The 113,265-nt window shown below is 64.1% G+C and carries 106 protein-coding genes, 1 tRNA gene and 6 pseudogenes (2 of these 113 running past the window's edge); 85 read left to right on the top strand and 28 right to left on the bottom strand.

Annotated elements, in window-relative coordinates; genetic code table 11:
• The 3 genes from HAP54_RS43100 to HAP54_RS43090 form a co-directional block, all read left to right on the top strand.
• Nucleotides 1–552 carry the 3' portion of a PQQ-dependent dehydrogenase, methanol/ethanol family gene (locus HAP54_RS43100; RefSeq protein ID WP_224741540.1) on the top strand. 1,221 nt of this gene lie to the left of the window's left edge, so only the last 552 of its 1,773 coding nucleotides appear in the window; the start codon falls outside the window, past its left edge; its stop codon occupies nt 550–552.
• 68 nt (nt 553–620) lie between these two features.
• Nucleotides 621–1,163, top strand: coding sequence for a c-type cytochrome (locus tag HAP54_RS43095; protein ID WP_166297426.1), 543 nt, complete (start codon nt 621–623; stop codon nt 1,161–1,163).
• On the top strand, nt 1,160–1,789 hold the full coding sequence (locus HAP54_RS43090) for a hypothetical protein (protein WP_166297425.1): 630 nt from the start codon (nt 1,160–1,162) through the stop codon (nt 1,787–1,789). The genes HAP54_RS43095 and HAP54_RS43090 overlap by 4 nt, the downstream gene beginning before the upstream one ends.
• Nucleotides 1,790–1,835: 46 nt before the next feature.
• On the opposite strand, the gene HAP54_RS43085 is transcribed toward HAP54_RS43090, so the two are convergent.
• Complete coding sequence (locus HAP54_RS43085) at nt 1,836–2,774, bottom strand: IclR family transcriptional regulator (protein ID WP_166297424.1); 939 nt, start codon at nt 2,772–2,774, stop codon at nt 1,836–1,838.
• 300 nt (nt 2,775–3,074) lie between these two features.
• On the opposite strand from HAP54_RS43085, the gene HAP54_RS43080 reads away from it, so the two are divergent.
• Nucleotides 3,075–4,859 carry an acyl-CoA dehydrogenase family protein gene (locus tag HAP54_RS43080; RefSeq protein ID WP_166297423.1) on the top strand — a complete coding sequence of 595 codons (1,785 nt, stop codon included), beginning with the start codon at nt 3,075–3,077 and terminating at the stop codon, nt 4,857–4,859.
• A gap of 20 nt (nt 4,860–4,879) precedes the next feature.
• Here the strand turns inward: HAP54_RS43080 and HAP54_RS43075 are convergent, their stop codons facing one another.
• Together HAP54_RS43075 and HAP54_RS43070 are read right to left on the bottom strand one after the other, a co-directional pair.
• Nucleotides 4,880–6,583, bottom strand: coding sequence for a bifunctional protein-serine/threonine kinase/phosphatase (locus HAP54_RS43075; RefSeq protein WP_166297421.1), 1,704 nt, complete (start codon nt 6,581–6,583; stop codon nt 4,880–4,882).
• A 32-nt stretch (nt 6,584–6,615) separates the two neighbouring features.
• Entirely contained in the window at nt 6,616–7,875 is a 1,260-nt protein-coding gene (locus HAP54_RS43070) for an MFS transporter (RefSeq protein ID WP_166297419.1), read from the bottom strand.
• Nucleotides 7,876–8,513: 638 nt separating this feature from the next.
• On the opposite strand from HAP54_RS43070, the gene nirB reads away from it, so the two are divergent.
• The 7 genes from nirB (at nt 8,514) to HAP54_RS43035 (ending at nt 16,105) form a co-directional block, all read left to right on the top strand.
• Nucleotides 8,514–10,973, top strand: a complete 2,460-nt coding sequence (gene nirB, locus HAP54_RS43065; protein ID WP_166297417.1) for a nitrite reductase large subunit NirB — start codon at nt 8,514–8,516, stop codon at nt 10,971–10,973.
• Complete coding sequence (nirD, locus tag HAP54_RS43060) at nt 10,970–11,299, top strand: nitrite reductase small subunit NirD (protein ID WP_175619308.1); 330 nt, start codon at nt 10,970–10,972, stop codon at nt 11,297–11,299. Before nirB ends, nirD begins: the two co-directional genes overlap by 4 nt.
• A gap of 10 nt (nt 11,300–11,309) precedes the next feature.
• Nucleotides 11,310–13,973, top strand: coding sequence for a nitrate reductase (locus HAP54_RS43055; RefSeq protein WP_166297415.1), 2,664 nt, complete (start codon nt 11,310–11,312; stop codon nt 13,971–13,973).
• A 295-nt stretch (nt 13,974–14,268) separates the two neighbouring features.
• The gene (locus HAP54_RS43050; RefSeq protein ID WP_224741541.1) at nt 14,269–15,030 is read left to right on the top strand and encodes an amidohydrolase family protein; all 762 of its coding nucleotides are present in this window, start codon (nt 14,269–14,271) and stop codon (nt 15,028–15,030) included.
• Nucleotides 15,027–15,227 (top strand): amidohydrolase, encoded by a 201-nt coding sequence (locus HAP54_RS43045; RefSeq protein ID WP_224741542.1) that lies wholly within the window; start codon nt 15,027–15,029, stop codon nt 15,225–15,227. The genes HAP54_RS43050 and HAP54_RS43045 overlap by 4 nt, the downstream gene beginning before the upstream one ends.
• A 29-nt stretch (nt 15,228–15,256) precedes the next feature.
• The gene (locus tag HAP54_RS43040) at nt 15,257–15,463 is read left to right on the top strand and encodes a (2Fe-2S)-binding protein (RefSeq protein ID WP_166306989.1); all 207 of its coding nucleotides are present in this window, start codon (nt 15,257–15,259) and stop codon (nt 15,461–15,463) included.
• A 243-nt stretch (nt 15,464–15,706) separates the two neighbouring features.
• Nucleotides 15,707–16,105, top strand: coding sequence for a hypothetical protein (locus HAP54_RS43035; protein WP_166297413.1), 399 nt, complete (start codon nt 15,707–15,709; stop codon nt 16,103–16,105).
• A 244-nt stretch (nt 16,106–16,349) separates the two neighbouring features.
• On the opposite strand, the gene HAP54_RS43030 is transcribed toward HAP54_RS43035, so the two are convergent.
• Nucleotides 16,350–16,604, bottom strand: a complete 255-nt coding sequence (locus HAP54_RS43030) for a hypothetical protein (protein WP_166297411.1) — start codon at nt 16,602–16,604, stop codon at nt 16,350–16,352.
• A 288-nt stretch (nt 16,605–16,892) separates the two neighbouring features.
• Here HAP54_RS43030 and HAP54_RS43025 point away from each other — a divergent pair, with 288 nt between their 5' ends.
• Nucleotides 16,893–18,113, top strand: coding sequence for a CaiB/BaiF CoA transferase family protein (locus tag HAP54_RS43025; protein ID WP_166297409.1), 1,221 nt, complete (start codon nt 16,893–16,895; stop codon nt 18,111–18,113).
• A 242-nt stretch (nt 18,114–18,355) separates the two neighbouring features.
• Nucleotides 18,356–18,750 (top strand): annotated as a pseudogene (locus HAP54_RS43020) (RidA family protein).
• A gap of 12 nt (nt 18,751–18,762) precedes the next feature.
• On the opposite strand, the gene HAP54_RS43015 reads toward HAP54_RS43020, so the two are convergent.
• Nucleotides 18,763–19,452, bottom strand: coding sequence for a TetR/AcrR family transcriptional regulator (locus HAP54_RS43015; protein WP_166297407.1), 690 nt, complete (start codon nt 19,450–19,452; stop codon nt 18,763–18,765).
• Nucleotides 19,453–19,687: 235 nt separating this feature from the next.
• Here HAP54_RS43015 and HAP54_RS43010 point away from each other — a divergent pair, with 235 nt between their 5' ends.
• From HAP54_RS43010 to HAP54_RS42995, 4 genes are all read left to right on the top strand, one after another.
• Nucleotides 19,688–20,920, top strand: coding sequence for an acyl-CoA dehydrogenase family protein (locus tag HAP54_RS43010; RefSeq protein WP_166297405.1), 1,233 nt, complete (start codon nt 19,688–19,690; stop codon nt 20,918–20,920).
• A gap of 132 nt (nt 20,921–21,052) precedes the next feature.
• A complete protein-coding gene (locus HAP54_RS43005; RefSeq protein ID WP_166297403.1) occupies nt 21,053–22,111 on the top strand; it encodes a phosphotransferase family protein in 1,059 nt (352 codons plus the stop codon).
• Nucleotides 22,112–22,472: 361 nt separating this feature from the next.
• A complete protein-coding gene (locus HAP54_RS43000) occupies nt 22,473–23,366 on the top strand; it encodes a DMT family transporter (RefSeq protein WP_312022776.1) in 894 nt (297 codons plus the stop codon).
• 78 nt (nt 23,367–23,444) lie between these two features.
• Nucleotides 23,445–24,029: a DUF2199 domain-containing protein gene (locus tag HAP54_RS42995; RefSeq protein WP_166297401.1), complete on the top strand. Its 585-nt coding sequence runs from the start codon at nt 23,445–23,447 to the stop codon at nt 24,027–24,029.
• Between the two features lie 338 nt (nt 24,030–24,367).
• On the opposite strand, the gene lepB is transcribed toward HAP54_RS42995, so the two are convergent.
• A complete protein-coding gene (gene lepB, locus HAP54_RS42990) occupies nt 24,368–25,132 on the bottom strand; it encodes a signal peptidase I (RefSeq protein WP_166306986.1) in 765 nt (254 codons plus the stop codon).
• A 436-nt stretch (nt 25,133–25,568) separates the two neighbouring features.
• Nucleotides 25,569–26,738: an acetylornithine deacetylase gene (argE, locus tag HAP54_RS42985; protein ID WP_166297399.1), complete on the bottom strand. Its 1,170-nt coding sequence runs from the start codon at nt 26,736–26,738 to the stop codon at nt 25,569–25,571.
• Between the two features lie 461 nt (nt 26,739–27,199).
• Between argE and HAP54_RS42980 the strand changes: the two genes are divergently transcribed.
• A complete protein-coding gene (locus HAP54_RS42980) occupies nt 27,200–28,153 on the top strand; it encodes an IS110 family transposase (RefSeq protein ID WP_166297397.1) in 954 nt (317 codons plus the stop codon).
• A gap of 272 nt (nt 28,154–28,425) precedes the next feature.
• Here the strand turns inward: HAP54_RS42980 and HAP54_RS42975 are convergent.
• A pseudogene (locus HAP54_RS42975) lies at nt 28,426–29,192 on the bottom strand (IS5 family transposase).
• A gap of 570 nt (nt 29,193–29,762) precedes the next feature.
• Nucleotides 29,763–30,548, bottom strand: coding sequence for an SDR family NAD(P)-dependent oxidoreductase (locus HAP54_RS42970; RefSeq protein ID WP_166297395.1), 786 nt, complete (start codon nt 30,546–30,548; stop codon nt 29,763–29,765).
• Nucleotides 30,549–30,688: 140 nt separating this feature from the next.
• On the opposite strand from HAP54_RS42970, the gene HAP54_RS42965 reads away from it, so the two are divergent.
• A complete protein-coding gene (locus HAP54_RS42965; protein WP_166297393.1) occupies nt 30,689–31,396 on the top strand; it encodes a histidine phosphatase family protein in 708 nt (235 codons plus the stop codon).
• 74 nt (nt 31,397–31,470) lie between these two features.
• Nucleotides 31,471–32,238 carry an SDR family NAD(P)-dependent oxidoreductase gene (locus HAP54_RS42960; protein WP_166297391.1) on the top strand — a complete coding sequence of 256 codons (768 nt, stop codon included), beginning with the start codon at nt 31,471–31,473 and terminating at the stop codon, nt 32,236–32,238.
• Between the two features lie 146 nt (nt 32,239–32,384).
• On the opposite strand, the gene HAP54_RS42955 is transcribed toward HAP54_RS42960, so the two are convergent.
• Nucleotides 32,385–33,608 (bottom strand): serine hydrolase domain-containing protein, encoded by a 1,224-nt coding sequence (locus HAP54_RS42955; protein ID WP_166297389.1) that lies wholly within the window; start codon nt 33,606–33,608, stop codon nt 32,385–32,387.
• 169 nt (nt 33,609–33,777) lie between these two features.
• Between HAP54_RS42955 and HAP54_RS42950 the strand changes: the two genes are divergently transcribed.
• Nucleotides 33,778–33,853 (top strand) — tRNA-Trp (locus HAP54_RS42950).
• Between the two features lie 64 nt (nt 33,854–33,917).
• Here the strand turns inward: HAP54_RS42950 and HAP54_RS42945 are convergent.
• On the bottom strand, nt 33,918–35,123 hold the full coding sequence (locus tag HAP54_RS42945; RefSeq protein WP_166297387.1) for an ABC transporter substrate-binding protein: 1,206 nt from the start codon (nt 35,121–35,123) through the stop codon (nt 33,918–33,920).
• Between the two features lie 199 nt (nt 35,124–35,322).
• Between HAP54_RS42945 and HAP54_RS42940 the strand changes: the two genes are divergently transcribed.
• Both HAP54_RS42940 and HAP54_RS42935 read left to right on the top strand, forming a co-directional pair.
• Nucleotides 35,323–36,087 carry a FadR/GntR family transcriptional regulator gene (locus tag HAP54_RS42940; protein WP_166297385.1) on the top strand — a complete coding sequence of 255 codons (765 nt, stop codon included), beginning with the start codon at nt 35,323–35,325 and terminating at the stop codon, nt 36,085–36,087.
• A gap of 56 nt (nt 36,088–36,143) precedes the next feature.
• Nucleotides 36,144–37,757 (top strand): acyl-CoA synthetase, encoded by a 1,614-nt coding sequence (locus HAP54_RS42935; protein ID WP_166297383.1) that lies wholly within the window; start codon nt 36,144–36,146, stop codon nt 37,755–37,757.
• Between the two features lie 164 nt (nt 37,758–37,921).
• On the opposite strand, the gene HAP54_RS42930 is transcribed toward HAP54_RS42935, so the two are convergent.
• The gene (locus HAP54_RS42930) at nt 37,922–38,719 is read right to left on the bottom strand and encodes a DUF3313 domain-containing protein (RefSeq protein ID WP_312022777.1); all 798 of its coding nucleotides are present in this window, start codon (nt 38,717–38,719) and stop codon (nt 37,922–37,924) included.
• 205 nt (nt 38,720–38,924) lie between these two features.
• Here HAP54_RS42930 and HAP54_RS42925 point away from each other — a divergent pair, with 205 nt between their 5' ends.
• The 7 genes and pseudogenes from HAP54_RS42925 to HAP54_RS42895 all read left to right on the top strand — a co-directional run bounded on the left by HAP54_RS42925 (nt 38,925) and on the right by HAP54_RS42895 (nt 44,429).
• The gene (locus HAP54_RS42925) at nt 38,925–39,671 is read left to right on the top strand and encodes a response regulator (RefSeq protein WP_166297381.1); all 747 of its coding nucleotides are present in this window, start codon (nt 38,925–38,927) and stop codon (nt 39,669–39,671) included.
• Between the two features lie 20 nt (nt 39,672–39,691).
• Nucleotides 39,692–41,008 (top strand): ATP-binding protein, encoded by a 1,317-nt coding sequence (locus tag HAP54_RS42920; RefSeq protein ID WP_339156808.1) that lies wholly within the window; start codon nt 39,692–39,694, stop codon nt 41,006–41,008.
• Between the two features lie 371 nt (nt 41,009–41,379).
• On the top strand, nt 41,380–41,571 hold the full coding sequence (gene secE / locus HAP54_RS42915; RefSeq protein ID WP_028335448.1) for a preprotein translocase subunit SecE: 192 nt from the start codon (nt 41,380–41,382) through the stop codon (nt 41,569–41,571).
• A gap of 20 nt (nt 41,572–41,591) precedes the next feature.
• Nucleotides 41,592–42,125: a transcription termination/antitermination protein NusG gene (nusG, locus tag HAP54_RS42910; protein ID WP_044538613.1), complete on the top strand. Its 534-nt coding sequence runs from the start codon at nt 41,592–41,594 to the stop codon at nt 42,123–42,125.
• A 130-nt stretch (nt 42,126–42,255) separates the two neighbouring features.
• Nucleotides 42,256–42,684 carry a 50S ribosomal protein L11 gene (rplK, locus tag HAP54_RS42905; RefSeq protein ID WP_008136439.1) on the top strand — a complete coding sequence of 143 codons (429 nt, stop codon included), beginning with the start codon at nt 42,256–42,258 and terminating at the stop codon, nt 42,682–42,684.
• Nucleotides 42,685–42,690: 6 nt separating this feature from the next.
• A complete protein-coding gene (gene rplA / locus HAP54_RS42900; RefSeq protein WP_166297377.1) occupies nt 42,691–43,383 on the top strand; it encodes a 50S ribosomal protein L1 in 693 nt (230 codons plus the stop codon).
• A 195-nt stretch (nt 43,384–43,578) separates the two neighbouring features.
• Nucleotides 43,579–44,429: pseudogene (locus tag HAP54_RS42895) on the top strand (NAD(P)-dependent oxidoreductase).
• Here the strand turns inward: HAP54_RS42895 and sigJ are convergent.
• The 3 genes from sigJ to HAP54_RS42880 are packed head-to-tail and all read right to left on the bottom strand — an operon-like array spanning nt 44,405 to nt 46,221.
• Nucleotides 44,405–45,316, bottom strand: a complete 912-nt coding sequence (gene sigJ, locus HAP54_RS42890; RefSeq protein WP_166297375.1) for an RNA polymerase sigma factor SigJ — start codon at nt 45,314–45,316, stop codon at nt 44,405–44,407. The pseudogene HAP54_RS42895 and the gene sigJ sit on opposite strands and share 25 nt — an antisense overlap.
• Nucleotides 45,294–45,839 carry a hypothetical protein gene (locus tag HAP54_RS42885; protein ID WP_166297373.1) on the bottom strand — a complete coding sequence of 182 codons (546 nt, stop codon included), beginning with the start codon at nt 45,837–45,839 and terminating at the stop codon, nt 45,294–45,296. The genes sigJ and HAP54_RS42885 overlap by 23 nt, the downstream gene beginning before the upstream one ends.
• The gene (locus HAP54_RS42880) at nt 45,832–46,221 is read right to left on the bottom strand and encodes a hypothetical protein (RefSeq protein WP_166297371.1); all 390 of its coding nucleotides are present in this window, start codon (nt 46,219–46,221) and stop codon (nt 45,832–45,834) included. Before HAP54_RS42880 ends, HAP54_RS42885 begins: the two co-directional genes overlap by 8 nt.
• A 619-nt stretch (nt 46,222–46,840) precedes the next feature.
• Here HAP54_RS42880 and rplJ point away from each other — a divergent pair.
• The 6 genes from rplJ (at nt 46,841) to HAP54_RS42850 (ending at nt 61,185) form a co-directional block, all read left to right on the top strand.
• The gene (rplJ, locus tag HAP54_RS42875) at nt 46,841–47,359 is read left to right on the top strand and encodes a 50S ribosomal protein L10 (protein WP_166306983.1); all 519 of its coding nucleotides are present in this window, start codon (nt 46,841–46,843) and stop codon (nt 47,357–47,359) included.
• A gap of 54 nt (nt 47,360–47,413) precedes the next feature.
• Nucleotides 47,414–47,791 carry a 50S ribosomal protein L7/L12 gene (rplL, locus tag HAP54_RS42870; RefSeq protein ID WP_029081779.1) on the top strand — a complete coding sequence of 126 codons (378 nt, stop codon included), beginning with the start codon at nt 47,414–47,416 and terminating at the stop codon, nt 47,789–47,791.
• A gap of 442 nt (nt 47,792–48,233) precedes the next feature.
• Complete coding sequence (gene rpoB / locus HAP54_RS42865) at nt 48,234–52,352, top strand: DNA-directed RNA polymerase subunit beta (protein ID WP_166297369.1); 4,119 nt, start codon at nt 48,234–48,236, stop codon at nt 52,350–52,352.
• Between the two features lie 126 nt (nt 52,353–52,478).
• Nucleotides 52,479–56,681, top strand: a complete 4,203-nt coding sequence (gene rpoC, locus HAP54_RS42860) for a DNA-directed RNA polymerase subunit beta' (protein WP_029081777.1) — start codon at nt 52,479–52,481, stop codon at nt 56,679–56,681.
• 180 nt (nt 56,682–56,861) lie between these two features.
• Entirely contained in the window at nt 56,862–58,922 is a 2,061-nt protein-coding gene (locus HAP54_RS42855) for an FAD-dependent oxidoreductase (protein WP_166297367.1), read from the top strand.
• A gap of 223 nt (nt 58,923–59,145) precedes the next feature.
• The gene (locus HAP54_RS42850; protein WP_166297365.1) at nt 59,146–61,185 is read left to right on the top strand and encodes an ABC transporter ATP-binding protein; all 2,040 of its coding nucleotides are present in this window, start codon (nt 59,146–59,148) and stop codon (nt 61,183–61,185) included.
• A 61-nt stretch (nt 61,186–61,246) separates the two neighbouring features.
• Here HAP54_RS42850 and HAP54_RS42845 read toward each other — a convergent pair whose 3' ends face one another.
• A complete protein-coding gene (locus HAP54_RS42845) occupies nt 61,247–62,458 on the bottom strand; it encodes an FAD-dependent oxidoreductase (protein ID WP_166297363.1) in 1,212 nt (403 codons plus the stop codon).
• 705 nt (nt 62,459–63,163) lie between these two features.
• Between HAP54_RS42845 and rpsL the strand changes: the two genes are divergently transcribed.
• The 33 genes from rpsL to HAP54_RS42680 all read left to right on the top strand — a co-directional run bounded on the left by rpsL (nt 63,164) and on the right by HAP54_RS42680 (nt 83,645).
• On the top strand, nt 63,164–63,535 hold the full coding sequence (rpsL, locus tag HAP54_RS42840) for a 30S ribosomal protein S12 (RefSeq protein WP_028168167.1): 372 nt from the start codon (nt 63,164–63,166) through the stop codon (nt 63,533–63,535).
• A gap of 15 nt (nt 63,536–63,550) precedes the next feature.
• Nucleotides 63,551–64,021 (top strand): 30S ribosomal protein S7, encoded by a 471-nt coding sequence (gene rpsG / locus HAP54_RS42835; RefSeq protein WP_050402248.1) that lies wholly within the window; start codon nt 63,551–63,553, stop codon nt 64,019–64,021.
• Between the two features lie 30 nt (nt 64,022–64,051).
• The gene (fusA, locus tag HAP54_RS42830; protein ID WP_166297361.1) at nt 64,052–66,124 is read left to right on the top strand and encodes an elongation factor G; all 2,073 of its coding nucleotides are present in this window, start codon (nt 64,052–64,054) and stop codon (nt 66,122–66,124) included.
• A gap of 40 nt (nt 66,125–66,164) precedes the next feature.
• Nucleotides 66,165–67,355, top strand: a complete 1,191-nt coding sequence (gene tuf, locus HAP54_RS42825; protein WP_166205926.1) for an elongation factor Tu — start codon at nt 66,165–66,167, stop codon at nt 67,353–67,355.
• Nucleotides 67,356–67,441: 86 nt separating this feature from the next.
• Nucleotides 67,442–67,750 (top strand): 30S ribosomal protein S10, encoded by a 309-nt coding sequence (gene rpsJ / locus HAP54_RS42820; RefSeq protein WP_002712302.1) that lies wholly within the window; start codon nt 67,442–67,444, stop codon nt 67,748–67,750.
• 54 nt (nt 67,751–67,804) lie between these two features.
• The gene (gene rplC / locus HAP54_RS42815) at nt 67,805–68,524 is read left to right on the top strand and encodes a 50S ribosomal protein L3 (RefSeq protein WP_166297359.1); all 720 of its coding nucleotides are present in this window, start codon (nt 67,805–67,807) and stop codon (nt 68,522–68,524) included.
• A 1-nt stretch (nt 68,525) separates the two neighbouring features.
• Entirely contained in the window at nt 68,526–69,146 is a 621-nt protein-coding gene (gene rplD, locus HAP54_RS42810) for a 50S ribosomal protein L4 (protein WP_166205923.1), read from the top strand.
• A complete protein-coding gene (locus HAP54_RS42805; protein ID WP_029081770.1) occupies nt 69,143–69,442 on the top strand; it encodes a 50S ribosomal protein L23 in 300 nt (99 codons plus the stop codon). The genes rplD and HAP54_RS42805 overlap by 4 nt, the downstream gene beginning before the upstream one ends.
• Nucleotides 69,443–69,454: 12 nt before the next feature.
• Complete coding sequence (rplB, locus tag HAP54_RS42800) at nt 69,455–70,288, top strand: 50S ribosomal protein L2 (protein ID WP_166297357.1); 834 nt, start codon at nt 69,455–69,457, stop codon at nt 70,286–70,288.
• Nucleotides 70,289–70,300: 12 nt separating this feature from the next.
• The gene (rpsS, locus tag HAP54_RS42795) at nt 70,301–70,579 is read left to right on the top strand and encodes a 30S ribosomal protein S19 (RefSeq protein WP_018272137.1); all 279 of its coding nucleotides are present in this window, start codon (nt 70,301–70,303) and stop codon (nt 70,577–70,579) included.
• 10 nt (nt 70,580–70,589) lie between these two features.
• The gene (rplV, locus tag HAP54_RS42790; protein ID WP_018272136.1) at nt 70,590–70,976 is read left to right on the top strand and encodes a 50S ribosomal protein L22; all 387 of its coding nucleotides are present in this window, start codon (nt 70,590–70,592) and stop codon (nt 70,974–70,976) included.
• 20 nt (nt 70,977–70,996) lie between these two features.
• Nucleotides 70,997–71,698, top strand: coding sequence for a 30S ribosomal protein S3 (gene rpsC, locus HAP54_RS42785; protein WP_018272135.1), 702 nt, complete (start codon nt 70,997–70,999; stop codon nt 71,696–71,698).
• Nucleotides 71,699–71,728: 30 nt separating this feature from the next.
• A complete protein-coding gene (gene rplP, locus HAP54_RS42780; RefSeq protein ID WP_016843752.1) occupies nt 71,729–72,142 on the top strand; it encodes a 50S ribosomal protein L16 in 414 nt (137 codons plus the stop codon).
• A 5-nt stretch (nt 72,143–72,147) separates the two neighbouring features.
• Nucleotides 72,148–72,354 carry a 50S ribosomal protein L29 gene (rpmC, locus tag HAP54_RS42775; RefSeq protein ID WP_021081654.1) on the top strand — a complete coding sequence of 69 codons (207 nt, stop codon included), beginning with the start codon at nt 72,148–72,150 and terminating at the stop codon, nt 72,352–72,354.
• 9 nt (nt 72,355–72,363) lie between these two features.
• Nucleotides 72,364–72,612: a 30S ribosomal protein S17 gene (gene rpsQ, locus HAP54_RS42770; RefSeq protein ID WP_016843754.1), complete on the top strand. Its 249-nt coding sequence runs from the start codon at nt 72,364–72,366 to the stop codon at nt 72,610–72,612.
• 74 nt (nt 72,613–72,686) lie between these two features.
• A complete protein-coding gene (gene rplN, locus HAP54_RS42765) occupies nt 72,687–73,055 on the top strand; it encodes a 50S ribosomal protein L14 (protein WP_011473865.1) in 369 nt (122 codons plus the stop codon).
• Nucleotides 73,055–73,369, top strand: a complete 315-nt coding sequence (rplX, locus tag HAP54_RS42760; protein WP_029081764.1) for a 50S ribosomal protein L24 — start codon at nt 73,055–73,057, stop codon at nt 73,367–73,369. The genes rplN and rplX overlap by 1 nt, the downstream gene beginning before the upstream one ends.
• The gene (gene rplE, locus HAP54_RS42755) at nt 73,362–73,919 is read left to right on the top strand and encodes a 50S ribosomal protein L5 (RefSeq protein WP_166205917.1); all 558 of its coding nucleotides are present in this window, start codon (nt 73,362–73,364) and stop codon (nt 73,917–73,919) included. The genes rplX and rplE overlap by 8 nt, the downstream gene beginning before the upstream one ends.
• Before the next feature lie 46 nt (nt 73,920–73,965).
• A complete protein-coding gene (gene rpsN, locus HAP54_RS42750; protein WP_029081762.1) occupies nt 73,966–74,271 on the top strand; it encodes a 30S ribosomal protein S14 in 306 nt (101 codons plus the stop codon).
• Between the two features lie 14 nt (nt 74,272–74,285).
• Nucleotides 74,286–74,684 (top strand): 30S ribosomal protein S8, encoded by a 399-nt coding sequence (gene rpsH / locus HAP54_RS42745; protein ID WP_029081761.1) that lies wholly within the window; start codon nt 74,286–74,288, stop codon nt 74,682–74,684.
• 14 nt (nt 74,685–74,698) lie between these two features.
• A complete protein-coding gene (gene rplF, locus HAP54_RS42740) occupies nt 74,699–75,232 on the top strand; it encodes a 50S ribosomal protein L6 (RefSeq protein WP_166297355.1) in 534 nt (177 codons plus the stop codon).
• A gap of 11 nt (nt 75,233–75,243) precedes the next feature.
• On the top strand, nt 75,244–75,603 hold the full coding sequence (gene rplR, locus HAP54_RS42735) for a 50S ribosomal protein L18 (RefSeq protein WP_029081760.1): 360 nt from the start codon (nt 75,244–75,246) through the stop codon (nt 75,601–75,603).
• Between the two features lie 57 nt (nt 75,604–75,660).
• Nucleotides 75,661–76,236, top strand: a complete 576-nt coding sequence (gene rpsE / locus HAP54_RS42730; RefSeq protein WP_028349043.1) for a 30S ribosomal protein S5 — start codon at nt 75,661–75,663, stop codon at nt 76,234–76,236.
• 40 nt (nt 76,237–76,276) lie between these two features.
• A complete protein-coding gene (rpmD, locus tag HAP54_RS42725) occupies nt 76,277–76,468 on the top strand; it encodes a 50S ribosomal protein L30 (RefSeq protein WP_166297353.1) in 192 nt (63 codons plus the stop codon).
• 21 nt (nt 76,469–76,489) lie between these two features.
• Nucleotides 76,490–76,975: a 50S ribosomal protein L15 gene (gene rplO, locus HAP54_RS42720; protein WP_028339310.1), complete on the top strand. Its 486-nt coding sequence runs from the start codon at nt 76,490–76,492 to the stop codon at nt 76,973–76,975.
• Nucleotides 76,976–77,119: 144 nt separating this feature from the next.
• On the top strand, nt 77,120–78,454 hold the full coding sequence (secY, locus tag HAP54_RS42715; RefSeq protein WP_029081756.1) for a preprotein translocase subunit SecY: 1,335 nt from the start codon (nt 77,120–77,122) through the stop codon (nt 78,452–78,454).
• Nucleotides 78,455–78,525: 71 nt separating this feature from the next.
• On the top strand, nt 78,526–79,419 hold the full coding sequence (locus HAP54_RS42710) for an adenylate kinase (RefSeq protein WP_166297351.1): 894 nt from the start codon (nt 78,526–78,528) through the stop codon (nt 79,417–79,419).
• 189 nt (nt 79,420–79,608) lie between these two features.
• Nucleotides 79,609–79,977 carry a 30S ribosomal protein S13 gene (gene rpsM / locus HAP54_RS42705; protein WP_166297349.1) on the top strand — a complete coding sequence of 123 codons (369 nt, stop codon included), beginning with the start codon at nt 79,609–79,611 and terminating at the stop codon, nt 79,975–79,977.
• A gap of 115 nt (nt 79,978–80,092) precedes the next feature.
• Nucleotides 80,093–80,482, top strand: a complete 390-nt coding sequence (gene rpsK / locus HAP54_RS42700; protein ID WP_006021048.1) for a 30S ribosomal protein S11 — start codon at nt 80,093–80,095, stop codon at nt 80,480–80,482.
• 130 nt (nt 80,483–80,612) lie between these two features.
• Nucleotides 80,613–81,632 carry a DNA-directed RNA polymerase subunit alpha gene (locus HAP54_RS42695; RefSeq protein ID WP_029081753.1) on the top strand — a complete coding sequence of 340 codons (1,020 nt, stop codon included), beginning with the start codon at nt 80,613–80,615 and terminating at the stop codon, nt 81,630–81,632.
• A gap of 207 nt (nt 81,633–81,839) precedes the next feature.
• Nucleotides 81,840–82,256: a 50S ribosomal protein L17 gene (gene rplQ / locus HAP54_RS42690; protein ID WP_028335465.1), complete on the top strand. Its 417-nt coding sequence runs from the start codon at nt 81,840–81,842 to the stop codon at nt 82,254–82,256.
• Nucleotides 82,257–82,544: 288 nt separating this feature from the next.
• Complete coding sequence (locus HAP54_RS42685; protein WP_166297348.1) at nt 82,545–83,339, top strand: SDR family NAD(P)-dependent oxidoreductase; 795 nt, start codon at nt 82,545–82,547, stop codon at nt 83,337–83,339.
• A 9-nt stretch (nt 83,340–83,348) separates the two neighbouring features.
• A complete protein-coding gene (locus HAP54_RS42680; protein WP_166297347.1) occupies nt 83,349–83,645 on the top strand; it encodes a DUF1330 domain-containing protein in 297 nt (98 codons plus the stop codon).
• Here the strand turns inward: HAP54_RS42680 and HAP54_RS42675 are convergent.
• The 3 genes from HAP54_RS42675 to HAP54_RS42665 form a co-directional block, all read right to left on the bottom strand.
• A complete protein-coding gene (locus HAP54_RS42675; RefSeq protein WP_166297346.1) occupies nt 83,642–84,769 on the bottom strand; it encodes a hypothetical protein in 1,128 nt (375 codons plus the stop codon). The genes HAP54_RS42680 and HAP54_RS42675 overlap by 4 nt on opposite strands.
• Nucleotides 84,770–84,790: 21 nt before the next feature.
• Nucleotides 84,791–85,825 carry a phosphotransferase family protein gene (locus HAP54_RS42670; RefSeq protein WP_248114364.1) on the bottom strand — a complete coding sequence of 345 codons (1,035 nt, stop codon included), beginning with the start codon at nt 85,823–85,825 and terminating at the stop codon, nt 84,791–84,793.
• A 287-nt stretch (nt 85,826–86,112) separates the two neighbouring features.
• Complete coding sequence (locus HAP54_RS42665; RefSeq protein WP_166297344.1) at nt 86,113–87,126, bottom strand: zinc-binding alcohol dehydrogenase family protein; 1,014 nt, start codon at nt 87,124–87,126, stop codon at nt 86,113–86,115.
• Between the two features lie 118 nt (nt 87,127–87,244).
• On the opposite strand from HAP54_RS42665, the gene HAP54_RS42660 reads away from it, so the two are divergent.
• Entirely contained in the window at nt 87,245–87,625 is a 381-nt protein-coding gene (locus tag HAP54_RS42660) for a winged helix-turn-helix transcriptional regulator (RefSeq protein ID WP_166297343.1), read from the top strand.
• A gap of 120 nt (nt 87,626–87,745) precedes the next feature.
• Here the strand turns inward: HAP54_RS42660 and HAP54_RS42655 are convergent, their stop codons facing one another.
• Nucleotides 87,746–89,344, bottom strand: coding sequence for an OprO/OprP family phosphate-selective porin (locus HAP54_RS42655; protein ID WP_166297342.1), 1,599 nt, complete (start codon nt 89,342–89,344; stop codon nt 87,746–87,748).
• A 291-nt stretch (nt 89,345–89,635) separates the two neighbouring features.
• On the opposite strand from HAP54_RS42655, the gene HAP54_RS42650 reads away from it, so the two are divergent.
• Together HAP54_RS42650 and HAP54_RS42645 are read left to right on the top strand one after the other, a co-directional pair.
• The gene (locus tag HAP54_RS42650) at nt 89,636–91,048 is read left to right on the top strand and encodes a DegQ family serine endoprotease (protein ID WP_166297341.1); all 1,413 of its coding nucleotides are present in this window, start codon (nt 89,636–89,638) and stop codon (nt 91,046–91,048) included.
• 7 nt (nt 91,049–91,055) lie between these two features.
• Nucleotides 91,056–92,390: a replication-associated recombination protein A gene (locus HAP54_RS42645; RefSeq protein ID WP_166297340.1), complete on the top strand. Its 1,335-nt coding sequence runs from the start codon at nt 91,056–91,058 to the stop codon at nt 92,388–92,390.
• Nucleotides 92,391–92,394: 4 nt separating this feature from the next.
• On the opposite strand, the gene HAP54_RS42640 is transcribed toward HAP54_RS42645, so the two are convergent.
• Both HAP54_RS42640 and HAP54_RS42635 read right to left on the bottom strand, forming a co-directional pair.
• The gene (locus HAP54_RS42640; protein ID WP_339156807.1) at nt 92,395–92,916 is read right to left on the bottom strand and encodes an alpha/beta hydrolase; all 522 of its coding nucleotides are present in this window, start codon (nt 92,914–92,916) and stop codon (nt 92,395–92,397) included.
• The gene (locus tag HAP54_RS42635; protein ID WP_248114366.1) at nt 92,823–93,332 is read right to left on the bottom strand and encodes an alpha/beta hydrolase; all 510 of its coding nucleotides are present in this window, start codon (nt 93,330–93,332) and stop codon (nt 92,823–92,825) included. The genes HAP54_RS42640 and HAP54_RS42635 overlap by 94 nt, the downstream gene beginning before the upstream one ends.
• A 128-nt stretch (nt 93,333–93,460) precedes the next feature.
• Here HAP54_RS42635 and HAP54_RS42630 point away from each other — a divergent pair, with 128 nt between their 5' ends.
• The 3 genes from HAP54_RS42630 to HAP54_RS42620 all read left to right on the top strand — a co-directional run bounded on the left by HAP54_RS42630 (nt 93,461) and on the right by HAP54_RS42620 (nt 95,993).
• Nucleotides 93,461–94,669 (top strand): RluA family pseudouridine synthase, encoded by a 1,209-nt coding sequence (locus HAP54_RS42630; protein WP_166297339.1) that lies wholly within the window; start codon nt 93,461–93,463, stop codon nt 94,667–94,669.
• A gap of 116 nt (nt 94,670–94,785) precedes the next feature.
• A complete protein-coding gene (locus HAP54_RS42625) occupies nt 94,786–95,409 on the top strand; it encodes an amidohydrolase family protein (RefSeq protein WP_166297338.1) in 624 nt (207 codons plus the stop codon).
• Nucleotides 95,349–95,993 carry an amidohydrolase family protein gene (locus tag HAP54_RS42620; protein WP_166297336.1) on the top strand — a complete coding sequence of 215 codons (645 nt, stop codon included), beginning with the start codon at nt 95,349–95,351 and terminating at the stop codon, nt 95,991–95,993. Before HAP54_RS42625 ends, HAP54_RS42620 begins: the two co-directional genes overlap by 61 nt.
• A gap of 338 nt (nt 95,994–96,331) precedes the next feature.
• On the opposite strand, the gene HAP54_RS42615 is transcribed toward HAP54_RS42620, so the two are convergent.
• On the bottom strand, nt 96,332–96,541 hold the full coding sequence (locus HAP54_RS42615) for a hypothetical protein (RefSeq protein WP_029081739.1): 210 nt from the start codon (nt 96,539–96,541) through the stop codon (nt 96,332–96,334).
• Between the two features lie 420 nt (nt 96,542–96,961).
• Here HAP54_RS42615 and glsA point away from each other — a divergent pair, with 420 nt between their 5' ends.
• From glsA to HAP54_RS42585, 6 genes and pseudogenes are all read left to right on the top strand, one after another.
• Complete coding sequence (glsA, locus tag HAP54_RS42610; RefSeq protein WP_166297334.1) at nt 96,962–97,960, top strand: glutaminase A; 999 nt, start codon at nt 96,962–96,964, stop codon at nt 97,958–97,960.
• A gap of 71 nt (nt 97,961–98,031) precedes the next feature.
• On the top strand, nt 98,032–98,694 hold the full coding sequence (locus tag HAP54_RS42605) for an MFS transporter (protein WP_224741544.1): 663 nt from the start codon (nt 98,032–98,034) through the stop codon (nt 98,692–98,694).
• Nucleotides 98,591–99,925 (top strand): IS1182 family transposase, encoded by a 1,335-nt coding sequence (locus tag HAP54_RS42600; RefSeq protein WP_166202952.1) that lies wholly within the window; start codon nt 98,591–98,593, stop codon nt 99,923–99,925. The genes HAP54_RS42605 and HAP54_RS42600 overlap by 104 nt, the downstream gene beginning before the upstream one ends.
• 398 nt (nt 99,926–100,323) lie before the next feature.
• Entirely contained in the window at nt 100,324–101,130 is an 807-nt protein-coding gene (locus tag HAP54_RS42595) for an MFS transporter (protein WP_224741545.1), read from the top strand.
• Between the two features lie 40 nt (nt 101,131–101,170).
• Entirely contained in the window at nt 101,171–101,734 is a 564-nt protein-coding gene (locus HAP54_RS42590; RefSeq protein WP_166297332.1) for an HdeD family acid-resistance protein, read from the top strand.
• 92 nt (nt 101,735–101,826) lie between these two features.
• A pseudogene (locus HAP54_RS42585) lies at nt 101,827–103,029 on the top strand (amidohydrolase family protein); the annotation flags it as partial.
• 13 nt (nt 103,030–103,042) lie between these two features.
• Here the strand turns inward: HAP54_RS42585 and HAP54_RS42580 are convergent.
• Nucleotides 103,043–103,989, bottom strand: a protein-coding gene (locus HAP54_RS42580; RefSeq protein ID WP_166293531.1) for an IS630 family transposase whose coding sequence is annotated in 2 segments (ribosomal slippage) — nt 103,043–103,650 and nt 103,650–103,989 — 948 coding nt in all. Because the reading frame shifts where the segments join, the coding sequence is not laid out codon by codon here.
• Nucleotides 103,990–104,080: 91 nt separating this feature from the next.
• On the opposite strand from HAP54_RS42580, the pseudogene HAP54_RS42575 reads away from it, so the two are divergent.
• Nucleotides 104,081–104,242: pseudogene (locus HAP54_RS42575) on the top strand (amidohydrolase family protein); the annotation flags it as partial.
• A 34-nt stretch (nt 104,243–104,276) separates the two neighbouring features.
• Here the strand turns inward: HAP54_RS42575 and HAP54_RS42570 are convergent.
• Nucleotides 104,277–104,735: a GNAT family N-acetyltransferase gene (locus HAP54_RS42570; protein ID WP_166297330.1), complete on the bottom strand. Its 459-nt coding sequence runs from the start codon at nt 104,733–104,735 to the stop codon at nt 104,277–104,279.
• Nucleotides 104,736–104,866: 131 nt separating this feature from the next.
• On the bottom strand, nt 104,867–106,891 hold the full coding sequence (locus HAP54_RS42565; protein ID WP_210297462.1) for an alkaline phosphatase family protein: 2,025 nt from the start codon (nt 106,889–106,891) through the stop codon (nt 104,867–104,869).
• Between the two features lie 126 nt (nt 106,892–107,017).
• Between HAP54_RS42565 and HAP54_RS42560 the strand changes: the two genes are divergently transcribed.
• Nucleotides 107,018–108,082, top strand: a complete 1,065-nt coding sequence (locus HAP54_RS42560) for an IS630 family transposase (RefSeq protein ID WP_166204319.1) — start codon at nt 107,018–107,020, stop codon at nt 108,080–108,082.
• 75 nt (nt 108,083–108,157) lie between these two features.
• Here the strand turns inward: HAP54_RS42560 and HAP54_RS42555 are convergent, their stop codons facing one another.
• Nucleotides 108,158–109,966, bottom strand: coding sequence for a multicopper oxidase family protein (locus HAP54_RS42555; RefSeq protein ID WP_210297463.1), 1,809 nt, complete (start codon nt 109,964–109,966; stop codon nt 108,158–108,160).
• Nucleotides 109,967–110,359: 393 nt separating this feature from the next.
• Complete coding sequence (locus HAP54_RS42550) at nt 110,360–110,815, bottom strand: hypothetical protein (RefSeq protein WP_166297326.1); 456 nt, start codon at nt 110,813–110,815, stop codon at nt 110,360–110,362.
• Nucleotides 110,816–110,885: 70 nt separating this feature from the next.
• Here HAP54_RS42550 and HAP54_RS42545 point away from each other — a divergent pair, with 70 nt between their 5' ends.
• Nucleotides 110,886–111,671: an ATP12 family chaperone protein gene (locus HAP54_RS42545; RefSeq protein WP_166297324.1), complete on the top strand. Its 786-nt coding sequence runs from the start codon at nt 110,886–110,888 to the stop codon at nt 111,669–111,671.
• A 64-nt stretch (nt 111,672–111,735) separates the two neighbouring features.
• A pseudogene (locus tag HAP54_RS42540) lies at nt 111,736–113,265 on the top strand (flagellar hook-length control protein FliK); it runs 62 nt beyond the window's last position.

Here is a 113,265-nt window from a genome sequence, read left to right as displayed (position 1 = left end):
AGCCGCACCAACAAGGAAACGGACATCTGCCCCGGCAACATGGGCGGCAAGAACTGGCCGCCGACCGCGTACAATCCGAACCTGAAGCTCTGGTACATCCCGGTGATCGAGAGCTGCAACCGGATCAAGGTCGAGGAGATGACGCCGGACAAGGTGAAGGCGCGCGAGTTCTTCACCGGCGGCGGGCCGAGCCAGCCGTTCAAGATCACGGGCAGCGTGACCGCGATCGACGTCACCACTGGCAAGATGGCGGGGAAGGCGGAGACGGAATTCCCGAACCTCGGCGGCATTCTGGCGACGCCCGACCTGGTGTTCTCCGGACAGCCGTCCGGCGAGGTGATCGCCTATGACGCAAAGTCGCTGCAGAAGCTCTGGGAGTTCAACACCGGCGGTGGCGTCAACGCGCCCCCGATGACGTTCTCGGTGGACGGCAAGCAGTATGTCGCGATCCTGGTCGGCCTCGGCGGTGCCTGGGACAAGTGGTTTATCGATGCCACGCCCGAGCTGAAGCGGATGCAGCCGGGCTCGATGCTCTACGTGTTCGCCCTTTGAAGTCGCACGCGCGGGAGGCTTCGGTGAGAGGCCTCCCGCGTCACTTTTGATCCAGAGAAACAAAACAAATGAAGCAAGGATGGTTGGTTGGCGCGTGGCTCGGCTGCGCGCTGGTGATGGGATTTATCGGTACGGCGCATGCGCAGTCGGCGAGCGATCCGACCGATGCCGGCAAGGCGGTGTTCAAGCGCGGCAATTGCATCGGCTGCCACAAATGGCACGGCAATGGCGGCGGCGGCTACGGCGGCGACGCGCTGTCGCTGCGCAAGACCGAGCTGACGCGCGAGCAGATCATCGAGACCGTGACGTGCGGGCGGCCAGGCACCGGCATGCCGTTCTTCGTGCGCGGCTCCTACGACACCACGAAATGCTACGAGATGACCCGGCAGGATGTCGCGGACCGCATGCCGCCCGAGGCGAATGTGTTCCTGCGGCCGAACGAGATCGAGGCCGTCGCCGACTACGTGCTCGCGCACGTCAAGGGCAAGGGCGAGCCGAGCTATGACGAATGCATCACCTTCTTCGGCGATGGCTCGCGCGTCTGCAACGTCTACAAGGACGCCGGCCACGCCGCCGCGCCGTCCGACCAGAGCGAGAAGGCAAAGCCATGAGCAAGCAACGATCGGCAATCCGTGGCCTCGTCTTCGCCGCCACCGTCACCGCAGCCGTGCCGGCGATGGCGACCGCGGGCGACCTGCGCGACATCAATGTCGGAATGGCGATCAGCAGCGTTCCCGACGCCGGATACATCAACCTGACGTGCGCCGGGGAGAAGACCACGCACAGATTGGCTGAATGGGCGCAGTGGCCGAATTGCCCGGCCGGGCCGGACCAGCTGCGCGGCATCCGCTTCGAGTATGATCGCGAGACCGCGCGGGAAGGCACCATGGTCGCCGGCCATCCGGCGATCCTGACCGTCATGATCGATCAGGACGCCAAGATCGCGGCGCTGACGATCGAGACCGATCCGAAGGCGCGGCTCTATCTGCGCAAGAAGGCCTTCCTGCTCGGCCTGCAGGCGAGGTCGCGCTATGGCGAAGACGGCTGGACCTGCTCGAACGCGCAGCCGGCCGGTGGCAAGCAGGAGGTCGGTGGCGTCTTCGTCGACGAGACGTGCAGCAAGGCGACGGAAGGCCGGACGGTCGTGATCGAGCGTCACCTCTATCGCGAGCCGAACAAGGAGCTGAAGGATATGACCGACGAGACCCGGATCACGATCCGCCGCGCGGGGTCGTAGAAGGTTCTCGTTGTCATGGCCGGGCTTGTGCCGGGCATGACGAAGATCAGGTCTCGATCGGTGGCGCGTCGACGTCGATCTGCGGCAGCAGGCCAGGCGACTGCCGCTCGACCAGCTCGCGCATCTTGCCGATGATCGCCCTGGCGTCCGCGGAGACGATCGCGCTGGGGCCGGCGACCGTGATGACCAGCGGGGGCGTCCGGTCGGTATCGGTCAACCGCATCGCGATTGCGCTGAGGCCGGGCGTGCCCATGTCGCGGGTATAAGCAAAGCCCTGGCGCCGGATCGTCGCCAGCGCATGCTGGATATCCGGAAAGCGGACCGGAGATGACGGCGCTTCCTCGGCGTTGATCCGCTGCACGATCCGCCGCGCATCCTCGTCGTTCATCAGGCTGAGAAACACCCGGCCCGGGGTCGAATGGGTCAATAGCCGCCGCGCACCGGGCTCGAGATAATAGCGCACCGGCGTCGTACCCTGCAGCACGCGGATGTACTGGCTGTAGAGCTGGTTGCGCGCCACCACGAAGGTCGTCAGCCGCGTCGCCTCGTGCAGCTCGCGCGTGATGGCATCGAGCGTGACGCCCGGCAGCTTTTCGCTCTTCAGCCAGCCGCCGAGCAGGGCGATGCGGACCGTCGGCCGGTAGGTGCGTGCCTGCCGGTCATGGTCGACATAGCCGAGCTCGACCAGGCTCTTCAGCAGCGCCGACGTGCTCGACGGCGGGTAGTTCAGCCGCCGCGCGATCTCGGTCATCGTCGCCGGCCGCTCGATCCCGGCAAAATATTCGAAGATGCGGAGCACGCGGTGCGCCGACTTGACGACGGACGGATCCGCGCTGCCGTCGGCGGCGCGAAACAATTCGTCATGCCGGTTGGCCTCGATCACCGTCGCCGCGGGATCGTCGAGTTGCGCGCGCACCCGCTCGGCGACGATGCGCCTGCGGCCCCGCCGCGACGGGGGCTGGGTGTCGGAGCGCGCTCCCTTCATCTGCTGCCGCTCGTGTCCTTGCGCAGCGCCAACTTGGTGCGCCGCAACATCCTTGTTGTCGCCTTCTGCTGTCGAATGTGCAGCGAATCCGGCTGAGGTCAATAGTGCGCGGTGCAGCATCGACCTGGCATGCGATCCACGAGCGGACGGCATTTCCTCCACGTATCTGAAATTATTCTCGCGCGGGGGGCCGGTGGTGGACATCGGCACCATGGTTCTCGATGTTGCAGACAGACCGGGGATGACATCCCGCACACCGGAAAGGCTGGTGCGACGTCATCCCGAACAAGGAGAGCCCCGATGCAGATGAGCGCGCGCGACCTTCGCAGCCCCGACGATGCCGCAAATCCGGCCGATCCCGCCCGCTACATCTCGCATGATTGCGCCGGCCTCAATTTCTACGATCTCGATCGCGGTCTGCGCGGCCTGCTCAATCTGTATCTGTCGCGCGAGGATCGCGACAAACTGGAGCCGCATTTCCACCGCCTTGGCGAGCTGGCGGGAGGCAGGCTCGACCGGCTGGCGCGGATCGCCGACAAACACGGCCCGGTGCTCAATCCGCGGGACGCTTACGGCCGCGACGAGGACTGGATCGACTATCATCCGGCGTATCGCGAGATGGAGGCGATCGCCTTCGGTGATTTCCAGTTTCACGCCATGAGCCATCGCGCCGGCGTGCTCGGCATGGATCGGCCGCTGCCGGCCGTGGCCAAGTATGTGTTCCAGTATCTGTTCGTGCAATCCGAGTTCGGGTTGATGTGCCCGATCAGCGTCACCGATACCTCGACGCATCTGATCCGCAAGTTCGGCTCCGACGAGCTCAAGGCCTATCTGCTGCCGATGATGCTGTCCGACGACATGGCGACGCTGTGGAAGGGCACGCAGTTCATGACCGAGCGCGCCGGCGGCTCCGACGTCGGTGCGGTCGAGACCGTTGCGCGCCGCGATGGCGATGTCTGGCGCCTGACCGGCGACAAATGGTTCTGCTCCCACGCCGATGCCGACGTCGCGCTGATGCTGGCGCGGCCGGAAGGCGCGCCCGGTGGCACCAGGGGTCTGGCGCTGTTCGCGCTGCCGCGCCGCCTGAAGGACGGACGGCGCAACAGCTACCGGATCGTGCGCCTCAAGGACAAGCTCGGCACCAAATCGATGGCGTCAGGCGAGATCCGGCTCGACAACGCGGTCGCTTATCTCGTCGGCGATCCGACGCAGGGCCTCAAGCAGATGATGGAGCAGGTCAACCTCTCGCGCCTGTCGCACGGCGTGCGCGCTGCGGCCATGATGCGGCGTTGCGTCAACGAGGCCAAAGTCAGCGCCTCCTCGCGGGTGGCGTTCGGCCGGCGCGCGATTGATTTCCCGCTGCTGCGCCGGCAGCTGATGAAGCTGATCGTGCCGACCGAGCAGGCGCTGTCGATGATGCTGGTGGCCGCGCGCGCGATGGACGATGCCAATGCCGGTTCGGCGCAGGCGAGGGACCTGCTGCGCATCCTGACGCCGCTCTTGAAGTACCGCGCCTGCCGCGACAACATTCCGGTCTCAACCGGCGCGATGGAGGTGCGCGGCGGCAACGGCTACATCGAGGAATGGGTGCAGCCGCGGCTGGTGCGCGACGCCCATGTCGGCGTGCTCTGGGAAGGCACCAGCAACATCAACGCGCTCGACATCATCACGCGCGCCGTCGGCAAGAGCGGCGCGCAGCGGGCGCTGGCCGCGGCCCTGCATGCGCGGCTCGACGAGGCGAAGGCTTTGCCGGAGCCGTTCCGCAACCGCCTCCGCACAGCGCTCGACCGCGCAATCGGCTTTGCCGAGCAGGTGGCGGCCGATCGCGCGGCGGAGCATTCGGCGCGGCTTGCGGCCAGCGCGCTCTACCATGCCGCGTCAGCGATCGTTCTGGCCTGGGAAGGCTGCCAGGCGGAGGTCGATGCAGGGCGGCTGTTGCTGTCGCGCTTCGTGCTCGAGCATCGCCTGACCGCGAAGGACCCGTTGGCGCCGGCCGACGATGCGTGGGAACGCGACGCCATCGCGCTGGTGCTCGGCGACGAAGCGGTTACGCTCGCACGGGCGGCAGCGTTGCTGGTTGCTTGATCGCCCGGTCCTGGCGCGGATTAGTGCCGCGCCAGCAGCACCACGACGATCAGGGCCAGGATCGCGCACAGCACTTTCCAGAATGTCACGGGATCGCGATCGTGCAGCGATTTCCGGGTCGTGACGGCGGGGCCGGCCCAGGTCGCTCCGTTCTCCAGTTCGTGCGCGAACTCGATGGCGTCGCCGAAGCGTTGTGCCGGCTCGACGCTGAGCGCCTTGCCGATCACCGCATCGAGCCAGGCCGGCAAATCGGGGCGGTAGCGCGACAGCGGCGCCGGCTTGCCGAAGCGCGGCCGCGAGAACGGCTCGATCTCGCCGAACGGATAATTCGCGGTGAACATCCGGTAGACGGTGACGCCGAGCGCGAACAGGTCGGACGCCTCATCGCCTGCCCTGCCGCCGAACAGTTCAGGCGCCATGTAGCTCGCGGTGCCCGGAATGTCCTCGGCCGGAAAATCCTCCAGCAGCGGCACCCGTGCGACCCCGAGGTCGACCAGCCGCAGCCCGCCGTCCTTGAGCAGGATCACATTGTCCGGCTTGATGTCGCGATGGATGATGCCGGCGCGATGCAGCGCCGTCACCGCGCGCACCAGCTTGGTGGCAAGCCCGATCCCTTCGGTCAGCGACAGCCGCGGCGCGCGATTGAGCCGCTGCTCCAGCGTCTCGCCGTCATAGAGCGGCATCGCCGAATAAAGCCTGGTCCGCCGTTCCACGGGCACCTCGATGATCTCGCCGATCCACAGGCTGCGCACGCGCGCGGCGACCCACGCCTCGCGGACGAAGGCGAGGCGATAGGAGCCCTCGCTGGCGACCCGCGGATGCGGAAATTTCAGCACGACCTCGCGGCCGACGCGCTTGTCGACCGCCCTGAACAGGCGGCTGTAGCGTCCGTCGGACAGCACGTCGCCGAGCGCGAAATCGTCGACGATGTCGCCGCTTTCCGGCAGATCGCCGATCGGCAGCGTTGCGATCGAGTGGGTAAGCTCGTCACGATCCGCCGGCGGCAGGTCGACGACGTCGAGCACCAGCGCAGTGGTGTTGTCGCTGCTGCCGGCCGCGAGTGCGGCCTCGACGATGGCGCCTGCCGATTCCTCCGGCGGCGTGCGCTCCTCCAGCAAATGCAGCAGGCGGGAATCGCCGAGCGCGCCGTGCACCCCGTCGCTGCAGATCAGAAGGCGGTCATGTTGCCGCAGCCCGACCGAGGTGTAGTCGAAGCGGGCGAATTCCTCGAACCCGATGGCGCGGTTGAGCAGATGCGCGAGATCGCCGCGGCCGGCGATGTGATCCTGCGTCAGCCGTTCCAGGCGTCCATCGCTCAGGCGGTAGACGCGGGTGTCGCCGATATGGATCACATGGCACTGCCGCCGCGACAGGATGACGGAGGAGAACGCACACGCCATGCCGCTGCGCGCGGCATCGACCCGCCCCTGGCCGTAGATCCAGCTGTTGGTGGCTTCGAGCGCCCGTGCGGCGCGGCGGCGGACGCCGAGCGTCTCGGGCAGGCAATAATAGGCGTCGATGAAGCTGCGGACGGCAACCTCCGCGGCCTCGCGTCCGCCCTTGTGGCCGCCGACACCGTCGGCGACGGCCGCGACGACGTCGCGGTGCAGCGTGCCCGGCGTGCCGAAGCACGCCGCGACATAATCCTCATTGGCGGCGCGCTTGCCGATCTCGCTGGCGAAGCCGAGCCGCACTCCCAATTCCCGTTGCGAGCCGTTCGCCACGTCGGTGCCCCGTCACCTTGCGGGGCGGGCGGTCAGACGCGCGCTCCCGACGCCGCGCCCCAGGTGGTGCGCCAGCGGACCTTGACCATGGCAAGTCCGATGAAGCCAAGCAACGCCAGCAGGCCGAAGAACAGGAAGCCTGCGCCGAAGCTGCCGGTCATGCCCTTGGCGGTGCCGAGCGTTTGCGCCAGGAAGAAGCCGCCGACGCCGCCGGCGAAGCCGACGAGCCCGGTCATCAGGCCGATCTCGTGCCGGAAGCGCAGCGGGATCAGCTGGAACACCGCGCCGTTGCCCATGCCGAGCGCCAGCACGCCGATCGAGAACAGCAGCACCGAGGTCCAGGCGATGCGCGGCAGCTCGGTCAGCGACCAGCCGGCTTGCGTCGGCGCGGTCGGCCCCTCCGGCATGAACGCGATCACGAGATAGGCCGCGACCACGACCCCGAACAGGATCGACAGCGAGCGGATGCCGCCGATGCGGTCGGCGATCATGCCGCCGACCGGACGAAAGCCCGAGCCGAACGCGACGATCAGCGCCACCAGCATGCCGGCGGCAACGCCGGAGACATGATACTGCACGGTGAAATACAGTGGCAACGCGTTGGCGAGGCCGACGAAGCCGCCGAAGGTGATGAAGTAGAAGAACATGAACCAGCGGCTGTCGGAATCCTTCAGCAGCGCGCCATAGGCCTTCAGCGAGATCGGCTTGCGCTCACCCGGCGCGTCCTTGGCCGCCATGATGTAATAGGCCAGCACCATCAGCATCGGAAGCAGCAGGCAGCCGAACACGGCCTGCCAGCCCCAATGCTCGGCGATCGTGGGCGCGAGCAGCGTGTCGAGCACGACGCCCATATTGCCGGCGCCCGCAATCCCCATCACGACGCCCTGATATTGCGGCGGATACCAGCGGCTCGCCTGCGGCAGCGCCACGGCGAACGAGGCGCCGCCGACGCCGAGCGCCAGGCCGAACAGCTCGATCGCGAACTTGCTGTGCAGTCCGAACTGCCAGACCGACACGGTTGCGGCGATCACGACGAGCTGGGCGATGATGCCGGTGCGCTTGGCGCCGATGACGTCGGCGAGAATGCCCATCGGCACGCGCAACAATGCGCCGGCGAGCACGGGAATGGCGACCAGGGTGAACTTCTCGTTCACCGCCAGATTCATGTCGTGCGCGATGTAGACGATCAGCGGGCCGAGCGCGACCCACGCCATGAAACTGATATCGAAGTAGAGGAATGCGGCGAGCAGCGTCGGCCAGTGACCTGCCTTCTTGAATTCAGCGAACTTCATTGGCAACGACCTCGCAATGATGCGGCCGGAGCAGCCGCATTCTCGCGGTCAGTTCCGGCGCAAACAGTCATGATATGGATGAAAAGGTGAGCGCGCTCGTCGTTGAGGCGCACCTGATTGACGAATGTTCAGCAATAACCGTGCCATCGAATCGCATGCGGACGCTTCGTCAGCGATCGCAAGGCGTTGCCGCTGTGTCGGCGATCGCGTGTGAAGGCTCCGCGTGCTGCCGCTGACAGCACATGCCGCCGCGCAAACGCGCAGGCTGGTGCTTTTTTGAGCGGCGCGCGTGCTTGCTTGCAAGGGCGTGTCAATGCCGCGCGCATGATAACGCGCGGTGCGCGCGATGCTGTGCTGCACAAGAGATCATCGGCGTGGCTAAAAATGTGGCCGAAAAATCCACCTCAAGCGCCGGCTGGTGATTCGGGGTTTGTCGGTAAATCATTGATTTTGCTTCAAAATTCCCTGACGAGAGGTTGGCACGCGTCTTGAATATCAGTCGGTAACGGAACATCGGTCGTCATCGAAGACGGTCTGCGCCCGCGGCTGGGCTTCCTACAACTCCAAACCTTTATCGGTGTCCATCAACGACGCACGCCGCGTCGCCGAGCAGCATCGTCGGAATTGAAAGGCAGACCATGCTCGACAAAGTGACCAAGCAAAAGCTCGTGGTGATCGGCAACGGCATGGCCGGCATCCGCACGGTGGAGGCGCTGCTCGAACGCGCGCCCGATCTCTACGACATCACCGTGTTCGGCTCCGAGCCCTACGGCAATTACAACCGCATCCTGCTCTCGCCGGTGCTCGCCGGCGAGAAGACCGTCGACGACATCATGCTCAACACCGTCGACTGGTACGACGACAACAACATCACGCTGCGCAAGGGCGAGACGGTCACCATGATCGACCGCCGCACCTGCGAGGTCGTCACCGAGGCCGGCGCGCGCGTGCCCTACGACCGCCTGCTGATCGCGACCGGATCGAATCCGATCATGCTGCCGCTGCCCGGCAAGGAGCTCCCGGGCGTGATCGGCTTCCGCGACATCTACGACGTCGATCGCATGATCAAGGCCTCGACCGACTATCGCAACGCCATCGTGATCGGCGGCGGCCTGCTGGGCCTCGAAGCCGCCAACGGGCTGATGAAGCGCGGCATGAACGTCACGGTCGTGCATCTGCTCGACACGCTGATGGAGCGCCAGCTCGATCCGGTGGCCGGCGGTCTGTTGCGCAAGTCGCTGGAAGAGCGCGGCATGGTGTTCAAGATGCCGGCGCAGACCCAGGCGATCCTGGGTGAGGACCGCGTCAGCGGCGTGCGCTTCGGCGACGGCACCGAGCTGCCGGCCGATCTGGTCGTGATGGCGGTCGGCATCCGTCCGAACTTCGAACTCGCGAAGAAGGCCGGGCTCTATTGCGAGCGCGGCATCGTGGTCTCCGACACCATGCAGACCTATGACGGCCGCATCTACGCGGTCGGCGAATGCGTGCAGCACCGCCGCCAGACCTATGGTCTGGTCGCGCCGCTGTTCGACCAGGCCAAGGTCTGCGCCAACCACCTCGCGATGAAGGGCTTTGCCACCTATGACGGCTCGGTCACCTCGACCAAGCTGAAGGTCACCGGCATCGACCTGTTCTCCGCCGGCGACTTCGCGCCGGGCCCGGACAAGGAGGAGATCGTGCTGCAGGACGCCAATCGCGGCGTCTACAAGCGCATCATCCTGAAGGACAAGAAGATCGTCGGCGCCGTGCTCTATGGCGACACCATCGATGGGCCCTGGTACTTCCAGCATCTGCGCGATGGCACCGACGTCTCGCATATGCGCGAGCGCCTGGTGTTCGGCGCCGCCAATCTGGGCGATGGCGGCGTCAGCGGCCAGAGCTCGGTCGCCGCGATGAGCGACGAGACCGAGATCTGCGGCTGCAATGGCGTCTGCAAGGGCGCGATCGTCAAGGCGATCAGCGAGAAGAAGCTGTTCACGCTCGACGACGTCCGCGCCCATACCAAGGCGTCGTCGTCCTGCGGCTCCTGCACCGGTCTGGTCGAGCAGGTGCTCGCCTTCACGCTTGGCGGCGACTATTCGGCGGCGCCGAAGGTCAAGCCGCTGTGCAAATGCACCGATCACAGCCATGACGACGTTCGCCGCGTCATCGTCGAGCAGCAGCTCAAGACCATTCCGGCGGTCATGCGCTTCATGGAGTGGAAGACGCAGAATGGCTGCCATTCCTGCCGCCCGGCGCTGAACTATTATCTGCTCGCGACCTGGCCCGGCGAATATCGCGACGACCAGCAGTCGCGCTTCATCAACGAGCGCGTCCACGCCAACATCCAGAAGGACGGCACCTATTCGGTGGTGCCGCGGATGTGGGGCGGCGTCACCACGCCGAGCGAGCTGCGCGCCATCGCCGACGTCGCCGAGAAGTTCAACATCCCGACGGTGAAGGTCACCGGCGGCCAGCGCATCGACCTGCTCGGCGTCAAGAAGGAAGACCTGCCGGCGGTGTGGGCCGATCTCAACGACGCCGGCATGGTGTCGGGCCACGCCTACGCCAAGGGGCTGCGCACGGTGAAGACCTGCGTCGGCTCCGAATGGTGCCGCTTCGGCACCCAGGATTCCACCGGTCTCGGCGTCAAGCTCGAGAAGTTCATGTGGGGCTCCTGGACGCCGGCCAAGGTCAAGCTCGGCGTCTCCGGCTGTCCGCGCAATTGCGCGGAGGCGACCTGCAAGGACGTCGGCGTGGTCTGCGTCGATTCCGGCTACGAGATCCATTTCGCCGGTGCCGCCGGACTGCACATCAAGGGCACCGAGTTCCTGACCAAGGTCGAGACCGAGGACGAGGCGCTCGAAGTGATCGTGGCGCTGACGCAGCTGTACCGCGAGGAGGGCTGGTATCTCGAGCGGATGTACAAATGGTGCGACCGCGTCAGTCTCGAGCAGATCAGGAAGCGGGTGGTCGACGACGTCACCAACCGCAAGGCGCTGTTTGCCCGCTTTGCCTATTCGCAGCAGTTCTCGCAGAGCGATCCTTGGGCGGAACGCGCCAGCCAGGGCGTCGACCGCAACGAGTTCGCCCCGATTGCCGAATTGGAGCTCGCATGATCAGCTGGATTGAAATCGGCGCGCTGACCGACATTCCGCGTCTCGGTTCGCGGGTGGTCCGCACGCCCCATGGCAACATCGCGGTGTTCCGCACCGAGAGCGACGAGGTGTTCGCGCTCGACGACCGCTGCCCGCACAAGGGTGGGCCGCTGTCGCAGGGCATCGTGCACAACAAACGGGTGACCTGTCCGCTGCACAACTTCGTCATCGAGCTGGCGAGCGGGCAGGCGGTCGCGCCCGACGAGGGTTGCACGCATACACATCCGGCCAAGGTCGAGAACGGCGTTGTCTGGCTGTCGGTGCGGCAGGCGGCAGCGGTGGGCTGAGGGGCCAGGCATGCCCGTCAAGACCACGTGTCCCTATTGTGGCGTCGGCTGTGGCGTCGTCGCGTCCAAGGACGCGGCGGGCACCATCCAGGTCGAAGGAGACAAGCAGCATCCAGCCAATTTCGGCCGGCTTTGCAGCAAGGGCTCGGCACTCGCCGAGACCATCGATCTCGACGGGCGTCTGCTCGCGCCTGTCGTCGACGGCGCGCCCGTTGCGTGGGACGACGCGCTCGATCGCGTCGCCGATGGTTTTGGCCGGATCATCAGGGAGTACGGACCCGACGCGGTGGCGTTCTATGTCTCCGGCCAGCTCCTGACCGAAGACTATTACGTCGTCAACAAGCTCGCCAAGGGCTTTGTCGGCACCGCCAATATCGACACCAATTCGCGGCTGTGCATGGCCTCCAGCGTGGCCGGGCACAAGCGCGCCTTCGGCAGCGACACCGTGCCCGGCTGCTACGAGGATCTCGAGCAGGCGGACCTTTTGGTGCTGGTCGGCTCCAATGCCGCCTGGTGCCATCCGATTCTGCATCAGCGCATGCTGGCAGCGAAGGAGAAGAACCCGGCCTGCAAGATCGTCGTGATCGATCCGCGCCGCACCGCGACCTGCGAGGGCGCCGATCTGCATCTGCCGCTGCGCTCGGGCAGCGATTCCGTGCTGTTCAACGGGCTGTTTGCGTTCCTCGCCGGCAGCAATGCGGTCGATCGCGGCTTTGTCGGCAGTTCGACCACGGGCGTGGTCGACGCCCTCAAGCAGGTCGCCGGCCAGACCGTGGCGCAGACCGCGGCAACCTGCGGGCTGAGCGAAGGCGCGGTCGGGTTGTTCTTCGACTGGTTCACGAAGACCGAGCGTGTCGTCACGCTCTATTCGCAAGGCGTCAACCAGTCGTCGAGCGGCGTCGATAAGGTCAATGCCATCATCAATTGCCATCTGCTGACGGGACGCATCGGCCGTCCCGGCATGGGGCCGTTCTCGCTGACCGGTCAGCCTAACGCGATGGGCGGCCGCGAGGTTGGCGGGCTCGCCAACCAGCTCGCCGCGCATATGGAACTCGAGAACCCTGCGCATCGCGATCTCGTGCAGCGGTTCTGGCGCGCGCCGGTGATGGCGGAGAAGGGCGGGCTGAAGGCGGTCGACATGTTCGACGCCATCGCCGACGGCCGCATCAAGGCGGTGTGGATCATGTCGACCAATCCGGTGGTGAGCCTGCCGGATGCCGACCGCGCGCGCGCCGCGCTCGACGCCTGCGAGCTTGTCGTGGTGTCTGACTGCATGCGCGATACCGACACTACGCGCCATGCCGACGTGCTGCTGCCGGCGCTGGCGTGGGGCGAGAAGGACGGCACCGTCACCAATTCCGAGCGCAGGATTTCACGGCAACGGCCGTTCCTGCCCGCGCCGGGGGAAGCGCGTGCGGACTGGCGCATCGTCTGCGACGTTGCGCAACGCATGGGATATTCCGGCTTCGATTATCCTGACGTTGCCGCCGTGTTCCGCGAGCATGCCGAACTGTCCGGCTATGAGAACGATGGACGGCGTGATTTCGACATCTCGGCGCTGTCGTCGCTCGACGACCAAGCCTATGAGGCGCTGGCGCCGGTGCAATGGCCGGTGACATCAGATCGTCCGGACGGCACGGCGCGGATGTTCGAGACGCCGAATTTCTTCACGCCCGATCGCAAGGCGCGCTTCATTCCGATTGCCCCCCGCGCGGCGCGCCATGCGACCAGCCGCGACTATCCGCTGGTGCTCAACACCGGCCGTATCAGAGACCAGTGGCACACCATGACCCGGACCGGGAAAACCGGGCGGCTGCTGTCGCATGTCTTCGAGCCCTATGCCGAATTCCATCCCGAGGATGCGCGGCTGGCCGGCCTGGAAAACGAAGGGCTGACGCGGCTGACCAGCAGCTGGGGCGAGATGATCGCGCGCGTCGTGGTCAGCGCCGACCAGCGCCGTGGCTGCGTGTTCGTGCCGATGCACTGGAATGAGGAATTTGCCGGCGAGGGCCGCGTCAACGCACTGGTCAATCCCGCCGTCGATCCGGTGTCCGGTCAGCCGGAATCCAAGCACACGCCGGTGAAGGCCGATCCCTACGCACCGAAATGGCATGCCTTCATCCTGAGCCGCAATCCGATCAAGCGTCCGCAAGCCGGCTACTGGGTTCATGGCAAGGCGGGCGACTGCTGGCGGTTGGAACTCGCGCTCGACGCCCGCCCGGAGAGCTGGCGCGACTGGGCGCGCGTGCAACTTGGCCTCGACGGCGTCGAGATCGAATGGGTCGCCTATCGCGATCCTGCCGTGGGACGGTTCCGCTACGCGGCGGTGCGCGACGGCCGGCTCGATGGCTGCGTGTTCATCGCGCCCGACCACACGCTGCCGTCGCGGGCGTGGCTGACCGGGTTGTTTGCGGAACAGCAGCTCTCGGCGAACGCGCGGATGGCGCTGCTCGCGGGACGGCCGTTCGGCGCCGGGGAGGATGTCGGCCCGATCGTCTGCTCCTGCTTCAGCGTCGGTGGGCACCAGATCACCGCCGAGATCAAGAAGGGCGCCAACAGCGTCGAGGCGATCGGCCGCTGCCTGAAAGCCGGCACCAATTGCGGCGGCTGCAAGCCAGAGATCGGCAAGCTGATCGGCGCAACCGCGCAGCCGCGGCAGGCGATCGCGTCGTAAGTTTCCGCGCCTCGCAGCCGCGGCAGGACGAAACGCAAGCAGTGCAATTGGGGCGCTATCCGCCCAGAAGCGGACTCGTCATGCTTACCTTGAGTGCTTCCGGTCTTTACCCAACTGAGACATGCGCGGTTCAGGATTGTTGCGGCGCAAATTGACCTTGAAGCCTATTTCTATGGTCGCAATTGCCTGATGTGATCCTCAATATTGCGAGCCAATTTGTGTGATCCCTGCTCAGGGGCGCCGTGTCGATCACCATCATGTCGTGACAACAATAATAAAGCAGGAAGGACGTCACATGCCTTCACGCCGTAGTTTTCTGACCGGCACCGTCGCCACCGGTGTCGCGCTGTCAATGCAGCACGCCGCGGCAACAGTCGCGCAACAAAAGCGACGGATCGTCGATTCGCAGGTTCACCTGTGGCCGGCAAGCACTCCGGAAAGACCCTGGCTCCCCGGTGCCAAACCGCAGCTTCCGGAGCCCTTCACCATCGAGCGAATAATCCCGCTGATGGACGAGGCTGGCGTCGATCGCGTCGTCATCGTTCCGCCGGTGTCGCTCGAAGGCGAGCGTATCGACTATGCCCAAGAGGCGGTCAAACGGTACCCGGGCCGCTTCGCCATCATGGCGCGTGTAGCCCTCGACAAGCCCGACCGCGCGGCACGGCTTGCGACTTGGCGCGACCAGCCCGGCGTGCTGGGCGTGAGGTTGAACTTCGGCCCCGGCGAAGCGGCGTGGCTGACGGACGGAACCGCGGACTGGTTCTGGCCGGCGGCGGAGAAGGCCCGCCTGCCTGTGATGTTTCTCACGTCGGGCCAGACATCGCTGTTCGCCCGCATCGCCGAGCGACACCCGCAACTTACGCTCATCATCGACCACATGGGCGTCGGCGCGGGCCTGCGCCCTCGTCCTGATTCATCGGAATCCGCGAGAAACAACACGGTGCCGGAAGCTATTGCCCAGGCGGTCGCGCTCGCAAAATATGCGAATGTGTCGGTGAAGTTGTCGTCGGTACCGCTGGTTTCGACTGAGCCTTATCCATTCCATTCCGTGACGTGACCCCGCATATCCACCGCCTGTTCGACGCCTACGGCCCGGAGCGCTGCCACTGGGGAACCGATCTAACCAATTCATTCGCCCGGGCCACCTACCGGCAGCGCGTGACGGAATTCACAGAGGAGCTTCCGTTCCTCACCGAAAGCGACAAGGACTGGATCATGGGCCGCGCGATCCTGGCGCGGCTTCGCTGGACGTGAACCAGGCTTGCTGCGATGCATGAGTCCGCATCTGGCCCATTTCGGCCTTATGCGATGTCCGCTCCAGCTTCAGCGTCGGTCGGCACCAGATCACCGCCGAGATCAAGGAGGGCGCCAACAGCGTCGAGGCAATCGGTCGCAGCCTGAAGGCCGGCACCAATTGCGGCGGCTGCAAGCCCGAGATCGGCAAGCTGATCGGCGCAACCGCGCAGCCGCGGCAGGCGATCGCGTCCTGAGTTTCCGCGCCAGGGCGAAACGCAAACACTGAAATTGGGGCGCTATCGACCAGAAGCGGGCTCGTCATGCTCACCTTGAGTGCTTCCGGTCTTGAACCGACACGGACGTTGGGCACCGTGGTTTTGCTTTCCCAAACCGTTCATCAGTATTAAATTTCACGGAAACCGTTCCGCCAACGGCGGTCGGAGGAAACTATCGCTGGATTGTCGGTTGAAGTTCCGGGAACAACGGAGGCTTCGGAAATGAACAAAGCAGCATTGGCGTTAGTGACCGCTGCCACCATCGGTGTCTCTGCCTTGGTGGCCCCATCACCAGCCCAAGCGTGGCGTGGTGGTGGCTGGGGTGCTGGACTCGCGGCCGGACTAATCGGAGCGGCGGTGGTTGGTGGCATAGCCTCCAGCGCCTACGCCTATGGCCCAGGTTACGGCTACTACGGCGGACCGGGTTATGGCTATTACGGGGGTTACGCCCCCGCGTATTACGGCGGCTATGCCCCGGCATACTACAACTACGGCTACGCCCCCGCATACTACGGCGGATACCGCTCTTACTATGCTCGTCCCGCGTACCGGCGCTTTATTCGCCCCGCATACGCCTACGGCCCTGGGTACTATCGCGGGTATGGCTATTATCGCTGGTGATCGCCAGCGGCGGCGTCGAAGTCTGGGCAACGAACGGTCGCGGGGCGGCCGCAACCTGTATCGTGCCCGCGGGTGCTTGAGTGTTCATAGCGAGCGGCGAGACGACCGTGAGCATTGACGTCGGCGGCAGACAAAGACCGTTGGCCGGCGTGTCTCCTGCTGGCCCATTTCGGCCTTATGCGTTGTCCGCTCCTGCGGCGCTGCCGGAGGAGAAGCGGACATCGCGGATTTATGTCTACGCGCTTTAGCAGCCGCGGCAGATGCTCTTCAGCTTACTGTTGAGCAGGTGGTCCTCCTCGTCGGACGCCGCCTTGGTGTAGGTGTCGTTGCCGCGGCGCTTGTCGTCGGCAAAACCGCCGGCGCCACTGGTACCGCTCATGTGCATGCCGTGCATCGCGAACCTGCCGCCATGGCCGGACCCGTGGCCGCGCGCGTCCGCCGCCGGCATGGCGACCGCAATCACGGTCAGAACGAGCCCCGTCGTCGTGATCGTCCGCATGTCATCCTCCTCGTCGCGAAAAAATGCCGCTGGCGCTGCGGCAAATCGGTGTCGGCCGCTTTCACAATTTCGCGTGGCGGCAATCGGGGTAGGGGCCGGCCGGTTCCGGCCAAATACCGCCGGTGCGCCGCACATAGGCCGCGGACGGATGGCTTCATGCCGACAATGCAGTGCTCGCCGCACCAAAATGGTGTATCGGCAAGCCTTGGCCGCCCAAGCCTTGGCGCGCTCAGGACACCGTCCGGCGCCAGATAATCAAGATTTTGCAAGATATCGGAGGAATGCTTCATGTCGGCTTTGCCACTCTCGGGCATCAAGATTCTCGATTTGACGCGGGTGCTCGCGGGCCCGCTGTCGGCCCAGATGCTGGCGGATCTCGGCGCCGAAGTGATCAAGATCGAGCGGCCCGGCGGCGGCGACGACGCCCGCGCCTTTGGCCCGCCCTATCTCGCCGATCCCGAAGGCAAGCAGAACAACAACAACTCGTTCTACCTCTGCGCCAACCGCAACAAGAAGTCGGTCACGGTCAACATCGCCAAGCCTGAAGGCCAGGCGATCATCCGCGAGCTCGCCAAAACGGCCGACGTGATGATGGAGAACTACAAGGTCGGCGATCTCAAGCGCTACGGCCTCGACTACGAGACCATCAAGCAGCTCAACCCCGGCATCATCTATTGCTCGGTCACCGGCTTCGGCCAGACCGGACCTTACGCGCCGCGCGCCGGCTATGACGCCATCCTGCAGGCGATGGGCGGGCTGATGAGCGTCACCGGCCATATCGACGGCGAGCCCGGCGAGGGCCCGATGAAGGTCGGCCCCTCGATCGTCGACTACATGACCGGCATGAATACCGCGATCGGGATTCTCTCGGCGCTCTACCATCGCGACGCCAACAACGGCGAAGGGCAGCACATCGACGTTTGCCTGTTCGACACCGTGATCGCATCGCTGTCGCACTGGCTGCAGATCTACCTCGTCAACGGCAAGATGCCGCCGCGCCGCGGCACCTGGGGCAATGGCGGCATGCCGGCCGGCGTGTTCCGCTGCACCGACGGCGAGTTGTTGATGCTGGTGGTCGGCAATGACGGCCAGTTCCAGCGCACCTGCGCCGTGCTCGAGCTCGCCAACGACAAGCGCTTCGTCAAGAACAACGACCGCGTCGTGCACGGCAAGGAGATCATGGCGATCTTCGCGGGCCTGTTTCTGAAGAAGCCGGTCGCGTACTGGCTCGAAAAGCTCGAGGAGGCCGGTGTGCCGTCGGGCCCGATCAACAATTTCGAGCAGGTGTTCAGCGATCCGCACGTGCAGTCGCGCGGCATGCGGGTCGAGGTGGACCATCCCTATGAGCCGAACCTGTCGCTGATCCGCAATGCGCTGACCTTCTCGGGCACGCCGATCACCGACTACCGCGCCCCGCCGCTGCTCGGCGCCGACACCAAGGACGTGCTGGCGACCATCGGCTATGACGACGCCAGGGTCGAAGGCCTGAAGGCACAGGGGATTCTGTAGGCCGGGACTGAAGCCACGCCGGGTATATCTATCCCGTCATGCTGAGGAGCGGCGCTGGCGCCGCGTCTCGAAGCACGACGGCCCGGCTGGTGGCCGTGCATCCTTCGAGACGCGCTACGCGCTCCTCAGGATGACGGGGAGAGGGCCGTTTGGTCGGCGATAACACTTCGACCGGCATCGAAGCATTATTGACATGGACCTGCTAGTTTGGCGCCATCGATCCCTTGTCGAAGGTGCCAATCATGAAACGGGAAGTCGTTCGCGTCGAACCGATCTCGAGCTGGCTCGAGCGCTGGAAGGCGCCGGCCTCGCCGGTCACCCGGGCCGGCAACATGATCTTCGTGTCCGGCCTGCCGCCGTTCGATCCCGCAACCGGCGAGTTCGCCGCCGGGCCTCGATCGAGCGGCAGAGCGAGCTGGTCATGGCACAGCTCAAGCAGTGCCTCGAGGCTGTCGGCGCCACGCTCGATAATGTGATGAAGTGCAACGTGTTCTGCACGTCGGCCAAGCACTTCACCACGTTCAACGCGGTCTACGCAAAGTATTTCCCGCACGAACCGCCGGCGCGGATTTTCGTCTGCATCCCGGAATGGACCGGGCCGTTCGACGTCGAGGTCGACTGCATCGCGATGCTGTGAGGGCGCCGCGGTTCACAGATCCTGCCGCGTCAGCCGGCCGTGCACCACGACCGGCCGCGCCGCCGGCTTCGCCGGCACGTCGCCCATCGTCAGCGCCATCACCGAGACCGTGACCACGCGATCGATGATGGCGCGGACGTCGTCGAGGTCGCATTTGCCTTCCGACAGCCGCAGCAGGCGTTCCTTCTCGCGAATGGTGTGATGCGCCATCGCGAGCGCGAAGTGCAGGCCCCAATAGAGCTCGGTGTCGTCGCGTCCAGGCATCGCGCGGCGCATCGCGGCGGCGAACTTGCGCAAATGATCGACCTCGCGATTCTTGATGCGGCGGATCGGCGGCACGGATTCGATCGAGGCGCGGATCATGAAGCGCGCCGCGGTCGAGCCCTCGCGATCCGGCCCGAGGCAGCCGCGCAGGGGCGGGCCGACCAGGGCGCGCATGATGTCCTCGATCGAGGCGCGGCCGCCGCCTTTTTCCTCCGCGGCCTTCAATTCATTGAGGCGCTCGCGGTTGGTCTGGATGCTGCGGGTGACGAACAGCTCCGCGATCAACTCGTCCTTGGAACCGAAATGATAGTTCACCGCCGCGAGGTTGACGTTCGCCTCCGCGACGATGTCGCGCAGCGTGACGTCGCCGAAGCCGCGGTCGGCATAGAGCCGCTCGGCGGCGGCGAGAATGGCGGATCGGGTCTGATCGCTGGCCATGGCCTTGAGCCTTTCCGCTATTCCGCGGTGTGCCGGGGAATGACGAAGACGACAGGGAGTTGCATTTCAAACATTTGTATGAAACTATCGTTTGAATGGCCGGAAATGTCAATCCGCAACAATGCGGGCGGCATTCTGGCACACCACCACCGCCGTATCAGCGAATGCCCTTGCGGCCTGCGGATGCCGGGTGGACAGTGCGGCCCAAAGTCTAGGAAAAAACGAGGAGCGTCCCATGGATTTCACGATGTCGGCCAGGCAGAAGGAATGGCTCGAGCGCGTTCAGGCTTTCATGAAGGCGCATGTCCGCCCCGCGGTGCCGATCTATGACAAGCAGGACGCCGAAGGCCCGCGCTGGAAGGTGATCCCGATCCTCGAGGACCTGAAGAAGAAGGCGAAGGCCGAAGGCCTCTGGAACATGTTCATGCCGCCGTCCTCGCATGAGGACGATGAATTCCATGGCGCGGGATTGAGCAATCTCGAATACGCGCTGCTCTCGGAAGAGATGGGCCGCATTTCCTGGGCGTCGGAAGTGTTCAACTGCTCCGCCCCCGATACCGGTAACATGGAAGTGTTCATCCGCTACGGCACCAGGGAGCAGAAGCGCAAATGGCTGCGCCCGTTGATGGACGGCGAGATCCGTTCCGCCTTCCTGATGACCGAGCCGGCGGTTGCTTCGTCTGACGCCACCAACATCGAGACCCGGATCGAGAAGGACGGCGATCACTACGTCATCAACGGCCGCAAATGGTGGTCGTCGGGCGTCGGCGATCCCCGCTGCAAGATCGCGATCCTGATGGGCAAGACCGATTTCAACGCCGCCAAGCATCAGCAGCAGTCGCAGATCCTGGTGCCACTCGACACCCCCGGCATCAAGGTCGAGAAGATGCTGCCGGTGTTCGGCTTCGACGATGCGCCGCACGGCCACGCCCAGGTGCTGCTCGAAAACGTCCGCGTGCCGAAGGAAAACATCCTGCTCGGCGAGGGCCGCGGCTTCGAGATCGCGCAGGGCCGTCTCGGCCCGGGCCGCATCCATCACTGCATGCGCACCATCGGCAAGGCCGAGGAGGCGCTGGAGAAGATGGTGAAGCGGCTCGCCTCACGCACCGCGTTCGGCAAGAAGATCATCGAGCATTCGGTCTGGGAGCAGCGCATCGGCGAGGCCCGCGCCGACATCGAGATGAATCGCCTGCTGTGCCTCAAGGCCGCCGACATGATGGACAAGGTCGGCAACAAGACCGCGCAGGCCGAGATCGCGATGATCAAGGTCACCGCACCGAATATGGCACTGAGGATCATCGACAACGCGATCCAGGCGTATGGCGGCGGCGGCGTCTCCGACGAGGCCGGGCTCGCCAAGGACTATGCCCATATCCGTACGCTGCGGCTGGCCGACGGTCCGGACGAGGTGCACAATCGCGCCATTGCCAGACTTGAACTTCGGAAGTATGCAAACACGTCGCACTGAGCATGATCCGGAACGCATGGCGTTCGCGCTGATATCGTGCTCAGAATGAAAAAAGAGATCAGGCTGGCCGACCGGCCTGATCGCGGCAGCGCCCAACGGCGCTGCCGAGAACGAAGTTGAGGGAGCGTCATCGTGGCGGACGGCGTCAGGAAAGACGAAGAATTTTCCGGCACAAGGGAAGTCGAGGAACGCCATCGCATCAACGAGGCGAACCTCGCGGCCTGGATGCAGGAGCACGTCGAGGGCTTTCAGGGACCTTTGACAGTCCTGCAGTTCAAGGGTGGCCAGTCGAACCCGACCTACAAGCTCGAAACCCCCGGCCGCAACTACGTGATGCGCCGCCGTCCGTTCGGTAAATTGTTGCCGTCGGCGCATGCGGTGGATCGAGAGTTCCGCGTCATCGCCGCACTCGGCAAGCAGAATTTCCCGGTCGCGAAAGCCTACGCGCTGTGCACCGACGACGCGGTGATCGGCTCGGCCTTCTACATCATGTCGATGGAGGAGGGGCGGGTGTTCTGGGATCCGACGCTGCCGAGCCAGGAGGGCGACGCGCGCCGCAAGATCTTCACCAGCAAGATCGAGACGCTGGCGAAGCTGCACATGCTCGATCCCGAAAAGATCGGCCTCGGCGATTTCGGCAAGCCCGGCAATTATTTTGCGCGCCAGGTCGACCGCTGGACCAAGCAGTACCGCGCCTCCGAGACGCAGCACATTCCCGAATTCGAGAAGCTCGCGGAGTGGCTGCCGAAGACCGTGCCGGAGCAGAAGCGCGTCTCGGTCGTGCACGGCGACTATCGCCTCGACAACATGATCTTCCATGCCACCGAGCCGCGGGTGCAGGCGGTGCTCGACTGGGAATTGTCGACGCTCGGCGATCCCATGGCCGACTTCACCTATCTGTTGATGCAGTGGACCATGCCGGGCCTCGCCAATGCCGACCTCAAGGCGTTGACCATTCCGAGCCAGGACGAGGCCGCGCAGATCTACTGCGACGTCACCGGCATGGCTGTGCCGGATCTGAACTGGTACTTCTCCTACAATCTGTTCCGCCTCGCCGGCATCACGCAGGGCATCGCGGGTCGGGTCCGCGACGGCACCGCCGCAAATGCCAAGGCCCTCGAGTCGGCCAAGCGCACCGTGCCGCTGTCGCAGGCGTCATGGGAATACGCGCAGAAGGCCGGCGCAACCTGATACGAACGCGGCGCGATCCTTAAAGGCTCGCGCCGCTCTTCTCTTAACCTCGCCCCGCTTGCGGGGAGAGGTCGGATCGCATCGCAAAATGCGATCCGGGTGAGGGGGACTCTCCGCGAGTTCGTCTTTCACGGAGTTTGCCGAGGCAGCCCCTCACCCCAACCCTCTCCCCGCGAGAGCGGGGCGAGGGAGCAAGATCGCGCCGCTTCTGCGAGCTGCGGCATGTTTCCGCATTGTAGCCATCTGTGACTTGAGTTCACCGCGCCGCTTTGGCAAGTCAGTCCGGTCAACGCTCCCGCCTCGGTCCTGATCGGACGCTTTCATCTTGCCCCTTTCCCCGAATCTTCGCGGCAGCCTGTTCATGGCTGCGGCCATGGCCAGCTTCACGGCCAATGACACCATCACCAAGGCGGTGGCGGCAGAGCTCAACATCGGGGAGATCCTGCTGGTTCGCGGCCTGGTCGCGATGGTGCTGGTCGCAGCGCTCGCCTGGTACCGCGACGCGCTGCGCAGTTTTGCCACGCTGTTGATCTGGCCGGTTGGATTGCGCGTCATGGGCGAGATCGGCGGCACGCTGACCTATCTTTCGGCGATCGCGCAGATCCCGCTCGCCAACGCGTCGGCGATCTTTCAGGCGCTGCCGCTGGTCATCACGCTCGGCGCGGCGCTGGTGTTCGGCGAGCCGGTCGGCTGGCGGCGCTGGCTTGCGATCGCCGCCGGCTTCATCGGCGTGCTGGTGATCGTCCGGCCGGGGGCGGAGGGCTTTAGCCAGGCTGCACTACTGGCACTCGCGTCGGTCGGGTTCTGCGCGGTGCGCGATCTCGCGACGCGCCGTATCCCGAAACATTTGCCGACGGTGTTCATCACGCTGCTCACGACGGTGACGGTGACGGTGACGACGGCGGGCGCCGTCGTGCTGGTGCCGCTCGGTGGCTGGCGTCCGCCGTCCGGCCACGCGCTCGGCCTGCTGGTGTTCGCCGGTGCTGATCCTGATCGGCTATCAATGCATCATCGTGTCGCTGCGCACCGGCGATATCTCGGCGGTGGCGCCGTTCCGTTACTCCGCGCTGTTGTGGGCGATGCTGCTTGGCTATCTCGCCTTCGGCCACAAGCCCGACGTCCAAATGCTCGCCGGCGCCGCGATCATCGTCGCCTCCGGCCTCTATGCCTTCTACCGCGAGCGCAAGCGCGACAAGCTTCGCCCGGCCGCGACCGGACCGGGCCTGCCGCCGGATGGGCTATGATCCATCCGTAGACGTAGGGTGGGTTTCGCAAGAGCTCAACCCATCATGGGCAACTTGCGTGCTCGTTCTACCAGAGGTAGGACTTCACCATGCCAGACCTTGATTTGTCCAATGACCCTCGTTGGCGACGCCTGTGGGAACGGCCCTGGCGCTGCAATTCATGCGGGGATGAGCACCATGGGATCTTTGATCTCGCATGCGGAAAGCCGGCGCAATTTCCCGGACCGGAGGAATTGGCCCCCAATAGCGCCCTCGATCTCGACGGTGATTTTCTCTCGGAGGACTTCTGCGTGCTCGAGGGTGAGCACTTCTTCGTGCGCTCCGTGCTGGAACTGCCGATCATCGGCAGTGACAACAAGCGGTTCGGCTTCGGCGTGTGGACGACGCTGTCGCGCGAGAATTTCGAACGGTATGTCGCGAGCTTCGACAGTGGCGGGCAGGACGGCATGGGGCCGTGGTTCGGGTGGTTCTCGAACTGCCTGCAAGGCTATCCCGAGACGCTGAATCTCAAATGCAGGGTACATCTCAAGAGCGGTCGTCAACGGCCAAAGATCGAGTTGGAACCGACTGAACACCCATTGGCGGTCGAGCAAAGGCTCGGAGTCACCTTTGACCGGGTACTCGAGATTTACGCAATCAACGGACATGACATCCGTCGGTCCTTGACGGATTGACCGTTTCGTTTGTTACGACGTAGTCGTCCGTAGGATGGGTGGAGCGAAGCGATACCCATCATGGCGCCGCGGAAACGAGGTGATGGGTTTCGCTTCGCTCTACCCATCCCACGAATCTAACCCGAGACCGCTCTGCAAAGCTTCCTTCCAGTCCGTAGCCCCGGGTGAGCGGCTTGTCCGCCGTAGCTCGTAGAGCGAAGGCGGAAGCGATACCCGGGGGAACTGTTCCCGCATGTCGCTTCGCTCATGCGGGCTGCGCATCTGGCGTCGCGGCTTGTAGGTTCAGCGCAACAGAGCGGCGGGTTATGCCTCGGCTAACCCGCCCTACGCACTGAACATCATCGAATAATCATGAACAGCCGGTCCCAGCGCAGCGAAGCGGGCCAACGCCACACCTGCCATGCAGGCGCCTCGTCGCCGATCGAGAAGAAGATCATCTTGGCTTGTCCGATCAGGTTCTCGAACGGCACGTAGCCGACCCCGCCGCGCGCGGGCGGCACGCGGCTGTCGGCCGAGTTGTCGCGGTTATCGCCCATCGCGAAGAAATGCCCGGGCGGCACGACATAGACCTGCGTGTTGTCGTATTCGGACCGTTCGATGCGATCGAGGGTGAAGTAGCTGACCCCGTTCGGCAGGGTCTCGCGCCAGCGCTTGACGCGGACCGGGCGCGGCCCCTCGTCGCGATCAAAATAGTCATCGGCGCGCTCGCGCTTGACCGCGGTACCGTTGATGTACAACAGCCCGTCGATCATCTGGATCCGGTCGCCCGGCAGGCCGATCACGCGTTTGATGAAATCGATCGAGTCGTCGCTCGGCAGGCGGAACACCACGACGTCGCCGGGCTTGGGCTCCGAGCCGAAGATGCGGCCGGAGAACAGCGGCGGCGAGAAGGGCAGGGAGTAGTGCGTATATCCGTAGCTGTATTTCGAGAGGAAAAGATAGTCGCCGACCAGCAACGTCGATTCCATCGACCCTGAGGGAATGTTGAAGGACTGGAACAGGAAGGTGCGGATGACCAGCGCGATGATCAGCGCATGCACGACCACGCGCAAGGTTTCCGCCAATCCGCCCTGCTGACGTTCGTTCTCGGTCGACACGCTCATGGACCTCGGTTCGATAGATTTGGTGTCGACAGGCCGGATCGGCGGATTGCCGCCCTCTAGTTGGGTTAGGCCGGACGCCTCGTATCGCCGAGGATCAACAGTGCCAACGGCGCCAATGGTCCCACGACCACGGCTGTCCAAGTCCATCGTCGGGATGATCTGTTGCGTTCGCGCGCCATGGCGGATGCGAGGGGGATCGACCCAATCGAAACGATCACGAAAATCCACCACGCCATGGTCTTTCTCCAATGTTCGCCAGGACAGTAGCACAAAGGCAGTTCGCGTACCTTCCCTCGTCAAAAAGTGAGACCCGCCACATTTAGCGGGGCTCCTTGTTTGCGAAGCTCTGTAGGGCGGATTAGCGAAGCGTAATCCGCCGTCTGTCCGCGGGACGGCGGATTACGCCTTCGGCTAATCCGCCCTACATGCTGCAGCGTCACTTCGCGCAATGCGTGATCAGCCGCGCGACGAAATCTCCGCAAGCCGCGAGCTGCGACATCTCGACGAACTCGTCAGGCGTATGTGCCTGCGCGATCGAGCCGGGGCCGACCACGACCGACGGCACATCCGCCATGCTGACGAACAGGCTGGCCTCGGTGCCGAACGCGACCTTGGCGTGGTCGTTGCGGCCGGCCAGCTGCTTGGCGAGCGTGACGATGGCGGCGTCCGCCTGGGTGTCGAGCGCGGGATAGTCGAGGATCTCTTCGAAGTCGATGCCGCAGTCCGGATGCCGCTTGCGCATCGCCGGCTCGATCTCGGCCCTGGCCCAGGCGACGATTGAATCCGTCACCTCCCTGGACTCGGTGATCCCGATGCCGCGACATTCGAATTCCACCGTGCAATGGTCGGGCACGATGTTCAGCGCGGCGCCGCCATGGACGATGCTGGTGAGCAGGGTCGAGTGCGGGACGTCGTAGAGGCTGCCCTGTTCGGCGTCGGCCGTCAGCAGCGCGGCGCGGCGGCGGATCTCGGTGATCAGGTCGGCGGCGTATTCGATGGCGTTGACGCCGTCGGGCGCGATCGAGGAGTGGCGGGCGAGCCCGCGGAAGGTGGCGCGCACGCCATGCTTGCCCTTGTGCCCGATGATCACCTGCATCTGGGTCGGCTCGCCGACAAAGCAGCCGAGCGGCTTCACCACCTTGCGTGCGACCTCGCGCAGCATCGGCCGCACGCCGACGCAACCGATCTCCTCGTCATAGGAGATCGCCAGATGGATCGGTGTCTTCAGATCGGCCGCAACCATCTCGGGAGCCATCGCGAGGCAGACCGCGACAAAGCCCTTCATGTCGGTGGTGCCGCGGCCGTAGAGCCGGCCGTCGCGCTCGACCAGCTCGAACGGGTTCTGGGTCCATTCCTGTCCGGCGACCGGCACGACGTCGGTATGCCCTGATAGAACCAGCCCGGCCTTGTCCTCCGGGCCGACCGTGACCCACAACGAGGCCTTCTGCCCGGTGTCATCGACAATGCGCTGTCCGGCGGCGCCCTGCGAAGCGAGATATTTTTCGATGTAATCGATCAGCGGCAGGTTGGAACGGTCGCTCACGGTGTCGAACGCGACGAGGTCGGCCAATAGCTTGCGGATACGGTCGGGACGTTGATTTTGCATTGCCTGTTCGTTTGTGAGGATTGAGAGGGCGCCGGTGATCTGGCTTGCCCAGCATAACAGCTGGTTTGCCTGCTGGGGCAAAGCAATATTCGGGCCGTTGCATGACGGTATTGCGGTCCACTGCTGCGGCCCCATGTTTCTGATCCGACGGGGAGATGGTCATGATCCAGCGCGTAGGATGGGTAGAGCGAAGCGAAACCCATCAAGCATATCCGCACGGTGAGATGATGGGTTTCGCTGCGCTCTACCCATCCTTGTAATAACGCGATCGGTTATCGTCGGCATATTCCGAGAGGAATGGCCTGTCGCGGTTAGCGACCGCGACAGGCCGCTGCCGATCGGATCGCACCCATCCTGAGCAGTTCGTGGCTGCCCCGTAGCAGGATCGCGCCAGCACCTTCATCGGACCCGGATGGTTGCCGGAACGGTTAGGTTCGCTTCACAAGGCGGGGTCGACGAGGATGACACAGACTAGCACAAGGACGGCTGGAATCGATACGTCCAAGAGCAAGCTCGATGTTGCGGTTCACGGCCGGACCGAACATTGGCAGGTCGCCAACTCACTGGCGGGATGGCGTATTCTGACGACCAAACTGGCCGAGGCTGACGTGAGCCGAATCGGTATCGAAGCGACCGGGGGCTATGAGCGCGGCGCGGTCGAACACCTGCGTGCGGCAGGCTTCACGGTGCTGGTGCTGCAGCCGATCCAGGTCAAGGCGTTCGGCCGGGTGCATCTGCGACGCGCCAAGAACGATGTGCTGGATGCGGTGTTGATCGCCGCCTGCGCGGCAGCGATCGAGCAGGTCAGAGATGCGCCCGATCCGCGCCTGGCGGAGCTGGCCGAACATCTGACCTTCCTCGAGCAGATCGAGGACGACATCAAGCGCTGCAAGACCCGGCTGGAGCATATCGATCAGCCCGCGCTGAGACGCCTGGTGCTGGGTGACATTGCCCGGCTGAAGGCACGGCGGCTCGCCCAGATCCGTTACCTTGCCAGGCAACTACGCGCTCACCGCGATCTCGCTGCCCGCCTTGACCTCGTGCTCAGCATTCCCGGGATCGGCGAACGCACCGCACTCGCGCTCTTGATCCGCATGCCCGAACTCGGCCGTGTCAGCCGCGAGGAGGCTGCGGCCCTCGCGGGGCTCGCGCCCTTCGACAACGACAGTGGGCAACATAAAGGCCAACGGCGCATCGCCGGCGGTCGGGCTCGGCTGCGACGTTCGCTGTTTGCTGCGGCGCTTCCGGCGGCATTCCGCTGGAACAAGGCCCTCATTGTGCTCTACACACGCCTAACCGCAGCCGGAAAGGCCCACAACGCAGCTCTCATCGCTTGCGCGCGAAAGCTGCTGATCTATGCCAACACTGTCATCCAGCGCGGAACGCCTTGGCGCGAACAGGCGTCCGCGACTTAATGGTTGCTACGATGCACATCGTAATGCCGACCAGTGTTGCCCATTCGACACGACGGGCAACTCAGCAAAACGCGTCAAGCCCTCGCAGCAAAAATATTTCGGTTTATCGGAATGACTTAGTGTATGGTTCGCCCGTCTCACCCGATCGAGGGGCGCTTCGCGATCGTCACGAACGCGTGTGAGATGCGGTGGACGCCGAGCGTGTGACTGACGAGAGCACGTAAGGCGGACGGTGAAGTCGTGTGGTCCTGACGCCCTAGGTGGTGTGGACACTAGCGCATCCATAGAACGATGGCTGCGAGAGTGACGACGGCCCGGTAGTTCCGGGCCGTTTTTTCGAAGCGGGTTGCGACGCGGCGGAACTGCTTGAGCTTTGAGAAGCAGCATTCGACGAGATGACGCTGGGCATAGAAATGCTTGTCGAGTGGATATTTGAGCGCGCGTGACGGGTTGTTGGGGATCACGGCGAGCGCGCCTTTGGCGGCGATGGCTTGGCGCAAGTGATCGGCGTCATAGGCCGTATCGGCCATGACGACCTCGGCGGATAAGCCTTCGATCAATGCGGCGGCTTGCGGTGCATCGCCCTTCTGACCTGCGGTGAGCGTGAACCGCACCGGACATCCCAAGCCTCGAACGGCCATATGTATCTTGGTGCTCAGGCCGCCGCGCGAGCGGCCGATCGCTTGATCTTCCGCTTGATCTTCAGACCCCCCTTTTTGGCGCCGGCGGCGTGCTGATGCGCCCGAACGATGGTGGAATCGACGATCAGATATTCGAAGTCCGGATCATCGGACATCGCCTCGAAGATCCGCCACCAAACACCCTTGATGCTCCATCGACTGAAGCGCCGGAACACGCTGTTCCAGTCCCCAAACACCTCCGGAAGATCGCGCCAGGGAGACCCCGTACGCACGATCCACAGCACACCTTCCACGAACATCCGGTTGTCGCGCCCGGTGGAGCCCTTCTGATCGGGGCGCCCTATGATCAGCGGCGCTATCCGCTCCCACGCCGCGTCGCTCAATACCAAACGGTCCATCACACCCAAGGCGGCCTCCCCAAAAGCAGCCTTGAATCTGATTTGCTCCTAAAAGGGAATCCTTAGAGTCCACACCACCTAGTGGCCGGTGTCCCCTTGTAGAACGCGCAGCGTTCTTACGAAGGCGGTGACAAACAAGCCCAGTCTCGCCGGGGAGAGCACGAAATAAGCCGTAACCCATCGCGCAGGGAAAGCCGGGATTGCTCCGGTTACACCTGTGGTCCTACCCCCGAGCTTTCTACCTTTTGCTCGGGGCCCATGGGTGCGATCGGCACCCAGCTTTCCCTGCGCCCTCTGTTCAAGAGAGGGCGAAACGAAATGCAAAGCTCGGACGATTCATGTCGCGAGAACGCGGATTTGCGATCTATTGAGATTCAATACGCCACACATTCGGTGTCGTCCCGGGCAAGCGAAGCGCGACCCGGGACCCATAACTACGAATGGCAATTTTCAAGCAACGCTGGAGCCACAGCGTGCTCAACCAACTTTATCCTGTGGTTATGGGTCCCTGCTTTCGCAGGGACGACAGTGGTGGATTGGCGCCGTCATCGCGCCATTCGAGTGCCGTCGCTAAATCGGCTTGCCCGTATACGGCATCGACGCGGTGAGGCCGCCGTCGACCGGGATCGCCTGGCCATTGACGTAGGACGCCTCATCGCTGGCCAAAAACAATCCCATCGCGGCGAGCTCGTGCGGCTGGCCGGGACGCTTCAGCGGATTGAGCTGGCCGATCTTGTCCTGGGTGCCGCGTTCCTTGGCGCGATCGAACACCGGCTTCGTCATGCCGGTTTCGATCAGGCCCGGGCACACCGCATTGATGCGCACGCCGGTGCCGGAGAGCGAGTAGGCGGTGGTCTGCACCAGGCTGATGACGCCGGCCTTGCTCGCGCCGTAGGGATGTCCGCTGGCGCCGGACTTCAGGCCCGCGACGGAGGCGGTGCAGACGATCGAACCGGAACCCTGCTTGGTCATGTACGGAATCGAATGCTTGATCGCGAGGAACGGGCCGATCAGGTTGATGCGCAGCACTTCCTGCCAGTGTTCGACGGTTTGGTCGGCGAGCGGGACGAGGCCGCCGCTGACGCCGGCATTGGCCCAGATTGCATCGAGCTTGCCGTATTTCGCGACGGCCTTGTCGATGAAGGCCTTCACGTCGCTCTCCGAGCCGGCATCGGCGGTGACGGCTTCGACGGTGCCGCCTGCGTCGCGCACCAGCTTGGCGGTCTCGTTGACGCCATCGGTGCGATCGACTGCAATCAGCTTGGCGCCTTCCCTGGTGAACAGCAGCGAGGCCGCGCGGCCGATACCGCTTCCAGCGCCGGTGATGATGACGGATTTGCCTTCGAGGCGGCCCATGGTTTTTCTCCCTGTTCACGTGGTCCGTGGCGCGTCTGCCGCGCGACGGAATTCAAACAAAATTTCAAACGTCCGAAGCACTTGAGACGATGTGCGCCGTGACGTACAGCGACGGGGGACACTATTGAAGGGCTCATCCGATGTCCAATCCAGACAAGCCTAACGTGACGGTGACGCGGTGGTGGTGGGTTCGCCACGCGCCGGTGCGTAGCGACGGCGGCAACATCTACGGGCAGGAGGATATCGACTGCGACACCGGCGATGTCGAAGTGTTCGAGGCGGTCGCAAAGATGCTGCCGCGCAACGCCGTGTGGTATTCGAGCAATCTGAAGCGCACGCACAAGACCGCGGAAGCGATCTGGGCCGCAGGTTTTCCGAAGCCTGAAAGCATGACACAGGAACGCGACTTCGCCGAGCTGCATCTTGGCCGGTGGCAGGGCATGAACCGCGCCGCGTTTCTCGCCAGCCGTCCGCCGGGCAACCTCTGGTTCGCCGACGTCAACGAGCCGGCCCCCGGCGGCGAGAGTTTCATGGACCTCTACACCCGCGTCTGTCGCACGATCGTGCGGATCACGGCTGCGGAAGCGGGTAACGACATCATCGCGGTCGGCCATGGCGGCGTGATCAGGGCTGCGGTCGGTCTTGCGCTTGGCGGCCAGCCTGACAGGGGCCTGTCCTTCGACATCGACAACGTCTCGGTAACGCGGCTAGATCACATCGCGGCGCCCAACGTCTCCGTGTGGCGGTTGCCGATGGTGAACCAGCAGCCCTGGATAGCCGATCCACGCCACGCCGCGATGCATCAGCCGTCCGGGCCCGAAGTTCGGCCGGCGAGCAAGCTTGCGTGATGCCGCTATCGCAACACGACAACGCTGCTTAAGCTCAACGCAGAATTCAAACACCTTACATCAGGGAGAGAAACATGACCTTGTTCGACATGAAGGGAAAAGTCGCCGTCATCACCGGCTCGACGCGCGGCATCGGGCGCGCGATCGCCGAGCGCATGGCCGAGCATGGCGCCAAGGTGGTGATCTCCTCGCGCAAGGCCGACGTCTGCGAGCAGGTGGCGAAGGAGATCAACGACGCTTACGGCAAAGGCACCGCGGTTGCGGTCGCGGCCAACATCTCGTCGAAGGAGAATCTGCAGAACCTGGTCGACGAGAGCAACCAGGCCTTCGGCAAGATCGACGTGCTGGTCTGCAACGCGGCCTCGAACCCGTATTACGGTCCGCTCGCCGGCATCTCCGACGATCAGTTCCGAAAAATCCTCGACAACAACATCGTCGCCAACAACTGGCTGATCTCGATGGTGGTGCCGCAGATGATCGAGCGCAAGGACGGCTCGATCATCATCGTGTCCTCGATCGGCGGGTTGAAGGGCTCGACCATCCTCGGCGCCTACGCGATCTCCAAGGCCGCCGACATGCAGCTCGCGCGCAACCTTGCCTGCGAATACGGCAAGCACAATATCCGCGTGAACTGCATCGCGCCTGGCCTGATCAAGACCGACTTCGCCAAGGCGCTGTGGGACAATCCGGACAATCTGAAGGCCTCGACCGCGCGATCGCCGCTGCTGCGGATCGGCGTGCCGGACGAGATCGCGGGCTGCGCCGTGATGATGGGATCAAAGGCCGGCGACTTCATGACCGGCCAGACCATCGTGATCGACGGCGGCGCGACGATCAGCTGAGGCTGATCTCGTGTCCCGGACGCGGTGCGGCGCAGAGCGCCGCTCCGCAGCGCCGGGACCCAGGAGGACCTGCACGATTGGATCGAGGGTGGCCCCGGCTCAGCAACGCACCGCTCGCGCGCTGCGTTGCGTCCGGGGCACGAGACTTACTCCACAGCGGCATACACGCCGTTGCGCACCAGCGAGCGGGTGTATTCGCGCTGGCCCGGGCCCTGCATCATGAAGACCGCGATCAGGTCTTCGCGCGGATCGATCCAGAAGAACGTGCCGGCCATGCCGCTCCAGAAGTACTGGCCGACCGAGCCCGAGAACGGCGCGATGCCCTGCTGCATCCGCACGGCGAAGCCGAGGCCAAAACTGTGGCCGGGCGACACCAGCGTGCCCTGGATCTTGACGCCGGCGCCGAGGTGATCGGACGCCATGAATTCGAGCGTCTTGCGGCCGATGATCCTTGTGCCGTCGAGCGCGCCGCCATTGAGCAGCATCTGCGCGAAGCGCGCATAGTCCATCGTGGTCGACACCAGCCCGCCGCCGCCGGATTCCATCGCGGGCTTCTCGAGCATATTGAACAGTTGCACCTTCTCGTTGGTCCAGGGATCGTTGGCAAACGCCTCGGCGAGCCGGCCGGCATTCGCTTCGGGGGTGTGGAAGGCGGTCTCGGTCATCTGCAGGGGAGAGAGGATGCGTTCGGTCAGGAACGCACCGAGCGTCTTGCCGCTGACGACCTCGATGATGCGGCCGAGGATGTCGGTGGAACGGCTGTAGTTCCACTCGGCGCCGGGCTGGCAGACCAGCGGCATGCCGGCGAGCATGGTGGCGTGCTCGGCATTGGTGATCTTGCGGCTGCGCAGCCGCGACTGCTGGTAGAGCTGCTGCACCGGCCCGTTGCCGGTGTGGTCATAGGTCAGGCCCGACGTGTGGCGCAGCAGGTCCTGGATCGTCATCTGTCGCTGCACGGGCACCAGCTCGAGCTTGCCGTCACGCTCGACGCCGACCTTGGTCTCGGCGAATTCGGGGATGAATTTCGCGACGGGGTCGTTGAGCAGGAAGTGGCCGTCCTCCAGCAGCGTCATGATGCCGATGGAGACGATCGGCTTGGTCATCGAGAAGATGCGGAAGATCGTGTCATGCGCCATTGGCGCCGAGGCCGCCGGGCTCTGCCGGCCGATCGCATCGAACCAGCCGATCTGGCCGCGCCGCGCCACCAGTACCGTGAAGCCGGGCGCGGTTCCCTTGTCGACCTCGCGCTTGAAGGTGTCGGACAGCGCCTGCAGCCGCACGCTCGACAGCCCGATCGATTGGGGCTTGGCGAGGGGGAGGGGGGGGGTGGTTTGGCTGGCGGCATGCTTGGTGGCGGTCTGGACGTTCATAGTCTCTCCCTGGTTCTTGATTCTTGCGGCGGAGCGCCGACGTGGGGTGATGGCCGAAGTCTGGCGCAGAAGTTTTGCAATGAACAGAAGCTTCACCGCTTCGCCCTTGCAAACCGGCCATGCCCTGTGCTTGAAACGGCGCGAACCGGCGGCGACGCGGGTTCCCTGCAGGAGTGTAGCTCAATTGGTAGAGCACCGGTCTCCAAAACCGGGGGTCGCAGGTTCGAGCCCTGCCACTCCTGCCAGCTTTTCCCTAATAATTTGAAGGTGTTGGCCGAGGTCCTGGACCCCGGCCATGATTGTCTTCACTCACTTGATGAGCGGGCAGCCGCCATCCTTCAGCGGCCGGAACGCCTGGTCGCCGGGCACCTCGGCGAGCACCTTGTAGTAATCCCACGGCGCCTTCGATTCCTCCGGCTTCTTGACCTCGAACAGGAACATCGAGTGCACCATGCGGCCGTCCTCGCGGACCACGCCGTTGTCGGTGAAGGCGTCGCGGACCGGAGTTTCGCGCATCTTCGCCAGCACCGGCTTGGTCTCCTTGCTGCCGGCGGCCTTCACCGCGTTGAGGTAGTGCAGGGTGGCGCTGTAGGTCGCAGCCTGGTTCATCGTCGGCATCCGCTTCATGCGCTCGAAGAAGCGCTTGCCGAAGGCGCGGGTGCGGTCGTTGAGATCCCAATAGTAGGCCTCGGTGATGATCAGGCCCTGCGCGAGCTTCAGCCCGAGGCTGTGGATGTCGGAAATGAACATCACGATGCCGGCCAGATTCTGCCCGCCCGCGACGATGCCGAATTCGGCGGCCTGCTTGATCGCATTGATGGTATCGCCGCCGCCATTGGCGAGGCCGACGATCTTGGCCTTCGATGACTGCGCCTGCAGCAGGAACGACGAGAAATCCGGCGTGTTGAGCGGATGCCGCGCGCTGCCGATCACCTTGCCGCCGGCGGCGCGGACCACATCGCCGGTGTCGCGCTCGATCGAATGGCCGAAGACGTAGTCGGCGGTGATGAAGAACCAGCTGTCGCCGCCGTTCTTCACGATCGCGCTGCCGACGGTGTGGGCGTTGGCGTAGGTGTCGTAGGTCCAGTGCAGCGTGTAGGGCGAGCAGGACTTGCCGGTGATGTCGGAGCTCGCCGCGTCCGTCACGATCATGATTTTCTCGAACTGCTTCGACATCTCCATGCCGGCTAGCGCGGTCGCCGAGGTCGGCATGTCGATGATCATGTCGACATTCTCGGCCTCGTACCATTTGCGGGTGATGGTGGCGGCGACGTCGGCCTTGTTGAGGGCGTCGGCGGTGACGAGCTCGATCGGCTTGCCGAACATCGAGCCGCCGAACTCCTCGATCGCCATCTTGGTGGCCTCGACATTCCCGGCGCCGCCGATGTCCGAATAGACCGACTGGAAATCCGTGAGCACGCCGATCTTGAGCGGCGCCTGTTGCGCGAGCGCCGGCCCCGCCAGCACTGCTGCGATCAGGCCGGCGGCGGACAGACTCGTGACGATGGATTTCATGATGATGGACCTCCCAGATTTTCTTATCGGCTTGGTGTTCTTATAAGTTTGTCCGACAAAGCTAGATTTGCCCGGTTCCGCTGTCAATTCTTGCCGGCCGGGTGCGACATTCAGGCCGTAGATGCCTATTTGACGCTCCAAATGCCTTCGCCTATCCTTTGTCCGACAAACAACAATCGGGAGCCCGAGGGAGCCAAGGATGCCCGCCACGCCGCTGTTCCGGCGCATTGATGTCGCGCCGGCCTATCAGAAGGTCGCGGACGCGATCGAACGCGAGATCATCAACGGCCGGATCAAGCCGGGCGAGCCGATCGGCACCGAGCAGCAGCTCGTCGCGCAGTTCGGCGTCAACCGCTCGACGGTGCGCGAGGGCATTCGCGTGCTCGAGGAGGGCGGGCTGATCCGCCGCGATTCCAGCCGCCGGTTGCAGGCCTGCCTGCCGCGCTACAACAAGCTCGCCACCCGGCTGTCACGCGCGCTGATCCTGCACGAGGTGACGTTCCGCGAATTGTTCGAGACGTCGATGACGCTGGAGGTCGCGAGCGTCGAGGGGGCGGTCGAGCGCGCGACCGAGGAGAACATCGCCGAGCTCGCCGGCAATATCGAGCGCAGCGCGGCGGTGGTCGGCAATCCGGCTGATCTTGCCGAGCTCGACGCGGAATTCCACGTGCTGATGGCCAAGGCCTCGCAGAACCGCGTGCTGCAGCTCGCCCGCGAGCCCGCCGCGCAGCTGTTCTTTCCGACCACCGAGATGATCGTCGGCGGCGTGCCCGAGGGCGGCGCGCGCCTCGTCGAGGCGCATCGCCACATCCTCGATGCGATCAGGCGGCACGACAAGGAGGCCGGCGTGCTGTGGACGCGGCGGCATTTGCAGGACTGGCGGCGCGGCTTCGAGAAGATCGCCTCGCTCGATCGCTCGGTCGAGCACACCTACATGGAACACGCCTACGCCGCGCGGCAGTGAGGCGGCGGGGCCAAGAGCGACAAGACAACGACAACAAGCACATTCGGGAGGGACATATGAGCGGAGACATCGCAGCAACCATCCAGCGCGCCCGCGAGCACAGCATCGGCGACCTGTTGCGCCGGTCGGCCAAGCGCTACCCCAACAAGACCGCGCTGATCTGCGGCGCGGTGAACTGGACATTTGCGGAGATGGACGCGATCTGCAATCGGCTCGGGCGCGGATTGCTCGCGCTCGGCGTCGCGAAAGGCGACCGCGTCGCGGTGCTGTCGCGCAACTCGCATGGCTTCGCCGCGCTGCGCTTCGCGGTGGCGCGGATCGGTGCGATCCTGGTGCCGATCAACTTCATGCTCAATCCGGACGAGATCAATTTCATCCTCGCCAATTCCGGCGCAAAACTGCTCGCGGTCGGGCCGGATTTCGTGGAGACCGCGCACGCTGCGGCCGCCAAGGGCTCGGCGGTCGAAACCCTGATCTGGCTGCCGGGCGAGGATCCGGCCACCGCGCCTGAAGGCATCACGACCTTCGACAGCGTGCTGCACAGCGATGCATCGGTACCGGATACCTCGGTCGACAGCCGCGATCCCGCGCAGATCATCTACACCAGCGGCACCGAGTCGTTGCCGAAGGGCGCGATCCTCACCCACGAAGCCGTCATGTGGCAGTATGTCAGCTGCATCATCGACGGCGGCATGACGACCGACGACACCGTGCTGCACGCGCTGCCGCTCTATCACTGCGCGCAACTCGACGTCTTCCTGGGCCCCGCGATCTATCTCGGCGCCACCAGTCTCATTACCGGCAAGCCGGTGCCGGACAACGTCCTGGCGCTGATCGCGGCCCACAGGATCAACGCGTTCTTCGCGCCGCCGACGATCTGGATCGCGATGCTGCGCTCGGGCGCGTTCGATCGCACCGATCTGTCGACCCTGCGCAAGGGCTATTACGGCGCCTCGATCATGCCGGTCGAGGTGCTGCTCGAACTGCAGCGGCGGCTGCCCGATGTGAAATTCTGGAACTTCTACGGCCAGACCGAGATTGCACCGCTCGCAACCGTGCTGGCGCCGGCGGACCAGCTGCCGAAGGCAGGATCAGCCGGCAAGCCCGCGATCAATGTCGAGACGCGGGTGGTGAATTCCGACATGACCGACGTCGGGGTGGGCGAGGTCGGCGAGATCGTGCACCGCTCGCCGCATCTGTTGTCCGGCTACTACAACGACCCGGTCAAGACCGCGGCCGCGTTCGCCGGCGGCTGGTTTCATTCCGGCGATCTCTCGACCGTCGATGCCGACGGCTACATCACCGTGGTCGATCGCGTGAAGGACATGATCAAGAGCGGCGGCGAGAACGTCGCGAGCCGGGAGGTCGAGGAGATGATCTACCGGCTGCCTGCGGTGTCCGAGGTGGCGGTGGTCGGGCTGCCCGACCCGCGCTGGATCGAGGCGGTGACCGCGATCGTGGTGGTCAAGGCCGGCGCGAGCCTCGAGGCCGACGCCGTGATCAAGCATTGCGCGGCATCGATGGCCCATTTCAAGGTGCCGAAGCGGGTGATCTTCGTCGACAGCCTGCCGAAGAACCCGAGCGGCAAGCTGCTCAAGCGCGAGCTGCGCCAGCGCTATCTCGGCGGGGCTACGCTGGACCAGGCGGTCCAGAAGAGCTTTGCCGGCTAGGACATGGGCAGGGGGATGATCCGAAGCTTCGGCGCGCGTCAGGGCAAACGCAATCACTGGCCAGCCGTCGGCGCTCCCTTGTCCGACCACTCTGGCGGTAGTCCAAGCTTGCCGGCGGCCATCCCGACCAGGCCGGGATTGCGCCCGAACGCTTCGCAGGCCGCTTATTTCGGCTTGCCGCCGAACGACGCGCCGATCTTGTCGAACGATGGCAGGTCCGGCGGCTTTCCGAACGGCGTGCTGCCGGTAACGACGAGCTTGCTGAAATCGTCGCTGAACGAGGAGGCGAGTTCGTAGGCGTCACCGGCACTCGAGACCATCGGCGAACTGGTGAATGAATTTGCGCCGCGAGCCCAGATCATCGCCGCCTGCTGGCGGCTGGCCGGATCCCGCACCTCGGCTTCGACCGTCAGGCTGCCGAGCCCGACCGGCAACCGCGGCACCGGCACGGGGACGCCTGCGCCGAGCGCGGTCGGCAGGATGCCGACCACTTTGGAAGCGCCCGCAGCGACTTCGTCAGTGGGCGCCGCCTGCGTGACGCGCGCGTATGCGGTGAGATCCGCAGGCTGATCGAGCGCAACGACCTGAAGCCGCTCGCTCAGGCCGACGCAGAGCGAACGATCGATGGCATTGGCCACCAGCTTCCTCTGCTCTTGCGACAGCGTCGGTGATGCGCCCTGCGAGAAGGTCGCGGGAACGATGTGTATGGTCTTCGCAGCAAGGACGTCGTCTTTGTTGACGCGAACCAGCGACTTCGCCAGCAGCCCGTCGGATTGCGTGAGATTGTCGTAGGATGCCAGTGATCCGCCTCGGGTCATCGGTGCGCTGGCGCAGCCCGACAACAACAGCATCGCAACCGCAGCGCCGGTAAGCGAGGACGACCGATTGAGCTGGCCATCGCGCGACGCCCGGCCCGTGCTCTGCGCATCAGCCGCAGCGCCCGGCAGAAATTCTAATCTCATGTCACCCCTCGAACGACCACTCACCCCACGAACGATCGCACGTCACGATAGAACAGGGCCGCCCGGGTCGGGATTAAGAGATATTAAGTCAGATGTAGGCCGTGAAACTGCGCGACCTATTTGAGCCACATTTGGCCGTGCAGGCTTAACAAAACGCTATATTTGCGCGCTGCGCATCCGCGGCAGACGCCTCTAAAATGCCGTGATGCAAATCCTGGAATTCGACCTCGTGGCTTTCCCCGTCACCAACGCGCGCATCCTCTGTGTCGAGGACGACGCCGATATCGCGCGCATGCTGGCCGAGGTCCTCCAGGACAACGGCTTCGGAGCGGTGCTGGTCGGTTCGGCCATCGAGATGGATGCGCTGCTCAAGCGCGAGAGCGTCGATCTCATCGTGCTCGACGTGATGCTGCCGGGCGAGGACGGGTTGAGCATCTGCCGACGGCTGCGCATGTCGTCCTCGATTCCCATCATCATGCTGACGGCGCGGAGCGAGGACATCGACCGCATCCTCGGTCTCGAACTCGGTGCCGACGACTATGTCACCAAGCCGTTCAATTCGCGCGAGCTGGTGGCCCGCATCCGCGCACTGTTGCGCCGGGTCGAGAGCGGCACTGCGTCGCGCTCGCGGCCGCGTCCCTTGACCTTCGCCGGATGGCGCATCAACCCCACCACCCGCGAACTGCATGACCCCGCCGGTGTCCGCATCACGCTGACCGGGGCCGAGTTCGATCTGCTGCTGGCGTTCTGCCGCAATCCGGGGCAGGTGCTGTCGCGCGAGCAACTGATCGAGCAGGCCTTCGGCGGCCTGATCGCCTCGGTCGAGCGCAGCGTCGACGTTCATATCAGCCGCATCAGGCAGAAGATCGAGCCGGATCCGAAGGACCGCTCGATGATCAAGACCGTGCGGCTCGGCGGTTACCTCTTCACGCCTGCGGTCGAGCAGATCTGATGGGATGGGCGCAGCGGCTGATGCCGCGCAGCATCGCTGCGCAACTCATGAGCCTCGTCGCGCTCTCGGAACTGATCGGCATCACGCTCGCAGCGGTGACCGTGATTTTTCTGTTCGATTCTCCCTCGATCAACGACACGCAGAAGTTTCTTGCGGGGCGGGTCTCCGAGGTCGCGCAGCTGCTGCGTTCCACGAAGACGCCAACCGAAGCGGATGGGCTGCTGGCCGTGGCCAGGCGCGGCGGTCTCGACGTCAAACGGGTCGCGTTGAGCGAACTCGTGCCGCGGACGGCCGGAGAGACGCGGCCGTTTTCCATAAGAGCATTTCGGCAACTGGCGGCCGAGTCTGGAATTGAGTTGCTGGAGGAGCTGCGCCATCCGGCAGGTTCGTCGTCACAGGTGGTCGTGAAGCTCGACAACGGCCACGCGTTGATGGCCGACGTCGCGGTCAATGGCGGCTTTTGGTCCATTCTGCTCCGCCCGGCGGCCGGAGGGGCAATCATCCTGCTGATATCCATGCTGCTGCTGTCGGTCTATGCCGTGCGCTGGGTGATCGCGCCGCTGGCCGAAGTCGCGAGCGCCGCGACCTCGTTCGGCCGCTCGCCGCGGGCTCCCGAGGCGCTACGCCGGCGCGGTCCGCTTGAAATCGCCCAGGTCGCCGACGCCCTGAACGACATGCGCACCCGGATCCGCGCGCTGCTCGACGATCGTACCCGCATGCTGGCCGCAATCAGTCATGACCTGCGGACGCCGCTGACGCGGCTCAGGCTGCGCGCCGAGCGTGTCCGAGAAGATACTCTGCGCACGGCGATGCTGAACGATATCGCCAAAGTGACGCGCATGATCAACGAGACGTTGGAGTATCTTCGCGACGATGCGCGCTCGGAGGCAGTCTCGCACATCGACCTGCCGAGCTTTCTGCAGACCATCTGTTCCGAGTTCGCCGATCTGGGCCACGCGGTGTCCTATGCCGGGCCTCCGCGTCTTCCCTATGCCTGCCGGCCTCGCGCCCTGTCGCGCGCCGTCACCAATGTCGTGGAGAACGCAGTCAAGCACGGCAGCACGGTCGCGGTCGCGCTACGTCCCAAGGACTCGAACCACATTGAGATCGAGGTGGTTGACGACGGGCCCGGCATCCCGCCGGCGCTGCGCGATAAGGTGTTCGAACCCTTCTTCAAGGCTGATGGCGCACGGCAGGATAGCGGCGGCTTTGGGCTGGGGCTGTCGATCGCCCAGGATATTGCCAAACGCCACGGTGGCAGCATCGAACTGAAGCCGCGGGAGCCGGTCGGATTGCGGGTATCGATGCTGCTGCCGCTGAAGTCCGTCCTGGCCTAGACGAGGCGGGGCGGTGTGCGTTACCGCACGCGACAGGGGCACCTTCTTGACGCCAATCCCGGGCGGGAAGTCCCGGAGGTGCCCCGCGCCCCGGCTAAGCCGTTGAATTGAAGGGATCAATGCCCGATCGGCCCGCGCCTGGCCCTCGTGGGGCGCGACCTCGCCGACCTTGACGTTTGGCCGGTCCCGCAGTAGATACCCGGCACTCGCAGCCGGCCCGCTTTGATGGCGGATATCCGGCGCGGCCTAATTCCCCGAACATTCGAGCTCGTTTATCGGCTCAACCTTCAAACGAGGGCTGGGTCCGCAAGGTCGGCTGTTCGGATTCCTTGAAACGTTGCAATCGTCCGGTCACGGACGCGGATCCCACGATGGCTTTCAGCCCGTTCAAATTCCTGCAGGAAGTGCGCTCGGAGACCGCCAAGGTCACCTGGCCGACGCGCCGCGAGACGACCATCACCACCATCATGGTGTTCGTGATGGTGGCGCTGGCCTCGGTCTTCTTTTTCGCCGCGGACCAGATCATCCGCTATCTCATCACGCTGATCCTGGGCATCCACTGATGAGCATGGGAACTCAATTGATGGACAAGCGCTGGTACATCGTCCACGCCTATTCGAACTTCGAGAAGAAGGTGGCGGAATCGATCCGCGAGCAGGCCAAGCAGCGCGGGCTGGAAGAGCTGTTCGAGCAGGTGCTGGTGCCGACCGAGAAGGTCACCGAGGTGCGCCGCGGCCGCAAGATCGACGCCGAGCGCAAGTTCTTCCCGGGCTATGTGCTGGTCAAGATGAAGCTGACCGACGAGGCGTTCCATCTGATCAAGAACACCCCGAAGGTGACGGGCTTCCTCGGCGCGGAAAACAAGCCGATGCCGATCTCGGAATCCGAGGCGATGCGGATCCTGCATCAGGTGCAGGAGGGCGTGGAGCGTCCGAAGGCGTCGGTGTCGTTCGAAATCGGCGAGAATGTGCGCGTGGCCGATGGCCCGTTCGCCTCGTTCTCCGGCGTGGTGGAAGAAATCGACGAGGCGCGCTCGCGCGTGAAGGTCGCGGTGTCGATCTTCGGCCGCGCGACCCCCGTGGAACTGGAATTCGGTCAGGTCGAAAAGGTGGTCTGACGGGACGGCGTGGGGTATATGCCCCCCGTCAAGTGAGAGGCCGTGGGAGGGAGGAGGCGGTCGCCAGCCCCTTCAACCGAACCACGGAACCTGAAACCGCCGGCACCGTCCGGCACAACAGGAGTGATAAATGGCAAAGAAAGTAACCGGATACCTGAAGCTTCAGGTCCCGGCCGGTGCGGCGAATCCTTCGCCCCCGATCGGCCCCGCGCTTGGTCAGCGCGGTCTCAACATCATGGAGTTCTGCAAGGCGTTCAACGCGCAGACCCAGAAGGAAGAGAAGAATACCCCAATCCCGGTGGTGATCACGATCTACGCCGATCGTTCGTTCACCTTCGAGATGAAGACGCCCCCGATGTCGTTCTTCCTCAAGCAGGCTGCCAAGATCCAGTCCGGCTCGAAGGCGCCGGGCCGTGACAAGGCCGGCAAGGTGACCAAGGCGCAGGTGCGCGAGATCGCCGAGAAGAAGATGAAGGACTTGAATTGCGACACCATCGAATCGGCCATGAAGATGGTCGAGGGCTCTGCCCGTTCGATGGGTCTGGAAGTTGCGGGGTAACGGGCCATGGCAATCGGAAAGCGTTTGAAGAAGGCCCGCGAGGGCGTCGATCGCGAGAAGCTCTACCCGCTCGCGGATGCCATCAAGATCATCAAGGAGCGCGCCAAGTCGAAGTTCGACGAGACGATCGAGATTGCGATCAATCTCGGCGTCGACCCGCGCCACGCCGACCAGATGGTCCGCGGCGTCGTCAACCTGCCGAACGGTACCGGCCGCACGCTGCGCGTCGGCGTGTTCGCGCGCGGTGCCAAGGCTGAGGAAGCCAAGGCCGCCGGTGCCGACGTCGTCGGTGCCGAGGACCTGGTCGAGAAGGTGCAGGGCGGTGCGATCGATTTCGACCGCTGTATCGCCACCCCCGACATGATGCCGCTGGTCGGCCGCCTCGGTAAGGTGCTCGGTCCGCGCGGCATGATGCCGAACCCGAAGATCGGCACCGTGACCATGGACGTCACCAACGCCGTGAAGGGCGCCAAGGGCGGCTCGGTCGAGTTCCGCGTCGAGAAGGCCGGCATCGTGCAGGCCGGCATCGGCAAGGCCTCGTTCTCCGAGGACAAGCTGGTCGAGAACGTCAAGGCGCTCGCAGACGCGGTCTCCAAGGCGAAGCCGGCGGGTTCCAAGGGCACCTACATCCAGCGTGTGGCGGTTTCCTCCACCATGGGCCCGGGCGTGAAGGTCGAGCCGGGCACAATCCTCGGCTGAGGTCTTTGGCCGTGACGAGATAAAGAGGGGCGGGATCGGGCAACCGGTTCCGCCCCTTTGTTTTGCCAGAGCGTTTTCGAGCGAAATGGGTACCGGTTCGCGTGAAGAAAACGCGTCAAAGCAAGAATCCAGAGCCCGTTCCGATTCAATCGGGAAGGAAAAGACTCCAGGTGAGGCCTCTCGCAGGAAACAACAATGCCCGATAAGGTCCTGGTCTATTCACGCTTTCCCAGAAACGAACTGGTGCGCTTCGGTGAGCGCTACGAACTGTTGAATGCCGCGGGCAAGCGGCTGACCGAGATGTTTTCGGCGGCGGAGCTTGGCGATATCCGGGCGATGATCACGGCGGGCGGTACCCCGCTCAGCGGTGAGGCGATGGACGTGCTGCCGAAGCTCGGCGCGATCATCTGCTACGGCACCGGATATGAGGGGATCGATCTTGCCGCCGCCGTCAGGCGCGGAACCGCAGCGGCGACTGGATCGGCGCCAAGCCGTCGCCGATGATGCGGCCGCAGGCCGGCATGCGCGGCCGCAAGGTCGGCGTCTACGGCCTCGGCGAGATCGGCCGCAAGATCGCGGCGCGCGTCGCCGCGTTCGAAACCGAGGTCGGCTATTTCAGCCGGTCACGGCAGGATGTGCCGTATCAGCACTTTCCGAGCCTCGAGGCGCTCGCCGACTGGTGCAGCGTGCTGATGATCGCGGTGCGCGCCGGTGCTGATACGGTCCATGCCGTCAATGCCGACATCCTGCGCCGGCTCGGCAACAGCGGGATCATCGTCAACATCTCGCGCGGCTCCGTCGTCGACCAGAAGGCGCTGGTTGCGGCTCTTGCCGATCAGTCCATCGCGGGCGCCGGGCTCGACGTGTTTGCCAGGGAGCCGCACGCGCCCGACGAACTGACGGCGCTGCCGAACGTCGTGCTGTCCCCGCATATCGGCGGCCACACCCTGTAATCGCACGTGGCGATGCAGGACTGCGTGCTCGCCAATCTCGAGGCGTTCTTCGCCGGCAAGCCGCTCGCCTATCCGGTGCCGTCGGCGTCCTGACCGGCGGTCAGGCGCGGCGCGTGGCGCAGCTTGTCGGGGTTGCGGACGACGTAGATCGCCGCGATCCGATTGGTCGCGGCGTCGATCGCCAGGCTGAGCGTGTGGTCGATCTCGCCATCGAGAAGGACCAGCGCGCCTGCGCTGCCGTTGACCATCATCGGCTCGACACGGACCTCGCTGCCGGCATTCTTGCCGACGATGCCGATGATGAAGCGGACGATCTTCTCGGCCCCCTTGATCGGGTTCAGCGCCGCCAGCTTGCGGCCGCCGCCATCGGTGATCGCGATCGCATCCTCGCGCAGCAGATCGGCCAGAGCGGAGACGTCGCCGCTGGCTGCGGCCTGGCAGAATGCCGTCAGCAATCTTGCGTGGCCCTCGGGCGGAGCGGCCGGGGCAGGGCGGCTGTCGCGCACGGTCCGCCGGGCGCGCGCCGCGAGCTGCCGGCAGGCCACCTCGCTGCGCTCGAGCGTGCGCGCGACTTCCGCAAACGGCCGGTCGAACACGTCGTGCAGCAGGAACGCGGCGCGCTCGAGCGGTGACAAGGTGTCGAGCGCCAGCATCAGGGCGAAGGAGAGATCGTGGGCAAGCTCGGTCGCTGCCTCGGCCGACAGGCTCTCGTCGAACACCGGCTCGGGCAGCCATGCGCCGACATAGACCTCGCGCTGGGCGCTGGCGCTCTTCAGCCGGTCGAGGCAGAGCCGGGTCACCACCGTGACGAGGAACGCCTCGGGATTGTGAACGCCGTCGGCCGCGGCGAAGCGCAGCCAGGCGTCCTGCACCACGTCGTCGGCGTCGCTGCGGCTGCCGAGCATGCGATAGGCGAGCCCGGTCAGCCGCGCCCGATACGGGCCGAGCGGGTCGGGCTCAGGCGGCCTGCTTGATGACATCGATCTGATGGCCGGCCACGGTCACGCGGCGACACTCCCTGGCATAGCCTAGCGCCAACTTCATCATGGGGAAGATACGCCCGATTTGCAGGGCCATCGCGAGGTCGATCACGCCTTTTTCGCCCCAGCGCGCGCGAACCTCGTCGCGGCAGGTATCATCCTCCGTGGAACGCCGCACGATCGCGTCCGCGAAGCGGAAGCCGAGCGCGGTGTCCGCCGACATCGCGTCAACGTCGCGCCTGAGCACGGCCGTGACCTGCTGCTCCGCCATCCCGGCCTCGATCGCCATGTCGGCGACCAGCTGCGCGCAGGGACCGCAATCTTCGGCCAGCGCGCCGGTGAGCTTGGCGGCGAAGCAGGCTTCGACCGGCGCAACCTCGCGGCAGGCGGCGGCCTTCATCGCGCCGGCGAACTTGAAGAATGACGTCGGCGATTGCTTCAGCATCATCTCAAGATAGCTGGTGTCGTAACCGTAGCGCTTGGAATAAGCGCGCAGCATACGGCGCGCGATGAAACTACGCATGGTGTTCTCCTGATTGTTCTCTTGGGCTTGGCAGGGCGGAATAGAGTGCGAGGGCCGCGGGCAGGATCACCGCGATCAGGTCGGACGCGGCATGGCGGTCATGGCCGCCGGCGATCATCGCAAGATGCAGCAGGCCATGGCCCACCAGGAACGCGGCGCCCGCGACCGCCGCGGGCCACCAGGCCGGCCGCCAGGCTCGCGCGGCGAGACCGAGCCCGGCTGCAATGAAGGCGATGCCGACGTCCTGAACCAAATGGGGGTTGAAGGGGCCGGTATCGGCGGCGCCGGGAACCAGCGACCACCAGACGGAACCGGCTGACAGCATCACCAGCCCATTGCCGAGGTTGAAGAGGGCGAGAATTCCTGCAATCCATCGTTTCATGCGAGCCTCCAGCGCCCAGACGAGCGACACCGCCGTCGTGTGACGTCGCGTCGGAGAAATTTTCGCTGGGCCGAGGCGGATCGGTGAACTGGTCTGAATTTTGCTCTTGGCAAGCAGGGCAGGACCGGCTACATAGCGCCTTCCGGGCGTGCTGGCACTTGCTGGCAGGTCCGTGCTCGCATTCCGAAAACCTGAGGTGATAGGAGATCATTCCTTTCCGCATGCCCGCAAGGATGCTCGAAAGGAAGGAAACCCGTCGCCTTCAACGGAATAAGAGCAGGGCGTTCGGCCTCGGCCGATAGCCCGATCCTGTCCAAGACTGCAGGCGCCCGCGAGAACTTCGTGTTTTCAACGGCTTAATCGCATGGCCTGCATAGACGGGTGAAGACCGGATTTTGTGCTCCACGTCGCGGCCTGTTCGTGGCTGGGAGGCTTGGTTTGGTTCGAACCTCGACAGCCCATGGCCGCAAGGCTTTGGGAGGGCAGGCTTCTAGATGTCGTCTTGCCCGGCGTGTCCGAAGGGTCTTGCGCCCCAAGGATCAGGTTTTGGGTGGGGCGATGGGTGCAACCCGGCGGTCCTGCCTTCGCGGATAAGGCCGCCAACCGGAAAGAGCTTGCTGTGGAACGAGCGGCAAAAAAAGAGGCGGTCGGACAGCTCAACGAGGCCTTCAAGGCCACGAGCGTTGCGATCGTCGCTCACTATTCCGGCCTCACCGTAGCCCAGATGCAGAAGCTGCGCATGCAGATGAAGCAGGCGGGTGCGTCGGTGAAGGTCTCGAAGAACCGTCTCGCCAAAATTGCTCTTGAAGGCACTGACGTCGCTGCCATCGGTTCCCTGCTGAAGGGGCCGACTGTGATCGCTACTTCGAACGATCCGGTCGCGGCGCCAAAGGTTGCCGTCGAATTCGCCAAGGCGAACGAAAAGTTCGTCATCCTTGGCGGTTCGATGGGTAAAACCGTCCTGAGTGTCGACAGCGTGAAGGCGCTTGCCTCACTGCCGTCGCTTGACGAACTGCGCAGCAAGATCGTGGGCCTCCTCGTGGCGCCGGCGACCAAGCTCGCTCAGCTGTCGAACGCGCCCGCGGCCAAGCTCGCACGCGTCATTCAGGCTCATGCCTCAAAGAGCGAAGCGGCCTGACCCTTCGCTAATCTCAAAACCTGGTTCGAACCAAACGTTTAAGGAAACAGATCAATGGCTGACTTGCAGAAAATCGTCGACGACCTCTCGAGCCTCACCGTGCTCGAAGCGGCCGAACTCGCCAAGCTCCTCGAGGAAAAGTGGGGCGTCTCCGCCGCTGCCGCCGTCGCGGTGGCCGGCCCGGCCGGTGGCGGTGCTGCCGCTGCTCCGGCTGAAGAGAAGACCGAGTTCACTGTCGTGCTGGCTGCTGCCGGCGACAAGAAGATCGAAGTCATCAAGGAAGTCCGCGCCATCACCGGCTTGGGCCTGAAGGAAGCCAAGGACCTCGTCGAAGGCGCTCCGAAGCCCGTCAAGGAAGGCGTCAACAAGGATGAAGCCGAGAAGGTCAAGGCCCAGCTCGAGAAGGCTGGCGCCAAGGTCGAGCTCAAGTAATGCGCGATCCGGGAGCGCCGCAGGGCGCTCCCGGGCCAAGCAAGCGGCGTGCGGCAGGTTGCCGCGTAGCGCGCCGGACACAAGAAAGTGTGGGGATCCGTGGACTTAACCCTCGAATCTCCTTTATTGCCTTCCCATATCGGGTTGGCAGCGAAAAAACACGGTCGGCGGCGGGAACGGCAGGGTTCTCGGCGTAAGCTGTTGGGAGACAGTCAGATTTCGGGCTTTTTCAGTCCGTAAAGCGGAGCGTTTGGACGAGCGGGTGCAGTGATGCGCCCCGCGCGTCGTTTTGCGTTTTGGAGGAAATAGGGGTCGGGCTGGGGATTTAATTCCTGACCCTGCGCTTCGTTCCTTCGGGACGATTCGAAAATTCAACCCGGGGCCGATGGCAGTCGCTCCCGGAAGGTTCGCCCCACAAAGGCGACGAAAATGAGAGGCCACGATGGCGCAGCAGACATTTACCGGTCGCAAACGCGTACGCAAGTTTTTCGGTCACATCAAGGAAGTCGCCGAGATGCCGAACCTCATCGAGGTTCAGAAGGCGTCCTATGACCAATTCCTGATGGTTGACGAGCCGGCCGGCGGTCGCCTCGACGAGGGCCTGCAGGCGGTGTTCCGCTCGGTGTTCCCGATCTCGGACTTCTCGGGCACCTCGATGCTCGAATTCGTCCGCTACGAGTTCGAACAGCCGAAATATGACGTCGACGAGTGCCGCCAGCGCGGCATGACCTTCGCTGCGCCGCTCAAGGTGACGCTGCGCCTCATCGTGTTCGATATCGACGAGGAAACCGGCGCCAAGTCGGTCAAGGACATCAAGGAGCAGGACGTCTACATGGGCGATATCCCGCTCATGACAATGAACGGCACCTTCGTGGTCAACGGCACCGAGCGCGTCATCGTCTCGCAGATGCACCGTTCGCCCGGCGTGTTCTTCGACCACGACAAGGGCAAGACCCATTCGTCCGGCAAGCTGTTGTTTGCCGCGCGCGTGATTCCGTATCGCGGTTCCTGGCTCGACATCGAGTTCGACGCCAAGGACATCGTGTTCGCGCGCATCGACCGCCGCCGCAAGCTGCCCGTGACCTCGCTGATGTACGCGCTCGGTCTCGACGGCGAGCAGATCCTGTCGACCTTCTACAAGAGGATCACCTACAAGCGGACCAAGGAAGGTTGGCGCGTTCCGTTCGACGCCAACCGCTTCCGCGGTTACAGCACCATCAACGACCTGATCGACGCCGACACCGGCAAGGTGGTGCTCGAGGCCGGCAAGAAGCTGACCGTGCGCAGTGCGCGCCAGATGCAGGAAAAGGGCCTCAAGGCGCTTCGCATGTCGGATGAGGAGCTCGTCGGCAACTATCTCGCCGAGGATCTCGTCAACCCGAAGACCGGTGAGATCTACGCCGAAGCCGGCGAGGAGATCACCGAGAAGTCGCTCAAGGTGCTCAACGAGCAGGGCTACAAGGACCTGCCGCTGCTCGACATCGACCACGTCAATGTCGGCGCCTACATCCGCAACACGCTCTCGGCCGACAAGAACATGACGCGTGAGGACGCGCTGTTCGACATCTACCGCGTGATGCGTCCGGGCGAGCCGCCGACGCTGGATTCAGCGCAGGCGATGTTCCAGTCGCTGTTCTTCGATGCCGAGCGCTACGACCTCTCCGCGGTCGGCCGCGTCAAGATGAACATGCGCCTCGAGCTCGATGCGCCCGACACCCATCGCACGCTGCGCAAGGAAGACATCCTGGCGGTCATCAAGACGCTGGTCGACCTGCGCGACGGCAAGGGCGAGATCGACGACATCGACCACCTCGGCAACCGCCGGGTGCGCTCGGTCGGCGAACTGATGGAGAACCAGTATCGGATCGGCCTGCTCCGCATGGAGCGTGCGATCAAGGAGCGCATGTCGAGCGTCGATATCGACACCGTGATGCCGCAGGACCTGATCAACGCCAAGCCCGCGGCTGCCGCGGTGCGTGAGTTCTTCGGCTCCTCGCAGCTGTCGCAGTTCATGGACCAGACCAACCCGCTGTCGGAGATCACCCACAAGCGGCGCCTGTCGGCGCTTGGCCCGGGCGGTCTGACCCGTGAGCGCGCCGGCTTCGAAGTCCGCGACGTGCATCCGACGCATTACGGCCGTATCTGCCCGATCGAGACGCCGGAAGGTCCGAACATCGGCCTGATCAACTCGCTGGCGACGTTCGCGCGCGTCAACAAATACGGCTTCGTCGAGACGCCGTATCGCAAGATCAAGGACGGCCGGGTCACCGACGAGGTGGTCTATCTGTCGGCGATGGAAGAGGGCCGTTACCGCGTCGCGCAGGCCAACGTGCCGCTCGATGCCAAGGGCCGCTTCACCGACGACCTGGTGGTCTGCCGTCACGCCGGCGAAGTGCTGCCGGTGACGCCGGACAAGGTCGACTACATGGACGTGTCGCCGAAGCAGCTGGTTTCGGTGGCCGCGGCGCTGATCCCGTTCCTCGAGAACGACGACGCCAACCGCGCGCTGATGGGCTCGAACATGCAGCGCCAGGCGGTGCCGCTGGTTCGCGCCGAGGCGCCGTTCGTCGGCACCGGCATGGAAGGCGTGGTCGCCCGTGACTCGGGCGCGGCGATTGCCGCGCGCCGCTCGGGCGTGATCGACCAGATCGACGCCACCCGCGTCGTGATCCGCGCCACCGAGGATCTCGATCCGACCAAGTCGGGCGTCGATATCTACCGGCTGATGAAGTACCAGCGCTCCAACCAGTCGACCTGCATCAACCAGCGTCCGCTGGTGAAGGTCGGCGACATCGTCAAGAAGGGCGACATCATCGCTGACGGTCCGTCGACCGATCTCGGCGAGCTCGCGCTCGGCCGCAACGTGCTGGTCGCGTTCATGCCGTGGAACGGCTACAACTTCGAAGACTCGATCCTGCTCTCCGAGCGGATCGTGAAGGACGACGTGTTTACGTCGATTCATATCGAAGAATTCGAAGTGATGGCCCGCGACACCAAGCTCGGGCCTGAGGAAATCACCCGCGACATTCCGAACGTCTCGGAAGAAGCGCTGAAGAACCTCGACGAAGCCGGTATCGTCTACATCGGTGCGGAGGTCCGCGCCGGCGACATCCTGGTCGGCAAGATCACGCCGAAGGGCGAGAGCCCGATGACGCCGGAAGAGAAGCTGTTGCGCGCCATCTTCGGCGAGAAGGCCTCCGACGTCCGCGATACCTCGCTGCGCGTGCCTCCGGGCGTGCAGGGCACCATCGTGGAAGTCCGCGTGTTCAACCGCCACGGCGTCGACAAGGACGAGCGTGCGCTGGCGATCGAACGGGAAGAGATCGAGCGTCTGGCCAAGGACCGCGACGACGAGCAGTCGATTCTGGACCGCAACGTCTACAACCGCCTCGCCGAGCTCCTGGAGAACCGCCAGGGCATCGCCGGCCCGAAGGGCTTCAAGAAGGACACCAAGATCACCCGTGCGGTGCTCGACGAGTATCCGAAGTCGCAGTGGTGGCTGTTCGCCTCGCCGAACGACAAGCTGATGGCCGAGATCGAGGCCATGCGGAAGCAGTACGACGAGTCGAAGAAGGGCCTCGAGCAGCGCTTCCTCGACAAGGTCGAGAAGCTGCAGCGTGGCGACGAGCTGCCGCCCGGCGTGATGAAGATGGTCAAGGTCTTCGTCGCGGTGAAGCGCAAGATCCAGCCCGGCGACAAGATGGCCGGCCGTCACGGCAACAAGGGCGTGGTGTCGAAGATCGTGCCGATCGAGGACATGCCGTTCCTCGAGGACGGCACGCACGCCGACATCGTGCTCAATCCGCTCGGCGTGCCTTCGCGCATGAACGTCGGTCAGATCCTTGAGACCCATCTCGGTTGGGCCTGCGCCGGCCTCGGCAAGCGCATTGGCCAGACCATCGACGCCTACTATCAGAAGCAGGATCTCAAGCCGCTGCGCGAGACCCTGAAGAAGATCTACGGCGAGGATGAAACCATCAAGTCGCTGAACGACAACGAGCTGGTCGAACTCGGCCGCAATCTGAGCCACGGCGTGCCGATCGCAACGCCGGTGTTCGACGGCGCCAAGGAAGCCGACATCGAGGAGATGCTGAAGCTCGCGGGCTTCGACGCCTCCGGCCAGTCGACCGTCTATGACGGCCGCACCGGCGATGCGTTCGATCGCAAGGTGACGATGGGCTACATCTACATGCTCAAGCTGCACCATCTCGTGGACGACAAGATCCACGCGCGTTCGATCGGTCCGTACTCGCTCGTCACCCAGCAGCCGCTGGGCGGCAAGGCGCAGTTCGGCGGCCAGCGCTTCGGCGAAATGGAGGTCTGGGCGCTGGAAGCCTACGGCGCCGCCTACACGCTGCAGGAGATGCTGACCGTGAAGTCGGACGACGTCGCCGGCCGTACCAAGGTGTACGAGGCGATCGTGCGCGGCGACGACACCTTCGAGGCCGGTATTCCGGAATCGTTCAACGTGCTGGTCAAGGAAATGCGCTCGCTCGGCCTCAACGTCGACCTGCACAATTCCAAGGTGGGACCGGCGTCGACGTCGGAAGCGGCCGAGTAACGCAGTGATCATGCCCGGCGCGAGAAGCGCCGGGCCTTCGCACTCCGCTCGGACGTTGGGCGGGGCGCGCGCTGAATAAAATTTCGAATTTGCTGCCGGTGACGATCGGCACGCGAGGAGAAGACCATGAATCAAGAGATTATGAATCTTTTCAATCCGACGACGCCGGCTCAGGTCTTCGACCAGATCCGGATTTCGATCGCGTCTCCAGAGAAGATTCTGTCCTGGTCGTACGGCGAGATCAAGAAGCCGGAGACCATCAACTACCGCACCTTCAAGCCGGAGCGTGACGGCCTGTTCTGCGCGCGCATCTTCGGGCCGATCAAGGACTACGAGTGCCTGTGCGGCAAGTACAAGCGGATGAAGTACAAGGGCATCATCTGCGAGAAGTGCTCGGTCGAGGTGACGCTGTCGCGCGTCCGGCGCGAGCGCATGGGCCACATCGAGCTGGCGGCGCCGGTCGCCCACATCTGGTTCCTGAAGTCGCTGCCGTCGCGCATCGGCCTCTTGCTCGACATGACGCTGAAGGATCTCGAGCGGATCCTCTACTTCGAATATTACGTGGTTCTCGAGCCCGGCCTGACCGCGCTGAAGGACCGTCAGCTGCTGTCGGAAGACGAGTATCTGAAGGCGCAGGACGAGTACGGCCAGGACAGCTTCACCGCCATGATCGGCGCCGAGGCGATCCGCGAGCTGCTCAAGGGTCTCGAGCTCGAGAAGCTCGAGGCGACGCTGCGCGCCGACATGGCCGAGACCGACTCGGACATCAAGCACAAGAAGCTCGCCAAGCGTCTGAAGATCGTCGAGGCCTTCCGCGTCTCCGGCAACAAGCCGGAATGGATGATCATGACGGTCGTGCCGGTGATTCCGCCGGACCTGCGTCCGCTGGTGCCGCTCGACGGCGGCCGGTTCGCGACCTCCGACCTCAACGACCTGTATCGCCGCGTCATCAACCGCAACAACCGCTTGAAGCGGCTGATGGAGCTGCGTGCGCCTGACATCATCATCCGCAACGAAAAGCGCATGCTGCAGGAGGCCGTCGACGCGCTGTTCGACAACGGCCGCCGCGGCCGCGTCATCACGGGTGCCAACAAGCGCCCGCTGAAGTCGCTCGCCGACATGCTGAAGGGCAAGCAGGGCCGGTTCCGCCAGAACCTGCTCGGCAAGCGCGTCGACTATTCGGGCCGTTCGGTGATCGTGGTCGGTCCCGAGCTGCGCCTGCATCAGTGCGGCCTGCCGAAGAAGATGGCGCTCGAGCTGTTCAAGCCGTTCATCTATTCGCGGCTCGACGCCAAGGGCCTGTCCACCACGGTGAAGCAGGCCAAGAAGCTGGTCGAGAAGGAGCGTCCGGAGGTCTGGGATATCCTCGATGAGGTGATCCGCGAGCATCCGGTGCTGCTCAACCGCGCGCCGACGCTGCATCGCCTGGGCATCCAGGCGTTCGAGCCGGTGCTGATCGAAGGCAAGGCGATCCAGCTGCATCCGCTGGTCTGCGCCGCCTTCAACGCCGACTTCGACGGCGACCAGATGGCCGTGCACGTTCCGCTGTCGCTCGAAGCGCAGCTGGAAGCGCGCGTCCTGATGATGTCGACCAACAACATCCTGCATCCGGCGAACGGCCAGCCGATCATCGTGCCGTCGCAGGACATCGTGCTCGGCCTCTATTACGTCTCGATCATGCGCGAAGGCCTGCCCGGCGAGGGCAAGATCTTCGGCGACATGGCCGAGCTCGAGCACGCCCTGCATTCGAAGGTCATCCACCTCCACACCAAGATCAAGTACCGGTGGGAAGGCCTCGACGAGGAAGGCAAGCTGTCCAAGCGTTGGATCGAGACCACCGCTGGCCGCGTCATGCTCGGCAACCTGCTGCCGAAGAGCACCAAGATCTCGTACGACATCATCAACAAGCTGATGACGAAGCGCGAGATTTCCGGCGTGATCGACCAGGTCTACCGTCACTGCGGTCAGAAGGAGACCGTGATCTTCTGCGACCGCATCATGGCGCTCGGCTTCTACAACGCCTTCAAGGCGGGCATTTCGTTCGGCAAGGACGACATGGTCGTGCCGGCGTCGAAGTGGAAGATCGTGGACCAGACCCGTACGCTGGCGAAGGATTTCGAGCAGCAGTACAATGACGGCCTGATCACCCATGGCGAGAAGTACAACAAAGTCGTCGACGCCTGGTCGAAGGCCGGTGAAGAAGTCGCCAAGGCGATGATGAAGGAGATCTCCTCCACCAAGAAGACGGCGGCGGGGGCGGATGCCGACATCAACTCGATCTACATGATGGCGCACTCCGGTGCGCGTGGTTCGCCGGCGCAGATGCGCCAGCTCGCCGGCATGCGCGGCCTGATGGCCAAGCCGTCGGGCGAGATCATCGAGACGCCGATCATTTCCAACTTCAAGGAAGGTCTGTCGGTGCTCGAATACTTCAACTCGACCCACGGCGCCCGCAAGGGCCTCGCGGACACCGCGTTGAAGACTGCGAACTCCGGTTACCTGACCCGCCGTCTGGTCGACGTCGCACAGGACTGCATCATCACGCAGACCGATTGCGGCACCAAGCTCGGCATCAAGATGCGCGCCATCGTCGATGCCGGCACCGTGGTCGCCTCGCTCGGCTCGCGCATCCTGGGCCGCACGGCCTGCGATGACGTGCGTGACCCCGCCACCAACGAGATTGTCATCAAGCGTGACACGTTGATGGAGGAGACCCATGTCGACGCGATCCAGCAGGCCGGCATCCAGGAAGTGAAGATCCGCTCGGCGCTGACCTGCGAGCTGATCAACGGCATCTGCGCCAAGTGCTACGGCCGCGATCTGGCCCGCGGCACCCCGGTCAACCACGGTGAGGCCGTCGGCGTCATCGCGGCGCAGTCGATCGGCGAGCCCGGTACGCAGCTGACGATGCGCACGTTCCACATCGGCGGCGCGGCGCAGCTCAACGAGCAGTCGTTCGTCGAATCGAACTTCGACGGCAAGATCGTGATCCGGAACAAGGCCATCGCCCGCAACAGCGAAGGCAATCTGGTCGCGATGGTGCGCAACATGGTCGTTGCGATCGTCGACGCCGACGGCACCGAGCGTGCAACCCACCGTATTCAGTACGGTTCGAAGATGCACGTCGACGAAGGCGACACGGTCAAGCGCGGCCAGCGCATCGCCGAGTGGGACCCCTATACCCGCCCGGTGCTGAGCGAAGTCGAGGGCACGATCGGTTTCGAGGATCTGGTCGAAGGCCAGTCGATCTCGGAAACGCTCGACGAATCGACCGGTATCGCCAAGCGCGTGGTCATAGACTGGCGCACGACGCGCGGCGGTTCGGACCTGCGCCCGGCCATCGTGGTCAAGGGCAAGGACGGCAAGGTGCTGAAGCTCGCGCGTGGCGGCGATGCCCGCTACATGTTGTCGGTCGACGCCATTCTGTCGGTCGACATCGGCGCGAAGATCATGCCCGGCGACATCCTGGCGCGTATCTCGACCGAGAGCGCCAAGACGCGTGACATCACCGGCGGTCTGCCGCGGGTGGCGGAACTGTTCGAGGCTCGCAAGCCGAAGGACGCGGCGATCATCGCGGAAACGGCGGGAACGATCCGCTTTGGCCGCGACTACAAGAACAAGCGCCGTATCTCGATCGAGCCGATGGACAAGACCGAGGAGCCGCGCGAGTACCTGATCCCGAAGGGCAAGCACATCCACCTTCAGGACGGCGACATCGTCGAAAAGGGCGATTTCATCGTCGAAGGCAATCCGGCGCCGCACGACATCCTGGCGATCAAGGGCATCGAGGAACTCGCTGCCTATCTGGTCAACGAAATCCAGGAGGTCTACCGGTTGCAGGGCGTGCTCATCAACGACAAGCACATCGAGGTGATTGTCCGTCAGATGCTGCAGAAGGTGGAAGTCACCGACCAGGGCGACACCGACATGATCTCGGGCGAGCAGGTTGACAAGATCGAGTTCGACGCGCTCAACACCAAGGCCAAGGAGGAGGGCAAGAAGCCCGCCACGGGTACGCCGGTTCTGCTCGGCATCACCAAGGCGAGCTTGCAGACCCGCTCGTTCTTCTCGGCGGCGTCGTTCCAGGAGACCACGCGCGTGCTCACCGAAGCTGCCGTCAACGGCAAGGTGGACCCGCTCGAAGGCCTCAAGGAGAACGTCATTGTCGGCCGCCTGATCCCGGCCGGCACCGGCGCCTCGATGGCGCGGATCCGCGAAGTCGCGGTCAAGCGCGACAAGCTGATCCTCGACGAGCGCGAGAAGCAGCAGGCGGCGATCGTGCCGACGGCTCCGGAGGCGGAGCCGCTGGCGCTGCCGCCCGCGGAATAGGCATCCGCAAGACTACGGATGCGACGAGAAGGCCGGCGTTTTGCCGGCCTTTTTGCTGCTTTCTTTCCTTGCTGCGGTGCAGGGACGCAGTTTGTTCATCTTTCCTTCAGGCAAAAAAGTGCCTTTGCTAGGGTGACTTAGACCGGCTGTTTGGCTCGTGCCGGAGACGACGGAATCCATATGCTCGACTTGGCTATCGTAGGCGGCGGCCCCGGGGGGCTGATGAGCGCCTGGTATTTGAAACGCAAACTCGGCGACCTCTGCCGCGTCACCATCTTCGAGGCGTCGAACCGACTCGGCGGCAAGATCGTCACGCGCAAATTCGACTCCGCACCGGCGATATATGAGGCCGGCGTTGCCGAGATCTACGATTACTCGATGACGGGACCCGACCCGCTGCGCGAGCTGATCCAGCATTTCGGCCTGCAGACGATCCCGATGGATGCCGAGCAGGTCCAGCTCGACGGCGAACTGCTCGCCGACGTGCCGGGCATGCGCCGCAAATACGGCGCGAAGACTGCGGCCGCGATCGAGGCGTTCCGCAAGCGCTGCAGCGACATGGTGTCGCCGCACGAATATTACGAGGGGATCGGCGCCCACGACAACGAGCACCCATGGGCCTACAAGACTGCCGAGCAGATCCTCGACGAGGAGGTCGACGACGCGACTGCCAAGCGCTTCTTCAAGGTGATGGCGCGCTCCGACATCGCGACCGAGAGCCACAACACCAACGGCCTCAACGCGCTGAAGAACTACGTGATGGACGTCGACGGCTATATCGGCCTGTATTCGATCCAGAACGGCAACGAGCAGCTGATCGATTGCCTGCGCTCGGAGGTCAACGCCGACATCCAGCTCAACCATCGCGTTCTCAAGGTCGGCAAGACCGCCAGCGGCCGCTACCAGCTCAACATGATGAACGGCAAGGGGCCGGAGACGCGCGACTTCGACCTCGTGCTGGTCTGCCTGCCGCACTCCTGGCTCGCGACCATGCGCTGGGACGGCGAGCAGCTGCGCAAGTCGATGGTCAAGCACGTCGCCTATTTCGATCGGCCCGCGCACTATCTGCGCGTCTCGCTCCTGTTCGACGAGCCGTTCTGGGGCGAGAAGATCCCGGGCGCCTGGTTCATGTCGGAAGCGTTCGGCGGCTGCTGCGTCTACAATGAGGGCGCACGCCACGACGTCGGCAAGCACGGTGTGCTGAACTGGCTGATCGCGGGCTCCGACGCGCTCGCCTTCGCCAATCTCAGCGACCAGGAACTGTTCGACGCCGCGCTGAAGTCGCTGCCGGCCTCGCTCGGCGATGCCCGCGCGCATTTCCTCGAAGGCAAGATCCATCGCTGGCTGTCGTCGGTCAACGCGCTGCCGGGCGGCCTGCCGGTGCGCGACGTCATGACCAACCACCGTCCCGAGCCGAAGGAGCATCCCGGCATCGTGGTGGTCGGCGACTATCTGTTCGATTCGACGCTGAACGGGCTGCTCGATTCCTCCGATGCGGCGACCGACATCGTCGTCACCGAGATGATGCGATTGCGGCGCGCCCGCGCGCAGGAAAGCGCCGAGGTCTCCGACAAGATCGACCGCGGCTATTTCGACAATTATCGCGGCGCCGGCCCCTACAGCGAAGCCTGGCGCAACTTCACCGACCCGGCCTATCTGACCGACCTGATCAAGACGGTGTGGGGCAGGGCGAAGGGCTACAAGCTCCTGATCGCTGGCTCCGCCAGCGGCGAGCTGGTCGGCGCGCTGCGCGAGCGCGGCATCGATGCCTGGGGTGTCGAGAACAACCGCTACATCCACGGCAAGACGCCGAAGGCGTTGAAGAAGTACAACAAGCTCGGCTCGATCGCCGACCTGCCGTTCAAGGCCAACGAGTTCGACTTCGCATTCGAGACATCGCTGTGCCATCTCGGCGAGAAGCAGGTGGTGCGCGCGGTGCGCGAGTTGAACCGCGTGGTCAAGACCGGCCTGGTGTTCGCGTCGGTGACCTCGGACATGGCGCCGGCGGTGATCGATCGCTACGACCTGCTGCGCGGGGTGAAGAAGCTCGGCACCTGGTGGGAGTGGTCGGAATTGTTCTTCGGCAACGGCTTCGACCTGTCGATGCACCGCCGCGACTGCACCGATCAGCTGTGGGCGCTGACGCTGGCCGCCAACAAGGGGCCGGGGCAGTGGTACGCCGACTCCGATAGCCTGCGCTATTCGTTCTTCGACAAGGTCGAGGCCGACCTCGACGACTAGCGACAGCGACTGATGGCATTTGGCGCAAGGCGATCGGCCTTGCGTCAACCACCTGTCAAATGACGGCATGGCTCCAATCAGAATCTACGGGCCGCGCCCACGCACAGCGATCGCCGCAAACGCTTTGCCGAATTCATCCTGATCGCATAGGATCGCCGCTGCAGCGTTCGTCGCTGCGGTTTCGATTTGCGGTCATGCCGGCCGTGGAGCATCGGTTGGTTTCATGGCGCCTAAACCTCCTGCATCAGACGATCCCAGTCGGGCCGATGCCGGCGATCCCGAGCTGAAGAAGAAGCCCGTCATCATGACCGGTCCGCCTGCGGCGGCTTCCGCAAAAGCAGCCGCGGCGCCGGACGACGACGAGGAGGATGAGGACGACGAGCTTGAGCTCGATGACGATGATGACGACGAGGACCTCGTCGTCTTCACCGCCAAGGAAGCCGCCGGCGCACTCTCCACGATCTTCGGCTTCGTCAGGCCGATCCTGGCGAACTACAGAAAGCCGCTCGCCTGCGTCGCCATCGGCGTGCTGGTCGAGACGTTGTTCAACGTCATCATGCCGCTCAGCCTGAAATTCCTGATCGACGACGCGCTCGGCGAGGAGGATTTCCAGGCCCTCTACAAGATCCTCGGCGTGCTCGCGGTGGCCGGCATTGTCACCTCGATCATCGCGGTCTGGTACGAGCGCTGGGATGCGCGGCTTGCTGCCGGCATCATTGCCGATGTGCGGACCCGCATCTTCGACCACGTCCAGAACCTGCCGTCGGCCTATTTCGCGCGCACCAAGCGCGGCGAGATCCTGTCGCGCTTCTCGATCGATCTGTCGGGCTTCGAGGGCTCGATCAAGACCTTTGCCAACAGCGCCGCGCTGCCGGGCCTCGAACTGGTCGCCGGCATCATCCTGATGCTATTCCTGAACTGGCAGCTCGCCGCGGTCGCCTTGCTGGTGTTTCCGATCACGCTGATCGGGCCGCGCATCCTGACGCCGAAGGCGGTGCTGGCCAATTATGAGCAGAAGCAGAACGAGGCGGCGCTGCTCGGAATGGTGCAGGAGAACGTCGCCGCCCAGGCGGTGGTCAAGGCGTTCAACCTGCAGCGCCGGGCGCTCGGCTGGTTCACGATGCGCAACCGCGACGTCCGCGCCAAGGCCGCCTCGGCCATGTTCCTGTCGACCATGGTGGAGCGCACCGTCACCATCTCGGTGCTGCTGCTTCACCTCGTGGTGCTGGCGATCGGCGCCTATCTGGCGACCAAGGGGCAGATCACGGTCGGCACCTTCGTGACCTTCGAGAGCGCGTTCTGGGAGGTGTCGTACAACATCGCCCATCTGATGCATTTCATCCCGGTGTCGATCTCGTCGGCGGCGGCGGTGCGGCACATCCAGGAGCTGCTCGACGAGCCGACCCGCGGCGCCGACCGTCCCGGCGCGCCGGATTTGCCGCGGATCACCAACGACATCTCCTTCGACCGCGTCACCTTCCAGTATGAGGGGGCGCAGACGCCGGTGCTCGACAATCTCAGCCTCAAGCTCAATGCCGGCAAGAGCATCGCGATCGTGGGTCCCAGCGGCTCCGGTAAGAGCACGCTGATCAACCTGATCCTGCGGCTCTACGTGCCGGACGAGGGCCGCGTCGCCATCGACGGCGTCGACATCCGCCGGGTGACGCGCGAGTCGCTGCGGGCGAGCATGGCGGTCGTGTTCCAGGAGAACATGCTGTTCAACATGTCGATCCGCGAGAACATCCGGCTCGGCAAGGAGGGCGCTGATGACGCCGAGGTGGAGGATGCCGCGAAGAAGGCCGAGATCCATCGCTACATCATGAGCCTGCCGCAGCGCTACGACACGCCGGTCGGCGAGCGCGGCGACACGTTGTCGGGCGGCCAGCGCCAGCGCATCGCGATCGCGCGCGCGATCATCCGCAACCCGTCCGTGCTGCTGCTCGACGAGGCGACTTCGGCGCTCGACCAGACCACGGAAGCGGCGATCAACCGCACGCTGCTCAAGGTCGCTGAGGGCCGGACCATGATCTGGTCGACGCACCGCCTCACTTCCGTGGTCGAGATGGACGAGATCATCGTGATATCAGGCGGCAGGGCGATCGAGCGCGGCTCGCACGAGGAGCTGCTGGCCAAGAACGGCGTCTACCGCAAGCTGTGGGACGACCAGGGACATCACGGCACAGACGACGAGGATGCCGACGACGCGGACGATGATGACGATGACGACGAGGAGGAGGATGAGGGCGAAGACGAGGAGGCGTGACGCCTGCGCCGCGCCGCCTTGCCGGTGGATGTCCGGGAGCGAGCTTCCGCCGATCCGGCCCTTACGCCCTGTCGGCTGCGTGCGGACGCTGCCGGAAGCGATTGGCCGGCCGGGCCGCTGACGATGCCGCCTGTGGGCTGTGCAGCCGGCGCAGCCAGCTCCTGCCGAGATAGAAGAAGAAGCGCGCCCAGCGCTGGGCTTGCCAGTAGGGCCCGGTACCGATCGAGACCTCGCGGAAGCTGAATGCCTTGCCGTTCGACCAGGCGTCGCATTCCGTCTTGACCGGATCGTCGTAGAACGCGGTGATCTTCTCCTCGCCCATGCCGTCGGTCGCAAGCCAGGCCGGGATATGGACGTTGCAGAGCTGGGCGACGTCAGTGAACACCTTGTCGGTCCCGGTGCCGGTGACCGGGCAGGTGCTGGCGAAGGCATCCCCGACCAGCACGACGCCGGCCTGCCGATAGCCGGTGCTGACATAGACGTCGGCGGGCCTGATCTTGATGTCGCCGGCGACGTCGAACTCGCCGGTGAGCCGGCGCAACCGCGGCAGCGCGGCGTTCAACGTCTCGACCGGATTGCGCCGCATCGCGCGCAGCCAGGGATCGTCGGCCTGGCGGTAGGTGAAGAGGTTGGCGCGCATCCGGTTCCCAACCGGAAACAGCGTGATGTAGGGGATGCGGTCCCTCGGCCGCTCCGAGAAATAGGTCATCGCCGCGAACGGGAAGGCGGGGCGGCCGACCGGGACGAAATCGAAGCCGAGCGAGATCGAGTGGCTGTGGCTCGTGACCAGGCGCTCGATGCCGAGCATCCGGCGCAGCCCGACGTTGAGGCCGTTGGCGAGCACCACGAGACGCGCCGAGATCTCCTCGCCGCTGGAGAGCACGACCTTCTGCCGCTCGGAACTGGTCGCGACATTGGCGACCTTGTCGCAGATGAATTCCGCCGGCCGCGCGATTTCGTTCCGGATCGCCGCGATAAGCGCGTCGTACATGATGCCGTATTGCCGGCTCGGCTGCCGGTCGAGCAGATAGCCGAATCGCGCGATCCAGTTCTCGCCGTCCAGCGTCGCCGAACGGAGCACGGATTCGGCAAGGCCGGTCCTGGCGAATCGCTCGAGTTGGAGGTCGCCGGCGATCTTTTCGACGCGGAAATCGAACGGATAGACCTGATGTGGGTCGATCAGGATGCTCGGTATCCCGGCACGGCCGAGCATGGCGGCCGCGATCGAGCCCGCAAGGCCGCCGCCGATGATCGCGATGTCGGTGTACCGCATGAGTGAGTTCCGTAGCCGTAGACCCCGATTTTTGCGCCGCGAATGGCAAATAAAGGCTTAGTTTCGAAGTTTGCCTTCAGGTCTAAGTTGGGGAGAGTTGTTTCTATTCTTGTTTTATCCGGGTGGAATATGATTCTGCCGGGTGGCCCGCGACTCGGTCAAAGGGCGAGGGGAGGTGCGCAGGTCGTCATATTCCGTCGCGCACCGTGCCGCGGCGAAATGCAAAATCTGCAAGCGCCAGAGGCGTTTCTTTGCCTGTCGTTTTGCTTGACTTCACTATCTCTCGATTATACAAGGCGGCCACTTAACGACAGGCGGTGAGCTACGCCAGCGTCGGAACGGAACACCCGAAGGCCCTTTTTTGAGGCGCCGGACGGGCACCAACCTCGACGAATGCCGCTCAAACGCTGTCGATGATAGCTAGGCAATGCCAGGACGCTTTTAGTTCTCTTGAGCACGTCCTCATGAGAGTGAATTCGGATGCATGACCTCGGTGGCGGACCGAACAGCGAACGCTGAACGGTCCGGGATCGCGGTCCTCTGTGGCGTCGATGCGCTTTCCGCTCAGCGATGAGTGGTTGGCGCGATTTCGCTTTGCGCGGTTGCTTGTTCCGCGTCGAGCGGGTCGTACGGGACGGCTAGTCCTGAGAAGAAATTTGCGGAGCCATTCAGGGCTTTCGCGCGAACTTAAAGGGTGAAGGCTGCATGCCGACGATCAACCAGCTGATCGCAAAACCACGTGAAGTGCAGAAGTCGCGCAAGAAGGTGCCGGCGCTGCAGCAGTCGCCGCAGAAGCGCGGCGTTTGCACGCGCGTATACACCACGACCCCGAAGAAGCCGAACTCGGCGCTTCGTAAGGTCGCCAAGGTGCGCCTGACCAACGGCTTCGAGGTGATCGGCTACATCCCGGGTGAAGGCCATAACCTGCAGGAGCACTCGGTGGTCATGATCCGCGGTGGTCGCGTCAAGGACTTGCCCGGCGTGCGCTACCACATCCTCCGCGGCGTGCTGGATACCCAGGGCGTCAAGAACCGTAAGCAGCGTCGTTCGAAGTACGGCGCGAAGCGTCCTAAGTAAGCGGGAAACGATAAGATGTCGCGTCGCCATTCTGCTGAGAAGCGTGAAGTTCTTCCGGACCCGAAGTTCGGGAACGTCATCATTACGAAGTTCATGAACTCGGTGATGTACGCCGGGAAGAAGTCGGTTGCCGAAAACATCGTCTACGGTGCGCTCGGTATGATCGAGGCCAAGACCAAGCAGCCGCCGCTCGGCGTGTTCGAGCAGGCGCTTGAGAACGTGATGCCGACCATCGAAGTTCGTTCCCGCCGCGTCGGCGGCGCGACCTACCAGGTCCCGGTCGAAGTCCGTTCGGTGCGCCGCCAGGCGCTCGGCATCCGCTGGCTGATCTCGGCCGCCCGCGAGCGCAACGAGAAGACCATGACGGAGCGCCTCTCGGCTGAACTGCTCGACGCGTCGAACAATCGCGGCAACGCCGTCAAGAAGCGTGAAGACGTGCACCGGATGGCGGAAGCCAACCGCGCCTTCTCGCACTATCGCTGGTAACGGCGAAACACGGAATTTAAGGAACAGCCTATGCCTCGCGTTCATGCCATAGAGAACTACCGCAACTTCGGTATCATGGCGCATATCGACGCCGGTAAGACCACGACCACCGAGCGCATCCTCTATTACACCGGCAAGAGCCACAAGATCGGCGAAGTGCACGAAGGTGCCGCGACGATGGACTGGATGGAGCAGGAGCAGGAGCGTGGCATCACGATCACCTCGGCTGCGACCACCGCGTTCTGGAACGGCAAGCGCCTGAACATCATCGACACCCCCGGCCACGTCGACTTCACCATTGAGGTCGAACGTTCGCTGCGCGTGCTCGACGGTGCTGTTTGCGTGCTCGACTCCAACCAGGGCGTCGAGCCGCAGACCGAGACCGTCTGGCGCCAGGGCGACAAGTACAAGGTTCCGCGCATCGTCTTCGCCAACAAGATGGACAAGACCGGTGCCGACTTCTTCAAGTGCCTGGCCGACATCGTCGACCGCCTCGGCGCCAAGCCGATCGCGATTCAGCTTCCGATCGGTGCCGAGAACAACTTCAAGGGTCTCGTCGACCTCGTCGTCATGAAGGGCGTCATCTGGAACGATGAATCGCTCGGCGCGAAGTTCGACTATGTCGACATTCCGGAAGACATGATCGAGCAGGCCAAGGAATATCGCGAGAAGATGGTGGAAGCCGCCGTCGAGCTCGACGACGACGCATTGGCCGCTTTCCTCGACGGCAAGGAGCCGGACGAGGCGACCCTGAAGCGCCTGATCCGCAAGGCGGTGCTCACCGGTGCATTCTATCCGGTGCTGTGCGGCTCCGCGTTCAAGAACAAGGGCGTGCAGCCGCTGCTCGACGCTGTCGTCGACTATCTGCCGTCGCCGATCGACGTGCCCGCGATCAAAGGTATCGATGACGACGGCAACGAGGTCGTGCGCAAGGCGGACGACAAGGAGCCGCTGGCGCTGCTCGCGTTCAAGATCATGGACGATCCGTTCGTCGGCACCATCACCTTCTGCCGCATCTACTCCGGCGTCCTGCAGTCGGGCACCGGCGTGGTGAACTCGACCCGCGACAAGAAGGAGCGGATTGGGCGGATGCTGTTGATGCATGCGAACAACCGCGAAGACATCAAGGAAGCCTATGCCGGCGACATCGTCGCGCTGGCGGGCCTGAAGGAAGCGCGCACCGGCGACACGCTGTGCGATCCCGACAAGCCGGTGATCCTCGAAAAGATGGAATTCCCGGAGCCGGTGATCGAAATCGCGATCGAGCCGAAGTCGAAGGCCGACCAGGAAAAGCTCGGCGTCGCGCTGGCCAAGCTCGCCGCGGAGGATCCGTCGTTCCGCGTGTCGACCGACCAGGAGTCCGGCCAGACCATTCTCAAGGGCATGGGCGAACTGCATCTCGACATCAAGGTCGACATTCTCAAGCGCACCTACAAGGTCGATGCCAACATCGGCGCGCCGCAGGTGGCGTTCCGTGAGCGCGTGACCAAAAAGGCCGAAGTCAAGTACACGCACAAGAAGCAGACCGGCGGTACCGGTCAGTTCGCCGAAGTGTCGATCGTCGTCGAGCCGAACGAGCCCGGCAAGGGCTACGAGTTCGAATCGAAGATCGTCGGCGGCGCGGTGCCGAAGGAATACATCCCCGGCGTCGAAAAGGGCCTCAACAGCGTGATGGGCTCCGGTGTCGTTGCCGGCTTCCCGGTGGTGGACGTCAAGGTGCAGCTGGTCGACGGCAAGTATCACGACGTCGACTCGTCGGCGCTGGCCTTCGAAATCGCGTCGCGTGCCGCGTTCCGCGAGGCGCTGACGAAGGGCAAGTCCGTCCTGCTCGAGCCGATCATGAAGGTCGAGGTGGTGACCCCGGAAGACTACACCGGTTCGGTCATCGGCGACCTGAATTCCCGGCGCGGCCAGATCCAGGGCCAAGACATGCGCGGCAACGCCAACGTCATCAACGCGATGGTGCCGCTCATGAACATGTTCGGTTACGTGAACAACCTGCGCTCGATGAGCCAGGGTCGCGCGACCTTCACCATGCAGTTCGATCACTACGCCGAAGCACCGGCGAACGTGTCGGCTGAAGTCCAGAAAAAGTTTGCTTGATTGTCGTTGGTTAGCAACTAACGACTGAACGGAGAGTCAAATGGCCAAAGCAAAATTCGAGCGTAACAAGCCCCACTGCAACATCGGCACCATCGGTCACGTCGACCATGGCAAGACCTCGCTGACCGCAGCGATCACCAAGGTGCTTGCAGAGACCGGCGGCGCGACGTTCACCGCCTACGACCAGATCGACAAGGCGCCGGAAGAGAAGGCGCGCGGCATCACGATCTCGACCGCTCACGTCGAGTACGAGACGAAGAACCGCCACTATGCCCACGTCGACTGCCCCGGCCACGCCGACTACGTCAAGAACATGATCACCGGTGCCGCCCAGATGGACGGCGCGATCCTGGTCGTGTCGGCTGCTGACGGCCCGATGCCGCAGACCCGCGAGCACATCCTGCTCGCCCGCCAGGTCGGCGTGCCCGCGCTCGTCGTGTTCCTCAACAAGTGCGACATGGTCGACGATCCGGAGCTGCTCGAGCTCGTCGAGCTCGAGGTCCGCGAGCTGCTCTCGAAGTACGAATTCCCGGGCGACAAGATCCCGATCATCAAGGGCTCGGCGCTCGCCGCCCTCGAAGACAAGGACAAGACGCTCGGCCACGACGCCATCCTTGAGCTGATGAAGAACGTCGACGAGTACATCCCGCAGCCGGAGCGTCCGATCGACCAGCCGTTCCTGATGCCGGTTGAAGACGTGTTCTCGATCTCGGGCCGCGGCACCGTCGTCACCGGCCGTGTCGAGCGCGGCATCATCAAGGTCGGCGAGGAAATCGAGATCGTCGGTATCCGCGACACCCAGAAGACCATCGTCACCGGCGTCGAAATGTTCCGCAAGCTGCTCGATCAGGGCCAGGCCGGCGACAACATCGGTGCGCTGCTCCGCGGCACCAAGCGCGAGGAAGTCGAGCGTGGCCAGGTGCTGTGCAAGCCCGGTTCGGTCAAGCCGCACACCAAGTTCAAGGCTGAGGCTTACATCCTCACCAAGGAAGAGGGCGGTCGTCACACCCCGTTCTTCACCAACTACCGTCCGCAGTTCTACTTCCGCACCACCGACGTGACCGGTGTCGTGCACCTGCCGGAAGGCACCGAGATGGTGATGCCGGGCGACAACATCGCGATGGAAGTGCATCTGATCGTGCCGATCGCGATGGAAGAGAAGCTGCGTTTCGCGATCCGCGAAGGCGGCCGCACCGTCGGCGCCGGCGTCGTCGCCGCCATCATCGAGTAAGTACGCGAATAGGGAATGGCGAGTAGCGGGTGGATCGATCCATTCGCTATTCGCTACTCGCCACTCACTAAAGAAAGAATACGGCAATGAACGGCCAAAACATTCGCATCCGTCTCAAGGCGTTCGACCATCGAATCCTCGATACGTCGACCCGTGAGATCGTGAACACAGCGAAGCGCACCGGTGCGCAGGTTCGCGGACCGATTCCGCTGCCGACCCGCATCGAGAAGTTCACCGTCAACCGTTCGCCGCACGTTGACAAGAAGAGCCGCGAGCAATTCGAGATGCGCACCCACAAGCGCCTCCTCGACATTGTCGACCCGACCCCGCAGACCGTCGATGCGCTGATGAAGCTCGACCTGGCCGCCGGTGTCGACGTCGAGATCAAGCTCTAAGGTTTTGGATTTTTACGTCCGCCGCTTGCGGACAGAAAGACAGGAAGCACGCCGATGCGCTCCGGAGTGATCGCACAGAAGGTCGGGATGACGCGGGTCTTTACGGAGACCGGCGAGCATATCCCTGTGACCGTGCTGAAGTTGGGCAACTGCCAGGTGCTGGGCCACCGCACGACCGAGAAGAACGGCTATGTCGCCCTTCAGCTCGGCTCCGGCGCCCGCAAGACGGTGTACATGCCGAGGGCCGAACGCGGCCAGTTCGCGGTCGCCAAGGTCGAGCCGAAGCGCAAGGTCGCCGAGTTCCGCGTGTCCGAGGACGCGCTGATCCCGGTCGGCGCGGAAATCCAGGCGGACCATTTCGTGGTCGGCCAGTTCGTCGACGTGACCGGTACCTCGATCGGTAAGGGCTTCGCCGGTGGCATGAAGCGCTGGAATTTCGGCGGTCTGCGTGCCACCCACGGTGTGTCGGTCTCGCACCGTTCGATCGGTTCGACCGGTGGCCGTCAGGACCCCGGCAAGACCTTCAAGAACAAGAAGATGCCCGGTCACATGGGCGTCGACCGCATCACCACGCTCAACCTGCGTGTGGTTTCGACCGACGTCGAGCGCGGCCTGATCCTCGTCGAAGGCGCCGTTCCCGGCTCCAAGGGCGGCTGGATCTCGGTGCGCGACGCGGTGAAGAAGCCGCTACCGAAGGAAGCTCCGAAGCCCGGCAAGTTCAAGGTTGCCGGTGGCGAAGCTGCCGAGGCTGTGGCCGAGAAGGAGGGCGTGTGAGATGGAACTGAAAGTCACCACCCTTGAAGGCAAGGACGCTGGCTCGGTTCAGCTGTCGGACGAGATCTTCGGTCTCGAGCCGCGCAAGGACATCATTCAGCGCTGCGTGCAGTGGCAGCTGAACAAGCGTCAGGCCGGCACGCACAAGACCCAGGGCCGCGCCGACGTCTGGCGCACCGGCAAGAAGATGTACAAGCAGAAGGGCACCGGCGGCGCCCGTCACGGCTCGGCCCGCGTGCCGCAGTTCCGCGGCGGTGGCCGTGCGTTCGGTCCGGTGGTTCGCTCCCATGCGACCGACCTGCCGAAGAAGGTGCGCGCGCTCGCGCTGAAGCATGCGCTGTCGGCCAAGGCCAAGGACGGCGGGCTGATCGTGATCGACAATGCGCAGCTCGAGGCCGCCAAGACCAAGGCTCTGATCGGGCACTTCTCGGGTCTCGGCCTGACCAATGCGCTGATCATCGACGGCGCGGAGCTGAACAACGGTTTCGCGATCGCGGCCCGCAACATTCCGAACATCGACGTGCTGCCGATCCAGGGCATCAACGTCTACGACATTCTCCGCCGCCACAAGCTGGTGCTGACCAAGGCTGCGGTTGATGCGCTGGAGGCGCGCTTCAAATGAAGAACATCGATCCGCGCCACTACGACGTCATCATCTCTCCTGTCGTGACGGAAAAGGCGACGCTCGCCTCCGAGCACAACAAGGTGCTGTTCAAGGTCGCCGGCAAGGCGACCAAGCCGCAGATCAAGGAAGCGGTCGAGAAGCTGTTCGACGTCAAGGTGAAGAGCGTCAACACCCTCGTCCGCAAGGGCAAGACCAAGGTGTTCCGCGGCAATCTCGGCTCGCAGTCGGACTCCAAGCGCGCGATCGTGACCCTTGAAGAGGGCCACCGCATCGACGTGACTACCGGACTATAAGGCGCAACGACGATGGCATTGAAAACCTACAATCCTACGACGCCGGGCCAGCGCCAGCTGGTCATGGTCGATCGTTCGGCGCTCTACAAGGGCAAGCCGGTGAAGGCGCTGACCGAGGGCAAGCTCGGCAATGGCGGCCGCAACAACACCGGCCGCATCACCGTGCGCTTCCGCGGCGGCGGCCACAAGAAGGCCTACCGCACCGTCGACTTCCGCCGCGACAAGGTGGACATGCCGGCGGTCGTGGAGCGGCTCGAGTACGATCCGAACCGCACCGCGTTCATCGCGCTGATCAAGTATCAGGACGGTGAGCTGGCCTACATCCTGGCGCCGCAGCGTCTGGCGGCAGGCGACACCGTCGTCGCCGGCAACTATGTCGACGTCAAGCCCGGCAACGTCATGCCGCTCGGCAACATGCCGGTCGGCACGATCGTGCACAACATCGAGCTGAAGATCGGCAAGGGCGGCCAGCTGGCGCGCTCCGCCGGCACCTACGCCCAGATCGTCGGCCGCGACCAGGACTACGTGATCGTCCGCCTGAACTCGGGCGAGCAGCGTCTCGTGCACGGCCGCTGCCGCGGCACGATCGGCGCGGTCTCGAACCCGGATCACATGAACATCTCGATCGGCAAGGCCGGTCGTACCCGCTGGCTCGGCTGGCGTCCGCACAACCGCGGCGTCGTCATGAACCCGATCGACCATCCGCACGGCGGTGGTGAAGGTCGTACCTCGGGCGGTCGCCACCCGGTTACTCCGTGGGGCAAGCCGACCAAGGGCAAGAAGACCCGCACCAACAAGTCGACCAACAAATTCATTCTCGTCAGCCGCCACAAGCGGAAGAAGTAAGGAACGCCGGACATGGTTCGTTCAGTCTGGAAAGGCCCGTTCGTCGAGGGTTCTCTGCTCAAGAAGGCAGATGCCGCGCGCGCGTCCGGACGTCACGACGTCATCAAGATCTGGAGCCGCCGCTCCACCATCCTGCCGCAGTTCGTCGGCCTGACCTTCGGTGTCTACAACGGCCAGAAGCACGTGCCGGTGGCGATCAACGAGGAAATGGTGGGTCACAAGTTCGGCGAGTTCTCGCCGACCCGGACCTTCCACGGCCACTCGGGCGACAAGAAAGCCAAGAAGGCTTGAGGAATAGACGATGAGCAAACCAAAGCGCGAACGTAGCCTCGCGGACAATGAGGCCAAGGCCGTCGCCCGCATGCTGCGCGTCAGCCCGCAGAAGCTGAACCTGGTGGCGCAGCTGATCCGCGGCCGCAAGGCTTCGGCTGCGCTCGCCGACCTGCAGTTCTCGCGCAAGCGGATCGCGGTCGACGTCAAGAAGTGCCTGGAATCGGCGATCGCCAACGCCGAGAACAACCATGACCTCGATGTCGACGATCTCGTCGTTGCCGAGGCGCATGTCGGCAACGGCATCGTGATGAAGCGTTTTGCTCCGCGCGGCCGTGGCCGTTCGGGCCGTGTGTTCAAACCGTTCTCGCACCTGACCATCGTGGTTCGTCAGGTCGAGGCCGAGGCAAGCGCCTAAGAAGGGCGCAGGAGAAGACGATGGGTCAAAAGATCAATCCAATCGGGCTGCGTCTCGGCATCAACCGGACCTGGGACTCCCGTTGGTTCGCCGGCAAGCAGGAATACGGCAAGCTCCTGCACGAGGACGTCAAGATCCGCGAGATCCTGCACAAGGAGCTCAAGCAGGCGGCCGTCGCCCGCATCGTGATCGAGCGTCCGCACAAGAAGTGCCGCGTGACGATCCACTCGGCCCGTCCGGGCGTCGTGATCGGCAAGAAGGGCGCCGACATCGACAAGCTGCGCAAGAAGGTCGCCGACATCACCTCGTCGGACGTCGTGATCAACATCGTCGAAATCCGCAAGCCGGAGCTCGACGCGACCCTGGTCGCTGAATCGATCGCCCAGCAGCTCGAGCGCCGCGTTGCGTTCCGCCGCGCCATGAAGCGCGCCGTGCAGTCGGCGATGCGTCTCGGCGCCGAGGGCATCCGCATCAACTGCTCGGGCCGTCTCGGCGGCGCCGAAATCGCGCGCATGGAGTGGTACCGCGAAGGCCGCGTGCCGCTGCACACGCTGCGCGCCGACGTCGACTACGGCGTTGCTACCGCGTTCACGACCTTCGGCACCTGTGGCGTCAAGGTCTGGATCTTCAAGGGCGAGATCCTCGAGCACGATCCGATGGCCCAGGACAAGAAGATGGCCGAGGGCGACAATACCCCGCGTTCGCGCCGCGACGCCGCTTGAGGCAAAGCAGGAATTTGAGGGCTTAAAGCCATGATGCAACCTAAGAAAACGAAGTTCCGGAAGGCGCATAAGGGCCGTATCCACGGCGTTGCGACCTCTGGCGCGACGTTGGCGTTCGGCCAGTTCGGCCTGAAGGCGATGGAGCCTGAGCGCGTCACCGCCCGTCAGATCGAAGCCGCCCGCCGCGCGCTGACCCGTCACATGAAGCGCGCCGGCCGCGTCTGGATCCGCGTGTTCCCGGACGTGCCGGTGTCGAAGAAGCCTGCCGAAGTCCGCATGGGCTCCGGCAAGGGTGCGCCGGAATTGTGGGTGGTCCGGATCAAGCCGGGCCGCGTGATGTTTGAGATCGACGGCGTGCCGGTGCAGACCGCCAAGGAGGCGCTGTCGCTCGCCGCCGCCAAGCTGCCGATCAAGACGCGCTTCGTTGCGCGCATTGCGGAGTAATCGCCATGGCCGAGATGAAAGTTGAAGACATTCGCGCGATGAGCGACGACCAGCGGGAAGACGCGGTCCTTAACCTGAAGAAGGAACGCTTCAACCTGCGTTTCCAGCGCGCCACCGGGCAGCTGGAGAACACCTCGCGGATGCGGGAAGCCCGCCGCGATATCGCTCGTATCAAGACCATCGCCGCGCAGCTGCGCGCGAAGAAGAAGTAAGGGAAGCCTATGCCGAAACGTACTCTGCAGGGCGTGGTCGTCAGCGACAAGCAAGCCAAGACCATCGTGGTGCGCGTCGATCGCCGCTTCACCCACCCGATCTACAAGAAGACGATCCGCCGTTCCAAGAACTACCACGCGCACGACGAGAACAACCAGTTCAAGCCGGGCGACATGGTCTGGATCGAGGAATCGAAGCCGATCTCGAAGCTGAAGCGCTGGACCGTGGTCCGGGGCGAACACAAGAAAACGGCCTGATTACTTCGGCCTGGCCGAGGAATTCAGGGAAATTTTGGGCGCGCTAAAGCGCAGAAAGAGGACGAGGTGCATCAATGATTCAGATGCAGACCAACCTCGACGTGGCCGATAATTCAGGCGCACGCCGTGTCATGTGCATCAAGGTTCTTGGAGGTTCCAAGCGCCGCTATGCCACCGTGGGCGACGTTATCGTTGTGTCGATCAAGGAAGCCATTCCGCGTGGCAAGGTGAAGAAGGGCGACGTGATGAAGGCCGTCGTGGTCCGGGTCCGCAAGGACATCCGCCGCGCCGACGGTTCGGTCATCCGTTTCGACCGCAACGCCGCCGTGCTGATCAACAATCAGTCGGAGCCGGTCGGCACCCGTATCTTCGGGCCGGTGCCGCGCGAGCTGCGCGCCAAGAACCACATGAAGATCATTTCGCTCGCGCCGGAGGTGCTGTGATGGCTGCCAAGATCCGCAAGGGCGATAAGGTCATGGTGCTCACCGGCCGCGACAAGGGTCGCACCGGCGAGGTGTTCGAGGTGCGTCCGGACGAGAACAAGGCTCTCGTGCGCGGCATCAACATGGTGAAGCGTCACCAGAAGCAGAGCCAGACCCAGGAAGGCGGCATCATCTCCAAGGAGATGCCGATCCACCTGTCCAACGTTGCGTATGTCGGCAAGGACGGCAAGCCGACCCGCATTGGGTTCAAGATTCAGGCCGATGGCAAGAAGGTTCGTGTTGCCAAGAGCTCGGGAGCAGAGATCGATGGCTGATACAGCTTACACGCCGCGCCTGCGCGCGGAGTATGACAAGAAGATCCGCGGCATGATGACCGAGAAGTTCGGCTATGCCAACGTGATGCAGGTGCCGCGCCTCGACAAGGTCGTGCTCAACATGGGCGTCGGCGATTCCGTCAACGACCGCAAGAAGGCCGAGACCGCCGCTGCCGAATTGAGCCTGATCGCCGGCCAGAAGGCGATCGTGACCTATTCGCGGATCGCGATCGCGACCTTCAAGCTGCGCGAGAACCAGCCGATCGGCTGCAAGGTCACGCTGCGCAAGACCCATATGTACGAGTTCATCGACCGCCTGGTGAACGTGGCGCTGCCTCGCGTCCGCGACTTCCGCGGCCTGAACCCGAAGAGCTTCGACGGCCGCGGCAATTATTCGCTCGGCATCAAGGAGCACATCATTTTCCCCGAGATCGACTTCGACAAGGTCTCGGAAGCGCGTGGCATGGACATCACGGTGTGCACCACCGCCAAGACCGACGACGAGGCACGTGCCTTGTTGGCCGCTTTCAATTTCCCGTTCCGGCAGTGAGTAGCTGAGCCAAAGCCACTCAAACGCGGATACCCAGGAGCCAAGCATGGCAAAGAAGAGTTCGATCGAGAAGAATAACCGGCGCAAGCGGATGGCGAAGAATGCTGCCCCGCAGCGTGAGAAGCTGAAGGCGATCATCGCCGACAAGACCAAGCCGATGGAAGAGCGCTTCGCGGCGACACTGAAGCTCGCCGAGATGCCGCGCAACTCGTCGCCGACGCGCATCCGCAACCGCTGCGAGCTGACCGGGCGTCCGCGCTCGAACTATCGCAAGAACAAGCTCTCGCGCATCGCGCTGCGTGAACTCGGCTCCAAGGGCCTGGTTCCCGGGCTCGTGAAGTCGAGCTGGTAAGGAGGGTCGGAACCATGTCTACGCACGATCCGATCAGCGATCTCATCACCCGCATCCGCAACGCGCAGATGCGCTCCAAGTCCAAGGTTTCGACCCCGGGCTCGAAGATGCGCGCCAACGTGCTCGAAGTGCTGAAGTCCGAGGGGTACATCCGCGGCTACGCCAGCGTCGAGCATGCCTCGGGCCGCAGCGAGCTCGAGATCGAGCTGAAGTATTTCGACGGCGAGCCCGTCATCCGCGAGATCGAGCGGGTGTCGAAGCCGGGCCGCCGCGTTTACGCCTCGGTGAAGAACCTGCCGCGCGTGAACAACGGTCTCGGCATTTCGGTGTTGTCGACGCCGAAGGGAATCATGGCTGACCACGAGGCGCGCGACGCCAACGTGGGCGGCGAAGTTCTCTTCACGGTGTTCTGAGGAAGGATTTTACGATGTCACGTATCGGCAAAAGGCCGGTGGCGATCCCGTCGGGTGTGACGGCGACCGTCGAGGGCCAGACCGTCAAGGTGAAGGGGCCGAAGGGCCAGCTTCAGTTCGTGGTGCATGACGACGTCGAGGTGAAGTTCGAGAACGGCCAGGTCAAGGTCGCTCCGCGCGTCAAGACCAACCGTGCGCAGGCGATGTACGGCACCGCGCGCGCGCAGGTCGCCAACCTCGTCGAGGGCGTCACCAAGGGCTTCGAGAGGAAGCTCGAGATCACCGGCGTCGGCTACCGCGCCGCGATGCAGGGCAAGAACCTGCAGCTCGCGCTCGGCTACAGCCACGACGTGGTCTACGCGATCCCGGAAGGCATCACCATCGCGGTGCCGAAGCCGACCGAGATCACGATCACCTGCAACGATCCGCAGCGCGTCGGCCAGGTCGCCGCCGAGATCCGCGCCTACCGCCCGCCGGAGCCCTACAAGGGCAAGGGCGTGAAGTACGCCAACGAATTCATCTTCCGCAAGGAAGGCAAGAAGAAGTAACGGAGCCGGTCATGTCACTCAAGGTTACGAATGCCCGGCGCAAGCAGCGCGTGCGCCTTGCGCTTCGCCGCTCGGCAGGCGGCCGTCCGCGGCTGTCGGTGTTCCGCTCGTCCAAGCACATCTACGCCCAGGTCATCGACGACCAGAAGGGCGAGACGCTTGCTTCCGCCTCGTCGCTGGAGAAGAATCTGCGCGACGCCGGCAAGACCGGCGCCGACATCGATGCTGCGAAGGCGGTCGGCAAGCTGCTCGCCGAGCGCGCGGCGCAGAAGGGTGTCAAGGAAGTCGTGTTCGATCGCGGCGCCTACATCTATCACGGGCGCGTCAAGGCGCTCGCGGATGCGGCGCGCGAAGGCGGATTGAGCTTCTAAGCGAATTGATCGATTACAAGGAAAGAGGCTTGGGCCTCCTAGAGATTGGAAAACACCATGGCAGGTGAACGCGAACGCGGCGGACGCGAACGGAGCAGGGATCGCGAAGAGCGCGACAGCGAGTTCGTCGACAAGCTCGTCCACATCAATCGCGTGGCGAAGGTCGTCAAGGGCGGCAAGCGCTTCGGCTTTGCGGCGCTGGTCGTGATCGGCGATCAGAAGGGCCGGGTCGGGTTCGGCCACGGCAAGGCGCGCGAAGTGCCGGAGGCGATCCGCAAGGCGACCGAATCGGCGAAGCGCAATCTGACGCGCGTCGCGCTTCGTGAAGGCCGCACGCTGCATCACGACATCGCCGGCCGTCACGGCGCCGGCCGCGTCTACCTGCGTGCCGCTCCGGCCGGTACCGGCATCATCGCCGGCGGCCCGATGCGCGCGGTGTTCGAGACGCTCGGCATCCAGGACGTGGTGGCGAAGTCGATCGGCTCGTCGAACCCCTACAACATGGTTCGCGCAACCTTCGACGCGCTGAAGCATCAGGATTCGCCGCGCTCGGTGGCGGCCCGCCGCAACATCAAGGTCTCCACCCTGCAGTCGCGCCGCGTCGGCGGCGACGCCGAAGTGGTGGCGGAATAACCCCGCGCGACCAGCCAGCGCGCTATTTGGAGTTACTGTCATGGCCAAGGCCAGCAAGACCATCAAGGTCGAGCAGATCGGCAGCGCAATCCGCCGCCATCACTCGCAGCGTTCGACGCTGATCGGCCTCAAGCTCAACAAGATCGGCCGCACCGCCGAACTGCAGGATACCCCTGAAGTTCGCGGCATGATCAGCAAAGTCCAGCATCTCGTCCGCGTCGTCGGCGAGTAAGCAGAGATAAGGAGAAGGGCGATGAAGCTCAGCGATATCGCCGACAACGCCGGCTCGCGCAAGAAGCGCATGCGTGTCGGCCGTGGCATCGGTTCCGGCAAGGGCAAGACCTCGGGCCGCGGCGGCAAGGGCCAGACCGCGCGTTCGGGCGTCCGCATCAAGGGTTTCGAAGGCGGCCAGATGCCGATGCATCGCCGTCTGCCGAAGCGCGGCTTCAACAACATCTTCCGGCTCGACTTCGCCGAGATCAATCTCGACCGTCTGCAGGAAGCGATCGACAATAAGCTGGTGGACGCGTCCGCCACGGTGAACGTCGAATCGCTGGTGAAGGCCGGCGTGCTGCGCCGCGCCAAGGACGGCCTGCGGCTGCTCGGCCGTGGTGAGATCAAGACCAAGCTGACGATCGAGGTGCACGGCGCCTCCAAGTCGGCCATTGCCGCGGTCGAGAAGGCTGGCGGCTCGGTCAAGATCCTGGCGCCCGCCAAGGAAGAAGGCGAGGCGGCGTAACATCTGCGTCATTGCCCGCGCGCGGCGCGGGCAATCCGCAGCTCGAATGATGGACTTATCGAGGCCGAGCACCAGATAATGTCCGGTGTCTGCCGACTCCCCAAAGGGGGCGTCGGCGAAGGGGGCTCCGGGAGAAAGCCGAAAATGGTCTCAGCAGCCGAACAACTTGCCGCCAACCTCAATTTCGGACAGCTGGCGAAAGCCGACGAGCTGAAGAAGCGCATCTGGTTCACCCTGGGTGCGCTGCTTGTTTATCGGCTGGGCACCTACATCCCGCTGCCGGGCATCGATCCCAACATCTGGGAGCAGGTGTTCCGCAGCCAGTCCGGCGGCATCCTCGGCATGTTCAACATGTTCGCCGGCGGCGGCATCCACCGCATGGCGATCTTCGCGCTGAACATCATGCCGTACATTTCGGCATCGATCATCGTGCAGCTGCTGACCACCGTGTCGCCGCAGCTCGAGGCGCTCAAGAAGGAAGGCGAGGCGGGCCGCAAGACGCTGAACCAGTACACCCGCTATTTGACGGTGATACTGGCCGCGTTCCAGTCCTACGGTATCGCGATCGGCCTCGAAGGCGCCGGCAACGTCGTCAGCGACCCCGGCATGTTCTTCCGCCTGTCGACCGCGATCACGCTGACCGGCGGCACCATGTTCCTGATGTGGCTCGGCGAGCAGATCACCTCGCGCGGCATCGGCAACGGTATTTCGCTGATCATCCTGTCCGGCATTGTCGCCGAACTGCCGTCGGCGCTCGCCAACATGCTGGAACTCGGCCGCCAGGGCGCGATGTCGACCGGCCTGATCCTGATCGTCATCGTGATGGCGGTCGCCGTGATCGCGTTCATCGTGTTCATGGAGCGCGCGCAGCGCCGGCTGCTGATCCAGTATCCGAAACGTCAGGTCGGCAACAAGATGTTCGAGGGCCAGTCCTCGCATCTGCCGCTCAAGCTCAACACCTCGGGCGTGATTCCGCCGATCTTCGCCTCGTCGCTGCTGCTGCTGCCGACCACGGTTGCGAACTTCAACGCGGGCAAGGGCCCAGAGTGGTTCCAGTGGATCACCACCCAGCTCAGCCACGGCCGGCCGCTGTTCCTGTTCATGTATCTCGCGCTGATCGTGTTCTTCGCGTTCTTCTACACCGCGATCGTGTTCAACCCGACCGAGACCGCGGACAATCTGAAGAAGCATGGCGGCTTCATCCCGGGCATCCGTCCCGGCGAGCGCACCGCCGAATATATCGACTACGTGCTGTCGCGCATCACAGTGCTCGGTGCGATCTATCTCGCGATCGTCTGCCTGATTCCTGAAATTCTGATTTCCTACGCCTCGGTCCCGTTCTACTTTGGCGGCACCTCGCTCCTGATCGTCGTTAGCGTGACGATGGATACGGTGTCGCAGGTGCAGGGCTATCTGCTCGCTCATCAGTATGAAGGGCTGATCAGGAAGTCGAAGCTCAGGGGAGGCCGCCGCCGCTGATCACGGCGCGGCTTCAAACTCAAAACTCAGGTGTGCGGACTTCGCCCACCTAGCCGGGGGGCGAAACAGATATGAGATTGATCCTTTTGGGGCCGCCGGGCTCGGGCAAGGGAACCCAGGCGCAGCGGCTGGTGCACAAGCACGGCATCGTTCAGCTCTCGACCGGCGAGATGCTGCGCGCCGCGGCCGCCGCAGGCACGCCGGTCGGCTTGCAGGCCAAGGAGATCATGGCCAATGGCGGCCTGGTTCCCGACGAGGTTGTGGTGGGAATCATCGCCGACCGGATCGAGGAGCCCGACGCCAAGAAGGGCTTCATCCTGGATGGCTTCCCGCGCACCGTGCCGCAGGCGGAGGCCCTGGACGAGCTTCTCAGGAAAAGGCACCTCAAGCTCGACGCCGTTGTCGAGCTTCGCGTCAACGAAAGCGCGCTGCTCGCGCGTGTTGAGAAGCGCGCCGAAGAGACCCGCGCGCGCGGCGAGGAAGTGCGGCTCGACGACACGCCCGAAGTGCTGACCAAGCGCCTGGCGCAGTACCGGTCGATGACGGAACCGTTGATTCACTACTATTCCGAGCGGCGGAAGCTCTTGACGGTCGATGGCATGATGACCATCGAGCACGTCACCCGCGACATCAACCGGATCCTGGCGGCGATCGGCGCCCTCGAATCGAAGGCCGACGAGCCGGCCAAGAAGCCGGCCAAGAGCGCTTCGAAGGCCACCGAGACGGCCAAGAAGACGACCAAAAAGCCGGCCAAGAAGGCAGCCAAGCCGGCCCGGAAGGCCGCCAAGGGGGCCTCAAAGGCGGTCGCCAAAGCCAAAGGTACCAACAAGGGCGCCAAAAAGGCTGCGAAGAAACCCGCCAAGAAGGGGGCAAAGCAGGCCTCTCGTGCCGCGAATGCCCGGAAGGGGGCAAAAGCCGTCAAAAAGGCGGCAAAAAAGCTCACGAAAAAGCGAGCTAAACGCTAGGAGCGGTTGACGAAACCGACATGAATCCTTTAATAAGCCCCGCATCCAAGTTGGATAGTTTTATGACGATGCCGGGCCCCGAAGGACATGAGGGGAGGGCGTCGTGTTCGCGTTTGTGGACACAAGCCCGAGAGAGCAAGAACTTGAGCAGCCCGTATCCGTGATGGATCGGCGACAGGAGAGAAGTCCGTGGCCCGTATTGCCGGCGTCAACATTCCGACCAACAAGCGCGTCCTGATCGCGCTTCAGTACATCCATGGCATCGGCCAGAAGAACGCGGCCGATATCATGGGGAAGACCAAGATTCCGGTGGACCGTCGCGTCAATCAGTTGACCGACCAGGAGGTCCTGCAGATCCGCGAAGTCATCGACCGCGACTATCTGGTCGAGGGCGACCTCCGTCGCGAGGTCGGCATCAACATCAAGCGGCTGATGGACCTCGGCTGCTATCGCGGCCTGCGTCATCGCCGCGGTCTGCCGGTGCGCGGTCAGCGCACCCACACCAATGCGCGTACGCGCAAGGGGCCGGCCAAGGCGATCGCCGGCAAGAAGAAGTAAGTTTTGCGAATTGCAGGTGGGGAGTAGCGAATTGAAGTTCGCTACTCGCCATTTGCGTTTTGAGGTGTAGCCGCTGGCACTACGGCGGCGCTTGAGATCACAGGAAAGGTTTGAAATGGGCAAGGAAGCCACCCGCGTACGCCGCCGCGAACGCAAGAACATCGCCTCCGGCATCGCGCACGTGAATTCGTCGTTCAACAACACGACCATCACCATCACCGACGCGCAGGGCAACACCATCGCCTGGTCGTCGGCCGGCACCATGGGCTTCAAGGGCTCGCGCAAGTCGACCCCCTATGCCGCGCAGGTCGCGGCCGAAGACGTCTCCAAGAAGGCGCAGGAACACGGCATGCGCACGCTGGAGGTTGAAGTGGCCGGCCCGGGTTCGGGCCGTGAGTCGGCGCTGCGCGCGCTGCAGGCTGCGGGCTTTACCGTCACCTCGATCCGCGACGTGACCACCATCCCGCACAACGGCTGCCGTCCGCGCAAGCGTCGGCGCGTTTGATCTGTAAGTCGCGGGCGGCGGTCTGCCGCCCTGCGATGGTTTTTGGAGTTGACCGCGCGGACTGTCCCGCGATCTCCAACGCCAGGTTCGGCCATTCGACTGGCCCAACGACCGGCAAAGGGTGAAAAAAGTGACGATCCAGAAAAATTGGCAAGAACTCATTCGACCGAACAAGCTGCAGGTGACGCCGGGCTCGGACGCGAGCCGGTTCGCCACCGTCGTCGCCGAACCGCTCGAGCGTGGCTTCGGCCAGACGCTCGGCAACGCGCTGCGTCGCATCCTGCTGTCCTCGCTGCAGGGCGCGGCGGTGCAGTCGGTGCACATCGACGGCGTGCTGCACGAGTTCTCCTCGATCGCCGGTGTGCGTGAAGACGTCACCGACATCGTGCTCAACATCAAGGACATCGCGATCAAGATGCAGGGCGAAGGCCCCAAGCGCATGGTCGTCAAGAAGCAGGGCCCGGGCGCCGTCACCGCTGGCGACATCCAGACCGTCGGCGACGTCGTGGTGCTCAATCCGGACCTGCAGATCTGCACGCTGGACGACGGCGCCGAGATCCGCATGGAATTCACGGTCGCGACCGGCAAGGGCTATGTCGCCGCCGAACGCAACCGTCCCGAGGATGCCCCGATCGGCCTGATCCCGGTCGACAGCCTGTTCTCGCCGGTCCGCAAGGTCTCCTACAAGGTCGAGAACACCCGTGAGGGCCAGATCCTCGACTACGACAAGCTGACCATGACGATCGAGACCAACGGCGCGATCACGCCGGATGACGCGGTGGCCTACGCTGCGCGCATCTTGCAGGATCAGCTCAACGTGTTCGTCAACTTCGAAGAGCCGCGCAAGGAAGTCACGCAGGAGATCATCCCCGATCTCGCGTTCAACCCGGCCTTCCTCAAGAAGGTCGACGAGCTCGAGCTGTCGGTGCGTTCGGCAAACTGCCTGAAGAACGACAACATCGTCTACATCGGCGACCTCGTGCAGAAGTCGGAAGCGGAAATGCTCCGCACCCCGAACTTCGGCCGCAAGTCGCTGAACGAGATCAAGGAAGTGCTGGCCCAGATGGGTCTGCATCTCGGCATGGAAGTGCCGGGCTGGCCGCCGGAGAACATCGACGAGCTCGCCAAGCGCTTCGAGGATCACTACTGATCCGTTTCAATCATCATGGCCGGGCTATCCCGGCCATGATTCTATGGCACGATCCCGGAAAAGTGCGCGGCGGTTTTCCGACAAGGATCGTGCCCAAACAAAGCAGCAAAAGCGCGAGGTCGCGCTTTTGCGGGCGAACGCAGGCAGCCCACCTGAGCAACATGTCCGACGAACCGTCGCGGCAGATTACAAAGTAAGGAATAGACTATGCGTCACGGCAAGGTTCATCGGAAGCTCAACCGCACCGCCGAGCACCGGCGTGCGATGTTCGCCAACATGGCGGCCGCGCTGATCAAGCACGAGCAGATCGTCACCACGCTGCCGAAGGCCAAGGAGCTGCGGCCGATCGTCGAGAAGCTCGTCACCCTCGGCAAGAAGGGCGGGCTGGCCCTGCGCCGTCAGGCGATCTCGGAGCTGCGCGACGTCGACCAGGTCAGGAAGCTGTTCGACACGCTGGCGACCCGCTACAAGGACCGCCAGGGCGGCTACACCCGCATCATCAAGGCCGGCTTCCGGTACGGCGACAACGCGGCGATGGCCGTGATCGAGTTCGTCGATCGCGACGTCGACGCCAAGGGCCAGGACTCCGGTCCGACCCAGGACAAGGAAGCCGAGGCGGCGTAAGCCGGTCTCGAGCCAAGGTTTTAAAGCGGCGCCTCCGGGCGCCGTTTTTCTTTGTTGGTGGCGTCGCTCTATCCCCGTCGTCGTCCTGGCGAATGCCAGGACCCATACCGCGAGATTTATCAAGCGCACAGTGGCCGACGCCGGCTTCATCGTCATCACCGGTGGCAGTGGGTCCTGGCTTTCGCCGGGACGACGAGATGTGTTCTACTTCCTCACGCGTCGGTGAGATGCAATTGCGGTGCATCATGCCGCGCCCGATATCTCCTTCAACATCAATGGAGATGACAGATGAAAATCGACCTTTCCGGAAAGACTGCGCTGGTGACCGGCTCGACCGCGGGCATCGGCCACGCCATTGCAAAAGGACTGGCCGGGACCGGCGCCGAGGTCGTCATCAATGGCCGCGGCCAGGCCAAGGTTGATGCGGCAGTCGCCGCGATCGCAAAGGCGGTGCCGGGCGCCAAGATCCGCGGCATTGCCGCCGACGTCTCGACATCAGCCGGCTGCAAGGCGCTGCTGGCGGCGCTGCCCGAGGTCGACATCCTCGTCAACAATGCCGGCATCTTCGAGCCGAAGCCGTTCTTCGACATTCCCGACGAGGACTGGAGCCGATTCTTCGAAGTCAACGTGATGTCGGGGGTGCGGCTGTCGCGCGGCTACATGCAGGGCATGCTGAAGCGCAACTGGGGCCGCATCGTCTTCATCTCCTCGGAATCCGGCCTCAACATCCCGACCGAGATGATCCATTACGGCACGACCAAGACCGCGCAGCTTGCGATCGCGCGCGGGCTGGCGCAGCTGACCCGCGGCACCGCGGTCACCGTCAACTCGGTGCTGCCCGGGCCGACCATGTCCGAGGGCGTCGAGACCTTCGTCAAGGATCTGGCCAAGCAGAACGGCCAGTCGGTCGAGGAGGCGGCCTCCAACTTCGTCAAGCAGCACCGCCCGACCTCGCTGCTGCAGCGCTTTGCCAGCACCGAGGAGATCGCCAACCTCGTGGTCTATGTCTGCTCGAAGCAGGCCTCGGCGACCAACGGCGCCGCGCTGCGCGCCGAGGGCGGCATCGTCAACACCATTGCCTGAGGTGGTCCCATGTCGGCCTATGTGATTTCCGAAGTCGACGTGAAGGATGCCGCAGGTTTCGAGGCCTATCGTACGATCGCCGCCAAGGCGATCGCGCAATATGGCAGGCGTTATCTGGTGCGCGGCGGTGCTGCTAACGTGGTTGAGGGCGGACCGCCGCCGAACAACATCATCGTCGTCGAATTCCCGTCGATGACGCGTCTGCGCGAGTGGTACGCCTCATCGGAATATGCTGAAGCGCTCAAGCATCGCCGCACTGCGCTCGACCGCCGACTGATGTTTGTCGAGGGCGTGCCGCCGAGCTAACCTTTCGCCCCGTCGAGGAATTCGCTGAAGCCCGAGGGGCGGTAGGGGCCGAAGCACAATTGCTCGAGAACGCCGATTCCCGTCCGGTCGCCCTGGCGGGCGCGCACCACCTGTTGCACGTGCACGTTCTCGCGCGCCAGCGGCTCGAGCGTCGAAGGATCGAACGATTCGCCGCCGATCTCGAGCTCACCCTTCCACATGCCCTGGCCCCATTGCGGATGACCGTAGCCGAGGCCCTTCATCTGGAATTTGAGGATCGGGTCGAGCGCGATGGTGCTGGTGTGGCCGTCGATATCGACGAGGTCGATTTCGGCCGAGCGCGCCAGCCGTGTGTTCGGCACGTAGGTCACGCGGTGCCGAGCGGTCGCCATGCGTCGGTCGAGCCCGTCGACGACGCCGGGGATCTCGGCCTCGCTCCGGTAGAGCGGGGCGATGATGCCCTCGCGGACCAGCGCCTCGCCGCGTGTCCCGTCGAAGAAGATGGCGTGCGAGATGTGGTCGTCCCAGACCAGCGGCGCCCACAGGAAGAACACGCTCGGCGGCGGCATCGGCGCGCCTCCGACATCGCGCTCACCGACATTGCGAACTCCCCAGGAGCGATCCTTGGTGCCGTAGCATGAGCGATCGTCGACCTTGATCTCGCCGTCGGGGTGGCTGATGACGCCGTGCCAGCGGCCGAACTGGTCGAACCGGGTCGAGTCCATGGCACGGCGATCGCCCGACCAGAGCGTCTGGCGCGCTTCCTGGATCGCAGCGGTGCGCGCGGAAAAGGTCAGGTCGCAGGCCAGCCCCGTCGCATTGTCGTCGAGCACGACCCGGGTCCGCAGCATCGGTTCGAGCACCTCCAGCCTGAAAGGGCCGACCTGCATCTCGGTACGCTCGATCGGCGCGCGTCGCGCCCCGTAGAAGCAGTGCTGCCGTCCGCCGCGTTCCACGACGCTGAACGCGCAATCGAGGATCTTGCGGTGCGGATAGATCGCCATACCGATGCCGAAATAATACGCGCCGTCGGCGGTGTAGCCATTGAACCAGGTGCGGTCATAGACATTGCGGTCGCTGGTGATGGGGACCGCGATCGGTTCCGGCGTCTGGTGGATCGGGAAGTCGTCGAGTTTGTTGAGCACGCAAATCCCTTTCGGTACCCCTTAGTCCTGCCAGTATGCAAAACTGTCGTGATCCAGCGCTTGCGCGCAGGCGCCGCGGGTCATCTTCAGGAACAGTGCGTCGCCGCGTTCGGAGCGCTGCACGCTGAGCGCAGAGACGACGCCCATCATGATGCCATGCAGGGTGTAGCGCCGGTAATCCCGCCAGCACTGGTCCCAGCCATAGTCCCGCACGCCGCGCCGGATCAGTTCCGAATGATATGATCGCACCAGATCGGTTTCGTGAAGCCGCCGTTCTGACGGTTCGATGCCGGCCGACAGGAAATAGGCGACGTCGACGATTCCAGGGCCAACCGTCAGCGTCTGCCAATCCAGCGTCGCCATCGGTCGGGTATTGCCGCGGACGTCAAACAGGATGTTATCCAGCCTGAAGTCCGCATGCTGCAGGGTTCGCGGCGTCGATTGCTCCGACTGGTAGCGCGGGACCGCGTCCGGAAGCCGGTCGATCAGATCAAGGAATTCCGGCTCGATCACGCCACGATATCGCTCCTTGTAGTGACCGATGATGGCGGGCAGCGTCGCACGGAAATCCTTGCGTCGGCTTGCGGCCACCACGAAGCAGTGCACCGCGTCCAGCGTCGGATCGCTCCATCGCGGCGCGTGCAGCGCAGCGGCCTCGGCCATCGCTGTCCGGCAGTCCGCGATCGAGCATCCGGCGAGCTGGTCGCCCTGGCGTGCGGGCGCCAGATCTTCGAGAATCAGCGTGAAGTCATCGGTCGCCGGATCGATTTCGGCGAGGATCGGCCGCGGGGTGTGAATGGCGACGGTCGCCGCCAGCTCGCGATAGAACGCGACCTCGCGAACATAAAGCATGTGCGCGGAACCGGAGCGGCGGCTGTCGGGATCTGCGGCAGGGAATTTGCCGATGACGCTCAAGGGTGCGTCCGGCGCGTCGCCGTCATAGGTCAGACGAAATCGATAGGAGTCGCCGACGAGGCCATTGCCAACGGGCTTGCAGGCGAGATCGATGACCCTGACCTGGTCGATCACACCGGCTTCGCGCAGCGCCCGCGTCATCCACTCCGGATCGATCCGCGAAGGATCGGCCGTGAGCAAATTCATCGGTTTCCTCCCATCCCCGTGGGCGTCACCACCGCTCCAGCCGCTTCTCGCGTCGGCCGGATTGAGGACGGGGTGATCGTTGCGCAAACTATACAGGCGATGTCGCGGCTTTGGCAAAAGCGACGCGGCGGCCTGTGGGGAAGTCGGGCAGGGCGGGTTAGCGTCAGCGTAACCCGCCGTCCTTGGCGAGGCGGTGGGTTACGGCTTCGCCTAACCCACCCTCCGCATTCGTCCCGATCGTACTACCAGCCTTCCAGCACGATCTTGCCGCGCGACTTGCCGCTTTCCAGCAGCGCATGGGCGCGCTTGAGGTTGGCGGCGTTGATGGTGCCGAAGGTTTGATCGAGCGTGGTGCGCAGCACGCCCTTGTCGATGAGGTCGGCGACATCGTTGAGAAGATGATGCTGCGCGATCATATCAGGCGTCTGGAACGACGAGCGCGTGAACATCGATTCCCAGTGCACCGAGACCGCCTTGCCCTTGAACGCGGCGACGTTGAACTCCGAGGGATCGTCGATCAGGCCGAACTTGCCCTGCGGTGCGATGAAGTCGGCGATCGACTTGTAGTGCTGGTCAGTGAAGGTGAGGCTGGCGACGAGCCCGACCGGCGGCAGCTTCAGCTTCTCGATCTGCTCCTTCATCGGCTGCGAGTGATCGATCACCGCGTGCGCACCGAGATCGAGGCACCATTTTTGCGATTCCGGCCGCGTCGCGGTGGCAACCACGGTGAGGCCGGTAAGGCGGCGGGCAAGCTGGATCAGGATCGAGCCGACGCCGCCGGCGCCGCCGGTGATCAGCAGCGTACGCGGGTCGAGACTCTTGCCCGGCACGGCGCCGAGCCGGTCGAACAACAGCTCCCATGCGGTGATCGAGGTCAGGGGCAGGGCAGCCGCTTGCGCGAAGGACAGCGATGCCGGCCTGTTGCCGACGATGCGTTCGTCGACCAGATGAAATTCCGAATTGGTGCCCTGGCGCAGGATCGAGCCCACGTAAAACACCTCGTCGCCGGGCTTGAAGAGCGAGACGTCGGGCCCGACGGCATCGACCACGCCGGCTGCGTCAAAGCCGAGGATCTTGTAGCCGCCGTCGGTCGGCGCCGCGCGCTTGCGCACCTTGTAGTCGACCGGGTTGGCCGAGATGGCCCTCACCGCAACCCTGATGTCGCGCCCCTTCGGCTCGGGCTTGGCGATCTCGAAATCGACGAGCGAGTCCGCCGCCTCGATCGGCAGCGATTTTTGGTATCCGACGGCCTTCATGCCTGGTCTCCGTAATGGGCGATTGCCTGCCGTGATAACTGTCGCGCTGGCGTCCATTTGGCAAGTACTGTAAATTCAGGGAACTAGTCCCTGTTTGTATACTATTGGGAAAATACCGATGAAACGGAAGAATTTTGCGCGCCGGCCGGGCTGCGCCGTAGAGGCGGCGCTCGACCTGATCGACGGCAAATGGAAGGGCGTGATCCTGTATCATCTGCAGGCCGGCACCCAGCGCTTCGGCGAGTTGCGGCGGCGGATGCCCGGCATCACCCAGCGCATGCTGACCAAGCAGCTGCGTGCGCTCGAGGACGATGGTCTCATGATCCGCAAGGTCTATGCCGAAGTGCCGCCGCGGGTCGAATACACGCTCTCCGAACTCGGCGAGAGCTTGCGTCCGGTGATCGATATTCTGAAAGCGTGGGGCGAGAGCCATCAGGAGCGGCTGTCCTGCGCGCCGGCGCCCGAGGTCATTGTGAAGAAGCCGAAGCGCGCGGCTTGAGCGCTTTCGAGCGAAGCGGGGACCGGTTCGTGTCAAGAAAACGCGTCAAACGAACGCTCAAATGAAAACGGCCGGAGCGATGCCCCGGCCGTCTGTTTGTTGACGACAAATCGGATCGTCTCAGAACGCAACCTGCGTGCGCAGCGCGACCGCATCAAACTTCGAGCCGACATCCGCAGTCGAAGTCGCCGACGCCTGCTTGGCGACGTCGCCGTGCAGGTAGTTCAGCATGAAGCGGACGTTGTTGTTGACGTACCAGTTCAGCGCCGCGGTGTAGACGGTCTGCCGTCCACCGGCGATGCCGACCGCCTGGCCGATCTGATCGTTGAGGTTCATCTGGCTGACGCGGCCGGCGATTTCCCAGGCGCCCCAGCCGCCGCTGGCGAGCGAGAACGGATCATGCGGCTTGATACCGCCATAGGAGGCCGTTGCCGGGTTGTAGGCGTGATTCTCGCCGGTCAGCACATAGCCGACCTGCGCGTAACCGCCGTCGAATTTCAGGCTCGACGCACCGAACGGCGGCAGCCCGGTATTCGCAGTGCGGTCGATATTGAACCAGTAGTACTCGCCTTGTGCAATGAACGGACCATAGGTCGCAGCCGCTTCGACGCCGTAGACCTGCGCCCCGGAGACGTTGGCGATCGCACCGGTCGAAATCAGCGTCGTCGGATCGATGCGCAGCTCGGGCCGGTCGCTGAGCGTCAGGGTCTGCGCCTGCGTCACCAGATTGCGCGGCGGCTGGATCAGCCATTCCGCGTCGGCGCCGATATGGACCGAATAGTTGTTGCCGCTGATCGGATTGCCGGCGACGCGGACGACCGTGCCATACTGCTCCGATGATCCGGGCGGGGTGACGCTGGACGCCGAGTGAATCTGGCCGGTGGTCGGTCCGGTGACATAGCCGCCGAGCCAGAGCTGGTCATTCCACCAGCGGCTGCCAGCGGCCGAACGGAAGTCGCCTGCCGCGACGTTCTGCGCGATGATGCCGGCCGAGGCGCGCTCCATGAACAGGATGTCGTTGGAGCTGGTGGACTCGTCGAGCGTCCAGGGCAGATCCATGATGCCGCCTTCGATCGCCATCTTGCCGCCGAACGGCTTGAAGCCGGTATAGCTGAGATAGGCATTCTCGACGCCGGAGGTGCCGCCGCCGGGCAGCGATCCCGCCGCCGTGCCACCGAAGCCGTCCGACGAGCCGCCGAAGTCGTAGATCAGCGCGTAATTCCAGTCGCCGAAGAATTTGCCGATCACGCCGATGCGGGCGCGGCGCAGATTCTCGCCGCTGTCGAGCTTCTGCGGCGACGTGCCCGCGGTGTTCGGACGATAGTCGTAACCGCCGACATCCCAGTGGATGCGGCTCGTGATCGCGATGCAGTTCTGTTCGTCCGCGGTGCAGATCGTCGGCCGGTTGTTCGGCAATGTCACCACGACGCCCGAAGGCGCGACTGGACCCTTGACCGGGATGGCGGCATTGGCGGTTGCGACCCGCGCGGCCTTGGCGTCCGCGGCCTTCGCGTTGGCGTTTGCGCTGGCTGCGGTCGCGGTGTTGGCATTGGTCTGCTTCTGCAGTTTGTCGAGCTTCTGCTCGAGCATCTTCAGCTGCTGCTTCAGCAGCGCGATCTCCGCATCGCTGCCGCCTCCGGCCGATTGCGAGTAGGCCGGTGAGGCGGCGAGCGCCCCGGCCAGCCCTATGGCGATTGCACCAACTTTTGTCGCACTCATTGTGCACCCCTGTTGTGTTTGAAGTCCCCACTCACTCACTGAAACGTCCTAGGAGTTGATCGTGACTGACGCACGACAGCGCTGCCTAGCATCGCAGTTCCGCTTGTTGTCCGCGGGCAACAAGCGGAGCGGCGCAGTGAGATGACAGTCATCATAGAAGTTTGGGGGCGCGCTTCAACGCGGCTGCCACGGGTTTTGCACCGCGGCGGCGGGGGGCAGTTATCGGGCCCGGCGCCCTTCAATTGCCCGGCGAACACGCCTATATTCCGGCGTTTTCCACGAGAGGTGAGAATGCTCCGACCCGCCCGCTTTGCTGCCCTATCCGCTCTGTGCACGTTGGCTTTCATCGGGAATCTCGGCCCGGCCGCGGCCCAGGACCGCCGCGTGCCGTCCTCGCAGGCCGAGCTGCAGCTGTCCTATGCGCCGATCGTGCAGCGGGTGCAGCCGGCGGTGGTCAATGTCTATGCCGCCAAGACCGTGCAGAACCGCAATCCATTCCTGGACGATCCTATTTTTCGTCGATTTTTCGGCGTGCCCGGGCAGCAGCCCGAGCAGATGCAGCGTTCGCTTGGCTCCGGCGTGATGGTCGATGGCTCGGGCCTCGTGGTCACAAACAATCACGTGATCGAGGGCGCCGACCAGGTGAAGGTCTCGCTCGCCGACAAGCGCGAATATGAGGCCGAGATCGTGCTGAAGGACAGCCGCACCGACCTTGCGGTGCTGCGGCTGAAGGGGACCAACAAGGAGAAATTCGCGACGCTGGATTTCGCGAACTCCGACCAGCTGCAGGTCGGCGACGTCGTGCTGGCGATCGGCAATCCGTTCGGCGTCGGCCAGACCGTGACGCACGGCATCATCTCGGCCCTGGCGCGCACTCAAGTCGGGATCACGGATTATCAATTCTTCATTCAGACCGATGCCGCGATCAATCCCGGCAATTCCGGCGGCGCGCTGGTCGACATGACCGGCCGGCTCGCCGGCATCAACACCGCGATCTTCTCGCGCTCCGGCGGCTCGCAGGGCATCGGCTTTGCGATCCCCGCCAACATGGTGCGTGTGGTGGTGGCCTCCGCGAAGGGCGGTGGCAAGGCGGTGAAGCGGCCATGGCTCGGCGCGCGGCTGCAGGCGGTGACGCCGGAGATCGCCGAGACGCTCGGGCTGAAACTGCCGACCGGCGCGCTGGTCGCCAATGTCGCGCCGAACAGCCCGGCGGCGAAGGCCGGGCTGAAGCTCTCCGACCTGATCGTGGGCATCGACGGCCAGGCGATCGACGATCCCAACGCGTTCGACTATCGCTTCGCGACCCGCCCGCTCGGCGGCAGCGCGGAGATCGAGGTGCAGCGCGCCGGCAAGCCGGTGAAACTCACCGTGCCGCTGGAGACCGCGCCCGATACCAACCGCGACGAGATCGTGCTGACTGCGCGCTCACCGTTCCAGGGCGCAAGGGTCGCCAACATCTCGCCGGCGCTGGCCGACGAGCTGCATCTCGACGCCGGCGCCGAGGGCGTCGTGGTGACCGAGCTTGCCGATGACGGCACCGCCGCCAATGTCGGTTTCCAGAAGGGCGACATCATCCTCGCCGTCAACAACGAGAAGATCGCGCGGACCGGCGACCTCGAGAAGGCATCGAAGACGGGGACGCGGGTCTGGCGCATCACGCTGGTGCGCGGCGGCCAGCAGATCAACGTGACGCTCGGCGGATGAGCCCCAAGTGAGCCCAAAGCAACCGCGGGAAGCCAGCAACCTGTTCGCTGCGGCGGGGATGGAGCAGGACGCGCCGCACCCGCTGCCGGACCGGCTGCGCCCGCGTACGCTGGCCGACGTCGTCGGCCAGGATCACATCCTCGGGCCCGACGGTGCGCTGACCCGCATGCTGGAGACGCGCTCGCTGGGCTCGCTGGTGTTCTGGGGACCGCCCGGCACCGGCAAGACCACGGTGGCGCGGCTTCTGGCCGACGCCACCGAGCTGCATTTCGAGCAGATCTCCGCGGTGTTCTCCGGTGTCGCCGACTTGAAGAAGGCGTTCGATGCCGCGCGCGCCCGCCGCGAGACCGGCAAGGGCACGCTGCTGTTCGTCGACGAGGTGCACAGATTCAACCGCGCGCAGCAGGATTCTTTCCTGCCCGTGATGGAGGACGGCACCGTGGTGCTGGTCGGCGCCACCACCGAAAATCCGTCGTTCGAGCTCAACGCGGCGCTCTTGTCGCGCGCCCGCGTGCTGGTGTTTCACTCGCTCGATACCGCCGCGATCGAACGCCTGTTCGCCAATGCCGAGAAGGTCGAGGGCAAGAGCCTGCCGCTCGATGCGGAAGCCCGCGCCGTGCTGGTGCGGATGGCCGACGGCGACGGTCGCGCCTCGCTGACGCTCGCCGAGGAGGTCTGGCGCGCCGCGCGCAAGGGCGAGGTGTTCAACGCCGAGCAGCTGCAGGACATCCTGCAACGCCGCGCGCCGATCTACGACAAATCGGCCGACGGTCACTACAATCTGATCTCGGCGCTGCACAAGTCGGTGCGCGGCTCCGATCCGGATGCGGCGCTGTATTATCTCGCGCGCATGCTCGATGCCGGTGAGGATCCGCTGTTCCTGGCGCGGCGCGTGGTGCGCATGGCGGTCGAGGATATCGGCCTTGCCGATCCGCAGGCGCTGGCGGTCTGTAACGCCGCCAAGGATGCCTATGATTTCCTGGGCTCACCCGAAGGCGAACTCGCGATCGCGCAGGCCGTGGTCTATCTCGCCACCGCGCCGAAATCGAACGCGGTCTACACTGCGTTCGGCTCGGCGATGCAGACCGCGAAGCAGAATGGCTCGCTGCTGCCGCCAAAGCACATCCTGAATTCGCCGACCAAGCTGATGAAGTCGGAGGGCTACGGCTCCGGCTATCAGTATGATCACGACATGCCCGATGCGTTCTCCGGCCAAGACTACTTTCCGGAAGCGCTGGGCCGCCAGACATTTTACGATCCGCCCGACCGCGGTTTTGAGCGCGAGATCCGCAAGCGGCTGGATTACTGGGACAGGCTGCGCAAGGAGCGGGGCGGCAAATAGCCCCTCACTTCACGCTCTTCACGAACTCCAAAATCTCATCCGTCAGTCGCGTGTCCGGGGTATTGATCGCATAGACCTCGGACATGTGGCTGTGCTGCGACAGCATGAAGCTGCGGGCGCAGCCGCTTGGCCGCTTGCAGCTGGCCTGCTTCATGAGCTCGAACTGCTCGACGAAGCGCGGTGGATCGAGCTCGGCCGCGGTGATCAGGAACGGGATCGGGCTCGCAACGAGGCCCTGCAGCGAGGAGCGTTCGGCGTAGCGCGAGGGGTCGGAGCCGTAATAAGCGAGCTCGGCGTCGCCGGCCGGCGAGGCCGTTAGATCGTAGATGCCGGACACCATGATCGCGCCGGCAAGGCCGCCGCCCTTCACTTTGTGGAATTCGCCGTGCGCGACATAGCTTGCGACATGGAGCGCACCGGCCGACTGGCCCATCAGGAAGATGCGTTTGGGATCGCCGCCGCGGAGCGCGATGTTCTCCGCGACCCATTGCACGATCGCGCCCATGTCTTCGGCGCCGCCGGCCACGGAAACGCCGGCGCCGGGCGATAGGTGGCGTTGACGCCGACAAAGCCGCTCTTGGCGGCCCACAGCATGACGTTGTCGTAGAACGGACTGCCGGGTGCGCGCTTGTCGCCGGCAGTAAGGCCGCCGCCATGGATGTAGATCAGCACCGGCCGTGGCGGCGACACTGTGTCCGGCGTGAAGACGTCGAGCAGATGGCGGTCGGCGAGGCCATACTTGACGTCGCGCTCGACCCTGACGCCCTGATAGGGCTCCCTCTGTTGCAGCGGTGCGTAGAGCGCGGCTGTCTTGGGCATCTCGACGACGCGGCCGAGTTCCAGCAGCTTCCAGGCCAGATCTTCCGGCATCGGGCTCTCCTGGGCCAGCGCCGGGCCCGCGAGCATCAGGGCCGCCGCCAAAGCCGATACCGCCAGTCTCATTCCAGGGCTCTCCGTCGCTTGCCGCGTGCGGCCGGACATGGCCGATGTGGCAGGATTTATACCGATTTCGCCGTGACGATTCGCGGCATTTGCGCTACCCAACGGCTTAACTTCGGAGTTGCAACCCCATGAGCCGACGCGTCAAGAGACCCCTCCGCCCAGCCGCCGACCGCGCCAAAGGCGCGCGTCCCAAGGGTGCGCGTCCCCATCGCGGCTCGGCGGCCGAGCGGGGGCCGGCGCATCGTCCGGGCGGCAAGCCAGCGGTGCGGCTTGGCGACAAGCAGCGTGCGCCCAAACCGTTCGTGCCTGAGCCCGAGAAGCATGTCGCCGAGCCACCGCCGTTGCCGACCAAGGTGCAGACCGTGGTCGTGACGGCGGACGAGAACAACATGCGGGTCGACCGCTTTCTTGAGGCGCGTTTCCCCGGCCTGTCGTTTTCCCACATCCAGCGCATCGTTCGTAAGGGCGAGTTGCGCGTCAACGGCAAGCGTGCGGACAGCAAGGACCGGCTGGAAGAAGGCCAGAGCGTCCGCATTCCGCCGCTCAAGCTCGATACGCCGAAGGCCGCCGCCAGCCTCTCCGAGGCGGCCAAGAAGACCCTGCAGGACCTCAAGGACATGATCCTGTTCGAGGACGCCGACGTGATGGTGCTGAACAAGCCCGCAGGTCTGGCGGTTCAAGGCGGCTCCGGCATCACGCGCAATGTCGACGACATGCTGGAGGTGATGCGCGACGCCAAGGGGCAGAAGCCGCGGCTGGTGCATCGGCTCGACCGGGAGACCTCGGGCTGCCTGCTGATCGCCAAGACGCGTTTTGCCGCGACCGCGCTGACCGGCTCGTTCCGTCATCGCTCGGCGCGCAAGATCTATTGGGCGCTGGTCGCCGGCGTGCCGAAGCCGAAGCAGGGCCGCATCTCGACCTACCTCGCCAAGGAGGAGAGCGAGGAGGACAGCATCATGCGGATCGCAGCGCATGGCGACGAGGGCGCCAGCCACGCCGTGACCTATTACGCCGTGGTCGAGACCTCGGCGACCAAGCTTGCCTGGGTGTCGCTCAAGCCGGTGACCGGCCGCACCCATCAATTGCGCGCCCACATGGCGCATATCGATCACGCGATCGTGGGTGACCCGAAATACTTCAACAAGGAGAACTGGCAGCTGCCCGGCGGCCTGCAGAACCGGCTGCATCTTCTGGCTCGCCGCATCGTGATTCCGCACCCGCGCGGCGGCGTGATCGATGCGACCGCGCCGCTGCCGCCGCACATGCTGCAATCCTGGAATCTGCTCGGGCTCGAGGCCGACCGCTTCGACCCGATCGAGAACGCGCCCGAGGAGTGACGGGCGGGCGCCCGCAAATCCGTTTCAGACAGCAAGAACGATCAAACCGCGCCGCGCGCAGCCTCTATGTTGCCGCGCGCCGGCCGTTGCCGGCGTGAATCTTGAAAGGGCTGTCCATGATCGGGACCTGGCTACGCGTCGCGCTTGTTGTTGTTGGCTCGGCTCTCGCCTCAGTGGCGGTGCATGCCGAGACCGTCGTGCTGCGCGGTGGCAGCGTTTACGCCTCGCCCGATGCGGCCGCGCTGCCGGATGCGGTGGTCGTGATGACCGACGGAGTCATCAGTGCGGTCGGCAAGTCCGGCGATGTCACGCTGCCCTCGGATGCGCGCGTGATCGATTGCACCGGCAAGACCATCGTTGCCGGGTTCTGGAACAGCCATGTGCATTTCACGCAGAGTTCCTGGCGCAATGCCGGCGCTGCGCCCGCCGCGGCGCTGACGCAGCACATGCAGGAGATGCTGACGCGCTGGGGCTTCACCACGGTCTGGGATCTCGGCTCCGATCCAAGAAATACGCTGCCGCTGCGCCGGCGCATCGCCGCCGGCGAGGTCGCCGGTCCCAACATCCTGCTGGCCGGCAACATCTTTCCCAAAGGCCCGTGTATCTGCCGCCCGAAATACAGCTTCCGGAAGCCGCGACGCCGGAGGAGTCGACGAAGTGGGCGCGCGACTGGCTCGCGATGGGCGAGGACGGCATCAAGCTGTTCACCGGCGCGTTCATGGGCGACAAGCCGGTCGTGAACATGGATCCGGCGATCGCCAGGGCGGCCGTCGATGTGGCGCACGCGCAAGGCAGGCGGGTGTTCGCCCACCCGCAGAACAAGATCGGCGTCGAGACGGTGATCGTAGCTGACGTCGATGTGCTCGCGCACACCACGCCGGGCGAGCGTGCCTATAGCGAGGACCAGCTGGCGCGGTTCAAGGCGCAGGGGACTGCGCTGATCCCGACGCTGGCGCTGTTCACCACCGTCGTGCTCGATCCCAACGTCACCAACCGTATGGTGGCCGCGACCGTCAACCAGCTCAAGCAGTTCTCGGAGAATGGCGGCACGGTGCTGTTCGGCACCGATGTCGGCTTCACCACGCAATACGACACCACGCAGGAAGTCGAGCTGATGCATCGCGCGCTGTCGGAGCGTCAGGTGCTGGCCTCGCTCACGACCAATCCGGCGACGTTCTTCAAGGCCGCGAAGAAGGGTCGGGTGGAGCAGGGTTTTGACGCCGATCTGGTGGTGCTCGACGGCGATCCGCTCAGCGACGTCGGCAACCTCGCGAAGGTGAGCACCACCATCCGTGCAGGTCGCGTGATCTATCAGAAGCCGTGATGGCTGGCCGCAGAACGCACTGCCGTGCAACGCGAGCACCTGCTACGATGCGTATCGCATCGTGCCTTGCCGGCATAACTGCGGGTGACGGTGGAGGAACTCCCCGCCGTAGGTGCGCGCTGCCAAAATATCGAAAACAACCCCATGCAAAGTAGCTGGCGGCTGCCGGCGTTCGACAAGGCAACTTGACACGTCGGGCAAATCAGGGATAAATTTCCAATATACCGAAATTGCGTAAGCGTCCCCTCGACCGCAATGGCGGGCTCGCCGGTTGCGATTGCGGCCGAGTCTCCACAATTGAAATTGCCCCGGCTGCGTCGGTCTATTTCGCCGGAAGGCTATCCAAACGGGCCAGTTTGATTTCGTCTCATGATCTTGAGCGTGAGCAGGACCGCCCCGAGCACAAGAAACAGCAGACCGACGACAATTGTGCTGGTGGATTCGAATGTCACACCCACTGCTGTCAGCAGGCAGCCAAGAACGATAGCAAAGAGCCCACCCAGCTTCTTTACCAGCAGAAGCTGTCCGTCGCTTGCGCGCGCCACCATGATCAACCTCACCATTCAAGTGATGCGGTCATTGCCGCCATCGCCGCGGGCCGGTGCTGTTTGGACAGGCGGCGGGCTCACATCCGCACGCGGCCATGGTACTCTCGAGCGCCAGCGATGGGAATCTCGTTGATGGCCCGATGACTTCTCTTTGATTCAATTGCGCATCTGATTGGGCAATGCTGCTTACCTGATAGCGCCGGAGCACCGCAGGGATCGATTGAACGGCGCATCTCGCAACGCGGCAATTCCGCGACAAGCAATGCATTCAGCACATTTGTCGTAAAGTGTTCTGGACCAGCACAAACACTGCAAGCGCCGTCAGAGCGGGTCGTTGACACCATGTTTTTTTGAGCGCCTACTTCTGGTTGCCGACTGGAAGACCTGAAACACCAAGGTCGAAATCGGGAAGGAAAGCCAATGTGGCCACCTTCGATCGCTGAACAAGCGGACCGGCCTTACATCTCGACGGGGCACTTGCCCGATCCCGAGATGGTGCAGGAGCTGGTGTCCCAAGCTCATCTGCGCTTCAAGTCGAACAGCGAAGGGACCAATTCGCAGGTTTATCCGGCCCTGGCCAGGGTGCCGAGTGAACTGTTCGGCATCTGCGTGGCCGGTGCCAGCGGACGCATCTACGGCGCCGGCGATATCGAATACGAATTCTCGATCATGAGTGTGTCGAAGCCATTCGTGTTCGCCCTGGTGTGCGAGGCGATCGGCCCTGAAGAGGCGCGCGCAAGACTGGGCGCGAATGCGACCGGGCTGCCGTTCAATTCGTTGGCGGCAATCGAGCACGGGGCGGGGCGCACCAACCCGATGGTGAACGCAGGTGCGATCGCGACCACCAGCCTCGTTCCGGGTGCGAGCGCGGAAGAACGATGGCGGTTGATCCATGACGGCCTTTCACGCTTTGCCGGTCGCAAGCTCCCGCTCAACGAGGAAGTCTACGCATCGGCCTCGAAGACGAATTTTCGCAATCGAAGTATCGCGCGGCTGCTGGAGAGCTATGACCGGATTTACTGCGACGCCAGACAGGCGACCGATCTCTACACCCGGCAGTGCTCCCTCAATGTGAGCGCCAGGGATCTCGCCGTGATGGGCGCGACGCTGGCTGACGGCGGGGTCAATCCAGTCACCAGGCAGCGGGTCGTCGATGCGGCCGTGTGCCACTATGCGTTGACCGTCATGGTCACTGCCGGATTGTATGAGACGTCAGGCGACTGGCTGTACGACATCGGTCTGCCCGGCAAGAGCGGCATCGGTGGTGGCATCGTCGCGGTATCTCCGGGAAAAGGTGGTTTCGGCACCTTCGCCCCGCCACTGGATGCGGCCGGCAACAGCGTGCGAGGGCAGCTCGCCGCGAAGTTCCTGTCGCAAAGACTGGGCATGGATCTGTTCGTGTCCCAACCGGACGAGTGAAACAAGATGCTCTGAGGATCGGTAGAGCCGTGGCTCGATCGGTCGCAACGCCAGGCAGGTTGGAGGACGCGATGGCAACGCAAGCTATCTCGATCGGCGACGTTCATCAGGAAGAGCGCGCATCATGGGTGCCCATGATCGCGATTGCGTCCGGTCAGATGATCATGTCGTTCAATGTCGCGTCGTTGCCGGTTGCCATGGGAGGAATGGTCGCCAGCTTCGGCGTGCCGCCGACCACGGTCGCGACCGGAATCGTGGCGTACTCGATGCTGGTGGCCGGGTTCGTGATGCTCGGCGCGAAACTCGCCCAAAGGTTCGGGGCGGTGCAGGTCTTTCGCGTTGCCGTCGTGCTCTTCCTGATATCGCAGATCGCGATGACGTTCAGCCCCACGGCCTCGGTGATGATCTCCGCTCAGGCGCTTTGCGGCGCTGCGGGCGCGGTGATCGTGCCTTCGCTCGTCGCGCTGATTGCCGAGAATTATGCCGGATGCCAGCAAGCGACGGCCCTTGGTGCGCTTGGCTCGGCGCGGGCTGCCGCCGGCGTGCTGGCATTTGTCGTCGGTGGGTTGCTAGGAGCTTGTCTGGATAGTCGCTGTTCAAATCTGGTCGGGTCTGATTCAACATTGGGCGATGAGCAAGTATTTTCGGCCTTGGAACATCGATCAGACGCTGCTTCTGCCGCCGAATGTGCAGGACTTCGTGCCGAAAGGCCATGTCTCGCGGTTTATGGTTGATCTGGTGCGGGAGAGCCTCGATCTCAGGGAGATCATGGGCAGCTATGTGAGCGGGCTTGGGCAGCCGCCGTTTGATCCGCGGATGATGGTGGCGCTGCTGCTGCATAGCTATGCGAGTGGGCTGTATTCGTCGCGTCGGATTGCCAAGGCCTGCCGGGAGCGGAACGATTTTGTGATGATCGTGGCGCTGGATGCGCCGGATTTTCGGACGATCAGCGACTTTCGCAAGCGACATTTGAAGGCGCTCGGCGCGCTATTCGTGCAGGTTCTGAAGTTGTGCGAGACGGCCGGGCTGGTCAAGCTCGGTCATGTCGCGCTGGATGGTACGAAGATCAAGGCGAACGCGTCGAAACACAAGGCGATGAGTTATGAGCGCATGAAGAAGCGCGAGGCGGAATTGAAGGCCGAGGTCGCTCGCATGCTGGCGGCCGCCGAGGCGGCGGATGCCTCGGAGGATGAGACTTTCGGCAACAGCGACGAACTGCCGGACTGGACCGTCGACAAGCAGAAACGGCTGGCGAAGATCCAGCAAGCGATGGCGGCGCTGGAAGCGGACGCCAAACTGGCGGCGGAGGAAGAGCGCCGCATCGAGGCCGAAAAGGAACAGCAGCGCCAGGCCGAAGGCCGCAAGAAGCCGGGCAAACCGGCGGCGCTGCCATCGGAGGAACCCAATCCCAAGGCGCAACGCAACTTCACCGATCCGGAAAGCCGCATCATGAAGTCGAAGGATGGCTTCGTTCAGGCCTATAATGCCCAGGCGGCCGTCGATGCACATGCCCAGATCATTGTCGCGCAAGAACTGACCCAGCACGGCAGCGATCAGGGCCAGTTGGTGCCCCTGATCGAGGCCATCGAGAGCAATCTTGGCCGCAAGCCGCGGCAGGCCTCAGCGGATTCCGGCTACTGCAGCGAAGCCAATCTCGAAGCGCTCGACACACGCAGCATCGATGGCTATGTCGCGCCCGGACGCGCCAAGCACCCGACAGTAGCGAACGGAAAAGTCGGCGGCCCGCTGACACAGGCCATGCGAAAGAAGATCGACGATGGCGGCTTCGAAACACCCTACCGATTGCGAAAGCAAGTGGTGGAGCCGGTGTTCGGGCAGATCAAACAGGCAAGAGGCTTCCGCCAGTTCCTGTTGCGGGGCATCGAGAAAGTGCGCGCCGAGTGGACAATGATCTGCACCGTCCATAACCTCCTCAAGCTGTTCAACCTCGCAAACGCAGCCTGAGCCTGCTACTCTACAACAAATGCCCGTCACGAAAACATATCTGGACGGGCTCCTAGGCACCTATATCGGCTGGCGCCCCGCGTTCGGAATTCTCATTGCTGCTTCGGCGATCGCTTTCGCTCTGAGTTTCCGCCTGCGGCCCGACCGCGGTCGCCCGGATGTTCGGATCGATCTGATTGGCGTCGCTCTTGCAGCGAGCGCAATCATCTTCATCAGCTTCGGATTCAACAATTTGAACGGTTGGGGAGTGATCCTGGCGACCGCCAACGCACCTTTCGATTTGCTGGGCGTCTCGCCGGCGCCCGTCCTGATCGTGCTTGGCATTGTACTCGGGCAGGCATTCCTGATGTGGACGCATCGGGCAGGCCGCAGGGAAGACGCCCCTGCTGGCGTTGCAGGTGATCGACTCGCCAGAGGAGAGGTGCGCCGTCTACGCGCTGTTCGCAGTCGTGGCGCTCGAGGCGGCCCTGAACTTCACGGTGCCGCTCTACATCCAGATCGTTCAGGGACGTTCGCCAATTGCGACTGCGATCGCGATGATGCCCTTCAATCTGACCGTCTTTCTGTCGGCGATGCTGATTGTCAATCTCTACGACAGACTGACGCCGCGCCAGATCGGACGCTTCGGCTTTGGCCTCTGCACTGTCGCGTTGCTATGGCTCGCGTTCGTCGTACGCAACGACTGGAGCGAGTTTCCCGTTCTCTTTGGACTCGTGCTGTTCGGCATTGGCCAGGGCTCCCTGGTGACGCTGCTGTTCAACGTTCTGGTCACGGCTTCGCCCAAGGAATTGGCCGGGGACGTCGGGTCTCTGCGCGGAACCTCACAGAATCTGGCGGCGGCAGTCGGCACCGCGGTTGCCGGAGCTCTTCTCGTCGGTCTGTTGAGTACGATCGCGCTTGGCAGGATCGCGGCCAGTCCGGTGCTGACCAAGGAGCTTCAGAGCCAGGTCGATCTCGGCAACATCACCTTCGTCAGCAATGACCGGCTGCGCAGTGTGCTCGAAGGCACCAGCGGCACGCCGCAGCAGGTCGAGGAAGCGGTGCGGGTCAACACCGAAGCGCGTCTGCGTGCGTTGAAGATCGGATTGTTGATCATGGCCGGCCTCGCCTTGCTCGCAGTCATTCCCGCGGGCCGGCTGCCGAATTACCGGCCGGGTGAAATACCGGACGACGGAGCGACAGGCGAGGGCGAGCGATCGGCCTAGTTGGGATGCGCCGCAGCTGCCTGGGATCGAGGAGGATGACATGGCTACCTATGAGAACAGTTCCACAATGCTCCGCGGCCTGCCTGGCCCGCCGCTATGGGTGTGCGTGCTGCTTGGGCTCGTCATGATCGCCGCGGGCCTTCTGGTCCTGGGCGATGTCGTGCTCTTCACCGTGATCAGCGCCATCTTCATCGGCTGGACGGCGATCGTCGCCGGCGCGTTCGAAATCCTGCATGCGTTCTGGACCAAGGGCTGGGGCGGATTCGTGTGGCAGCTTCTGCTTGGGGTGCTCTACCTTGCATGTGGAATCGTCCTGCTGAGCCAGCCGGTGACGAGTGCGCTGATCCTGACCTATGTCCTCGGTCTCTCGCTGTTGGTCTCCGGGGTTGTGCGCATGCTGGTCGGCATCGGCCATTGGCAGCAGTCCGGCTGGATCATGCTGGCATCCGGGGTGTTCGGCGTCCTGGCAGGCCTCGTCATCCTGACCGGGTTTCCGGCAACCGGGTTGTGGGTGCTCGGGTTGTTGCTGGGGATCGATCTGCTGTCTCATGGCGTCGGATGGCTGACCTACGCTTTGCAGCCTGCCGCCAGAGCGGCTCAGTAGGCCGCTCACTAATCAGCCGCAATCAAGTCGGCCCCTCGTACACAGCGAGATCAATGATAATCTCGAGCGATGTGCCATGGGCGGAGAGTGACATGTCAGATTTGAGCAAAAGCTTCGGGGTGCCTGCACTGATCGCCTCGATTGGCTTGAGCCTCCTTGGCTCACTGCCTGCGCAAGCTCAGCAGAATACTGGCGTGCTGTTCCAGAATGTCCGCGTCTTTGATGGCAAGAATGGCGCGCTCTCCGGGCCGTCCAATGTGCTGATCCGGAACAACAAGATCGAGAAGATTTCGACTGCGGCGATCACGGCGCGACGCGCAGGTGATCGCCGGCGACGGACGGGTGCTGATGCCCGGGCTGATCGACGCGCATTGGCATGCGATGCTGGTACGCCCGACGCCGGCGACTGCGATAGCCGGTGATGTCGGCTACACCAATCTCCTTGCGGCCGCGGAAGCAACGGCCACGCTGATGCGCGGCTTTACCACCGTTCGCGACATGGGCGGGCCGGCCTTTTCCCTCAAGCGGGCGATCGACGAGGGGCTCGTCGCCGGTCCGCGCATCTACCCGTCCGGCGCCATGATCACCATCACCAGCGGCCATGGCGACTTCCGGCAGCTGTCCGAACTGCCCAGAACGATCGGCGGCATGCTCAGCCGCATGGAGAGGATAGGCGGCGCCATGGTCGCGGACAGCCCCGATGAGGTCCGTGTGCGCGCGCGCGAGCAGCTCATGCAGGGAGCTACGCAGGTCAAGCTCACCGCGGGCGGCGGGGTCGCGTCGCCATTCAGTCCGCTCGATGTGTCCACGTTCACTGAACCGGAGTTGCGCGCCGCGGTCGAAGCTGCCGAGAACTGGGGGACCTATGTCGCCGTACACGCCTATACGCCTGTCGCGATCCAGCGATCGATCGCAGCGGGAGCCAAATGTGTCGAGCACGGTCACCTGATGGACGACGCGACGGCCCGCCTGATGGCCGAGAAGGGAATTTGGCTGAGCACCCAGCCCTTCGTCGATCTGTCGGGCGCCAGGCCCTTGGACCTGCGGAGCAGGACAAGATGCGACAGGTCGTTGCCGGCACCGACAGGGTCTACGGCTTTGCGAAGAAGTACAAGTTGAAGACGGCATTCGGCACCGACGTCTTGTTCTCGAAGGCGCTTGCTGACCGGCAAGGCGCCATGCTGACGACGCTCACGCGATGGTATACGCCCGCCGAGGCGCTCACGATGGCGACGTCGACGAATGCCGAATTGCTCGGTCTGTCCGGCCTTCGAAATCCGTATCCAGGCAGGCTAGAGCATTTTCCGATCACGTTGCGTCGTAACCAGCCGCGACGAGATAATTTTGGCATTCCTCGGGTGAGAAGCGCTTGAGAGCGTTGGCGATTGCTTGCCAGAGATCGGGCATGGTGCGCGCTGCGGCGGCCCGCAACAGGGCTTTCAGTTTAGAGAAGGCCATTTCGATCGGGTTGAAGTCTGGACTGTAGGGCGGAAGATAGAGCAGGCTTGCTCCGACCGCCCGGATGGCCTCTCGAACGCCGTGGACCTTGTGAGCGGGCAAGTTGTCCATGATAACGGTATCGCCCGGCCGCAGCGATGGGGCGAGCAATTGCTCGACGTAGGCCAGGAAAGCGTCGCCATCCATTGGACCGTCCAGAACAAGCGGCGCGATCAGACCGTCGGAGCGCAATCCAGCGGTGAATGTCGTCGTCTTCCAATGTCCGTGTGGGATAGCTGCACGACATCGCTCGCCGCGTGGCGAGCGGCCGTAAAGCCGCGCCATTTTGGTGTTGGCGCTGGTTTCGTCGATGAAGACGAGACGCTCAGGGTCAAGATCGATTTGCCCTTCGAACCACTCCTCACGCGCGGCATTTATATCGCCGCGCCGTTGCTCGGCGGCGTGCGCTGTCTTTTTTTAAGTGTGATCTTTCTGCGCTGGAAAAAACGCCAGAGCGACGCGATGCCAGTCGATATTCCACGACGTTTCAACAGTTCTCGCAACTCGGCGAGCGTGATATCCGGCTTCGCTGTCACTGCCTCCAGAATCAATTGCGAATGCGCTTCGATGCGCTGCGATTTGCGGTCACCGCCCTGGCGTTTAGGAACGATGTCGCCAACTTCCTTGAGGCGACCGCGCCAGCGGATCGCACTGGCCGCGCTGACACCAAAGCGCTCAGCAGCCTGTCGACAGGACATGCCACCGTCAATCGCGGCTATCACCCTTTGACGAAGATCAACCGAAAGCGCCCTGGCCATACATGCTGGCCTCCCTCGCCAGCATGCAGCTTGAATCTGACTCGCGCCGTTTTGGGAATCCCCACCCGATTCATTCCGGTCGGAAAATGCTCTAGGCGTGGTGGAGGAAGGCGCGCTGGCCGACCTTCTGTTGGTCGATGGCGACCCGATCGACAACATCAAGCTGATAGAAGACCCGGCAAAGAACTTCCTGGTCATCATGAAGGATGGGAAGGTCTTCAAGAATCGTCTTGGTGGTGACCGGAACAAATAGACGCACGTGATGACAAGGCAGGCCCGGCTGTGCGTCAAAGCATCAGCTTGTAGCCGATGTGGCTGCCGGTGAATCCCAGCCGCTCATAGAAGCGGTGCGCATCGGGGCGCGCCTTGTCGGTCGTGAGCTGCACGAGGTTGCAGCCTCTCGCCCTGCATTGCGCGATCGCCCATTCGAACATCTGCTGCCCAACGCCTGAGCTGCGGTGCGTCTCCGCAATTCGGACCGCCTCGATCTGCCCGCGCCAGGCCCCGAGCCGCGCCAGGCCGGGGATGAAGGTGAGTTGCAGCGTGCCGATCACCTCGTCGTCCGCGGTAGCCACGACCAGCAGCTGGTTTGGATCGGCGAGGATGGCATCGAATGCATCGATATATCTTGGGTTCGGCGGCGAGCTCGCATCCTCGCGCTGCTGCCCCAGGACGTCGTTGGCGAGCAGCGCAATGATCGCCGGAAGGTCGGCGCGTTGAGCCTGGCGGAAAGCGATTGATGCCATTGAGCAGGATTTCCACAGAGACGAAGCCAGACACCTTACAGGCTCGCGCAGGCTATGGACATCCAGCTGGGTGTAAATGAAATCCGCCGGCCATCCGGGCCGGCGGATTGGAGTGTCGCGAGGTGCGGTCGTCAGTGGTCCCAGCCGCCACCGTGATCCCAGCCGCCGCCATGATGATGGCCGCCGCCGTCGAAGTCGAAGAAGTCGAAGAGATCGCTGAGCGCCGGGCTGTTGACCGGAACATAGGGATTGCCGGGCGCCGCAACCGGGTTCGGGAAGTTGTCCCGGCTGCGATGGGTGATCGGCTGCAGGTCCCAGTTGCGCTCGATGAATTTGATGATCGAGACGTGGTCGGCATATTCATGCGAGATGTGGCCCTGCCGCGCGAACGGCGACACCACGATCAGCGGAATCCGCGTGCCGTCGCCGAAGTAGTCGAGCGGCTGCACATAGCCTGAGTCGAAGTAGCCGCCACCCTCGTCGAAGGTGATGAAGATCGCGGTGTCCTTCGCATAGTCCGAGGCCTGGACCTGGTCGACGATCTTCTTTGCGAAGCCCTCGAACAGGTTGAGCTTGGACGACGACGGGTGACCGTCGGTGAAGCCGCTCGGCTTGACGATCGAGACCGCCGGCAGCGAATGCTTGGAGAGGTCGGTGTACAGATCAGCCGAGTCCTTGATATGGGCTGCGACCTGCTCCGGGTGCGACATGATCGAGGTGTCGTACTGGAACGGGCAGATGTTGCAGTACTCGTCGGCGTTCGGCCCGGCCACGCCCCAGTTGAGCTGGTAGGGGTCGTTGACGTAGTTGTTCCACTGGTCGCCGTAATACTTCCAGGAGATGTTGCGCTCGTTCAGGCTGTCGCCGATGCTCTTGCGGGTCGACGGCGGGATCGTGAACGGCGTGTTGGACGGATTGGTGTCGGTGTAGGCGTTCTTGCCGTTGCCGAAATAACCCGGATTGTAGTTGTTCAAGAGATAGTAGTGACCCGGTTCGCAATTCGCGTTGATCCGGAGCCCCTTCAGATAATCCAGGATCGGCTTGACGCCGGGCTGGCTCGGATCCGAGCAATCGCTGTAGGAGCCGCCGCCGGACACCGGGCTCGTCTGGTAGGGCGCCGGGAAGCCGCCATTGCCGCCCGCGCCGTAGCCGTCCTCGGTGTACCAGTTGTTGGTGCCGACAGCCGGATTCGGATTCTCGATCTGATGCACGATGCCGGCGTCCGGCGTGCCGCCGAACACCTGCGTGCCGTTCGGCGGCACCGCGGCGTTGCCATAGGTGTCGCTGAAGTAAAGCATGTCGGCATGACCGAACATGATGTGGTTGGCGCCGGTGCCGCCGTTGACGGACTGGTGGAAGTTGTCGCTCATCGCATATTTTTGCGCGAGCGACGTGAAGTACGGCACGTCGCCCTTCTGCACATTGTAGAAGCCGAGCGCCGTCGAACCTTCGCCCGTGGTCGTTGCCGTCGGCGAATAGTCCGTCGAGAAGTTGGAGGGCTGCGCCGCGCCGTTGGCGCCGGCACCGACGGTCACCTCGACCCAGGCGAACAGATTGCCGCCGCAGCCCGACGGATTGTCGCGGCTGGCCGCCGAGTGGTTGCAGTTCAGCTGCTGCCACATCTGGTAGAAGCGATGCACCGGGCTTGCCGAATAGGAGTCGTAGGGCAACGCGTCGCTGTTGGTGAGCTGGAACGGACCGGCCGGCAGCGCGCTGACATTGGTGATGCGTGCGTCGGGGGTCGCCGACGTCTGACCAGTGCCGCCGGTCAACAGGTACTGGTAATACTCGGACGGCAGGCCGGATTCCGATTGCTGCGCCAGCGCAAGCGACGCTTCGCAGCTGGTGATCGGCGAGCTGCCGCATTTGTTCGGGATGTAGGAGACCTTGGGGCCGCCGACCAGCGGAGCTGGCAACTGGTCCTTCGGGAAGTTCTGCTTCGGCGGGCTCAGCAGGAACGCATCGTTCAGGCCGGTATCGGTCGCGGCTTGCTGATGCGCCTTTTCGAAGTTGGGCCCGGGGATCGCGTTCTTGTTGTGATCGAGCTTGACGATGCCCTGCGAGAGCAGGTTGAACACGCTCTGGTCGTGCCGCTCAGGCACATAGGTCGCGAACACGTGGTCGAAGCTGCGGTTCTCGCCGATGATGACGATCACGTGCTTGATCGGCGACCGGGTCTCGTGTCCACCGTGATGGTTCCAGTCCTCCGCCAGCACCGGGCCGGCGGTGAACTGACCTAGTACCTACTGTTCTTAAAGCGTGAGTCGTGATTCAAGGTCGGGATGATACCCGAAGCAAGAGAAGTCCACCTTTCGAGGAAAGATCGCAAGGTGCTTGAGGCGTGTTGCCGCTCCCCGGTGACGTTGCAGCGCGATTTGAAGCGGGCGCGGATAGTTCTGTTGGCGGCGGATGGACGCAGCACTCGGTCGATCGCCAAGGAAGTTGGGGTCCAGCCGCGGATTGTCAGCCTTTGGCGGCATCGCTATGCCGACCAAGGCCTTGAAGGGCTGCAAGACAAGCCGCGACCGGGCAAGCAGCCAATCTATACGAAGGCCACCGACAAGCGGATTCTGAAGCTGCTGGACAAGCCGCCGCCGGACGGGTTCGCACGCTGGACCGGGCCCCTGCTGGCCGGGGCGCTGGGCGATGTTGACGTCCAATATGTCTGGCGGTTCCTGCGCAGCCACAAGATTGACCTCGCGGCTCGTAAGTCCTGGTGTGAGAGCAACGACCCGAACTTTACGGCCAAAGCCGCCGATGTTGTCGGCCTCTATGTCGCCCCGCCCGCGAAGGCCATTGTGCTGTGCGTGGACGAGAAGCCCTCGATCCAGGCTTTGGAGCGAGCGCAGGGTTATCTGAAGTTGCCCAATGGCCGCGCCTTGACCGGCCAGAGCCACGATTACAAGCGGCATGGCACCACAACATTGTTTGCGGCGCTCGAAGTCGCCACCGGAAAGATCATCGCGGCGCATTCAAAACGCCGACGCCGCGTCGAGTTTCTCGACTTCATGAACAGCGTCACCGCGGCTTTTCCGAACCGGAAGCTTCACGTCATCCTCGACAACCTCAACACCCACAAGAAGAACGAGCATTGGCTCAAGGCCCACCCCAACGTGCAATTTCATTTCACGCCGACAAGTGCGTCTTGGCTCAATCAGGTCGAGGTATGGTTTTCGATCTTGCAGGGGCAGTCGCTCAGCGGCACCTCCTTCACAAGCCTCACGCAGCTTCAGGAGCACATCGATGCCTACGTCAACGCATACAACGACAGAGCCGAGCCCTTCGTCTGGACCAAGAAAAAGGTCCGTCAACGCCGTTTCAAAGGCCGCCGTATCACTCAGCTCTGATTCTGGGTACTAGCGCAAGCGCGCTGAGGGTAAGGCGGCATCCCTGCAGCCAACGTGACCTGTGCTTGTCGGGCATTAAAGCTCTCCTTTTTGCTGGTTGAGCGGTTTGGTGGAACTTGCAGTGTCTCGCGGCACGACCTTGATCCGTCCCATCATGCCGCCGTCCTCGTGTTCGAGGACGTGACAGTGGTAGGCGAAGATGCCGACGATGCTGGGATCGCGAAAATCCATGCGCAGGCGCACGCTCGGATACTTCAGCATCCGGCCGTTGTAGTAGGGCACATTGACGGTATCGCGCAGGAACGGCTCGTTGACGGCGACGCCGGACCAGTCGAGCAGCTGGAAGTGAAGCTGGTGGATGTGGAAATCATGCAGCTCCATCGAGCGGTTCTCGATGATCCAGTCCTCGACGTCGCCCTGCCGCACGGTGACGTCGGGAATATCAGATTGCGGATCGAACGGCTTCGGCATCTCTCCGTCGAGGGTCATGAAGAACTTGGTCGGGCTGTTCGGGTCGTTCGGGTTCTCCGGCTGCTCGGAAAAGAACAGTTTTCTGACGCGCACCGGTGCGACGTCGCCGACCCACGGTCGATCCGGTTTCCGCAGCGGCTCGACGTGCGCGGGCAGAGCGGCCTGCGGTTCGCTCGCATTGACTGAGGTCGTGACGGCCACGAGCGCGCGGTTGGGGGCGTTCTCGCCGGCGGGCCCGGTGTCGACCGCGCGCGTCACCAGCAAGGCCTGCGCGCCGGCCGGCGGTCCTTCGACGATGAACTCGGCGCGCGCGCCCGGCGGCAGGCCGATATGGTTGACCCATTGCACCGAGGGCGACGGGCTGCCCTCGAACTGTAATGGCACCCCATCGAGCCCGACGATGCCGATCTGCTGCGGCGCGCGGCCGACCAGCAAAGCCAGGTTGAGATAGGTGATCGCGGACGCGTTCAGCACGCGCCACAGCTGCCGCTCGCCCGGCTTCATCGTGAGCCCGGCCGGCGGATAGTTCGGATAGGGCACCGGCACGAAGTTGACGGAGAGATCCTTCGACGGCTTGCCGAATCCGGTGCCGGAATTGGCGACGTCGCCATCATTGTCGAGCTGGCTCTTGGTCATGACCGGCTCGAATTTCGACGGCGGCGCATCCGGATTGACCAGATCCTGGTCGCGGATCACGAGCACGCGCTCGGGGAGGCCGGCCAGCGACGGATCGGCGCGCTCGATGCCTTCGATGATCAGCGCGCCGGAGGCGCCGCCGAGCACCTGGGTCTTGCCGAAACCGTGCAGATGCGGGTGATACCAATAGAGGCCGGGCGGCGCGTCGTCCGGGATGCGCAGGCGATACTCGAACGGCGCATCGTCGGGCTGGATCGAGGTTTTCAGCACGTCATCCTGGTGGCAGACCGGCGGCACGGTCAGCCCGTGGAAGTGCAGATTGGTCGAGATCGGCGTCATCGCGGCGCTCGCGCAAACGTCGGCTTTCGGTCTCGTCGTGCAGATCGGTGCGCCGGCGAGTGGGCGGTCGATCGCAGGCGTTGCCGTGTCGAGGTCGACGAGGTCGTTCTTGAAATGGATGACCAGCTGATCGCCCGGCCTCACGCGCAGCGTCGGCGATGGCTTGCCGTCCGGTGTCAGGTAGCAGTAGCGGCTCGTTCCATCCGGCAGCTTCTGATCGTGGATACTGAGATCGGTTTCGAGCACGCCGTCGCGGCTGCGCAATTCGGCGGGTTCCTCGAGCGCGCTGCCGGGCTCCGGCCGCGCACAAACATCGTGTTGCGTTCGCGGCACGTCCTGCAAGCCCGTCGCACCGAGCCAGGCCGTCATGCCGCTCGCAGCAAGCCCGAGGCAAGCCGCGGCGATGACACAACAAGCTGTCGAAAGTCGTCGTGCCACGCCGCCCTGCCAATACGTCGACATAGGCGCGCAAACGCGCAACCGACGCCATGCGTGACGTCAGTCCACGACTTGCGACCGCAATGGTCGACAGATGCTTCTGTTTGGTGACGGGAAGCTAGCCGCGCGTTGTTGCCGAAATCTGGCAGGTTTTTAACACGCAGATGACAGCTTCTTGCGGCACTTCGACGCAGAACGCGAGCAGGATGTTCAAACTTGCTGAGCGATCAATCGGATGCAGCATTCGCCGACGCAATTGCGGAGAACGCGCGACGCGCCGGCGATCGTCAGATATTTTTTCGGCGGCGCCGATCCTGTCACGTGCCGTCGTGCCGACGGCGGTTTGGTTCCAGCAAACCGCCGCGTGGTTCCGAGCGAGTGCAGTGATCGAGATCAGCGCCTGAACTTCGTCAGAAACAGTCGCAGCGAATCGTGCGGGCTCTCGACATCAGAGATCACCCAGCCGTCGGGACCGTTGACGACGATGAAGTTGAGCGTGACCGCGCGGCCCTCATTGTCGAACGTCACGGTCACATCGGTCCGGTCGAACTGCCTGCGCAGGATTGCGATCGAGATCGGGCCGATCCGCCAGGTCGGACTCTGCACCAGGAAATCGTAGGGTGCGTCGTGCAGGGCGGTCCAGGCGGCGCGCAGGGGGGAATCGAAGAATTGCCGGGCGGTTTCCTCGTCGCGCGGCAGGCCATTGGAAAACGCGGCGCTGCCCCGTCCATAATGGGCGTAGACGTTGCGGATCAGCGATTCCGGTGTGCGGAACCCGGCCTCGGCGCCGGCGGCTCCGAAGGCCACCGCAACGAGCGAAAAACCCGCCAGGATATTGACCCGTCCCATCAGCTTTATTTGCCGGTGACCCTGACATATCTTGCAGGGAAATCCTCCCGAACGAAAGCCTGCCGGCCTGATGCGCGAACTCTTCGACAATGGACCCGAACAATCCCCGCTCGATCCGCAGGAGGCGGTGCGGCGCCACATCCGCAAGCCCCAGCGCAAGCGGTTCTACATCGGCGCCGACGTCACTGACGCCAGTGGCGGATTTGCGATCACGCTCGACGGCAAGCAGATCCGCTCGCCGTCCGGCAAGCCGATCGTGGTGCCGACGCGCGCCATGGCGGACGCGGTCGCGGCAGAATGGAATGCGCAGGGCGAGACCATCGATCCCATGACCATGCCGCTGACGCGGCTTGCCAACAGCGTGATCGAGGGGGTGATCGATCGTGTCGACGAGGTCGCCGATGACGCCGCAAAATTCCTCGGCAGCGACCTGCTGTTCTATCGCGCCGGCTATCCCGATTCCCTGGTGGCGCGCGAGGCCCGGCATTGGGACCCGATCCTGTTCTGGGCCGCTGACACGCTCGGCGCCCATTTCGTGATGGCCGAGGGGGTCATGCATGTCGGCCAGCCCGAGCCCGCGATCAAGGCGGCGCGCGCGGCGTTCCCGGCCGATCCATGGTCGGTCGCGGCGCTCCATGTGGTGACGACGCTGACCGGCTCAGCGCTGCTGGCTCTGGCCTTGGCGCATGGTGCTCGCGACGAGGACCAGGTCTGGGCCGCCGCCCATGTCGACGAGGACTGGAACATCGAGAAATGGGGCGTCGACGAGGAGGTCGCTGCCCGCCGCGCGGCCCGGCAGGTCGATTTCAAGGCCGCCGCCAGCGTCCTGAGGGAGCTCATGCCGGCTGCCGGTTAACGAGGGGTTTACGGCGCCGGGCTAGCCTGCGGCCTGAGCCTGCCGCCTGACCGAGACCTCCGACATGGCACTTGCCATCAATCCCGTGCTGCCGGTGCTTGCCTCGAACGAGGCGGGCAGTGTTGCGCCAGCCCTCACGCTCGAGGCGGGCAGCGTCGTCAATGCGCAGGTCTTGAAGGTGCTGTCGGCCGATCTGGTGCGGATCGCGATTGCGAGCCTGTCGATCGACGTCCAGACCGAGGTGCCGCTGCAGCAGGGCCAGAACCTGCAGCTTGCGGTCTCGCAGACCAGTGACGGCAGCGTTCGCCTGCAACTGGTCGGGCCGGGCGCCGACGCCGGCGATACGGTGCAGATGTCGCCGCGCGCCCAGGGGGCGGCCGATCTCAGCGCCGCGTCCCAGCCCGTCGCCACGGCGCCGAAGGCGGTGCTGACGCCACTCGAGCGCGTCACCATCACCGCAACGGCCCAGAACGCGGCGGCGGTGCAGGGCAGCCAGGCGCCACTATTTGCCAATCTCGCGGCGGTCGCCTCCGCCAATCTGCCGCCAAAGCTTCAGGCCGCGATCGCACAGGTGCTGGCGCAGCAGACCGGCCTCGACGAGAATCTGAGCGGCGATGCCGTGAAGACCGGCTTCCAGAAATCCGGCCTGCTGCTGGAGGCGACGCTTGCTTCGGGCGTTGTGCCCACGAGCGGCAGCGCGCCCGATCTGAAGGCCGCGCTGATCGTGCTGCGCCAGGCGCTGACGTCGGCTGGTGCCGGCGACACCGCCAAGCCTGCATCCACGCCGCTCGAGCGGCCGACGCTTGCCAATGCCGGCACGGCGCCGAGCCTCGTGCCGCCGGCAACGCCCGACCTCGACGTTCAGGAGATACTGCTGCCGCAGGCCCGCGTGCCGGTCGCCGACGATCTCGGCCGCGGCGCCACCGGGCTCGCCGGCGCACTCGCGGATGCGCTCGATGCCGGCCCGTCGTCGGGCGGCGCGCTCAATCTCATTCAGGAAGCGCTGCACGAGCTCGGCAATCCGGCACGGCAGGGCGCTGTGCCGCGGGAGCGCTGCCCGGCGAGGTGCCCGCACGCAGCAACACGCCGCCGCCGCCGTTTCACGGCGCGCTGCCCGCGGCGCAGGCCGTTGCCGAGCCGTCGATTGCGCCGGGCACGCCGATTGCTGCCGCCGCGCATCGCCTGCTGGAAAACACCGACGCGGCACTGGCGCGGCAGACGCTGCTCCAGGTCGCCTCGCTGCCGGATCGCGGCGATGGTCAGCGTCCGCAGCTCGACGCGATGGTGCCGCGCTGGAATTTCGAGATCCCGTTCCTGACCCAGCAGGGCACGGCGATGGCGCAGTTCGAGATTTCCCGCGATGGCGGCGGCAACGAGGTCGAGGCCGCCAAGCTGGTATGGCGGGCGCGCTTCACGCTCGACGTCGAGCCGGCCGGGCCGGTGCACGCGCTGGTCTCGTTGAACGGCGAGCGCACCTCGGTGCGGATGTGGGCCGAGCGTCCCTCGACCGCCGCGCAGCTGCGCGCCGGCGCTTCCGAACTGAGCCAGGCGCTGACCAGGGCCGAGCTCACGCCCGGCGATATCGAGATCCGCG

Origin of the sequence: Bradyrhizobium sp. 2S1, assembly GCF_011516625.5 — a bacterium.
Taxonomy (GTDB): Bacteria; Pseudomonadota; Alphaproteobacteria; order Rhizobiales; family Xanthobacteraceae; genus Bradyrhizobium; species Bradyrhizobium septentrionale.
This window is presented reverse-complemented; position numbering and strand designations above follow the sequence as displayed.

Coding starts and splice junctions, on each gene's coding strand:
- HAP54_RS43095 (WP_166297426.1), top strand. CDS start 621: ATGAAGCAAGGATGGTTGGTTGGCGCGTGGCTCGGCTGCGCGCTGGTG.
- HAP54_RS43090 (WP_166297425.1), top strand. CDS start 1,160: ATGAGCAAGCAACGATCGGCAATCCGTGGCCTCGTCTTCGCCGCCACC.
- HAP54_RS43085 (WP_166297424.1), bottom strand. CDS start 2,774: ATGAAGGGAGCGCGCTCCGACACCCAGCCCCCGTCGCGGCGGGGCCGC.
- HAP54_RS43080 (WP_166297423.1), top strand. CDS start 3,075: ATGCAGATGAGCGCGCGCGACCTTCGCAGCCCCGACGATGCCGCAAAT.
- HAP54_RS43070 (WP_166297419.1), bottom strand. CDS start 7,875: ATGAAGTTCGCTGAATTCAAGAAGGCAGGTCACTGGCCGACGCTGCTC.
- nirB (WP_166297417.1), top strand. CDS start 8,514: ATGCTCGACAAAGTGACCAAGCAAAAGCTCGTGGTGATCGGCAACGGC.
- nirD (WP_175619308.1), top strand. CDS start 10,970: ATGATCAGCTGGATTGAAATCGGCGCGCTGACCGACATTCCGCGTCTC.
- HAP54_RS43055 (WP_166297415.1), top strand. CDS start 11,310: ATGCCCGTCAAGACCACGTGTCCCTATTGTGGCGTCGGCTGTGGCGTC.
- HAP54_RS43050 (WP_224741541.1), top strand. CDS start 14,269: ATGCCTTCACGCCGTAGTTTTCTGACCGGCACCGTCGCCACCGGTGTC.
- HAP54_RS43035 (WP_166297413.1), top strand. CDS start 15,707: ATGAACAAAGCAGCATTGGCGTTAGTGACCGCTGCCACCATCGGTGTC.
- HAP54_RS43030 (WP_166297411.1), bottom strand. CDS start 16,604: ATGCGGACGATCACGACGACGGGGCTCGTTCTGACCGTGATTGCGGTC.
- HAP54_RS43025 (WP_166297409.1), top strand. CDS start 16,893: ATGTCGGCTTTGCCACTCTCGGGCATCAAGATTCTCGATTTGACGCGG.
- HAP54_RS43015 (WP_166297407.1), bottom strand. CDS start 19,452: ATGGCCAGCGATCAGACCCGATCCGCCATTCTCGCCGCCGCCGAGCGG.
- HAP54_RS43010 (WP_166297405.1), top strand. CDS start 19,688: ATGGATTTCACGATGTCGGCCAGGCAGAAGGAATGGCTCGAGCGCGTT.
- HAP54_RS43000 (WP_312022776.1), top strand. CDS start 22,473: ATGGCTGCGGCCATGGCCAGCTTCACGGCCAATGACACCATCACCAAG.
- HAP54_RS42995 (WP_166297401.1), top strand. CDS start 23,445: ATGCCAGACCTTGATTTGTCCAATGACCCTCGTTGGCGACGCCTGTGG.
- lepB (WP_166306986.1), bottom strand. CDS start 25,132: ATGAGCGTGTCGACCGAGAACGAACGTCAGCAGGGCGGATTGGCGGAA.
- argE (WP_166297399.1), bottom strand. CDS start 26,738: ATGCAAAATCAACGTCCCGACCGTATCCGCAAGCTATTGGCCGACCTC.
- HAP54_RS42980 (WP_166297397.1), top strand. CDS start 27,200: ATGACACAGACTAGCACAAGGACGGCTGGAATCGATACGTCCAAGAGC.
- HAP54_RS42970 (WP_166297395.1), bottom strand. CDS start 30,548: ATGGGCCGCCTCGAAGGCAAATCCGTCATCATCACCGGCGCTGGAAGC.
- HAP54_RS42965 (WP_166297393.1), top strand. CDS start 30,689: ATGTCCAATCCAGACAAGCCTAACGTGACGGTGACGCGGTGGTGGTGG.
- HAP54_RS42960 (WP_166297391.1), top strand. CDS start 31,471: ATGACCTTGTTCGACATGAAGGGAAAAGTCGCCGTCATCACCGGCTCG.
- HAP54_RS42955 (WP_166297389.1), bottom strand. CDS start 33,608: ATGAACGTCCAGACCGCCACCAAGCATGCCGCCAGCCAAACCACCCCC.
- HAP54_RS42945 (WP_166297387.1), bottom strand. CDS start 35,123: ATGAAATCCATCGTCACGAGTCTGTCCGCCGCCGGCCTGATCGCAGCA.
- HAP54_RS42940 (WP_166297385.1), top strand. CDS start 35,323: ATGCCCGCCACGCCGCTGTTCCGGCGCATTGATGTCGCGCCGGCCTAT.
- HAP54_RS42935 (WP_166297383.1), top strand. CDS start 36,144: ATGAGCGGAGACATCGCAGCAACCATCCAGCGCGCCCGCGAGCACAGC.
- HAP54_RS42930 (WP_312022777.1), bottom strand. CDS start 38,719: ATGAGATTAGAATTTCTGCCGGGCGCTGCGGCTGATGCGCAGAGCACG.
- HAP54_RS42925 (WP_166297381.1), top strand. CDS start 38,925: ATGCAAATCCTGGAATTCGACCTCGTGGCTTTCCCCGTCACCAACGCG.
- HAP54_RS42920 (WP_339156808.1), top strand. CDS start 39,692: ATGCCGCGCAGCATCGCTGCGCAACTCATGAGCCTCGTCGCGCTCTCG.
- secE (WP_028335448.1), top strand. CDS start 41,380: ATGGCTTTCAGCCCGTTCAAATTCCTGCAGGAAGTGCGCTCGGAGACC.
- nusG (WP_044538613.1), top strand. CDS start 41,592: ATGGACAAGCGCTGGTACATCGTCCACGCCTATTCGAACTTCGAGAAG.
- rplK (WP_008136439.1), top strand. CDS start 42,256: ATGGCAAAGAAAGTAACCGGATACCTGAAGCTTCAGGTCCCGGCCGGT.
- rplA (WP_166297377.1), top strand. CDS start 42,691: ATGGCAATCGGAAAGCGTTTGAAGAAGGCCCGCGAGGGCGTCGATCGC.
- sigJ (WP_166297375.1), bottom strand. CDS start 45,316: ATGTCATCAAGCAGGCCGCCTGAGCCCGACCCGCTCGGCCCGTATCGG.
- HAP54_RS42885 (WP_166297373.1), bottom strand. CDS start 45,839: ATGCGTAGTTTCATCGCGCGCCGTATGCTGCGCGCTTATTCCAAGCGC.
- HAP54_RS42880 (WP_166297371.1), bottom strand. CDS start 46,221: ATGAAACGATGGATTGCAGGAATTCTCGCCCTCTTCAACCTCGGCAAT.
- rplL (WP_029081779.1), top strand. CDS start 47,414: ATGGCTGACTTGCAGAAAATCGTCGACGACCTCTCGAGCCTCACCGTG.
- rpoB (WP_166297369.1), top strand. CDS start 48,234: ATGGCGCAGCAGACATTTACCGGTCGCAAACGCGTACGCAAGTTTTTC.
- rpoC (WP_029081777.1), top strand. CDS start 52,479: ATGAATCAAGAGATTATGAATCTTTTCAATCCGACGACGCCGGCTCAG.
- HAP54_RS42855 (WP_166297367.1), top strand. CDS start 56,862: ATGCTCGACTTGGCTATCGTAGGCGGCGGCCCCGGGGGGCTGATGAGC.
- HAP54_RS42850 (WP_166297365.1), top strand. CDS start 59,146: ATGGCGCCTAAACCTCCTGCATCAGACGATCCCAGTCGGGCCGATGCC.
- HAP54_RS42845 (WP_166297363.1), bottom strand. CDS start 62,458: ATGCGGTACACCGACATCGCGATCATCGGCGGCGGCCTTGCGGGCTCG.
- rpsL (WP_028168167.1), top strand. CDS start 63,164: ATGCCGACGATCAACCAGCTGATCGCAAAACCACGTGAAGTGCAGAAG.
- rpsG (WP_050402248.1), top strand. CDS start 63,551: ATGTCGCGTCGCCATTCTGCTGAGAAGCGTGAAGTTCTTCCGGACCCG.
- fusA (WP_166297361.1), top strand. CDS start 64,052: ATGCCTCGCGTTCATGCCATAGAGAACTACCGCAACTTCGGTATCATG.
- tuf (WP_166205926.1), top strand. CDS start 66,165: ATGGCCAAAGCAAAATTCGAGCGTAACAAGCCCCACTGCAACATCGGC.
- rpsJ (WP_002712302.1), top strand. CDS start 67,442: ATGAACGGCCAAAACATTCGCATCCGTCTCAAGGCGTTCGACCATCGA.
- rplC (WP_166297359.1), top strand. CDS start 67,805: ATGCGCTCCGGAGTGATCGCACAGAAGGTCGGGATGACGCGGGTCTTT.
- rplD (WP_166205923.1), top strand. CDS start 68,526: ATGGAACTGAAAGTCACCACCCTTGAAGGCAAGGACGCTGGCTCGGTT.
- HAP54_RS42805 (WP_029081770.1), top strand. CDS start 69,143: ATGAAGAACATCGATCCGCGCCACTACGACGTCATCATCTCTCCTGTC.
- rplB (WP_166297357.1), top strand. CDS start 69,455: ATGGCATTGAAAACCTACAATCCTACGACGCCGGGCCAGCGCCAGCTG.
- rpsS (WP_018272137.1), top strand. CDS start 70,301: ATGGTTCGTTCAGTCTGGAAAGGCCCGTTCGTCGAGGGTTCTCTGCTC.
- rplV (WP_018272136.1), top strand. CDS start 70,590: ATGAGCAAACCAAAGCGCGAACGTAGCCTCGCGGACAATGAGGCCAAG.
- rpsC (WP_018272135.1), top strand. CDS start 70,997: ATGGGTCAAAAGATCAATCCAATCGGGCTGCGTCTCGGCATCAACCGG.
- rplP (WP_016843752.1), top strand. CDS start 71,729: ATGATGCAACCTAAGAAAACGAAGTTCCGGAAGGCGCATAAGGGCCGT.
- rpmC (WP_021081654.1), top strand. CDS start 72,148: ATGGCCGAGATGAAAGTTGAAGACATTCGCGCGATGAGCGACGACCAG.
- rpsQ (WP_016843754.1), top strand. CDS start 72,364: ATGCCGAAACGTACTCTGCAGGGCGTGGTCGTCAGCGACAAGCAAGCC.
- rplN (WP_011473865.1), top strand. CDS start 72,687: ATGATTCAGATGCAGACCAACCTCGACGTGGCCGATAATTCAGGCGCA.
- rplX (WP_029081764.1), top strand. CDS start 73,055: ATGGCTGCCAAGATCCGCAAGGGCGATAAGGTCATGGTGCTCACCGGC.
- rplE (WP_166205917.1), top strand. CDS start 73,362: ATGGCTGATACAGCTTACACGCCGCGCCTGCGCGCGGAGTATGACAAG.
- rpsN (WP_029081762.1), top strand. CDS start 73,966: ATGGCAAAGAAGAGTTCGATCGAGAAGAATAACCGGCGCAAGCGGATG.
- rpsH (WP_029081761.1), top strand. CDS start 74,286: ATGTCTACGCACGATCCGATCAGCGATCTCATCACCCGCATCCGCAAC.
- rplF (WP_166297355.1), top strand. CDS start 74,699: ATGTCACGTATCGGCAAAAGGCCGGTGGCGATCCCGTCGGGTGTGACG.
- rplR (WP_029081760.1), top strand. CDS start 75,244: ATGTCACTCAAGGTTACGAATGCCCGGCGCAAGCAGCGCGTGCGCCTT.
- rpsE (WP_028349043.1), top strand. CDS start 75,661: ATGGCAGGTGAACGCGAACGCGGCGGACGCGAACGGAGCAGGGATCGC.
- rpmD (WP_166297353.1), top strand. CDS start 76,277: ATGGCCAAGGCCAGCAAGACCATCAAGGTCGAGCAGATCGGCAGCGCA.
- rplO (WP_028339310.1), top strand. CDS start 76,490: ATGAAGCTCAGCGATATCGCCGACAACGCCGGCTCGCGCAAGAAGCGC.
- secY (WP_029081756.1), top strand. CDS start 77,120: ATGGTCTCAGCAGCCGAACAACTTGCCGCCAACCTCAATTTCGGACAG.
- HAP54_RS42710 (WP_166297351.1), top strand. CDS start 78,526: ATGAGATTGATCCTTTTGGGGCCGCCGGGCTCGGGCAAGGGAACCCAG.
- rpsK (WP_006021048.1), top strand. CDS start 80,093: ATGGGCAAGGAAGCCACCCGCGTACGCCGCCGCGAACGCAAGAACATC.
- rplQ (WP_028335465.1), top strand. CDS start 81,840: ATGCGTCACGGCAAGGTTCATCGGAAGCTCAACCGCACCGCCGAGCAC.
- HAP54_RS42685 (WP_166297348.1), top strand. CDS start 82,545: ATGAAAATCGACCTTTCCGGAAAGACTGCGCTGGTGACCGGCTCGACC.
- HAP54_RS42680 (WP_166297347.1), top strand. CDS start 83,349: ATGTCGGCCTATGTGATTTCCGAAGTCGACGTGAAGGATGCCGCAGGT.
- HAP54_RS42670 (WP_248114364.1), bottom strand. CDS start 85,825: ATGACGCGGGCGCTGCGCGAAGCCGGTGTGATCGACCAGGTCAGGGTC.
- HAP54_RS42665 (WP_166297344.1), bottom strand. CDS start 87,126: ATGAAGGCCGTCGGATACCAAAAATCGCTGCCGATCGAGGCGGCGGAC.
- HAP54_RS42660 (WP_166297343.1), top strand. CDS start 87,245: ATGAAACGGAAGAATTTTGCGCGCCGGCCGGGCTGCGCCGTAGAGGCG.
- HAP54_RS42655 (WP_166297342.1), bottom strand. CDS start 89,344: ATGAGTGCGACAAAAGTTGGTGCAATCGCCATAGGGCTGGCCGGGGCG.
- HAP54_RS42650 (WP_166297341.1), top strand. CDS start 89,636: ATGCTCCGACCCGCCCGCTTTGCTGCCCTATCCGCTCTGTGCACGTTG.
- HAP54_RS42635 (WP_248114366.1), bottom strand. CDS start 93,332: ATGAGACTGGCGGTATCGGCTTTGGCGGCGGCCCTGATGCTCGCGGGC.
- HAP54_RS42630 (WP_166297339.1), top strand. CDS start 93,461: ATGAGCCGACGCGTCAAGAGACCCCTCCGCCCAGCCGCCGACCGCGCC.
- HAP54_RS42625 (WP_166297338.1), top strand. CDS start 94,786: ATGATCGGGACCTGGCTACGCGTCGCGCTTGTTGTTGTTGGCTCGGCT.
- HAP54_RS42620 (WP_166297336.1), top strand. CDS start 95,349: ATGGGCGAGGACGGCATCAAGCTGTTCACCGGCGCGTTCATGGGCGAC.
- HAP54_RS42615 (WP_029081739.1), bottom strand. CDS start 96,541: ATGGTGGCGCGCGCAAGCGACGGACAGCTTCTGCTGGTAAAGAAGCTG.
- glsA (WP_166297334.1), top strand. CDS start 96,962: ATGTGGCCACCTTCGATCGCTGAACAAGCGGACCGGCCTTACATCTCG.
- HAP54_RS42605 (WP_224741544.1), top strand. CDS start 98,032: ATGGCAACGCAAGCTATCTCGATCGGCGACGTTCATCAGGAAGAGCGC.
- HAP54_RS42600 (WP_166202952.1), top strand. CDS start 98,591: ATGAGCAAGTATTTTCGGCCTTGGAACATCGATCAGACGCTGCTTCTG.
- HAP54_RS42590 (WP_166297332.1), top strand. CDS start 101,171: ATGGCTACCTATGAGAACAGTTCCACAATGCTCCGCGGCCTGCCTGGC.
- HAP54_RS42570 (WP_166297330.1), bottom strand. CDS start 104,735: ATGGCATCAATCGCTTTCCGCCAGGCTCAACGCGCCGACCTTCCGGCG.
- HAP54_RS42560 (WP_166204319.1), top strand. CDS start 107,018: ATGATACCCGAAGCAAGAGAAGTCCACCTTTCGAGGAAAGATCGCAAG.
- HAP54_RS42550 (WP_166297326.1), bottom strand. CDS start 110,815: ATGGGACGGGTCAATATCCTGGCGGGTTTTTCGCTCGTTGCGGTGGCC.
- HAP54_RS42545 (WP_166297324.1), top strand. CDS start 110,886: ATGCGCGAACTCTTCGACAATGGACCCGAACAATCCCCGCTCGATCCG.